Genomic DNA, 112,170 nt, shown 5'->3' on the forward strand with positions numbered 1-112,170 from the left:
CCCGCGGACGGCCGGGTCGACGGCGTCGTCGGTGACGATGTCGAGCAGTCGGCGCTCGACCATGTTGTCCTCGCCGCCCAGCTCGGCCAGGCTGGTGGCGGCGAACTGCTGGAGCATCTGGTCGTCCTCGTGCAGGGCCTCGACCAGCGCGTCGATGACTCGGCCGCGTTCGGCGTCGGTGGTGACCCGGCCCAGGAGCCAGGCCGTGTTTCGCTGCTGTGCCGCCTGAGTGCTCTCCTCTAGGATTTCGACGAGCGGGACGACGACGCTCCGGTCGTCCGTGCTCGACAGTTTCTCGACGACCGTCTCGCGGATGGTGTGGCTCTGCTCGGTCGGGACGTTCGCGAGCAGTTCGATGAGCGAGTAGACGCCGGCACGCCGGACCGCCGGCGAGTCGTCGGACATCGACTCGACGAGGTAGTCGACGGGCCTGTCGTTGCCGAAGTTGCCGAACGCGCCGACGGCGATGCGCCGGACCCGCTCGTTGTCGTCCTCGTACATCGGCAAGAGCGCCTGGAGCGCCTGTCGGTTCCCGATGTTCCCGAGTGCCTCGGCGGCCTCGCGGCGAACGGCGGCCTTCGGGTCGGTCAGCAGTGACTCCAGTGGGTTCGTCGCCCGTGAATCGCCGATCTTCCCGGCCGACCGGGCCGCGCGAGCGCGCACCCGCGGGTCCTGGTCCTGGAACCGCTCGGCCAGCTTCGGCACGGCGTCGGCCTGCCCCAGGCTGCCGAGGCCGTTGGCGGCGGCCATGCGCAACTCCGGCACCTCCGAGCCGAGCGCCTTCGTGAACGCCTTGGCTTTCACCCAGTCGGCGGCGTCGTCGCCGATGTCGATGCCGGCCATGCTGCCGATGAGCTGCTCGATGGCGTCCCCGCCCAGCTCCTCGAGGGAGTCGATGGCCGCGGCGGTGACCGCGTCGCTGTCGCCCTGGGCGGCCCGGACCAGCGCGTTGACGACGTCGCGGCGGTCGTCGTGGTTCGGGAAGTTCCCGAGCAGTTCCGCGGCCCGCTTCTTGACGCGCTCGTTATCGCTCTCCCGCAGGACCCTGATGAGCTCCTGGACCTCGCCGTTCCGTTCGAGTTCGTAGAGGCTCATCGGCTCACACCCGGCGGTAGATGCGGTGCTGTTTGTCGACCGGTTCGAAGGCGTCCCGGCAGGCCGCGGGGAGGGTCTCGGTCATCCCGATCATCAGGTACCCGCCCTCGCGCAGCGAGTTCCGGATCGTCTCGAAGATGGGAACCTTGTACTCGGAGTCGATGTAGATGAGCAGGTTCCGACAGAACACCAGGTCGAAGTCCCGCTTGGGGTCGCCCCTGATGAGGTCGTGTTGCTCGAAGGTGACCATGTCTGTCACCCGCTCGCGCACGCGGAAGGTGGTGCCGTTTTGCTCGATGTACTCGGAGTAATCGTCGAGCGGCGCCAGCTCCTCTGCGATGTCGGTCGTCTGGGACGTCTGGTAGGTCGCCTCGCGTGCCTCCTCGAGGATGTCGGCGTTGATGTCGGTCCCCACGATGTCGATGCGACGGGCGTCGACCTCGGGGTCGTCGAGGGCGAGCATCGCGGCCGAGTACGGCTCACGGCCGTCCGCGCTCGGGGCCGACCAGAGCCGCACCGAGCGGTTGTTCTCGGTCAGATCCCGCAGGACCGGGCGCAGCGACTCCCAGGCCTCGGGGTTGCGGAAGAACCCGGTGACGTTGATCGACAGCGAGTCCAGCAGGTTCTCGCGTTCCTCGGGATCGCGCTCGAGCAACCGCTTGTACCGGCGGTACGAGTCGGTGTCCGTCCGCCGCATCCGGGCGTTGATGCGCCGGTCGAGGTACGAGTCGTTGTAGAACCCGGACTCGAACTCCATCTCGGATCCGATGAACTCGAGCAGCTGCTGGAACTGGCGCTCGCTCCCCTCGCTCATAGCGTCACCACGTCGAGAATGTGGACGATGTTCCCGTCGCCCAGCACGGCGGTCCCCGAGAGGCCCGCGGTCCCCGAGAGGATGCCCTCCAGGGGCTTGACCACCACCTCCTCCTGTGAGTTGACCGCGTCACAGTGCAGGGCGACCTGGCGCTCGGACTCGCGGATGCGGACGAGCATGCCGTCGCCGTTGGCGTGTGCCCCGTCGACGTCGAAGGTGTCGGCCAGGTGGATGACCGGGTAGATGTCGTCGTTGTGCTTGATGACCTCCTTCCCGTTGACCTGCTTGACGGCGCCGGTCCCGGTTATCTCGTCGACGTTCTTGATGGGGATGCCGTACTCCTCGTCGCCCACCTCGACGAACAGCACCTTGACGATGGCCATCGTCACCGGGAGGCGAAGCGCCACGGTGGTCCCCTCACCGGGCGCCGAGTCGACGTCGACCGACCCGTCCAGCTGGGTGACGGTGTCGTGGACGACGTCCATCCCGACCCCGCGGCCGCTGGTGTCGGTCACCTCGTCGGCCGTCGAGAAGCCCGGATGGAAGATGAGGTCGTATATCGAGGAGTCGTCCATCGCCTCCAGCTCCTCGGGCGAGCGGACGCCCTTCTCGATGGCCTTGTTCTTGATGCCATCGACGTCGAGGCCGGCCCCGTCGTCCTCGACCTCGATGATGACGTGGTCGCGCTCGCGGGAGGCACGCAGCGTGATGTGGCCCGTCGGGTCCTTCCCAGCGGCCTCGCGTTCGGCGGGGCTCTCGATACCGTGGTCCACCGAGTTCCGCAGGATGTGCATCAGCGGGTCCGATATCTCGGTGAGGATGGTCCGGTCGAGCTCGATGTCCTCGCCCTCGATCTCGAAGTCGACGTCTTTCTCCAGTTCGCGGGCGAGGTCGCGGACCAGGCGCGGGAACTTCCCGACCACCTTCTTCAGCGGGATGAGCCGCATGTCCATCACCGTGTTCTGGAGGTTCGCCGTGATCTTGTCCAGCTCGTTGAGCGTCTCGCCGGCGGAGTCGACGTCGTCCTGTTCGACGGCCCGGCGGAGCTTGATGCGGCTGGTGACCAGTTGCTCGACCAGGCCGTGGAGGTCGTCGAGCTGGTCGACGTCGACGCGGACCGACTTGATCTCGTCGACGCTGTGCTCGTCTTCCTTGGCGGCGCCTGACGCGCCGGCACCCGTCCCCCCGGCGCTCGACTCGTCGTCGCCCGTGTCGCCCGGCGCGTCGTCCCCGCCCGCGCCGGCGAGCGCGTCGGTCACGTCCGTCGCCTCGAAGGCCTCGATCTTCCCGATGGAACCGAGTTCGGCGTCGACCGTCGCAGCGTCGGTGGCGTCGAGGTAGAGGACGAACGTCTCGTCGAACTCCCCGTCCTCGATGTCCGCCCGGTCCGGTTCGAACGCGAGGACGTCGAAGGCTTCCTCGGTGGCTTCCATCGCCAGCATCGCGTCGACGCCGGGCATGTCCGACGCGCCGACGTCGACGGTCACGTGGACGACCCGTCCGTCGGCGTCGTCGGCGTCGATGTCCGCGTCGACCGACACGGCGTCGGCGCTCCCGTCGTCGGTCGCCGTCTCGGTCCCGCCGTCGTCGCCGGCCGACCCCGCCGCGCTGGCTCCCTCCTCGAGGACCGCACGCAGCTGCTCGACCATCTGGTCGGTGTCTGTCTGTGACTCGCCATCGGCCTCGATCTCGTTGACGATGACCTCGATCTGGTCGACGCCGGCAAAGACCAGGTCCATCACGTCCGCGGTCACCTCCATCTCTCCCTGGCGCATCGCGTCGAGGAGGTCCTCGACGGCGTGGGCCAGGTTCGCGGCGTCGTCGAAGCCCATCGCGCCGAAGTTCCCCTTCAGCGTGTGTGCCGTCCGGAAGATGGAGTCCATCGCCTCCCGGTCCGACGGGTCGGACTCCAAATCGAGCAGCGAGTTGTTCAGTTCCGTTATCGCCTCTTCGCTCTCGCGGATGAACGCGTCGAGATACTGGTCGTCCATTATCTGGTCACCTCAGTCGTAATCGTATCGAGAATGCCGCCTGCGATCTCCTCTATCGGGAGCACGTCGTCCACACAGCCTGTCTCGACGGCGCGTTTCGGCATCCCGTAGACGGCCGACGTCGCCTCGTCCTGTGCAATCGTGTGGCCGCCGGCCTCCTTGACCGCGCGGATGCCGTCGGCCCCGTCGTCGCCCATCCCGGTGAGGATGGCCCCGACGAGCGGGTCGTCGATGGTGGCCGCTGCCGTCTCCATGGTCACGTCGACGGCCGGCCGGACGCTGTTGACCGGCGGGTCCTGGTTCAGCTTCACCCGGAGCCGGCCGTTCCGGTAGTTCTTGACCGCCATGTGGTAGTCCCCGGCGGCGACCATGGCTTCGCCGCCGGCGAGCCGGGCCCCGTCGCGGGCCTCCCGGACGTCGTAGTCGCTGCGGGCGTCGATGCGCTCGGCGAAGCGGCCGGTGAACCCCTCCGGCATGTGCTGGACGATGAGGACCCGGAGGTCGGCGTCCCGCGGCAGCGACGCCATCACCGTCTCGACCATCTTCGGGCCGCCGGTCGAGGAACCGACCAGCAGCGTCGGGTTCTCGACGAACGCCCGTTCGCCGGACCGGGGCTTGCTCCGGCTTGCCCCGCTGCTCGTGGTGGTCTTCGACCCCGTGCCGGTCGAGGCAGTGGCGGTCGCCCCGCCGGTCCGGCCGGCGGACGCCTGCCCGGCGACGTCCGCCTCGGCGACGGAGGTGACGATGTCGACCAGCTGGTCTTTCAGCCGGGACATCTCCATCGACACCTCACCGCCGGGCTTGGTGAAGAAGTCGACGGCGCCCTTATCGAGCGCCTCGAAGGTGACGTCGGCGTTCTCGTCGGTGTGTGCCGACAGCATCAACACCGGCACCGGGTGGTCGGCCATGATCCGCTCTGTGGCCTCGATGCCGTCCATCTCGGGCATCTCGACGTCCATCGTCACGACGTCGGGGTCGTGCTCGCCGACCGCGTCGACGGCTTCGACCCCGTTGCGGGCCTGTGCCACGACGTCGATCCCCCCCTCGTCGAGGATGTCGGAGATGACACTCCGCATGAAGTGTGAGTCGTCGGCGACGACTGCCCGTGGGGCACTACCGACCATCGTCACCGACGCTCCCGTCCGATAAACTCGCTCGACGCACGGGACCCTCGCATACCTACTCTGAAGTCGAGTCCGGCCCCGAAATAAAGACTCCGCCCGCGTAATCAAAGACGATAATCCAGCAGGCAGTTTTATACGGGGCTGTTTCCCTACGTTCTGGTACGTACCCGGGAGCACCTATGTCAGCACAGTCAGGCACGACCGGCCAGGTCCTCGAGTTCAAACTCGGGACCGAGACCTACAGCGTGAGTATCGACTACGTGACCGAGATCGTCGACGTCGGGGAGCTGACGAAGGTCCCCAACGCGCCGTCGTACGTCGAGGGCGTGATGGACCTGCGCGGTCGGACGACGTCTATCGTCGACCCGAAGGCGGTCTTCGGCCTCGACGACGACGGCGAGGGCCGTCGAATCATCGTCTTCGATCCGGACATCGTCCAGGAGCAAAGCGCCGTCGGCTGGCTGGTCGACGAGGTGTTCCAGGTCGTCCAGGTCGACCCGGAACAGGTCGACCGGTCGCCGGGCGACGACGCCGGGTCCATCCGCGGGGTGGTCAAGCGTGACGACGACTTCGTCATCTGGGTGGATCCGGCCGTCGTCCACGCTCGTGACTGAGACGCCACGCGTCGGCCGATTCGTCGCTTGGGCTCCGAACCGGGTCGATACGATTTTTGTCACCACTGACGAACACGCACACTACTGCACCATTCGAACGAACCAATGATTCAACTCACACAGACGGGCATCGACGGACTCGACGACATCCTGAACGGCGGTATCGTGACCAACTCGACGACGCTTGTAAGCGGGAACCCCGGGGCCGGGAAGTCGATCCTCTGTCTCCAGTACATCTACAACGGGGTCGACCAGTTCGGCGAGAGCGGCATCTACCTCACGTTCGAGGAGAACGCGTCCGACCTCCGGGAGGCGGCCGAGTCGCTCGGCTTCGACAAGTGGCCGGAGTACGTCGCCGACGGGAAGATCAAGGTGTACGACAAGCAGGAACTCCTGCGCGAGAACGACTTCTCCTCGTCGATCGATCTCCTCCTGGACGACCTTGAGGACGACCAGTACGACCGGCTCGTCCTCGACTCGCTTGCCATGTTCGAGCTCTTTTTCGACGACGAGATGGAAAAACGCACGTACCTCCTGAAGTTCACCGATATCCTCCGGGAGAACGGGTTGACATCGCTGATCACCAACGAACAGGGATCGACGTTCCCCGACACCGACATCGGCCTCGCGAACTACCTGACCGACGGGAACATCTATCTCATCCAGACCCCGACCGACTCCGGCGTGAACCGGTACGTCTGGGTCGCGAAGATGCGCAAGCAGAACATCGAGACCGACATCTTCCCGATGGAGATCGACTGGGGTGGCATCCAGATCCACCCCAGCGCCAGCGCCTTCTCGATGATGGGCGAAGGCGACCCCCCAATATAGGGCCACATTTCCAGATTATTATCCAGTGAAATGGCCGTCTTGTTGCCTCTAGAGTGTGATTTGCGCTGAATCGGCGTTTCGACGAATCACGGTGTTTTCAGCCGGCTATCATCGTCGATAGTTTTATTATCGGAAAAATTCATGTTTTGATAACGATGTCTTCAGCGGATATTCTCCAGACTCTGGGGAACAAATACAGCGCCGAGATACTCGACGCGACCGACGAGCCGGTGTCGGCTCAGGAGCTGAGCGACGAGCTCGGTATCCCGATCGCGACCTGTTACCGTCGCATCGACGAACTGACCGAGCACGACCTGCTCGAACTCCACGACAACATCCTCTCCGACGACCGCCGCCGGATCAAAGTCTACCGGCGGAACGTCGACCAGGTCTGTGTCGACTTCGAGGAGGAACTGTCGGTGAACGTCGAGGAACGCTCGGAAGTGACGAACAAGCTCGACGAGGCCTGGCGAACGCTCTCCGACGGCTAACGTCCTTCTCGAACCCGCTCTCGTCCGTCGATTCCCCGGTATCATCGCTGTCGATTCGGTTATCACGATAGATATTTTCGTGCGTGGATTTAAGACCGGTCTTCCTGTATCGCAGTGTAATGCCGGTAATCGAACTTCTCTACGCCATCACGACGCTGGTGTTCGTCGTCGCTGGCCTCACCATGGTCGGGATGGCGATGCGAGCGTACGTCCAGACATCACGGGATGCGATGCTCCACCTCTCGCTTGGCTTCTCGCTCGCCGTCGCGGGCGCAGCGGCCACCATGATCAGCGCGTTCATCAACGACTTCGAGGGCGTCAAGTCGCTGCTCCTCGTCAACAGCGGACTCACGACCTTCGGCTACCTGTTCGTGATGTACAGCCTCATCACGTACGAGTGAACGCGCGTGCGGGGTGGAGAGACAGCCGGCTACCGCGCTCTGCAAATCGTTTTCACGCGTGATTTCGAGTCAAGCGACGATTTCACCGCTGAATCGAGCGCGTACATCTCCACTCGAAACGAACCTGGTTTCCGGCCCTCTACTCTGAAATTCTGACTGTTTCAAGCGCTGAAAACTCCGTTATCAGTACAGATATTTCGGGGGGAGGTCTTATTACCGACGACCCAAACGTTTCTGGTAGGGTCAGACAGACCCGGAATATCCATGTTCACGGAACACAACGACGACGACCGCGGGCAGGTCGGGATCGGCACGCTCATCGTGTTCATCGCGATGGTGCTTGTCGCCGCAATCGCCGCGGGCGTCCTGATCAACACCGCCGGCTTCCTGCAGAGCAGTGCCGAGGAGACCGGGCAACAGAGCAGTGACCAAGTGACGAACCGCGTCGAGGTTGTCAATGCGGTTGGTACGAATATTGACAACGGTGCGAACACGGTCGACCGCGCCGAGATTACCGTAAAGAAGGCACCCGGTGCGGGGAATATCGACCTCGGGGCGACTATCGTTCAGTACGTTGACTCGTCTGGCTCCTACGATCTCACCCAGGGTGGTACCACTACGTCCGATGCCAGCCAAAGTGCATTCGCCGTCACGAGTATTCAGGATGAAGACGGGAGCAATCCTGTGCTGAACGACGCTTCCGACCGCGTCAAAATCGTTCTTGACCTTGGCGAAATCAAATCCCAAAGCACGAACAACGCCGGGAACGGCCTCAGCGAAGGCGAAACCGCGACGGTCCAGATCAACACCCAGTCCGGTGGTACGACTGAGGTCCGCCTGGTCGTCCCGGAGACCCTGTCTGGCAGTTCCGCCGTCACGCTGTAACTCGGCGCTTTCTTTTTCGGTTTCTCTCGAACCGCGACCAGCGACGGAATTATACCACTCCTTCACACACTAGAGCGTATGGCACAGGGGTCAGACGAGGGCAACCCGGAGGACGGCAAGATTCTCTCCCCTGAAGAGCTCGACATCGCCGACGACGAGCACGTGACCCAGCTGGACGAGAGCCGGTACGTCGTCTCCTCCGACGTCCGGACAGAGGACTCGCCGGGCACGCAAGCGACGCCGTCGCCGGACCCCGAACCCGACCCGGAACCGGAGCCAGACCCCACGCCGGAATTCACTGACGCGAACGTCCACGAGTGGCTCGCCGAACAGATGGACGAGTCGAACGCGCGCTACGGCTTCGACGTGACGGCGAAGTTCGACGGCGGCGTCGACCAGCAGAAGCTCGTCTCGAACGACATCGTCACGGTCTTCGAGAGCCTGCTGCTCTGGTACGCCCGGCAACTCGACGGGTCGACGCCCGTCGAGGAGGTGCTGGGGATCCTCCTCACGCAGTCGAACGTCCCGGTCCGGTACCCCTCTTCGACCATCCGGGACCTCGTCGAGTCGACGAACCTCGGCCCGGACGACACCATCGCGGACCTCATGGCGGCCGTCGACGACGAGGACGGCCTCGAACTCTGAGCGCCGGGAGATTTAAATCCCGCCGTCGTCGTTGCTGGGGTAATGGCCGGAGGGCACCCGCATCTGTTGCTCGCTGTGGTCATCGCGGTGTCACTTGTCGCCACCGGTCCGCTGGTCGGTGTCGACGCGACGGGGCCGCCGGCAACCGAGTTCGGCGACGGGACGGCGTCTGTCGCCGAGGTGACCGTCGACACCGGCGACCTCGCCGTCACGCCCGGCCGGTTCGGGACCGGCGTCGACTACCTCCGCGTTCCCGCGGCCGCCGTCGACGTCGACTCGGTCTCGGGCCGCCCCCGACTCATCTACGTCGTCTCGGTTCCGGCACTCGACCTGTCGCTCACCGAGCAGGCGGTGCTCACGTCGGCGGCGACAACTCGACTGGACCCGGACGACCGCGCCTTCGAGCGTGGTAGTCTCGCCAACGAATCCTACGACGCGACGCTGACCGTCCGCGTCCAGAGTTTCACCGCGTCGACCACCGTCTACCGGGAGAACGTCACCGTCGAGGTGCGGACCTGATGTCGGCGCCGCCGTCGCTTTCCACTGCCGTGCTCGACCCCACGGCGCTCCGTGCCCGGGTGCGTGCCGGCGGCCGCTGGCTGTTCGGCGACCGGTACGGACTGGTCCTCTGGCTGGCGCTCCTGCTTACGCTCGGTGCGACCTGGCGCATCGGCGTGTTCCTCACCGACACGTACGCGACGGCGAACACGCTCGTCGCCCTCTCGCAGGGGAGTCTCGCCGTGACCGAGATCCGCTACTCGCTGACGCTCGGGTCACAGCCGGGCCTGCACAGGGTCGGTGGGTTGCTCTACGGGCGGAACTACGGTCAGCTGGCGGTCGCAGTCCCGTTCGTCTGGCTGCTCGAAGGAGCCTCGGTGCTCGTGGATGCCCGGTTGCTCCTCGTCGGACTGTGGTCCGGGCTCGGCCTGCTGCTGGTCGACCAGGTGAGTCGATTGCCCCAGTTCGACCGTGACCGCACCCTGCCCGTCGGCAGCCTCGCCGTCGCCGTCCTCTTCGTCGGGAGCCTCCTCACGGCGACCGAGCTGCCGCGGGACCAACTGGTGCTCGCCGCCTACCAGCTCTCGACGCTCGTCGCCGCGGCGACGACCGGACTGGTCTGCTACCGACTCTTCACGCTGTTGCACGGACGCCGAGTCGGTCTGGCGGGCGGCGTGGCGCTCGGGTTAGCGACGCCCGTCGGGTTCTGGGCGACGCTCCCGAAGCGGCACACGTTCGTCGCGATGCTGGCGCTCGCGACAGTCTACGCGTTCTCGGTGAGCCGCCACCGGACCGACGGACGGGCGGCACTCAGGGCACGCGCCGGGGCCTACGCGCTCGCCGGCTTCGTGACGTGGACCCACGCGTTCGAGGCATTCTTTCTCGTGGCGACGCTGGGCGTCGTCGACGTGCTGACCGCGCGGTCGAACAGTCCGCGTCGGTTGCTCGTTATCGGACTCGCGCTGCTCGCCGCCTCGACGCCGATGCTGGCGACGAACTACGCGATCTCGGGGAACCCGGCCGAACCGCCCCGGCTGTTGCCCAACGTCGGCGGCGGGGACGTCGAGTTCGTCCCCGAAAACTCCCCGGGGGCCGACGCCGCTGCTGATGGCGGGAGCGATGCCGCCGGTGAAGACAGCGGTGGGCCCGCGAGCGACGGTGAGACGGAAGGAGGACCACCCTTGCTGGCGCCGGTCCTCGGTGCCACAGCCGCGGCCCTCTCGAAGTTCGATATGATATCGCAGTTTACGGTGGGTGCCGTCGTCGAGGGTGCCCGCGTCCTCGACGACCCCGACCGGCTGACCTCGATATTCGTCCGGAGCGGGAACATTCCGGGGGTAGGCTACCAGGTCAACGACTTCGAGACCATCGAGCTCGCGCTCCTCGAGGCGATGCCGTTGCTCGGCGCACTCCTCGCGCTCCCCGTCCTCCTCTTCGGTCGGGCACGCCGGCTGGTGACCGACACGCGGGCGGCCACGGAATTGCATCCCGGGAGCGTCTCCCCGCGACGGCTCTCGCCGACTCGCCAGACCGACCTGCTGGTCGCTGCGCTGGCCGTCGTCATGACCGTCATCTACCTCTCCCGGCTCCCGCTCCACAGCATGCTCACCGTGCGGTACCTCCACCCGGTCGTGCCGCTGGCGGCCTACGGCGTCGTCCGGGTTCCGGCGGTCCGAGACGCGGCGACCCGTGCCCCGCGTTGGCTGGCAGGGGCGTACCTCTGGTGTGTCGCGCTCGGCCTGCTGGTCGTCCTCGGCGGGATTCTCACGCTCGACCTGGCGGTCGGCGAGGCGGTCCAGTACCACGCGCTGGCCAACCTCGTGACCGCAACGCTCGGGGGTGGCGCCGTCGTCGGTCGGACCGTGGTTCCGGACCGCGTCTCGGCCCGGGTGACGGCCGTCGGCCTGGGACTGCCCGCCGGATTCACGACCGCGTACGTCCTGCTCGCGGCGCTCGTGTACTTCCGCTACGGGACGTACGCCTTCGACCTCGTCCGGGTGCTCGCTGGCTCGCTCCCGTCGCTCTGAGGCGTCGCTCACCGCGGCGATCCCGCTGCCGTCAGCGGTATCACGCACGATAATTTACGGGTCAGTTTTATCTATCTAATCCGGGTACCTTCGGACCGATAGGTCATGCCCGACGTACTGATAGCCGACGACTCCGAGTTTATGCGTAACCTGCTCCGAGAGATTCTCGAGGAGGACCACACTATCGTGGGGGAAGTGGAAAACGGCGTGGAAGCCGTCGAGGTGTACAAAGAGGAGACGCCGGACCTGGTGATGATGGACATCGTGATGCCCATCCGGGACGGCATCGAGGCGACCGACGAGATCAAGTCGACGAACCCCGACGCCAACGTCATCATGTGCACCAGCGTCGGCCAGGAGGAGAAGATGAAAGAGGCGGTGAAGGCAGGGGCAGACGGCTACATCACCAAACCGTTTCAGAAACCGAGTGTCATCGAGGCTATCGAAGACGTCGTCCCCTCATAGATGAACGTCGACATCCAGTCGCTGGGCACCTTCAACCAGCTGGCTCACGAAGGTGCACAGCAGGCGACGCAGTCGATGGCCCAGATGACGGGTATCGACGCCACCGTCGACGTGACCAAGATAACGCTCGTCGACCGCGAGGACGTCGGCGAGGCGCTGGTCGGCCAGGACTTCGTCGGTGTCCAGTTCGACTTCGAGGGAGTGCTCGAGGGCGACACGGTGCTGGTCTTCGACACCGACTCCGCGGACACGATGGTCGAGGCGCTGATTCCGGGCGGGAGCGACGACGAGGCGATGGCCCGCAGCGGGGTCGAGGAGGTCGGCAACATCATGATGAGCGGCTTCATCGACGGGTGGGCCGACTATCTGGAGGCCGCCATCGAACACTCGCCGCCGACCTACATCGAGAAAAGCGGCAGGGACGTGCTCCCCGAGACCCGGCACCCGGACGACCACGAGCAGGTGTTCGTGTTCAAGTCCGAGATCGAGTGGGTCGGCGAGTCGGTCAACTTCTATATCTACATGCTCCCGGAGTACGAGGCCTTCGCGGAGGTGATGACCGAACACGCCGACACCGAGGGCGACGCCATCCCCATCGACAAGCTGCACACGTTCAACGAGATGACGACGAGCGGCACGAAGAAGGCCGCCGACAACGTCGAGATGATGACGGGCATCCCCACCGAGGCCGAGGTGAGCCAGATCAGCTTCGTGCCCATCACCGACGTGCCAAAGCAGATCGGCACCGACACCTACGTGGGGACCGTCGTCGAGTTCACCGGCGTGCCCAGTGGCTACCTGCTGGTGCTGTTCGACGAGGTGTCGGCCGTCAACGTCGCCGAGGCGATGATGCCCATCGAGATGGACGGCGACGAACTGACCGCCCAGCACGAGTCGGCCATCGAGGAGCTCGGGAACATCATGACCAGCGGCTTCGTCGACGGGTGGGCGAACGTCCTGCAGACCTCGGTCGACCACTCCCCGCCGCGCCTGGTCCACGACATGGGCCGGGCCATCATGGACCCGCTGGCGGCACAGGTCGGCCAGCACCAGGAACACGCCTTCATCATCGACTCGAAGATGAAGACAGACGACATCGAGTTCGAGGCCGAGATCCACGCGCTGCCAAACGAGCAGGAGCTGCGGCGGGCGCTGGAGGACCTGGACGTCGAGCGGGCCGACGAGACTGACGCGGACGTCGAGCAAATATTCGAATAATGAAGGTCTACGACGGGACACAGTCGACCGACGACGACCAGGGGACCGAACCCGAACGCATCAAGGTCGGCATCGCCGAGTACAAGACGACCATCGACGACGCCGTCCTGACGACCAGCGGCCTGGGGTCGTGTATCGGCGTCGGCATCTACGACGACGTGTCGGGTGCCGCGGGACTCGTCCACGTCATGCTGCCGACGGCGGAGGACATCGACGACGGCAACCGGGCGAAGTTCGCCGACACCGGTGTCGAGGCGCTGGTCGAGGCCCTCGAGGACGCCGGCGCCAGCAGGGGGTCGATGCGCGCGAAGATGGCGGGCGGGAGCGACATGCTCGACTTCTCGGAGAGTGGCTCCTCTATCGGCTCTCGCAACGCCAAACAGGTCAGGGCGACCCTCGAGGAGTTCGACGTCCCGCTCGTGGGCGAGGACGTGGGTGGCGACCACGGCCGCTCGCTCAAACTCGACGCGGGGACCGGCGACCTGGTGGTCAAAAGCGCCAACACCGAATCGACCACGCTGTGACGGTAGGCCATCGCACGTCGAGTGGCCCCGTGCCGGCGGCGCGTCAGACAGACGGCAGTCGGAAGTCTGCCGGCCACGCGGGCGTCAGACGCAAATTACTGCGCTAATTCTCTGGAATAATTTCTGGGCGGGGAGATCCTATCCAAGACGATAAAATTAAGAAAATCCCCATCGAAAATTACGGTTTGTTATCAACTGTGATACGCTAGAGGGAACATTCAAGGGTGTTTGCCGACATGGTTACAGACGATGAGTAGTCTCGCTCTCGTGTCGACGCTCGCGACCCTTCCCGCGGAGGTGGTTGCACTCGCACCCGCGCTCTTCGTGTTGCTCTCGGGTGGGCTCGTCGGGATGAGCATCAAGAACATGTTCGATTCGATCATGTCCGGCGACGAGAGCGAGGAGGACGCGGACGACGACAGCGGTGGGATGGCAGACGGTGGCGGCCTGATGGCCGAAGAGGGCGGCGGGGACGACCTCGGCGGCCTCGGCGGCCTCGATGACGACGACGGTATGGGCGGGTTCGGCGACGACGAGTTCGGCGACATGGAGGACGCCACCGGCCCGGACACCGACGAACTGGAACACCGCTTAGACGAACTGGAAAACGAGGTCGGCTCGCTCTCCTCGACGGTCAACACGGTGCGGACGGAAAACGAGAGCATCTCCGAGTCCGTCGAGGAGGTCGAAGAGAACGTCAGGAAACTGCTCGACATCTACGAGATGGTCACCCGTGGCGTCAACCCCTTCGCCGACGACGTCGACGCCGGCATGGGCGGCGGCATGGGTGGCGGTGATGGCGGTTCCTTCGGCCTGTTCGAGGATGACGGCGAAGACGGGGGCGACGACTTAGACGAGGACGTGGCCAACGCCGACGCCGAGGGCTTTTTCGACGACGATCTCTCGGAGGACGCCGGCGGCTCGATGTCGATGGACGACGGGAGCGTCGACGACATGTTCCCGGACGACGATGACGGCGGCGACGGCGGCGGCGGTGGCGGATTCGAGGATGACGGCGGCTCGTTCGACGAGGACTTCGAGGGCGACTTCGACGACGGACTGGAGGACGACGACATGAGCATGGACGATGGCATGAGCATGGACGACGACAGCGGCGACAGCGACGGCGGCAAGTCCTTCGCCGAACTGAAAGACGAATACGAATCGGGCGAGGCCGACTGGGCCGACGACGACGGCGACCTCGACGAGACGGCCGACGACGGCAACCTGCTCGAGGAGGGTGACGATGACGGCGACCTCGACCAGACGGGCGACGACGGCCTGCTCGAGGAGGGTGACGACGGCCTGCTCGAGGAGGGCGACGAGGCGGCGTTCGAGGAGGACACCGGCGGTCTCGAGGACGACGACCTCTTCGACGAGGTCATCGAGGACGACGAATCCGACGACGAGGCCGCCACAGCGGCCGACCCGGCGTCGACCACTGACTCCGACCCCGACCCGGCGGCGTCGGCCGATTCCGAGTCGACGTCGACCACTGCGGCCCAGGACCCGACACCCGAGCCGGAACCGGAGCCAGAACCGGACCCGACGCCGGCGGCCACCGAGACGGAGACCACGAGCGACGCGTCGGCCAACGACGGCGAGGGCAAGCCCTACCTGGCGTCGATGCCGGAGGGCTTTGCCGCCGACCTGATAATCGTCGAGTGGCTGGAGTACCTGGTGGGGCAGACGGGCTACCGCGAGACGGCCCGGGCGCTCGAGTACTACGAGACGATCGGATGGATCGACGAGTCCGTCGCCGACCAGCTCAGAGACTACCTCCGCGGGTTCGACGACGTCGACGACACCGGCGGCGGACTCACCATCGACCACCACACCGAGAGCCTCCGTTACATCTCGCAACTCGACGAGGACAGCGGCCCTGAGGCCGTCGCGCTCTCGAAACTGGTGGGCGGAGGTGGTGCCGATGGGCTTCAGCGTTAGCGGCTCGGCGGCCATCATCTTCGTCGCCGCGTTCATCGGGTTCGGGATGTTCTACTCGGCCTCGGCAAACAGCCTCGAACAGATCTCGGACGCCCGCGACGACCAGCGAGATACGCTCTTGGAACAGCAAAACACCGCGATAACCGTGATCGACGTGACCTACGATTCGACGGGCGACTCCCTGACGATCACTGTCGAGAACACGGGCTCGACCGAACTCGCGGTCAGCGACGTCGACGTCCTCGTGGACAACGAGTACCAGTCGGGCTACCAGACGGCCGTCGACGGCGATACCACGACCGACCTGTGGCTCGCCCAGCAGACCCTCGAAATCACCGTGACCCCTCTCTCTCCGAAGCCCGACCGCGTGAAACTCGTCACCGGGCCCGGCATCGAAGCGACCGAGGAGGTGCCCTGAGATGGCGAGCGTCTCTGCCTCCCATCTCATCATCTTCATCGCGTCGATGATGATCGCCGCCAGCGTCGCCGGCGTATTCACCGACAGCGTCGGCCAGCTGAGCAACGCGCTGTCCGAACAGGGGTTAGACGTCAGCAGCGACGTCCGGACCGACGTCGAGATCATCTCGGACGCCGGGAGCGACGCGATATACGACACCGGCACGGAGAATATCACCCTCCACGTCAAGAACACCGGCACGGAACGGCTCGCGCCGGTCCCCGACCAGATGGATCTCTTCGTCAACGGGACGTTCATGACCGCCTACGCGGTGACGCTGGAACCCGACGGTGGGGCGACCTGGAACCCCGGAGACGTGGTCCGCGTCGAGATATCCGTCCCGGGGCTGTCGACCGGCGACCACCGCGTCAAGATTATCGTCAACGGCGACGAGGAGGTGTTCGAGTTCAACCGATGAGCCTCGCGAGCACGGACCTCTTCTCGCTCGGACTGGAGGGCCACGACCGATTGAACAAGGAACTGGGCGGGGGCATCCCGCCGGGCAGCATCATCCTCGTCGAGGGCGACTACGGGGCCGGGAAGTCGGCGCTGAGCCAGCGGTTCACCTACGGCCTCTGCGAGGAGGGCCACGAGGTGACCTACCTCTCGACGGAGCTGACCGTCGGGAGTTTCCTAGACCAGATGCACTCGCTGTCCTACGACATGGTCAACCACATCCTGGACGAGCAGGTCCTCTTCTTGCACGCCGATATCGGCGACTCCAACACCTTCTCGGGGGGCGACCAGGAGGAAGAGCGCAAGGAGTTGCTGCGCCGGTTGATGGAGGCGGAGGTGATGTGGAACAGCGACGTCGTCGTCATCGACACGTTCGACGCCATCCTCCGGAACGACCCCAAGTTCGAGGCGCTGGTCCGTCAGAACGACGAGCGACAGGCCGCCCTGGAGATCATCTCCTTTTTCAGGGACGTCATCTCCCAGGGCAAGTGCATCATGCTGACGGTGGACCCCTCGACGCTGGACGAGGAGGCCATCGGCCCGTTCCGGGCCATCGCGGACGTCTTCATCGAACTGGAGATGATCGAGGTGGGCAACGACGTCCGCCGTCAGATCAACGTCCTGCGATTCGCCGGGATGGGCGAACAGGTCGGCGACACCATCGGCTTCTCGGTGCGGTCGGGGACTGGTATCGTCATCGAATCGCGGAGCGTTGCCTAGAGGTGACCTAAGATATGACAGACCACGGACGTGCGAAACCCTCGGACGAACTGCGACAGATGGCCGCGCGGCGCCCGCACCTGCGGGACCACCTCAAGAAGTTCAAGCAGATCACCGGGGAGTTCCCCATGCTCATCGACGAGGCCGACGACGAGTACGAGTCCGACCGGCCCAACGTCCTCTACCCCGTGGGCGGCCCAATCTTCTGTCACATCTACGGCGACGTCGGCCAGGACATGAAATATTACGCCATCGAACCGGAGCTCGACGAGGAGGAGGGCGCCGTCTTCGACAAGGTCCGCAATCGGCTCCTCCAGAAGAGCGTCAACAAGCCCGCCCCGGAGAGCGAAGCGGAGTACGACGACCGCATCGAGGAACTCCTGCAGGAGACCACGAAGATCCGCGACGAGGACGCCGACAGCGGGGTGCTGACCCGCCTGTCGAATCTGACCAACGTCAGTGCCGTCGAGGTGACCCAGGAGACCTACGAGAACATCCTCTACCGCCTCAACCGGGACATCGTCGGCCTGGGCCCCCTGGAACCGGTGATGCGGGACCCGGCCAACGAGGACATCCACGTCATCGGCCGCAGCGAGTGCCACGTCGACCACGGCGTCTACGGGATGCTCGAGACGACCGTCGAGTGGGAGTCCGAGGAGGCCTTCGACCAGTGGCTGCGAAACATGGGCGAGCGCATCGGCGACCCCGTCTCGGACTCCGATCCCATCGTCGACTCGACGCTGCCCGACGGGTCGCGGCTGAACCTCATCTACTCCGACGACGTGAGCGTCAAGGGCCCCTCGCTGACCATCCGGCAGGGTGACGAGATCCCCCTCTCGATCTTCCAGATCACGAAGTGGGCGACGCTCTCGCCGGAACTGGCTGCCTATCTGTGGCTCTGTCTGGAGAACGAACAGACCGTCTTCGTCGTCGGGGAGACGGCCTCAGGGAAGACGACGACGCTGAACGCCATCACCTCGTTCATCCCCGACGACTCGAAGATCTACACCGCGGAGGACACCGCCGAGGTGCTGCCCCCGCACAACACCTGGCAGCAACTGCTCACCCGCGAGGGCGAGGACGAGGGCACCAGCATCGACATGTTCGACCTGGTCGCGGCGGCACTGCGCTCCCGACCCGACTACATCATCGTGGGCGAGGTCCGTGGCGAGGAGGGGCGGATGGCCTTCCAGGCCGCCCAGACCGGCCACCCGGTCATGCTGACCTTCCACGCCAGCGACATCGTCTCGATGATCCAGCGCTTTACCGGCGAACCCATCAACGTCCCCGAGACGTTCATGGACGTCGCCGACGTGGCGCTGTTCCAGAACCGGGTCAAGCAGGGCGACCAGGTCCTTCGCCGGGTCACCAGCGTCCAGGAGATCGAGGGCTACTCCAAGGAGATGGACGGGGTCGTCACCCGCCAGGCGTTCAACTGGGACCCCGTCGAGGACGAGATCGTCTTCCAGGGGATGAACAACTCATACGTCCTCGAGGAGCAGATCGCGACGCTGCTGGGCTACGAGGACACCCGCGACATCTACGACGACCTTCAGTTCCGCGCAAACCTCATCGAACGGGCCATCCAGGAGGGCATCCTGGGCTATCACGAGGTCAACGACTTCATCTCCGACTTCCAGCGCGACGGCATCGAGGGTATCCCGTTCAACATCTCACGGCCCGAGTGACGATGGCTCAGGGCGAGGCGGAGAACGGACTGGACCTGACGATAAGCGAGACGGTCGAGGGCCTGGCCGAGTCCTACCGGCAGATGACGATTCCGATAGAGCGGTATCTCCTTTTCATCCTCGGGCCCTCGGTCGCCTTCTTCCTTCTCTCTACGGTCGCCGCGTTCGCGCTCGACCTCCCGCTTACCATCAAGGCGCCCATCCCGCTGCTGGGCTTTCTCGCGATGGTCTCGGCGATCTTCTATCCGAAGATCCTGCTCTCCCAGCGCAAGCGCGAGCTCAACAACCGCTTTCACCTGCTCATCACCCACATGACGGTGCTGGCGACGACGAAGATCGACCGCATGGAGGTGTTCCGTACCCTCGCCCAGGAAGACGAGTACGGCGAACTCGCCCTCGAGATGCACCGCATCGTCCAGCTGGTCGACACCTGGAACCAGAGCCTCGACGACGCCTGCCGTCGCCGGGCCAAGGAGGTGCCCAGCGACGCCTTCTCCGATTTCCTGGACCGCCTGGCCTACACGCTCGGGGCCGGCCAGTCCCTGGAGGACTACCTCCTCTCGGAGCAGGACCAGATCATCCAGCACTACTCGACGGTCTACGAGAGCTCGCTCGACAGCCTCGAGGTGATGAAAGACCTCTACCTGTCGATGATCCTGTCGATGACGTTCGCCCTGGTGTTCGCGGTGGTCCTGCCGGTGCTGACCGGGACGAACCCGACGATGACGGTCAGCGCCGTCATCGTGATGTTCATCTTCGTCCAGTCGGGTTTCTTCCTCGCCATCCGCTCGATGGCGCCGTACGACCCGGTGTGGTACCACCCCGAGGAGTACCCCTCGCCCGTCGAGGAGCGCCTCGACCGGTCGATGTACGTCGGCGTCGGCCTGTCGGTGCTGCTAGTCCTCTTCGTCGTCGGGAGCCTGCTGGGCGTGACGCCGGTCACGCTCAACGACGTCCTGTTCATGGTCGAGTCGGTCCCGCTGCCCCTCTACGCTGTCGTCCCCATCACGCCCATGCTGTACCCGGGCATCGTCTTCCGCCAGGAGGAACAGCGCATCAAGGGCCGGGACAACGAGTTCCCGAGCTTCATCCGCGCGCTCGGGGCCACCGAGGGAGCCAAGCAGTCGACGACCGGGATGGTCCTGCGGACGCTCCGGAAGAAGGACTTCGGCCCGCTGACCGAGAACATCAACAACCTCTACAAGCGCCTGAACATGCGCATCGAACCGTCGGCGGCCTGGCGGTACTTCACGGCCGACTGCCGCTCGTATCTCATCCAGACGTTCTCGGAGATGTACCTCATCGGCAGGGAGATGGGCGGCTCGCCAAAGCAGCTGGGCGAGCTCATCGCCGCGAACATGAACGAGGTGATGCAGTTGCGCCAGCAGCGCAAGCAGGCGACGACGACCCTCGTCGGCCTCCTCTATGGCATCACCGCGGCATCGACGTTCGCCTTCTTCATCGGCCTGCAGGTCGTCAACATCCTGGCCCAGATGTCGCTTGACCTGAACGCCGGGAGTCGCCTCGACGTCGACTCGCTCATCAACACCGGCGTCTACAACATCCCGCTCATCGAGTTCCTGCTCATCATCATCATCATGTTCTCGGCGATGCTGTCCGCCCTGATGGTCCGGACCGTCGACGGCGGGCACAAGGCCAACACCTACATGCACTTCGTCATCCTCTCGTGGATCGGCGCACTCACCGGGACCTTCACGAAGTGGCTGGTGACGCAGTTCCTGCAGATCTGACCGGCGAACGGTGGGAATCGGGGACGGCACCGGCGTCGTCGCCCTGACGGCCGACACTGTCGACCCGCGTTAATGCCTGTTTTACTAACACGTCTGTGGGCCGACGTGTGAGCTATGGCCGCGGACTCATCCGACTGGGACGATCGGTCGACCGGTGCGCACGAGGCCCACCTGGCAGAGGCCTACGAACATCTCTCGATCGTACTTGAGGGACTCGACCTGGAACGCGACCGGGAGTTCGCCGACCAGGTCATCGGGGCGCTCATGGAGACGGAACGGGCCTACACCGCAGCCGTCAAGGCCAGCGACCGGTCCGACCGCACCGTCGCCTCCCTGTCCGAGGACTGACCGGGCCGGCCGAAGCCGACCGGTCGGCTACCGGGTCCTCGGTCGAACGCTGCGTGCTCCCGACTCACTCCCAGACGAACGTGCCGTCCACCTGGACGATCTCGCCGTCGACCTCGAGTCGCGACCCCTCGCCCATCGTCGTGATGAGGTCCTCGTGGACGGCGCTCTCGATCCCCGTCTCGCCGTCGGGGAGGCAGGCGTCGTAGGACCGGCCGAGCGCGAGGTGGACGGTGCCGCCCATCTTCTCGTCGAAGAGGATGTTGTCGGTGACGCGGTCGACGCCGCGGTTCATCCCGATACCGAGTTCGCCAAACTGTCGGGATCCGCCGTCCGTCTCGACGACCTCGGTGACGACGTCCAGTCCCTGCTCGGCGTCCCAGTCGACGACGACGCCGTCCTTCAGCGTCAGCGAGACGCCGCTGACGCGCTGGCCCTGGATGGTCATCGGCACGTCGAAGGTGACGACGCCGGCGGCGTCGGCCGGCGCGGTGAACACCTCGCCCGAGGGGAGGTTGTGCGAGTCGTAGGCCACGCTCGCCGCGGAGTTGACGGCGATTCGGTCGGCAATGTCCAGCGTGAGGTCCGTCCCCTCGCCGACGATGCGGACCGTCTCGCCCGCGTCGAGGATGTCCTTCAACCGGGCCTGTTCCTCGGCGAGTGCCGCCCAGTCCCGGAGCGTCGCGTCGTAGACGAAGTCCCGGTAGGCCTCGTAGGCCATCCCGGCCTGCTGGGCCATCGCCCGCGTCGGGTGCTGCGTCGAGACCCAGTCCGTCTCGAGTCGTGCCTCGCGGATCTCCGCTCGCGCCGTGGCGTACGCCTGTCGCGTCTCGCTCGGCACGTCGGCGCTCCCGGCGACGTTGTTCGACCCCGAGAGGACGAGGACGCTGTCGGCCTGTTCGTACAGTGCGAGTTCGTACGCGGGGTCGGCCTCGAACTCCCCGTCGAACGCTCGCAGGTACGCCCGGGTCACCTCGTCGGAACTGTACGTCGCCACGAGGTTCGCTCCGCTCCGGCCGAGTTGCTCGGCGACGGCCACCGCGAGGTCGTGTGCCCCCTCGTCGACCTGCACGACGACGTCGTCCCCGGCCTCGATGCGTGCGCTCCACTCGACCAGGGTCCGCGCGTGTTCGCGGATGCGGTCGTCCATGCCCGCTGATCGGATGGCGCGGGCAAAACACCACGGGTCGCTCGCGAGAACCGCAACCCCTACCTGCCCGGTCGCTGACCTGCGAGTATGGAACTTGGCGTCATCGGACTGGGACGCATGGGCCGCATCGTCGTCGACCGGGTGCTCGAGGCGGGCCACGACGTGGTCGTCTTCGACATCGACGAGGAAGCCGTCGCGGCGGCCGCCGACGCCGGTGCGACCCCCGCGGACTCTATCCCCGACGTGGCCGACGAGCTGGGCGACGAGAAGCGCATCTGGCTGATGGTCCCCGCGGGCGACCCGGTCGACGCGGCGCTGGACGAACTCGAGGGGCTCGTGGACGGCGACGACGTCGTCGTCGACGGCGGGAACTCCCACTTCGAGGACTCGGTCCGACGGGCCGAGTCGACCGACGCGGCCTACCTGGACTGTGGGACCTCCGGCGGTCCCGCCGGCGCGGACCTGGGCTTCTCGCTGATGGTCGGCGGGCCGCAGTGGGCCTACGACGAACTCACGCCTGTGTTCGACGCCGTCGCGACCGGGCCGGCGGGCCACGACCGCATGGGTCCCGCCGGGTCGGGCCACTACGTGAAGATGGTCCACAACGGCGTCGAGTACGCGCTGATGCAGGCCTACGGCGAGGGGTTCGAACTGCTCGCGAACGGCCGCTACGACCTCGATCTGGCGGCCGTCTCGCGCACCTTGAACAACGGCGCGGTCATCCGGTCGTGGCTGCTGGAACTCTGCGAGGAGGCGTTCCGCGAGGAGGGCACCGACCTGGGCGACGTCGCCGACCGCGTCGAGGGCGGGTCGACGGGCACCTGGACCGTCCAGGAGGCCCTCGAACAGGAGGTACCGATGCCGCTCATCTACCAGGCGCTGGCCGAACGGTTCGGGTCCCGCGCCGACGACGGCCGATTCTCGCGCCGGCTGGCCAACCGACTGCGCTACGGATTCGGTCGCCACGAGGTCCCGCGGCAGTAGCGAGAGCCCGAGCGAAGCGAGGGGTCTCGACACACGAGCGGTGAACAGCGGGAACCGCGAGTAGCGAGAGCGCGAGCGCAGCGGCGGGTCTCGACCCGGCAAACCACCAGCCTGCGGCCGCGAGGAATCCAAAGGTTAGTTAACCCAGTACTCCATAGCCGCGCATATGGTTGAACTGGTAGGCATCGCCGCCGGGGCCACGCTCACCCTCATCGTAGTGGCGCTCCACTACGCGAAGGGGACCGGGTGGGAGGCACCGGAGGACATCTCCCAGCAGGTGCTCGAACAGCGGGCCGCGACGGTACCCGAGACGGACTTCCCCGAACCCTACAATCGCTCTATCGGCGGCGGCGCGCCTGCCGGTGCGATTCCGGCCGGCGAGGCCGAGGGCGAACTCGAGGAGGGCGAGGCGGCCGAGGAGGAGGCCGGCTTCGATCCCGACTCCATCGCCGACGACGAGGTCGAGTACTACGAGATCGAGTTCGCGAAGGAGGGCGAGACCATCGAAGTCGCGAACAACGAGACGGTTCTGGACGCCGGCGAGGACGAGGGCTGGGACCTCCCCTACGCCTGCCGCCAGGGCCAGTGTATCTCCTGTGCCGGCCACATTGAGGACGGTCCGGCCGAGGACTACATCCGCCACAGCCAGAACGAGTCGCTGTTCGAAGACGACATGGAGGACGGCTACTGCCTGACCTGCGTCGCCTACCCCGTCGCGGACTTCACCATCGAGACCGGCGAGTCCCCCTGACTCCCGGGTTCACAACCGTTAAGAGGCCGACTCGAATATTCTCCCCCGTGGGCGGCTAGTTCAGCGGACAGAACGCCTGGTTCCGGACCAGATGGTCGGGGGTTCAAATCCCTCGCCGCCCGTGAGTTCTGCGCGAACGGCTGTGAGCGCGAACGAACAGACACGAGAGAGATTTGAACCCGGGGAGTCGCAGCGCCCGAGCGAAGCGAGGGCGATCGTCTCCACTCGGTTCGAATCCCTCGCCGCCCGTCCACTTTTTACGTCGTCGAGGTTCCTCGCTCGCGACGCTCGCTGCGGGACCCACTCCTCGTAAAAACGTGGGGAAAAACTGCTCCGACTCACTTCGTTCGTCGGAGTGAAACGGCTCGCTTCGCTCGCCGCATGCTCGTGGTTCGAATCCCTCGCCGCCCGTCCACTTTTTACGTCGTCGGGGGTGTCGCCGCGGGACGGGCGGCAGTATCGACCCGGATACCGGCCAGGTCCAGGAAAACATCAACTTCGTTAGAGTGGTTGCCTATCCAGTGGCCGGGACGTACGTATGGTCGGCACGAGCGAGCTGCCACGCGTGGCGGCTCGGGGGGTTCGACGCCTCACGGTCGGGGTGGTACCAGTCACGGCCAGGGGGTCTCGCGTGAGTGTGGCTGTGATTGCTGTGAGAGCGGCACGTCGCGTCGCCCCCGAACACCGGTTCGGTGGTGGTACGTGGGGCTGTGCCCGCTCGCGAGCCTGCGACCGCGGCAGCGAGACGACGACGTCCAGGCCGTCCGCTCCGACGGGGGGACGGTGACCGACCCGTCGGGTCCCGACGCGGTGCCCGCGGACCCGTCTGTGCCCGACGACAGTACGGACGAGGCGACTGCGCGACGCCACGTCGGGGTCGGTCTGACGGGCGGGCTCACCCCGTGTTCTCCCCGAGGACCCCGCTGAGCGGGGACATCGACGATCAGGCCTGGATCTCGACCTCGCGACCGCGGGCGGTCGCGTCCTGCATCACCGGCAGGCGAATCTCGAGGATCCCGTTGTTGTACTGTGCGGTGCTGTCCTCGTCGTCGACGTGCTTGGGGAAGCGGAACCGCCGGTGGTAGGTCCTGCGCTCACCGCGGCGCTCGTCCTCGTGTTCGGCGGCGATGTTGAGCACGCCGTCGTCCCACGACACCGATATCTCCTCGGGGTCGAAGCCCGGCATCTCGACGCTCAGGACGAACTCCTCGTCTTCCTCGTACAGCTCGTAGTCGTTCCGTCCGGTCTCGAACAGTCGACTCGGGAAGTCTGTGCCCTGCAGCCAGGAACTCGCGGTACCAGTTGGCAGAGCCATCGCTGGTCACCTCGTTCCACTGGTCGATTATCTGCGGTTCGGAATAAATAGTGTTGTTATTATCACGCAGCGACGTATTTTATCAAATTGATATCGTGACGAATCGACGTGGCGGGCCGTCAACGTACACCTGGGGCGTCAGAGTCGCCGGAGTACCGGATTCGAGGCGCGGTGACGGCCGCTACGGATTTCTCGAACGAGAGCCCCGATTCGGATGAAAAGAAGACTTCGTTTCTTGATTAGCAATTCTTAATACTGGAAAGCAAAAACATATTGTCCATGCCTGGTCCCGACCAAGACTGGTGGCCGAATCAGCTGGACTTGCACATCCTCGATCAGAACGTCCGTCAGGTCGGTCCGATGGACGACGACTTCGATTACGCCGAGGCGTTCGAGTCCCTCGATCTCGACGCCGTCAAAGCGGACATCGAAGACGTGATGACGACGTCCCAGGACTGGTGGCCCGCTGACTACGGCCACTACGGCCCGCTTTTCATCCGGATGGCGTGGCACAGCGCCGGGACGTACCGCACGAGCGACGGCCGCGGCGGCGCGGCCGGCGGCCGGCAGCGCTTCGCCCCGCTCAACAGCTGGCCGGACAACGCGAACCTCGACAAGGCGCGCCGACTGCTCTGGCCGGTCAAGCAGAAGTACGGCCGCAAACTCTCGTGGGCCGACCTGCTGGTGCTCGCCGGCAACGTCGCCCTGGAGTCGATGGGCTTCGAGACGTTCGGGTTCGCCGGCGGCCGCGAGGACGACTGGGAACCCGACGACGCCGTCGACTGGGGCCCCGAGGACGAGATGGAGGCCTCCGAGCGCTTCGGCGAGGACGGCGACCTCCAGGAGGGTCTGGGTGCGACCGTCATGGGCCTCATCTACGTCAACCCCGAGGGACCCGACGGCCAACCGGACCCCGAGGCCTCCGCGACGAACATCCGCGAGTCGTTCAGCCGCATGGCGATGAACGACGAGGAGACGGTGGCGCTCATCGCCGGCGGTCACACGTTCGGGAAGGTCCACGGCGCCGACTCCAGTGACAACCTCGGCCCCGAACCCGAGGCGGCTCCCATGGAGCAGCAGGGCCTGGGCTGGGAGAACGAGTACGGGTCCGGCAAGGGACCGGACACCATCACCAGCGGCATCGAGGGCCCCTGGACGGACGCCCCCATCTCGTGGGACATGGGCTACCTGAACAACCTGCTCGAGTACGAGTGGGAACCGCACAAGGGCCCCGGCGGCGCCTGGCAGTGGCAGCCCACGGACGAGGACCTCCACGAGAGCGCCCCGGACGTCCACGACCCGTCGGAGAAGGTCACGCCGATGATGCTGACGACGGACATCGCGCTCAAGAAAGACCCGGACTACCGGGAGATCGTCGAGCGCTACCAGGAGAACCCCGGCGAGTTCCAGGCGAACTTCGCCAGGGCGTGGTACAAGCTCATCCACCGCGACATGGGCCCGCCGTCCCGGTTCCTCGGCCCCGAGGTGCCCGACGAGGAGCTGATCTGGCAGGACCCGATTCCCGACGTCGGCCACGCGCTCATCGGCGACGAGGCGGCCGAGGAGCTCAAGGCCGAGCTCCTCGAGTCGGACCTCTCGGTCGCCCAGCTGGCCAAGACCGCCTGGGCGGCGGCCTCGACGTACCGCGACAGCGACAAGCGCGGTGGCGCCAACGGCGCCCGTATCCGCCTGGAACCCCAGCGCAGCTGGGACGTGAACGAACCCGAGGCGCTGGCGACCGTGCTCGACACCCTCGAAGATATCAAGCAGGAGTTCGACGAGTCCCGGTCCGACGGGACGCGGGTCTCGCTGGCCGACCTCATCGTGCTGGGCGGCAACGCCGCCGTCGAGCAGGCGGCGGCCGACGCCGGCTACGACGTGACGGTCCCGTTCGAACCTGGTCGCACCGACGCCTCGCAGGACCAGACCGACGTCGACTCCTTCGAGGCCCTGGAGCCACGGGCCGACGGGTTCCGGAACTACCTCCCCGACGACGCCGCCGAGTCGGCCGAGGAACTGCTGGTCGACAGGGCCGACCTGCTGACGCTGACGCCGTCGGAGATGACGGTGCTAGTCGGCGGGATGCGCGCGCTGGACGCGAACTACCAGGGGACGGCCCACGGCGTCTTCACCGACGAGCCCGGGACGCTGACCAACGACTTCTTCGTGAACCTGCTCGGCATGGACACGGAGTGGGAACCGGCCGACGAGGACGGCCTCTACGAGGGCTACGACCGCGAGACGGGCGAACTCGAGTGGACGGCGACCCGCGTCGACCTCGTCTTCGGGTCGAACTCCCGGCTCCGGGCCATCGCTGAGGCGTACGCGTGTGACGACGCCGAGGAGAAGTTCGTCCGCGACTTCGTCGACGCCTGGCACAAAGTGATGCAGCTGGACCGCTTCGACCTCGAGTAAGTACCCACGGCGCGGTGCCCGCTGACGTCCGGCGACGGGCCGGGCAGGCGTCACCGTATCCGCTCGTTGTTCGCTACCGCTGGATTACCGCGACTCGACGTGCACTCGGACCGGGCCGTCCGGCTGTGCCGTCATCTGTGGTGCCACGGCTATCTCATCGGATGCCTCCAGGCGGTACCGCGAGAGCACCGCGGCGAGCACGGCTTTCATCTCGAGACGGGCGAAGTGGCGCCCGATGCAGATGCGGGCGCCGGAACCGAAGGGGACGAACGCGTCGGCCTTCTCGCGCGGCGAGGTCCCGGCCCACCGGTCCGGGTCGAACGTCCGCGGGGCGTCGTAGAACCGGCTGTCGCGGTGGACGTTCCACACCGAGAGGAGCACCTGCTCGCCGGCGGGCAGGTGCCAGTCGCCGACCTCGACCGCTTCGGTCGTGACGCGGGGAATCGCGTGGACCGGCGGGTAGAGCCGCAGCGTCTCGTCGACGACCCGCTCTACGTACTCGAGGTCCTGCAGGTCCGAAAGCGTCGCCCGTCCGTCGAGGACTGCGTCGACTTCCGCCGCGGCGCGCTCGGCGACCGCCGGATGCAACCCGAGCTGGTGGAGGGCGTACGTCATCGCCAGCGCGGTGGTCTCGTGGCCGGCAAAGAGCATCCCGACGACCTGGTCGAGCACCGCCGACTCGTCGAAGCCCGACGTCGGGTCCTCGCGCAGCGACGCGAGCGTCGCGAGCAGGCTGTCCGCGTCGGGGTCGGTCCCGGCGGCCGACAGGAGCGACCGCGCTCGCTCCCGCAACGCGGCCGACCCACGGCGGAACCGTCGCCGGGCCGGCGTCGGCACCCAGTCGGGCAGCACCCACGACGTCGGTTCGAACCAGCCGTTCAACGCGTGGGCGGCCTCGGTCAGCGACGCGAGTTCCGCGCCCGCGATCGAGTGTCCCAGGACCACCTCGAACAGGTTCTCCAGCGCGAGGACGCGCATCTCCTCGTCGAGTCTGACCGTCGCCGGGGCGTCCCACCCGTCGAGTCGATCGTGGGCGAGCGCGGACATCGTCGACGCGTACTCGCCGATGCGGGTGGGACTGAAAAAGTCCTCCATGGCGTGGCGCTGGCGCCGCCACTGGTCGCCCTCGACGGCGAGCAGCGCTTCACCGAAGGCGACCGTGAAGTCGTCGAGTTTCGCGAACCGCTCCCGGTCACGCAGCACCGCCCCGACGTGGTCCGGGTGGGCGACGACGGTGACGTCCTTGCCGAGCAATCGCATACGGAAGACGTCGCCGGTCGATTCGACGGCCTCCGCCACGAACCCGAACGGGTCTCTCGCGAAACCGACCGTGTGGCCCAGCGCCGGCCACCCAGGCGGCGCGGGCGGGGATTCCTCTGCCATGTTCCCAGCGGTGTCGGCCCCCGGACAAAAGTGTTGAGTTCGTCGCCCGGCCCCGTGTCCCACGGCCATCCCGCCGCCGAACCGAAACCGACAGGTGGGATACCTGCGGCCACACGACCGTATGCTCACGGAGGTCGCACAGACGTACTCCGACGTGTTCGCCCCCGAGATATTCGTGCTCGTCTGTGGCCTGTTGCTCATCGGCTACGAGTGGCGGGCGGTACCCGACCGGTCACTGGCGACCCTCGGGGCGCGAGTCGCCACCCTCGGCGTCGGGTGGGCCGTCGCCTTCCTCGTCTACCAGGGCGTCCCGCGCCTCGTCGCCCATCCGCCCACGTGGGCACCTGATGCGACGGGCAGCGCCGGCCTCGGCCTCGGTGTCCTCCTCATCTGGGCAGTCTGGCGACGACGGCGCTGGGGGACTCTGGTGCCGGGCTTTGCGGCGCTGCTGGTCGGCGTCACCGTCCCCCACCTCCTGGTCACCCCGTTCTGGGACGTCTCGAGCCACGTCCTCTACGCGGTGGTCCCGGCAGGCTACCTCGGCCTGGTCGACTGGCGATTCGCCCCGCTTTCTGCCCTCGCCCTCGGGATGGTCGTCGCCCGGCCGCTCGCCGGGGCTCACACCTTGCTCCAGTCGATCGGCGGCCTCCTCCTCGGTGTGGTCTTCCTCTGGGCCGCCGTCCGGGTCTGGTTCCCCGACCGACTCTCGATGCCGGCGGCGGCTGCCTGACCGCTCACACGTCGTTCTGCGGCAGGGGCGTCCGACCAGAACCCTCTTGCTGTAGAAATAGATGTGGAAGTCCGATATATGTAAAAGAACTCTCTAATAGGGTACAAAAATAATAATATGCCAGTACTTTTCCCAATTACGTATCTAAATACACGAGAGTGAAAGCATACCCCTCCAGAATACGTTGATATAGTGTATATATCGATACGTATGGTGGGTGACGAATCCCCGGTACCGGCGACGGTCCAGTCGTCGGACTCGGCGGCCGCGTCCCGTTCGTCGGCGAGGTGTGAGACGATGTCGGTGATGAGGTCCTCCTGGCCGACGACCAGCACCCCATCTGGGCGTTGCCCGAGCCGGCGCCCAGGCCCAGGTTGCCGTGGGCGTGGAAGCCGACGTCGATGGAGAGCTCGTCGGCGAGCAGTCCCACCCGGTCGCGGACGTCGCTGGGGAGCATCGCCCCCGCCGAGTCCATGACGTAGACGGCGTCGGCCCCGTACTCCTCCATCAATTTCGCCTGTTCGAGGACGGTCTCGGGCGTCTGGCCGACTATTACGTTGACCGTCCCTCAAAATAATGGACGTACGCGTGTTAGGTGGGGGTTCCGTTCCGGGATCTCCCAGTACAGCGCTACGGTCGCACCGGAGGTTATGTCGGCCAGGAGGAACAGTTGTTCAGACAGTATAAATATCTATTCAATAGATGTAGCGGATAGGACCGCTGTTCACTGAAACTGAACACATCTCCGTCTCTGGTAGAGTGCTCTCCTTGCGACCGTTCGCTCAGATGTCAGCGAGGCGGCGCCACTGTGGGTCCGGTCGAGGTCGACACGTATCGGTATCGTCTCGCGCGTTTCCCGTCACCACGGCCCAGTGAGCAGATTCGACGAATCCCCGAGCAGTTCCGCTGTGACCGTGGCTGATTTCGGGCTCGTCGTGTCGAGTGGCCCGAACGCGGAGCTGGTCGCCGGTGGTGTCTCTCCCGTCCGGCTCCATCTCCCGGTCGCGTGTTCTCACCGAGTCGGGGGTCGGATTCCGGGTGAGCACTCAGTGCTCGATCGGGTAGCGCTTCGCGACCGGCAGGTGTGTCGGGAGTGTCACGGAGCGCATTCAACGATCTTGATTTCAGGTGTGAACCAGGGTGTGGCCCAGTCTCTCTGCAGTCTCGACGCGTTACCGGATACTGACCGTCGGTCAGATCCGGCGCCTATCTTTGGCTCGTCCCTCGATGTCACAAGGCGCCGAAACGTCCGTTCACTTGTACTGAACCGTCCCTGACGAGGGATACCAGAGAACATACGCTTCCGGACGGCGCTGACGGTGCTCAGCGCAGCATCCCCGCGTTCACGATATCTCACTCGACGCCGGCTCCGGACTTCCGTTGTCGGGGCCGATGTGAGAGACGGTCATCCGGCGGTATCGATGTCGCTGTTCCGTCCTCAGTCGGTCGGTTCGGTATTTCGAAGTGAGTTTGGTCTTCTGAGCCTGACCGGAGTCTCCGATACCCTGGTCTCTCTTCCCGGGTATCGCTTCACAGGCCGACATGGCTGTCGTAACGTCTCGCACCTGTGACCGAACTCCGAACAACGGTGCCAGACGAAGCGGGGCCCCGACACAATATTTAATGTCACAGTTCGCGTTGGATACGTCGATGGCGAGCGATAACCGATTCATAGAGCCACAGGACGTCGAGACGGTACAGTTCGACTGGGGCAAGAGCAAGTGGATGAGTTCCCCGGCCGTGACCGGTTCCGAGTCGTTCAGCGCCGGTGTCGTCGTCCTCGAGCCGGGTGCGGCACACGAGCGACACGTGCATCCTGACAGTGAGGAGATCCTCTACTTCATGACCGGTTCAGGGGTCCAGACAGTTGCCGATGAGGAACGCGACGTGTCGGCTGGACATATGGTATACATCCCGGCCGGCGTCGAGCACAGCACACACAATACGAGCTGGGAACCGTTGCGGTTCATCGCGGTATACGGGCCACCGGGACCAGAGTCGGGGCTCGCTGACATGCCGGAGAGTACGGTTCTTCCACCCGGTGTCGCGAGTGATACGGACTCGTCGTGAGGGAAGGTAGCCGGGGCAGCCACCGACGAACGGGGCATAGATTATTATGCCTGCCGAGTCTCCGTGCCGACACGGCGTATGAGTATGAAATTCAGTCGCGCGGAATCAATGCAAATGCTCCAAGAGACCGTCGACGCCGGCGAGCCGATCATCGGGTCGGGCGCTGGCACCGGTATCTCGGCGAAGTTCGCCGAGCGAGGCGGGACTGACTTGATCATCATCTACAACTCGGGGCGCTACCGCATGGCCGGGCGGGGTTCCCACGCCGGGTTGCTCGCCTACGGCGACGCGAACGAGATCGTCGTCGACATGGCCGGCGAGGTGATCCCGGTCGTCGAGAACACGCCGGTCCTCGCCGGTGTCCACGCGACAGACCCGTTTCGCGACATGGACGTCTTCCTCGACGAGATCAAGCGCCTCGGCTTCTCCGGTGTCCAGAACTTCCCGACGCACGGACTCATCGACGGGAAGTTCGGCGAGGAACTCGACGAACTCGGACTGGGCTACGACAGGGAAATCGAGATGATCGAGATGGCGAGCGACAAGGGCCTTCTCACCGCACCGTACGTCTTCGACGAGGAGCAGGCCCGTCGGATGGTCGAGGCCGGTGCCGACATCGTCGTCGCCCACCTGGGCCTGACGAGAGGCGGTGACATCGGCGCGGCGGACGTCTCGCCGCTCGAAGAGGCCTCGGAGACGGTCCAGCGACTCCGCGACGCTGCGGTTTCGGTCGACGACGAGGTCCTGGTCATCTCTCACGGCGGTGCCCTCGCAGAGCCCGAGGACGTCGCCTACTCCATGGAACACACCGAGGGCGTCCACGGCTTCTTCGGCGCGTCGAGCGTCGAACGGCTCCCGACCGAGCGCGCCATCGAGCAGCAGGTCGCGGATTTCAAGGACGTCCTGTAACCGGGGGCGTCACTCGGGCGTTCGGTGAGTCGGACCGGCCGTCCGTTCGGCGAACCCGGGCCCGCGGGAGTCGGCCCCGTGGCGCAGTCGCACCGCGTGACGACCAGCAAAAGGCGCGCCGCCCGCTCACACCATCTGTTCGACGATCTCGTCCGTCGAGAGGTTCGCCGGCGTCCCCGACAGCGTCTTTTTCCCCTCGTTCAGAATCATGATATCGTCGACGAGGTCCCTGACGATCTCCAGGTCGTGTGAGACGAGGATGATCGAGGTATCCGTCTGATCTCGCAACGACTTCACGAACCGGATCACCGACTCCCTGTCGCGCCGCGAGAGCTCGGTCAGCGGTTCGTCGAGCATCAACACGTCGGGTTCGGACTCGATCGACCGACTGATCGAGAGGATCTGTTTCTGCCCGCCGGTAAGGTCTTCGACGCGGTCTCGCGGATCGAGCGACTCCACCCCGTACTCGTCGAGTTTCGCTTCGACCTGCTGGATCATCTTGCCCTTCCGGAGCGTCTTGATCGGGCCACGCGAGTTGGTCATCTCCCGACCCATGAAGAAGTTCTCCCAGACGGTCGCCTTGTCGACGAGCGCCATGTACTGGTAGGTCATCGCGATACCCGCGTCGGCCGCGTCCTGTGGACTGTCGAACGAGACGGGCTCTCCGTCGAGCACGATCTCCCCGGAGTCCGGCTTGAGATAGCCGTTCAGGACCTTCAGCAGCGTCGACTTCCCGGCACCGTTGTCCCCGACCAGCCCCATCGCGGCGTTGCGGTCCAGGGAGAACGAGACGTCGTCGAGTGCAAGCACCGGGCCGTAGCTCTTCGAGATGCCCTTCACGTCCAGGACGACGTCCGCGTCGCTCATGCCTCGCCCTCCATCATCAGCCGGTTACACTCCTTGCTGTCGACGGCGTCGTTCGCGAACTGGCCCACCTTGTGGCCCTGCCTGAAGATGGCGACGTCGTCGATGTTCTCCTCGACCGAGCTGTACCACTGGCTCGTGATGATCACCGAGCCGGTGTCGGTGAAGTCGTGCAGGATGTCCCAGAGCTGGTTGATCGCCCGCTCCGAGAGCCCCCGGAACGGCTCGTCCAGCAACAGGAGCTTCGGATCTGACTCGATCGCTCGACTGACGACGAGGATCCGGCGCTGACCGCCCGAAAGCTCGCTCGCCTTCTTCTCGACGCCGAAGTCGAATCCGTACTCGGCGAGCTTTTGCTCTACTTCCTTGCGCATCTCGCCCCCGCGGACGGTCTTTATCGGGCCGTACGAGTTGGCCTTCTCCCGTCCCATGAAGAAGTTCTCCCAGACGGGCGTGTCGTCGACCAGGGCGAACTCCTCGTAGGTCATCGCGACGCCCGCTCGACGGGCCTCCTGTGGGTTCGCGAAGACGACCTCCTCGCCGTCGAGGACCACCTCACCCGAGTCGTGCTGGACGAAGCCGTTGAGGATCTTCAACAGCGTGGACTTCCCGGCGCCGTTGTCACCTATCAGCCCGAGGATCGAGTTGCGCTCCAGGTCGAACGAGATGTCGTCGATAGCCACCACCGGGCCGTAGCTCTTCGAGAGGTTGCGTACCGAAAGGAGCGGGTCGTCTGCCGACATCGTTCAGGTCCACCCTCCAAAGAGCTTGTCGCGGCGCTTGAGTTCCATCAGCACGACCGCCACGAAGACGAGTATCCCCTGGGCGAGCTGGAACTCGTAACCGCTGACCCCAGCGACGCGGGTGATCGTCAGGATGACCTGGACGAGGAGTGCACCCGCCGGGACGTTGATGATCTTCCCCGTGCCGCCGAACAGCGAAATCCCGGCGATGACGGGTGCCGCGATGGCGGGCATGAGCAAGTTCGTCCCGGTCCCCGACGAGAGGACGCCGACCCGGGTGATGAGTACGAACCCACCGATGGCGGCGAACAGGCCGCTGATGAGGAAGGCGTGCATCTTGTACTTCGAGACGTCGATACCCATCCGCTGGGCCGCATCGGGGTCCCCGCCGACGAGAAAGAGGCGCCGTCCGCTCACGACGTGCGTGCTGTAGTACCACGCGATCAGCACCACGGCGAGTGTGACAAAAAGGATGTTACGGAACGGTCCGACCGACCCGCTCCCGACCTGGTAGTACAGGTCGGGGAAGTCCGCTATCGATCGACCCTGGGTGAGAGACAGGACGGCACCCTGGAGTATCCACCAGGAGGCGAGCGTCTGGATGAGCGACGGGACCCCCACTTTCGTGATGACGATCCCGTTCCAGGCGCCGATCAACAGGCCGACCAGCGCGGTGACGAGTAACCCGACTACCATCGGTGCGCCGGCCTGGACCGCGAAAAGCCCCATCAGGGGCGCAAAGAGGAGCGCGCTCACGATCGAGAGGTCGATCTCGGCCACGACCAGCGTGAACGCCATCCCGATGGCGAGGATGATGACGGTGGTACTCTGGACGATGACGCTCTCGAGCGTGTCCACCGCGAACAGGTCCCTGTAGAAGACCCCCGCGACGAGGTAGATCGCGACGACGAGCATCCAGGGGAAGTAATCGCCGACGAAGTCCCTCGCGCTCATCTCTCTGCCTGTCAGAATCTCACTAGCGGTCCCGAAGCCGGTCCTGCCTGAAGACATAGTAGGACTCTCTCCCCTATCGATTATTAAAATTTGTGTTAGAGGCCGAACTCCCGCCGAGGGGAATCGACCGACGACGCGTCACCTCGAGTCGGGTGTGGAATAGAAGACGTGGCGGAAAATCTGACGCCGTCAGCGCGCTCTCAGAACTGGCTCAGGTAGTCGAGCGTCTCGCCGTACTGTCCACCCTCGAGGTTCTCCTCGAACTCGTCGACGAGACCGGCGTATTCGTCGGGCTGCTGGTTCCCGACGTCGAAGCTGACGTCCATCATGTCCGTCCGCTCCATGATCGCCGGGAACACGTTACCCCAGTGGTTCTCGGTGTTGACGTTGTCGGCTCTGATGCCGTACACCTCCGGCGGTGCGTTCGCGATGGGCACGTCGAAGTCGTCGGCCATCTCCAGCGTGATCGAATCGCCGGGCCCCCAGTAGACGTCGACGGGGTCCGTCACGGACGTCACCTCGGTGCCCACCTCGGCCTGCGGGATCTCCTTCCCGGACTGTTGGACCGAGGGGTCCAGTATCTGCTCGTAGAAGATCTTCGAGATGTTCTGGGTGATGTTGATCGGTACCTGTGTCGCGTCGAGGTCCTGGAGCCCCTTTCTGATGTACTGGAGGGCGCTGGGATAGCCGTCGATGCCACCGACGTAGATGTGGTCCTCGTGGCCCTTGTAATAGAGCATGTCGTTTGCCGCCATGGCGTTCATGATGCCACGCGTATACGCGCCGGAGCTGTCGGAGATGACGGCATCGGCGGTGTTCGAGGAGAAGTACGTCCGGGCCGAGTCGGCCCACCCGGCGACCGTCCCGTCGGTCGCGACTTCGACGTACTCCACGTCCGGGTAGTTCTTCATCGACTCTCGGACCTGTTCCATCCGGCGACGCCACCCCGTGAAGTCGGGGTTCCCCTGGAAGTGTACGATGGTCTTGCCCTGTCGGCCGCCGCGGTTCTCGTCGAGGAAGTTGATGGCGTCCTCGACCATCAGTTCGGCGAGCTCGTAGTCAGCGGACTGGATGTTGTGCGAGACGGCGCCCCCGACCAGGTCCTTGTTCCCGACGACGGGCGTGTTGTACTCCTTCTTGGCGCGCTCGATGGTCTGGACGTGGGACTGGTACGCGACCGGATTGACGATGAGCGCGTCCTTGCTCTGGGCGTAGTTGGTGATCTGGTCGTTCACCTGCGCGGGGTCCCATCCGGGCGCGGTAAACGAGAAATCCCAGCCGTTCTTGTGCGCCTCGATCGCGTGTCCGGCCGGCATCAGCCGCCACCACGTCGACTCTGTCGGTGGGCCGATGTAGTGGATGGATTTTCCGTGTTCCCACTCGAGGCTCTGGGTCGACCCGCCGTCGCCGCCGTCACCGCCACTGCCGCCGTCGCCGCCGTCACCGCCACTGCCGCCGTCGCCGCCACTGCCGCCGTCGCCGCCACTGCCGCCGTCGCCGCCACTGCCGCCGTCGCTCGAACAGCCAGCGAGTGCAACGGCAGACGCCACGCCTGCGCTCTTTATGAACGATCGCCTGTTGATCCGGGAGAACCGGTCGTTACTGTCATTCGCCATAGCAACAAGAACTGAATATAATGAACAACGTCATAAAACTTTGGTAAGGGGCTATCGCGGTGGTTCGGAACGTGAGACCGGCGGTACGCAGCCAGCCATCTCCAGCCTCGCAACGTCGGTTCGCGGGCCACTGGGCCGTCCTTCGAGAGGGTGGACCGTCCGCCGCGTCGCCCGTTGCCCGTCGCGGGTTGCGCGCCCGCACGTGGCCTGCGGTCCGCTCACGATCCCGGGATCCGCTCCGGATGGTGTACCGACAGCGGGCCCCGGTTCGAAACCGCGGGTGGTTCGGACCCGGGCACGACGACTGTGTCGATGTGCCTGCCGGTACCTACGGTTCGACGAGCACCTTCACGTCGTCGTTGTCGCGCTCCAGGAGCGACTCGAACCCGTCGACGACGTCGTCGAGACCGATGCGTCTCGTCACGAGGGGGTCCGCCCGCAGCTCACCCCGGTCCAGCATCGAGACCGTCATCTCGAACTCCCGTTTCGACAGCGGCCCGCCGAGGAACGCGTTCGCCCCGCCGACGGTCCGCTCGACCAGCACCACCTCGTTGGGGTCGAACGATACCGGCTCCTCGTAGATGCCGACGAGCGTGAGGTGGCCGTCGTGTACGGTCGACCGGAGCGCCTGGTCGTAGGACGGCTCGACGCCGGCGACCTCGAACGCGACCTCGACGCCCGACCCGGTCTCGCTCCGGATCACCTCTACCGGGTCCTCGTCCGTCGGGTCGATGGGTCGGTCCGCGCCCACCACGGCGCTTCGCTCTCTGCGCTTCCGGTTCGGTTCGGAGACGAATATCTCGCCGGCGCCGGCGGCGCGCGCGGCCTGGACGATGGCGAGGCCGATGGGGCCGCTCCCGAAGACGGCGACCGAATCGCCGGCGTCCATCGGCGACCGTCTGACGGCGTGGAGACCGACGGTGAGCGGTTCGACCAACGCCCCTGCCTCGAGCGGGACGCTCGACGGGAGCGCCACGACGTTCCGGGCTGGCACGGTGACCTGTTCCGCGAAGCCACCGCCGTTCCCGGAGAGTCCGACGAACCCGAGGTGCTCACAGACGTTGTACTTCCCCTCGTCGCAGTATCGACACTCGCCACACGGCAGCATCGGGTTGACGGTGACGCGCTGGCCCGCTTCGAGGTCCGAGACGCCGGCCCCGACGTCGCTGACGACGCCGCTCATCTCGTGTCCCAGCCCGACCGGGATGGTCTCGCCGGTGACGACGTGGGGCTGTTCGCTGGGCGTGAGTATCGGCCCGGCGGCGTACTCGTGGAGGTCGGTCCCGCAGATACCGGCGGCCTCGACGTCGAGTGTCACCTGTCCGGGGCCGGTCTCGGGGGCGGCGACCTCCTCGACGCGGATATCCCTGTTGCCGTAGTACTGGGCTGCTCGCATAGTCGGTTGAGCGGACAACGCTCACTTAATCATTTCGGACCGTGGGTAACGGTCACATTCGACGTGGCCGACCCAAGACCGGGCCGGGACCCGACCGCGGCCGGCGACGGCGTGACGGGTCTCTCGGCGCTACTGGACCAGGTACCCACCGTCGATGACGACGGACGACCCGGTCATATACTCCGACGCCTCGGAGGCGAGGAAGACTGCCAGGGGACCGATGTCCTCGGGTCGTGCCATCTCTTCGAGCAGCATCTCGTCGAACCACGCCTCGGCCATCTCGGGGTCTTCCTCGAGGACCTGATCGATCATCTCCGTCCGGACGTACCCCGGGTTGATGTTGTTGACACGGATACCGTGCTCTGCCCACTCGGAGGCGAGCTGGTTCTTGAAGCCCTCCAGCCCGGCCTTCGAGGCGTTGTAGGAGACCTGTGGCTGCGGGTGGTTCGCCATGAACGCAGAGATGGACGACACGTTGATTATCGACCCGCCGTCGCCGTCGATCATCTCCCGGCCGACGTACTTCGCGCAGTTGAACGGGCCGGTCAGGTTGATGTCGATGACCCGCTGCCACCCCTCGAGGGTCATCTCCTCGGCCGGCGTGTTCAGCGTCACCCCGGCGTTGTTGACGAGGACGTCGATGTCTCCGAACTCCTCGACCGTCGCGTCGACGAGCGCCTGGACCTCCTCGACGTCCGTGATGTCGACGGAGATCGCTTCGACCGTCGCGCCGGTGTCGTCGGCGATCGCTTCGGCGGCCTCCTGTCCGGCCGCTTCGTCGCGGTTCGCGATGACGACGTTCGCACCCGCCTCCGCGAGCGATGTCGATATCCCGCGGCCGATACCGCGGTTCCCGCCGGTGACGATTGCTGTCTGTCCATCGAGTCGGAATCGATCGAGCACTGCCATCACTCCTCTCATCTTCCGGCGTACTACTAAATGTAGGGGTGGCTGGGGAGCTGTACACTTTTGTCGCTCGGTCCGTGTTACCAATGTACTGTGCTCGCGACCTGTCTCTGCCGCGCACCCACGGGACCGCTACCGATTGACTGTCCGGGTCCGAAACGGACCCGCCTCGGCGGCGGCACAGCTCGTCGCCCGAATCCGGGAGTGAGGGGACGATGAGCGTCGTCATCGTCGGGACGCTTGACACGAAAGGCGAGGAGATCGGGTTCGCGCGCGACGTGATCGAGGCCGAGGGTCTCGACGTCCACCTCGTCGACGTCGGCGTGATGGACGAACCCGAGATCGAACCGGACACCTCGGCAGCGGTCGTCGCGGAGGCCGGCGGGTCGAGTCTCCAGGCGCTTCGCGAGGCGGGGGATCGCGGCGAGGCCGTGACGGCGATGGGCGAGGGGGCGGTCGCTGTCGCGAACCGCCTCCACGACGACGGGACCCTGGACGGTATCCTCGGTCTCGGCGGGTCGGGTAACACGTCCATCGCGACGGCCGCGATGCGGGCCCTGCCGATCGGGGTGCCGAAACTGATGGTCTCGACCGTGGCGTCGGGCGACACCGAACCCTACGTCGGGTGTCGCGACGTCGCCATGCTGTACTCCGTCGCGGACCTCGAGGGTATCAACCAGCTCTCGCGGACGGTGATCGCGAACGCCGCGCTCGCGATGGTCGGCATGGCCTCGAGGCAACCCGACGTCGACGTCGAGGACAGGCCAACCGTCGCCATCACGATGTTCGGCGTCACCACGCCGTGTGTCCAGACTGCCCGTGAATGGCTCGAAGAGCGGGGATACGAGACGATCGTCTTCCACGCGAACGGGACCGGCGGTCGCGCGATGGAGGGGTTGATCCGCGACGGGGTCATCGACGCCGTGCTCGACGTGACGACGACCGAGTGGGCCGACGAGGTGGTCGGTGGGGTCCTGTCGGCCGGCCGGGACCGCCTCGATGCGGCCGCCGAGCACGGTCTCCCGCAGGTCGTCTCGACGGGTGCGCTCGACGTCGTCAACTTCGGGCCCAGAGAGACGGTTCCCGAGAGGTTCCGCGACAGGGTCCTCCACGCGCACAATCCGGAGGTGACGCTGATGCGAACGACTCCGGACGAGGCGGCCGAGATCGGCACGAAGATAGCCGAGAAGCTCAACGCGGCGGCGGGGCCGACGGTGCTCGCGATCCCGCGCGGGGGGACGTCGATGCTCGATTCCGAAGACGGACCGTTTCACGACCCGGCCGCCGACCGGGCGCTCTTCGAAACCATACGCGGCGCGCTGAACGACCGGGTCGAGATCGTGTCGGTCGACGCGCACATCAACAGCACGGAGTTCGCGGTCGCCATCGCCAGCCGTCTCCACGACCTGATGCAGGGCGGCCCGGTCGACTGACATAATTGGACAGTCCAGATCTTGATAACTCGGTCTTCCTGCTAGTTAGACGAATTTTACTTCTCAAGTCGATACAATATAGATATAGTTTCCGCGATACTCTAGTAGATACCACTCTCTACACTCGTAGGTGTGTCTCTGAACGTATATGGCGTATTTTATGGCTACATACCACGAGAAATACCTCTCGATGCGTGATAGACCTCGCGACTGTCCGCGGCCGGGCGGAAGACGCGGACGAAAGGGCCACCGCGCAGGTGCTGAACGGGGACGGCCCGCTCGATGGGAACGCCCCCTGGACACCGCCCCGTCGTCTCCGATGCGAGGGGCCCGAGACGGCCGACCGACGGCGGCCAGCACTCCCTCTCGGGTCTCTCACTGTCCAGCCGAGCGACTCGGGGGAAGCGAGTCCCGGTCCCGTCGCCGTCTCAGTCGTCGGACCCGGCGGCCGCGTCCCGTTCGTCGGCGAGGCGGGAGGCGACGTCGGTGATCAGGTCCTCCTGGCCGCCGACGACCTCCATCTCGCCCAGTTCCAGCAGGATCTCGCGCGGATCGATGCCGTACTTCTCGCCGGCGCGGCGGGTGTGGCGGAGGAACGACGAGTAGACGCCGGCGTATCCCAGCAGCAGCGAGTCGTTGTCGATCTCGGGCATCTCGTCGTCGGATATCATCGGCACGAGGACGTCCTCGGCCGCGTCCATGACGCCGAAGAAGTCCGGCGTGACCTCGTAGCCGGCCTTCTCAAGGACGCCGACCAGCACCTCCATCTGGGCGTTGCCCGAGCCGGCGCCCAGGCCGCGCAGGCACCCGTCGATGGTCGTCGCGCCCGCTTCGATGCCGGCGAGGGTGTTCCCGATGGCAAGCCCCAGGTTGTCGTGGGCGTGGAAGCCGACGTCGATGGAGAGCTCGTCGGCGAGCAGTCCCACCCGGTCGCGGACGTCGCTGGGGAGCATCGCCCCCGCCGAGTCCATGACGTAGACGGCGTCGGCCCCGTACTCCTCCATCAGCTTGGCCTGCTCGAGGACGGTCTCGGGTGCCGCCATGTGCGACAGCATCAGGAGGCCGGTCGCCTCCAGCCCGCGGTCGGTGACGTACTCGAAGTGTTCCTGGGAGACGTCGGCCTCCGTCACGTGGGTGGCGATGCGACAGACGTCCGCGCCGCGGTCGACCGCCAGGTCCAGTTCCTCGACGGTGCCGATGCCCGGGAGCAGCAAGACGGACAGTTTCGTGTCGGTCAGCTGGGGTACCACCGCGTCGAGGTACTCGCCGGTCTCGGCGGCCGAGAACCCGTAGTTGATCGAGGACCCGCCCATCCCGTCGCCGTGGGAGACCTCGACGACGTCCATCGACGCCTCGTCGAGTGCGGCGGCGACGTCGGCCATCTCCTCGGGGGTAAACGAGTGGTCGACGGCGTGCATCCCGTCCCGCAGCGTCATGTCGACCAGTCTGACGTCCCGGTCAGTCATGGGCCACCTCCCGGGTCGTCCCGTCGAGCAAGCCCTGTTCGGCGATGCGTTCGCCGGTCCCCAGGGCCGCGCTGGTCATGATGTCGAGGTTGCCGGCGTAGGGGGGCAGGTGCTGGCCCTCGCCCTCGACTTCGAGCATCGTCGTCAGGATGATGGCGTCCCCGAGGTCGAAGGCCACGTCGTCGCCCGTCTTGACCTCCGGTTCCATCGTCACCTCGTAGCCCGGTACGTAGGTCTGTATCTCCGATTCCATCCGCCCGATGGAGTCCCGGACCGCGTCGACGTCGGTGTCTTCGTGGACCTGGGTGTGGACCGTGTTGCGCATCATGATCGGTGGCTCGGCCGGATTGAGGGTGATTATCGCCTTCCCCTCCCGTGCGCCGCCGACCGTCTCCAGGCCGTCGGCCGTGGTCTGTGTGAACGAGTCGATGTTCTGTCGGGTCCCCGGCCCCGCGCTCTTGGAGGCGATGTGTGAGATCATCTCGGCGTACTCCACGTCGGCCACCCGGTCGACGGCGTAGACGAGGGGGATCGTCGCCTGCCCGCCACACGTGACCATGTTGACGTTGTCCGTCTCGCCGACGACGTCGTCTAAGTTGACGACCGGGACGGTGTACGGGCCCACCGCCGCGGGCGTCATGTCGATCGCGAACAGGCCCAGGTCCTCGTAGACCGGCGCGTTCTCCCGATGGACGTGTGCGCTCGTCGCCTCGAAGACGACGTCGAACTCGTCGGCGTGTTCCCTGACGCTGTCGATGCCCTCGGTGCCGACGGCGACGTCGTTGTCGACGGCCGCCTGGAGCCCCTCGGACTCCTCGACGGGGAAGATGCCGATCATCCGCTCGAGCTCGATCGCGTCTCCACGGTCGAGTATCTTGTACATCAGATCGGTCCCGATGTTACCTGGACCGACGATTGCTGCTTTGACCGCCATGCGAGTGCCTTTTCGATGGAGGCATTTAAGCGTACTCCTGGCCGTGGAGCGGCTATCCCGGCGCGGTCCTGGAGTGTGTCGGCCCATCGGACCGGGGCCGACCGCAGGTCAGTTGTCGACGGCGTCCGCGACCTCGGCGAAGCGGTCCTGCAGCAGCGAACAGTCCACCGAGACGGCGACGTACTGGACGCCGCTCTCGATCCACTGGTTGGCGATGGCCGGCGTGTCGGCGTAGGCGCCGACGACGGTGTCGGCCGCCCGGGCGCGGTCACAGATATCGCTCATCGTCTCGACGACCTGCTCTGAGGTGACCTCGCCGGGCACGCCGAGTGCCTGGGAGAGGTCGTACGGACCCAGGAATATCACGTCGATGCCGTCGACGGCGAGGATGGCGTCCAGGTTGTCGATACCGTCCTGGCCCTCGACGTGGACTATCAGCAGGGTCCGTTCGTTCTGGGTCCCCGTGTAGTCGTCCTGCAACCCGTACTCGCCGGCGCGCACGTACGGGGAGAGCCCCCGTCCGCCCTCCGGGGCGAACCGGGCGGCCTCGACCGCTGCCTCGGCGTCGGCCCGGCTCTCTACCTGTGGAATCTGGACGCCCTCGGCCCCGACGTCGAGTGCGCGCTGTATCTCCGGCGCCTCGTTACCTCTGACGCGGACTATCGGTGCGCCGCCGCCCACCTCGGCGCCCATGCACATCGAGAGGCTCGTCTCGGCGGTCAACGGGCCGTGCTCCTGGTCGATTATCGTGAAGTCGAGTCCGGCCAGCGTCGCCGCTTCGGTGACTGCGGGCGAGTCGACGTTGACGAACGTCCCGACGACCGTTTCTCCGTCCGCGAGGCGCTGCTTGAGACTTCGAGGAGGCATACATCCACACTCGCTCCCGTCGTACATAAAATACCCGCTGAACCCCCGGTTCGGCCCGGGGAGTCCACCACTGCCGGACATCGCGGTGCCGGAGACACGGCAACGCCGCCCCTGGGAGACTCGGCTGACCGGTGCGGTGTTCGGTCCGGGGGTGCGTGTGTCCCCGCCTCACCGACCGTTCGTCGCCACTGAGACACGCGGGCCTCGCCGGCCGACGACGGGGTCACTGCGTCGGATGGGTCTCGCCGATGGTGATCGGTGCCCCTCCGCGCGTCCTGGCTCGGAACTGCAGTTCGATCCGCGTCCCGCCTCACCGGCCACCGAAACCGTTCTCTATTTCAGAATGAAGTCTCAACTGGCCGCTCGGTGGGCGGGGCCGACCGTCGGCCCCGGCCAGAATTTCTAACATGAGTACGTATGTTACTGAAAGGGTGTATCATCGATTGGCACGGCGGGATTCGTCACGACCGTCGCCGACCGGAGATGACTCCCCCGTTCGGACGTCCCTGAACGCGTTCTCTATACCCAAATGCGGTTACGAGTGTGCGATATTCAGCTCGATGACGTTGGCCGCGCTGATGACCTGGTCGGGGAACTGCTCCTCGAGGCGTTTCCCCTTGAGGCGGCTCGTCGGCGCCGAGATACTGATGGCGCCGACGACCTCCTCGTCCGAGAGAATGGGGGCCGAGACACAGCGGAGCCCCTTCATCAGCTCCTCGTCGTCGACGGCGTAGCCCTGGTCCCTGATCTGGGAGAACTCCTCACGTAACTCCGCCGGGTCCGTGATCGAGTTCGCCGTCGCGGGGTCGAACGATTCCTCGGCCAGTATCTCGTCGACTCGCTCGTCGGGCATGTGGGCCAGCATCGACTTCCCGAGTGCCGTCGTGTTCATCGCGGCCCGGAGGCCGGCGTAGATGTCGAGGTTCACCGCCTTGGTCCCGCGCGACCGGTAGAGATAGACACAGCGGCCGTGTTCCTCGACGGCGACGTTGACCAGTTCTCCCGTCTCTTCGGCGAGTTCGTCGACCTGTGGCTTGGCGATTCCGAACAGATCCATCTCCTTGCGGGTGTACCCGCCGATCTCGAGGAACCGCAGGCCCAGCGAGTACTCGCCGTCCACCTTGCTCACGTACTCGTACTCCTCGAGCGTGCTGAGGTGGTTGTGGACCGCACTCTTTCCCATCGCTACCTCGTCTGCCAGTTCCGTCACCCCCGCGCCGCCCAGGGATTTGATCGCCTCGATGATCTCGAGGGTTTTCGCGGTCGTCTGGACCGGGTGTTTGGCTTTTTTTCCCATGTTCTCCTGTGTATGCCGAACCCTCAAAAACGTTGTTCTATAATACCGAATTGGGGACTATTGGCTTACACGCGACTCTGTACGCGACTCCGGTCCTCTGGTGAACGGTTGGGCCCTCGTAGAGCGTTCTCTATTTGAATGACGGTCCCTGTCGCTGGTCCGGCCGGCCCGGACCCGTTCGACTCGGCCGGTATTTTATATCCCGCTCGCGACTGGATGGACGTATGCGTGACAAGTGCCTGCAGACGGTGACTGCAGACTCGGATCCGTTGATCGGCAGCTGGGCGGCCGTCCCCCACCCGCTATCGGTCGAGATGGCCGCCAACGCTGGCTACGACTTCGTCGCTCTCGACGCGGAGCACACGCCGATGTCCTACGAGACGATGGAACACATGCTCCGCGGGGCCGACGGTGAGACGGAGACGCTGGTCCGCGTCCCCGACGGCGACCCGACCACGTTGAAGCGGACGCTCGACCTGGACCCGGACGGGGTCCTGGTCCCGATGGTCGAGACGGCGGCCGAAGCGGAACGAATCGTCGACGCGTGCCGGTATCCCCCGGACGGCACCCGGGGCATCGGCCCCTGGCGGGCCACGGGGTACACGACGACGCTGGTCGAGCATCTGGCGGCGGGGGACGATTCGTTCGTCACGCACGTCCAGCTCGAGTCGCGCCGGGCGGTGGAGAACGCCGCCGACATCGCCGCCGTCGACGGCATCGACGGTGTCTTCGTCGGGCCACTCGATCTCTCGCTGTCGATGGACTGTTTCGGCGAGTGGGAGAGCGACGAGTTCCTCGCGGCCGTCGAGGCTGTCTTTTCGGCCGCCCGGGCGGAAGGCGTCACGACCGGGACGCTCGCGACGAGCGCGGCCGAACGCGAACAGCGCCTGGACTGGGACGTCGATTACGTCGCGACCGGCGTCGACCTGATGCACCTCGCGCAGGGACTCGACGAGACCCTCGAGCACAGTCGGGACGTCGTCGATTCCGGGTAACCGACCGGTTGGGCCCTCAGAGGAACGCGAAGGCCCGGACCGAGGACCCGCTCGTCCCCTGCAGGTTCAGCGGCGGGTAGAAGAAGTACGCGCGCCGGGAATCGGCGCCGTCCAGCACCTTATCGAGGTTCCGGACCTCCTCGACGGGGATGATGTCGTTTTCGAGCAGCGGCAGGTGTGACTCGTCGGCCCCGACGTCCGTCGCCGGCCCGTGACCCGGCACCTCGCCGGTCCACCCGCCGACGCTCGCGCCTTCGGTGCCGACCGCCTTGGGCCCCCGCTCCCCGAGCCACTCGGCGGCCTCGGCGGTGAGATACGGGAACTCGAAGGCGTACTCCGGCGAGTTGCCGTAGTACTGGTCCCACGCGGTGTGGAGCATCACGACCTCGCCCTCGTTGATCTCGTCGTCGTACTGTTCCAGGTCGTCGACCGTGATGGCCTCCTCGGGTTCCTTGGGCGTCAGGTCGACGGCCACGCCCGGCCCCATGAACTTGCTCACCGGGAAGTCGTCGAGCGTCTTGCCCTCCGGGATGAAGTGGCGCGGCGAGTCGACGTGGGTCCCGGTGTGCGTGCGCATCTCCAGGCGCTCCATCGTGTAGGCGTCTCTGGAGGCCCAGGCGGTCTTGGTCAGCTGGACCTCGGGGAACGTCGGCCACACCGGCATGCCGTCTTCCACCGGATTGCTCAGGTCGATGATTTCCTCTGGTTCGAACATGCTGGAACAATCAGACGGAGCCGAGATAAATGTTTGCTCGCCGGTCACACTGACAGCCATCTCGGGGCACGTACGCGCGGGCCTGCACATATCTGGCTCACTCGCCGCAGGGGCCGCCCGCGTTCTGCGGGACGGAGTCGCGGGTGGCGACGGGACACCGACTCCGCGTCGGTGGACACGTCCGCACGTCGGGGCGAGAACGGGTCCGGTGCCGGGTTCAGTTGAGCCGTTCGGCGGCGTCGTCGTGGCCGTCGAAGAGGTGGAGACTCTCGGCCTCGAAGGTGAGATACCCCTCCATGCCCTCCTCGAGGACGCCGGTGTCGACCTCGGCGGTGACCTCGTGGTCCGCCGGGGTCTGACAGCGGACGACGTCCTCGGTGCCGATCTTCTCGACCACGTCGACGGTGACGGGCACGGCGAAATCGCCCCCCGACCCGTCCTCGGACCAGCGAAGCCGCTGGGGCCGGACGCAGGCGGCTATCTCGTCGCCGCTCGCCCTCTGCAGGGCGTCGGTCAGCGGCCCGTCGACCTCGAAGGTCACCTCGCCGTCGTCGAGGACGGCGGTCTCGCCGTCCCACGAGAGGTGACAGTCGAACCGGTTGATCTGTGGCGACCCGATGAACATCGCGACGAACAGCGACTGGGGTTCGCTGAACACCTCGTCGGGGTCGCCGAACTGGGCGACGTTGCCGTCGTTCATCACGACCAGCTTGTCGCCCATCGTCATCGCCTCCTCCTGGTCGTGGGTGACGTGGACCATCGTGACGCCGAACTCGTGCTGGAGGCGGACGACCTCGGCGCGCAGCTGCCGTTTGAGCAGCTCGTCGAGGTCGCTGAACGGTTCGTCCATCAGGAATACTTCGGGGCGGCGGACCAGCGCCCGCGCGAGGGCGACGCGCTGTTGTTGCCCGCCAGAGAGCTCCGTGATCTTCTTCTCGAGGAAGTCGGCACAGTCGGCGACCGCCGCGATGTCCTCGACGGCCGCCTGGATCTCGTCCTCGCTGTGGCCGTCCTCGGCGCGCAGCGGGAAGGCGATGTTCTCTTTCGCCGTCATGTGCGGGTAGAGCGCGAGGTCCTGGAACACCATCGAGATGTCCCGGTCCTGTGGCGACTTGTCCGTGATGTCGACATCGTCGAACGTGATCGACCCGCTCGTGGGCGTCTCCAGCCCGGCGATCGAGCGCAGCGTCGTCGTCTTCCCACAGCCCGACGGGCCGACGAGGACGACGAGTTCGCCGTCACCGATGTCCAGCGAGACGTTGTCTGTCGCGACTAGCGAACCGTACTCCTTCGTCAAATCTTGAACGTGTACTTTAGCCATGGTTAGATGTCAGTCATGCCGAGGGTCATCCCCTCGATGATGTTGTCGCGGAAGGCGATGAGGATCAGCGTGGGCGGGATGGCGACGACGACTGCCATCGCCATGATGCGGTTCCACTGGATCTGGTTCGACTCGATGAGCGTCGGGATGATGGTCGTTATCGTCGAGGTGTTGTTCCCGGTGATGATCCACGCGAAGAGGAACTCGTTCCAGGCGAAGACCCAGGCGAGCATCATCGTCGCGACGAGGCCGGGGCGCACGAGCGGGAAGACCACCTTCCGGAACGTCTCGAAGCGCGAGTAGCCGTCGACGTAGGCCGCCTCCTCGAACGAGACGGGGATCTTGTCGAAGAAGTCCCGCATGAGCCACGTCGTCAGCGGCAGGTTGAAGGTCAGATACAGCAGGATGAGTCCCAGCAGCGTGTCCTGGAGGCCCAGCTGGCCGTAGATGAAGAATATCGGAAGGACGACGGCGACCGGCGGGAACATCCGCGTCGAGAGCAGCCAGAACGAGACGTGGCCGCCGGGGTCGATCCGTGAGGCGAACCGCGAGAACGCGTAGCCCGCCAGCGCGCCGAGTATCACCGAGAGGATGGTGGTCCCCGAGGCGATGATGAGGCTGTTGGTGATGGCGTTGACCGCCCGGGAGTTCGTGAGCACCCAGACGATGGAGTCGAGGGTGAACCCGCGCGGGTACAGCGTCGGCGGGAACGTCCCGATGTAGTTGAGCGGTTTCAGCGCCGTGTTCAGCGTCCAGTAGAGCGGGAACGCGACGAACAGCGCGTAGAGCGCGACGAAGCCGCGACCGAACCACTGGAAGCCCGAGGTGTCGGAGCTCATGCCATCTCCTCCGTGTTCATCGTGCGCCAGAACAGCAGCATGGCGATGACCGACCCGAGTCCGATGACCCACGTCAGGGCCGCCGCGCGGCCGATGTTGAACTGGCTGAAGCCGACCAGGTACGTGAAGTAGGTCGGAAGTTCAGTCTGGGTGCCGGGGCCGCCGTTGGTCATGATGAAGAGTTTGTCGAAGAACTTGTACGCGTCCATGAACCGCAGCAGGAACGCGATGGCGATGAGGTTGCGCAGCTGGGGGAGCGTGATGCGGCGGAACTGCATCCAGCGCGACGCCCCGTCGACCCGCGCGGCCTCGTAGAGCGTATCTGAGATGCTCGCACGCCCCCCGTAGATGATCAGCAGCGGGAGGCCGACCCACTGCCAGGTGTCGGCGATCATGATAGCGGTCAGGCCGAGCCAGCGCGACTGCAGCCACGGCACGGCGCTGAAGCCGAGCATCCCGAGGATGCCGTTGACCGTCCCGCCACCCGGCAGAAAGAGCAGCTGCCAGATGCGGCCGACGACCAGCGGTGCGATCATCATCGGGACCGCGAACAGCGTCAGCATCGCGATGCGGACGCCCGTGTTGTCGACGTAGTTGTACAGCGCCAGCGCCAGGAACAGGCCGAGCCCCACCTGCAGCGTCACGCCGACCCCACCGTAGTAGGCGAAGTTCGCCACGGAGTTCCAGAACCGCCCCTGACTGAACAGCCAGGCGTAGTTCGCGCCCGCGTTGAACGACGGCGTCTGGTGAGCGATGGAGGCCGGCGCCCAGCGGTTGAAGCTCAGCCAGAGCGACCAGAGCATCGGGCCGATGGTGATGAGAAAGACCGTGACGATGGTCGGCCCCACCAGCAGGTAGGGTGCGAGGTCACGGTCCGCGAACCGGTCGACCACCGGTATTCGTTGTCGTAGGTCTTCTTTGATTGTACTCATGATTGATTAAGGTGTGTTCGGAATCACAGCAAGATAGATTATGAAGGTTATGCCATCGGTCGGGCTCGCTTACACGTAGCCCAGTTTCTTCGCCTTGTCGAGGAACCGGTTGTAGTGTTCCATCTGGGACTCACGCCCGAGTTCTTCGACCGTCTGTCGCCACTTGTCCGCCACGTTGTCGAGGGCCTCCTGCGGGCTCTCCTCGCCGATCAGCGCGCGCTGGATGTGGATGGCGAAGTCCTCGGTGTACTGGGACGACCCGGGCCACTGGGGCTGTGGGAAGCCGTTCTCCATGTTGGTTCGGCCCGCGTCGAGGTGCTGCTGGGCTTGCTCCTGTGCACTGATGCCGCCGACGTAGTCGGTGTCCGGCGAGAAGATGGGTGGGTTCTCCGGGAACCCTTCGCCGGTCTCGCGAAGCGGGTTGGATTCGGTGTAGAACTTCGCGGCCTCCTCGGTGTAGTGGGACTCGTGCGACGGGTCGAGCCCGGTGTACGGGTCGGCCACTGCCTGCGTGAGGACCGGGTCGCGAGCCAGACGGTGGATGGCGTAGAACGCGGCGTCCTTGCGCTCCTGTGGGAGGTCGGCCGGGATGGAGTACAGCCGGTTGTACAGCATCATGGCGTTGCGCCGGATGCTGCCGTCGTCCTGTTCCCACCCGGGCATCGCCTTCGAGCGCTGGTCCCCGACGACCGGGAAGTCCCCGCGGGCGGTGAACTCCGAGAGGTCGATCCACCACGGCGTCATCACGACGTTGCCCTGCTGCCACTGGTTGATGGTCTCGGCGATGCCGAACTGGGCGGACCCCTCGGGCGCGTACTGGACCGTCTCGACCATGTGCTCGAGGGCCGTGACGGCGTCGTCAGAGTTGATCTGGGGCTCCATCTCCTCGTCGAAGTAGATGACCCCGCGCGAGGCCGCCCGGTCCATGAACCAGCCGAAGTTCCACGGACGGGCGCCGAAGACCTGCGTCCCGAAGGTGCCGTCCTCCGTGTTCTCGGTGAAGTACTTCGCGACCTGGTTGAACTCCGGCCAGGTCTCCGGCGGACGGAGCTCCTGGCCGTACTCGTCCTGGTAGGCCTCCTGGTGTTTCTCGTCCTGGAAGAACGACGGCCGGTAAAACAGGTTGTGGATGTCCCCGTCGATGGGGATCGCCACCGTGTCCCCGCCGAACTTCATGTAGAACTCCTTGTACGGCTCGATGACGCCGTCGAGGTACTCCTGGGCGCCCTCGTACTGGGCGATGTAGTCGTCCAGCGGCTCGAAGAGACCGCGTGCCTGGAAGTCACCCAGGTACAGCGGGATGTTCAGGACGATGTCGTACGGGGTCTCGCCCCCGCCGATGAGCTCGGTGTTCAGCGAGGAGTAGTAGTTGCTCGCCGGGAGCGTCTTCCCGTCGTTGAACGTGATGTTCGTCTCATCCTCGATGATGGGGCCGAACATCGCATAGACCGGTCCGGCCGAGTTGTCCGTCGTCCAGCGGAGCTCGACGTCTTCGAAGGCGTCCTCGTCCTCGATGGGGAAGGAGTACTGCGGCCCGCTGCTCCCGTCGCCGCCGTCGCCCCCGTCACCGCCGGAGCCGCCGTCACCGCCGGAGCCGCCGGAGCCGCCGTCACCGCCGGAGCCGCCGTCGCCGCCGCACCCGGCGAGGCCCGCTGCCAGGCCCGTGGCACCGAAGTATTTCACCCATTCTCGTCGCGTCATTCCGAACTGCCCGGGCTCGCCACCCTGGACAGGGCTGTTATCTGCCATACGATAGCACACATTTGGTGCGGAGTAAAAACACTTTGGCTTCTTACCGGCAAAATTATGTACAATATCGCCGGAGGCGGGTTCGGAATCGAACCACGTCGGTTTGTTTCCCACGTAGGTTAAGATAATCCTCCAACCCTCCCCGGGCCCTCTCGAGCGCGGGCGGACAGGCCGTGTCGCCACACCCACATTTATTTGTGTCGGTGGCAGACGTTCAGCTATGGCGCCGGAGATAACCAAGATCGAGAGCATCGAGTTTTCGTTCCCAATCGAGGACGTCGGCTACAGTCCGAACGGCTTCTGCCTGGTGTACCAACCCGGGACCACGACCCGACGGAAGCTGTTCGGGTTCCGTGTCCACACCGACGTCGGCATCACCGGGGAGTACGTCGGCAGTAACTCGCCCGGAGCGGCACAGGTCAACATGTTCGCGAACTACCTCGTCGGGAAGAACCCGCTGGCACGCGAGAAGCACTGGTCGGAACTCAAGCGTGCCCTCCGGAAGTACGACCGGATGGGGATGGGCCCCATCGACATCGCGCTGTGGGACTTCGCGGGGAAGTACTACGACGCGCCCATCCACGAACTCCTGGGTACCTACCGGGAGCGCCTGCCGGCGTACGCGTCGACGTACGAGGCCGACGTCAACGGTGGCCTGGACTCGCCCGAGGCCTTCGCCGACTTCGCCGAGGAGTGTCTGGAGGCGGGCTACCAGGGGTTCAAGATCCACACCTGGGAGAACGACGCGTGGGGCGACATCGACCGCGAGGTGGAGACGGTCCACGCCGTCGGCGACCGCGTCGGCGACGAGATGGACCTGATGCACGACCCGGCCTGCCAGTACGAGACCTGGGCCGACGCCCTGAAGGTCGGCCAGGCCTGTGACGAGGAGGACTTCTTCTGGTACGAGGACCCCTACCGCGACGCCGGCACCTCACAGCACGGCCACAGGCGACTGGCCGACCACATGGACACGCCCATCCTCCAGACCGAACACATCCGCGGCCTGGAGATCCACACCGACTTCATCGCCAACGAGGCGACCGACTTCGTGCGCGCGGACCCCGAGTACGACGCCGGCATCACCGGCGCGATGAAGGTGGCCAACGTCGCCGAGGGCTTCGGCTTGGACGTGGAGTACCACGCGCCCGGCCCGGCACAGCGCCAGGTGATGGCCGCGACGCGCAACTCGAACTACTACGAGATGGCCCTGCTCCACCCCGAGGTCGAGAACCCGGTGCCGCCGGTGTACAAGGGCGACTACAGCGACACCTTCGACAGCATCGACGACGAGGGGACGGTCCCGGTCCCCGACGGCCCCGGCCTGGGCGTCGACTACGACTGGGACTACATCGAGGACAACGCGACCGGGAGCGTCCACGTCTACGAGTAACGCCGCGAGACCCCGCGGTGCTCAGAAGACCTGCCAGCCGCCGTCGACCCACAGGAGCTCGCCGGTGACGTACGATGCGGCGTCGCTCGCCAGGTAGAGGTAGGCGGGCGCGACGTCTTCGGGCGTGCCCGCACGTCCCAGCGGGATCATCTTGACGAGTTCGTCGTTCTCTGCCTTCTCGGCCGCCTCCTCCGACCAGCCCTCGGCGAACTCGGTCGCGATCTGCCCGGGCGCGACGGCGTTGACGCGGATGTCGTGCTCGGCGAGTTCCAGTGCGGACCCGCGGGTTATCATCCGGACGGCGCCCTTCGTCGAGTCGTACTGCACCTGGTCGTACTGCGCGTAGTGGGAGCTCATCGAGGCGGTGTTGATGATGGTCCCCGGTTCGCCGCGGTCGAGCATGTCGTTGGCGGCGACCTGCGTCCCGAAGTAGACGCCCTTCGCGTTGACGTTGTGGATGGCCTCGAAGTCCTCGGGGTCCAGTTCGAGGATGGAGCCCTCGATGAACAGGCCCGCGTTGTTTATCATGACGTCGACGCCGCCGTACTCGCGGGCCGCCTCGACCAGCGTCACGATGTCGTCGCGCTCGCTGACGTCCGTCCGGACGAACGCCGCCTCGCCGCCCTCGTCCTCGATGAGCTCGTGGGTCGGCGTGTCGCCGATCTTCGGTTCCTCGTCTAAGTCGGCGACGATCACCGTCGCGCCAGCGTCGCCGAACTGCTGGGCGATCTCCCGGCCGATGCCGGAGGCGCCGCCGGTCACGATGACTGTCTCGTCAGTAAAGTCGGGGTTCAGCTGTCCCATACCGGGGAGTGCGACGGACGGCTCTTATATTTTGTTCTCACGCGAGCCGTCCCACGGTGGACCCGTGTGAGCGCTCTCGTCGACGGCCGGTGGTCGTCCGCCGGCCCTGCTCAGTCGATGACGTCGATGCCGCCGGCGACGCGGTACGCCTCGAGGCCGTCGAACTCGATGCCGTGCCCGGGGGCAGACGGCGGTCGGAGGCCCCCGTCTGCGAGTTCCGGCGGCTCGGTCATCACGCCGTCGAGGACCGTCGAGTGGTGTTCGACGTAGGGGACGTTCGGGACGGCCGCGGCCAGGTGGACGTGGAGCGGCTCGACGTAGTGTGGGGAGACGGGCAGGCCCCACGCGTCGGCCATCTCGGCGACGGTCATCCAGGGCGAGACGCCGCCGACCCGACAGACGTCCGGCTGAAGGACGTCGGCCGCCCCCGTCGCGAGCACCTGCGTGAACTGGCGCTCGGAGTAGAGGTTCTCCCCCAGCGCCACCGGGACGTCGATGCGGTCCCGCAGGTCGGCGTGACCGGTGTAGTCGCCCTTCGGCAGCGGCTCCTCGAACCAGTCGACGGGGACGTCGATTCGGTCGGCCAGCCGCCGGGCCTCGGGGACGGAGTACGAACAGTTCCCGTCGATCATGAGGTCCATCTCCGGCGGGAGCGCCTCGCGGACGGCCGCGATGCGCGCCGCGTCCTCGGCGTGGCCGCGGCCGACCTTCATCTTCATTCCGGCGAACCCCCGCGAGGCAGCCGTGGCCGCGTTCTCGACGAGCGCCTCGGTGTCGTACTGGAGCCACCCTCCGTCGGTCTGGTAGGCCGGCACCGACCGGCGCTCGCCGCCCAGCAGTTCGTACAGCGGCGCGTCCAGCGCCCGCCCGAGGCGGTCCCAGAGCGCGACGTCGACGGCGGCGATGGCGAGCTCCGAGATGCCCTCCCGGCCGACGAAGGTGGTGTCAGCGAGCAGTCGCTCGCGCGCGGCCCGGGGGGCGGCCCCCGCGCCGACGACGTCTTCGCGCAGCGTCGACTCGAGGAACTCCCTGATCGTGGCCCCGCCGTCGCCGATGGTGTAGGTGAACCCCAGCCCCGAGTGCCCGTCGTCGGTGGTCACCGACGCGACGACGAGCTCCAGCGCGTCGAACGACTGGGTGGCGTCTTCGAGGGCCTCCTCGTTCGGGACGCGATACAGACCGGTCTCCAGGTCCGTGACGGTCGTCATTGTTCTGTTACACGGGGCGACGCGACGCGGCCTTATCAATTCCCCCGTGACGCGGCCGCCCTCGTCTCACGCCTCGAGCGACTCGACGCGGTCCCGGATCCTGTCCCACGTCGCCTGGTTCTGCGGTTCGTACTCGGTCACCGGGAACTGCTCGGCGACGAGCTCCCGGCCCGCCTCGATGTCGGGGACCTCGTCGCCGGCCCGCAACTGGACGAGGAGGTTCCCCAGCGCCGTCGCCTCCGTCGGGCCCGCGTGGACGGGGCGCCCGATGGCCGAGGCGAACAGCTGGCAAAACGGCTCGTTCCGGACGCCGCCACCGCCGAGGTGGATCCGGTCGACGCGCTCGTCGGCGACCGACAGCAGGCGGTCCAGCACGAGCGCCGACCCCGCGGCCAGACTCACGAGCAGGCAGTTCGTCGTCTCGAACTCGTCTTCGGGCGGGGTCTGGCCGGTCCGCTCGCAGACGTCCCGGACGCGGGACCGGACGTCGCCGTCGAACTGGGCGTCGAGGAACTCGTCGCTGCGGATGTCGATTACCGGGACGTCGGCGTCGGGTTCCGCCACCCGGTCGAGCAGCGGTTCGTACTCGTAGGTCTGCCCGGTCTCGCGCCACTCGTCCCGGCAGTGCTCGAGCAGGCTGAATCCCGGCAGGTTCCGCATGAACCGGACCCGTCCTTCGACGCCCACCTCGTTCGACCCGCCGGCGTCGTACACCGCGTCGGTGACGATGGGGTCGGGCAGTTCCAGCCCCGGGATGAACCACGACCCGGTGCACAGCCAGGCGTTGTTCGTCTCCGTCAGGGGTAGCGCCCCGACCGCCGAGGCGGTGTCGTGGCTCGGCGGGAGCACGATGTCGGGTTCGACGCCGTCCGGACCCGTCGGGTCGACCGAGCCGGCGACGGTCCCGGCGGGGACCGGGTCGGCAAACAGGTCGCGGGGCAGGCCCAGCGCCTCGATGAGCTCGTCGGCCCACGTCTCCGACCGGATGTCGAACACCTGGAGCGTCATCGCGTAGGACCGCTCGGTCTCGGCGGTTCCGCCGAGCTCGTGGCCGAGCAGCTGCGGGAGCGGGACGATGGTGTCGGCGTCCTCGAACAGGTCGGGCGCCTCGTTGTACTGGTAGTGGATGGGCCCCGGCGCCCCGTTGTAGCCGGTCAGGTGGAACGCCCGGCGCGCCGAACAGCGGGCGGTGGTCCGGTCCAGCTCCGACCACAGCGACGGGTCCCGATAGAAGTAGGGGTTCCGGAGCAGTTCGCCGTCGGCCAGCAGCCCGAAGTCCAGCGCCGTCGCGTCGATGCCGACCGAGGCGATGTCGCCGTACGCTTCGTTCGCGGCCGCGATGCCCTCGCGCAGGCCCTCGGTCAGCGCCGGGACGTCCCAGACGTGGCGACCGTCCTCCCACGTCGTCTCGTTGTCGAGTCGTGTCACCGGTTCGAAGGTGAGCTCGCCGTCGGTGAGCGACCCGGCGTGGATCTTGACGCTGCTGCTCCCGACGTCGATGGCCAGACGGTGTGACATTGACTGACACCTCTGCTGGCGATACCAAAAGTGTTCAGGTCACTCGCCGGCCAGCCAGCCGACGAGCGAAGCCCACAGCGTCGGGTAGTGCTCCCACTCGACGAACTCGGTCGGGCCCCAGTGGGGCGCACAGTCGCTCGCGAACGCCGCCGACCGCCCCTCGCCGTGGGGTCCGACGGCGAGCAGTGGGTCCTCGTCCAGGCGGGCCAGTTCGGTGGCATCGTCGTCGACGGTGAACCGGTTGTAGCCCAGGAAGTCGGGCCACTCCCCGTCGATGGCTTCCGTCACCGGGTGGTCGCCGTCGACCGTCTCCGCGACGACGCCGTCGGGTCGCTCCACCCGGTCGTCGTGACGCCGTCGGCCTCGAGGGCTGCCTGGACGTGGTCGATGGCCTCGGTGTAGGAGGCACTCGAGAAGGTGACGAACCTCTTCGTGTGGTACTCGACCGTGTGCCAGGACTCGCCGACGAGCAGTGCGCTACCGTCACTCACGTCACGAACTGTCGAACACCGGCCGCCAAGCCCTTTCGGTGGTCACCCGCCCGCCGCGACGGCTCACTCGAACGTCTCGGCGATGGCGCGCAGTCGCGCCTCGGGGTCGTCGGCCAGCGAGATGGCCGAGGCCGCGCCGGTGGCGTCGGCGCCCTGCTCGAAGGCCAGACGGACGTCCTCGGCCGTCGAGATGCCGCCGCCGACCAGGACCGTGGTCCGGGGGTTCGCCTCGTCGATGGCCGCGACGAACGCCCGGACGCGGTCGGGGTGGGTCTGGGTGATGGCGCGGTCGGTCGAGATGTCGCCTGGCTTCTCGAAGACGAGCGAGTCGGGGTCGAAGGCCGCGACGGCCCGCCCCATCTCGACGCTGTCGACACAGACGATGGAGTCTACGTCCGCCTCGCGACAGCGTTCGATCTTCCGCTCGACGTCCGCGATCGTGTCGCGGTTCTCGGCGTGGTTGATCACCGCGCCCTGCGCGCCGGCCTCACGGATGGTCTCGGGCAGTATCTTCCCGATGCCGCGGCCCGGTTCCGCGCTGTGGACCACGGGCGTCGTCACGGTCAGGTCCGTCTCGGTCGCGATCATCCGGAGGTCGGGCACCTGGGGGGTAAGCACGAAGTTCGCGGCCGTCTCCGACTCGACCCGTTCGATCATCCGCGCGAACTCGAGGCCTTCCTCGCCGCCGGTCCCCGGGTAGATCTTGAAGTTGATCTGGAAGTAGGGGTAGGTCAGGTTGTGCTCGCGGGTCATCGTGTGTACTCCAGCGTTCCCCCGGTTGTGTCCGTGCCACCGACCGCGCCGACGTCGCCGCGCTCACTCGAGGACAACGACGTCCACCTCCCGCTCGCGGGGCCCGCAGAGCTCGAACAGCATCACGGCCTCCCAGGTCCCGAGGTCGAGTTCGCCGTCCTCTAGCAGGGTGAGGACCGGCCGCTTGATCATCGCCGAGATGATGTGTGCGTGGGCGTTCGGTTGCTCGCCGCGGTTGATGTGGTCTAAGTCGTGGTAGTAGCCGTCGTCCGGCGGGGCCATCTCGATGAAGTGCTGTTTCAGGTCGAAGAGCAGCTTCTCCTCGAACTCGTTGGTCGACAGCGCCGCGGAGGTGTGTGGCGTCGACGCCCAGACGATGCCGTTCTCGACGTCGAGTTCCTCGACGGCGGCGGTGACCTCCGGCGTGACGTTCTGGATGTCGAACCGGTCCGTGCTCTCGACGGCGACTGTGTGCTTGTGTATCTGCATACTCCACGACTCTCGGAACCGACAGTTAAACATTCGTGTCTGTCAGATGACTGTTCACAAAACGGTTTTGTACTTCGGTGCGGTCGGTGCGTATATGTCTGATTCCGAACAGGCCTACCCGCGCGTGATGGGACACGTCGGGCTGGCCGTCAGCGACATCGAGGCGGCATTCGAGTGGTACCAGGACGTGCTCGGCTTCACGCCGGTCATGGAACCCGACACCGTCGAGGCTGGCGAGGGCCACTTCGGGAAGCTGGCCCAGGACGCCATCGGCAAGGACTTCGGCGAGATGAAGATCGCCCACATGGCGACCGGCGACCACGTCGGGTTCGAGCTGTTCGAGTTCGAGGGCGTCGAGCAGAACGACCCGGACCCGACGGAGGCCGGCCTCTCCCATTTCTGTGTCCAGGACCCCAACATCGAGGCGAAGGTCGAGGAGATCGTCGCGGCCGGCGGCGAGCAACTGTCCTCGAAGGTCTGGAAGATATTCCCCGAGGAACCCGAGTACAAGATGTGCTACTGTGCGGACCCGTGGGGGAACATCCTCGAACTCCACTCCCGGGGCTACGAGCACATGCACGCGAACAAGGCCTGAGGCTGCGCGCTTCTCGCCGAGCCCCGGGATCGCCCGTTCAGTAGTCCTCGGACGCGAGGTCCCCGTCCTCGAGCGAGAGGTCCCGCAGTTCGCCGACCGTCACGTCCTCGTGTGCTTCCAGTTCCGGAACCACCGCCTCGGAGACGAGCAGGTGGCCCGGCTCCATCGTGTTCGGGATGCGGGCGACGCGCAACGCCTCGGGGTCCGGCGTGCCCGTTATCGACGGTGAGAGGAGGAGTGCGCTCTCGTCGTCGGGGACCACGAGCGGAATCTTCGCCCGCTTGGTCTCCCCGCTCGTGGCGATGTTGACGTACGTGTCGCCCAGGTCCAGCTCGCGCACGAGGTCCTGGTGGACCACGTCGGCGAGGCCGATGCCGAGGCCGTTGCCGTGTGAGGGCGGGGTGAGCGACCGGACGTAGACCCGGGTGTAGGTCGGCCGGTCGGGTTCGACCTCGCCCTGGAAGTACGTCCGTCCGAGGACGTTGGTGTCCATGCCGGTGCCGCTGACCTCCTTGCCCATCTCGTCGACGATCAGCAGGTCCAGCTCGTCGACGGGCAAGGTCGGGAGCTCCTCGTAGGCCAGCTCCAGCAGCTCGGGTTCGCGGTCGAGTATCTCGTCGGTCGGGATCCCCTCGACGTGGGTGGCCCGATCGTGGGCGTTCTCCACGAGGGCGACGCCGCCGACGACCGGGAGTTCCTCGAAGAGCACCTCGGCCCGTGCGCGTATCTCCGCGCCCATGTCGCCTTTCAGCGCGGCGTTGTGCATCATCTCCGCGCCCCGGTGTTTCCCCATCCCGATGACGGCCATCTTACAGAGACCGGACTCGATGCGGTCGCTGAAGTCCGTGTGTGGCTTGACCCGGTTGGCGACGACGATGCCGTCGGCGTCCGTGGCCAGGCGGTCGGCGTAGACCGGACTCCCGTCGCAGGTCCCGACCACGGCGACGTCCATCGACGACCGGATGGGACAGCCAAGCGAGTCCTCGGTCATCCCGAGGTCGGCGAGCACCTCGCGCTGGCCCTCGGCCGTCGCGCCCCCGTGGCTCCCCATCGACGGGAAGACGAAGGGTTCGAAACCCCGCGCTTGCAGTGCCTCGACGACGCCCGCGATCATCTCGGGGAAGTCGTGGATGCCCCGACTGCCCGCGGTGACGGCGATGCTGGCGCCCGCCGGGAGCGAATCGAGGTCGACGAACTCGCCGACCGCGTCCCGGCCGGCCGCCCGGACGTCGTCGATCTCGGTGACGTCCCACTCGACGCTGGCCGGCGCGAACCGCGGCAGGTCGTCGGCGGTCACGTCGTTGGCCGTCGCGAGGTGCTCCGGGTCGGGTACCCCGAGAGGTATCTCTGGCATACCTGTGGATGCAGGCCGCCGGTATTAAGATGTGTTCCTCGCTCAGGCCGTGTCGGTGGCCATCTCGACGGCGACCTGCGCGGCGTCGACGAGGCTCTGTTCGGAGGCGATGCCCTCGCCAGCGATGTCGAAGGCGGTGCCGTGGTCGACGCTGGTCCGGACGATGGGGAGGCCGATGGTCACGTTGACCCCGGAGACGGCGGCCCCGCCGGCGAAGCCGAGCATCTTGATGGGGATGTGGCCCTGGTCGTGGTACATCGAGACGACGCAGTCGAACGCGCCGCGGGCCGCGCGGACGTAGACCGTGTCGGGTGATTCGGGCCCGACGGCGTCGATGCCCTCCTCGCGGGCCTGCTCGACCGCGGGCGCTATCTCGGCGTCGTCTTCGTCACCGAGCAGGCCGCCGTCGCTGGCGTGGGGGTTGAGGCCGGCGACCCCGATCGTCGGCGAGTCGACGCCGAGGTCCCGCAGCGCGTCGGCGGTCAGGCGAACCGTCGTCAGGACGCGCTCCTGGCTGACGAGGTCGCAGGCCTCCCGCAGCGGGACGTGGGTACTCACGTGGGTGACGCGCAGTTCGTCCTCGACGAGCATCATCGCGTAGTCGTCGGTGTCCGTGTAGTCGGCGAGCATGCCGGTGTGGCCCGCGTAGGTGCTCCCGGCGAGCTTCGTCGCCTGCTTGTTTATCGGCGCGGTCGTGATGGCGTCGATGTCGCCGGCTTTCGCCAGTTCGATGGCGCGCTCGATGTACGCGAGGCTGGCCTCGCCGTTGGCCTGGGCCACCTCGCCCCGGACGAGGTCGGTGACGTTGTCGAGGTCCAGCACCGGAATCGCGTCGGGTGCGAACTCCGCGTCGGCGACGGACTCGACCGGGTCGACGGTCAGGTCCGCCTCGCAGATGGCAATCGCGTCGGCCAGGACGTCCGCGTCGCCGACGACGACCGGGCGGCTGAACTCGCGGAGCCGCGGGTAGCCCTTCGCGATGACCTCGGGGCCGATGCCCGCGGGGTCACCCATGGTGATACCGAGTATCGGGGGAGACTCACTCATCGTTCCCCGCGAGCGCCTCCAGGCAGTTAACGATGGTCTCTCGCTCGCCGAACCCGCCAGCCTTGGTCGCCAGCCGGGTCCCGGCCGCGTCGCCGTCTGCGACCCAGCCCAGCGGGATGCCCGTCTCGACGGCCTCGCCGGCGAGTTCGACGACGGCGGCGTCGAGCGCCCGCAGGCCCGCCACTGCGACGTCGCCACCGGTGTAGAACAGCCCCGCTGGGGCCTCCGCCCGGACGACGGCCGCCCCCGTCGCTGCCAGGCCGGTCGCGACGCGCTCGCGTATCTCGGCGTCCGAGAGCCCTCGGTCACGGCCGACCGCGACGGTTCGCTCGACGGCGTCTTCGCCCGTCGCCGCCGTCACGACGGCGGGCCGGCCGCTGGCGAGGCGCTCGCTCGCCCGCTCGACGGCCGCCTCGGCGGGGCCCGGTGTGAGGACCGCCGAGGGGTCCAGTTCCACGATTGCCGCTTCGGGCAGTGCGTCCAGCTGCGTCAGCGTCGTCTCGCTGACGCTCCCGACGACCCCAAGCGGCGCTCCGGCCCCGGGCTCGGGTCCGGCCCTGACCTCGGCCTCGGGGTCGGGAACGTGGACGTGTTTGGCCAGGCCGCCGCTGCCGACGTAGAGCGGGTCACGCTCGGCGCCCGCGCGAGCGATGGTCGACAGGTCGTCTTCGTCGCGGGCATCACAGACGACGACCGGCGCGTGCTCGGCGGCCGCGATGGCCGCGTCGAGGCGCTCGCGGACCCGCTCGGCACCCGCCTCGACGTCGCTCGCGGGCACGTGCTCGACGCGGCGCCCGAACCCCTCGAACAGCGCCGGCACCGCGGCCGAGGATGCTCCCTTCTCGTCGTCGGCGTACTCCGTCTCGTCGAGCGGCGTCCCGTGGACGTAGTGGCGCCCGGCCTCGGTCGTCCGCCCCGCCTCGGGGAACGCCGGAGCGACCAGCGCAGCGGGGGCACCGGACGCAGCGAGTGCGGCGTCGGTTTCGGCCCCGATGTTCCCCCGGAGCGTCGAGTCGACCTTCTTGTAGACCGTCTCGGCGGGCACCGACTCGACCACGTCCCGCACCGCCGGGGCCGCGCGCTCGGCGTCGGCGTACCTGCTGTCGGTGTTGACCCCGACCACCGGCGACGCCGGCGTCGCGTCGCCGTGCCCGTCGGCCGGGACCGGGACGACGGCCGTCTCGTGTCCCCGCACCGCGAACCCCTGTGCCGTGTCCAGCGTCCCGGTCAGGTCGTCGGCGACAATCGTCACGAGGTGCACGTTCGCGTTCACGTCGGAGACCACCGTGGCCGCGTATAAAAATGGTCCCCGTCTGCGACGCGAGCCGCCGTGAACACAGCGACACGGCCGCCGCGCAGTACGGCTCTCTGCCGGCAGGCCGTCGGCACATCAGGTTCAATATCGGCATATGTACTATCCCTGCGACTCTTCGTGCTCTTCTAGTAGTATCGAATCCAGTTCGGATGTACCTCTACCGAATCTGAATCTACCTACTGTCGAATCCTCTCCACTATGTGTGTAAATACATACACTTTTCAGGAGAGTGTCGACGGAAGCGCTACCGGACGACGCTCGAATCTGCTCTCAGTCCCCCGGCACGACGACTGTCGGGCCGCCAGCGGCCGAGCGCAAAAACGTGTCTCACTGTCGCGTGCCGAGTCGCCACCCGATACTTTCGGTTCCACCTCCGGGGAATCCGACCCAAACGTATATGCGTATCAAAACTAATATCCGGGCGTGAGCTCCCCCGAATCGAACCACCTCTGTAACCGCGCTCCGGTCGTCGAAGTCACCTACCACCCGACGAGCGACCGGACCCCGCTCGAGGCCATCGTCCTGGGTCTCACCGAGGCGTCGGACGTCGATCCGACCGAGTTCCCGCCCCTCCAGCACTCCATCGACCTCGACGCCATCAACCAGCTCTTCGCGGGCGATTCGAAAGGTGAGAACCGGGACGCCGTCCTCAGTTTCACCGTCGAGAACTGGCTGGTCTTCGTCCGCGCCGACGGCACGATACGCATCTGTGACCGCCGGCAACCGATGCAGCCGGCCCCCGTGTTCGACGCCACCCTCGCCGAGACGCCGCGCTAGACCGGTCCCGCGCCGGGCGACCGGTGTGTCGGGCGTGGTCACCGTCGGGCCACAGGCTTATCGCCCACTCGGCCGTAGGGGCGGTATGCTCTCGCGTGTTCTCGTTCCCATGGCCGACCCGAAGATGGGCGAGCGAGCGCTCCGGTACGCACTCGAGGCCCACCCGGACGCGGACATCACCGTCCTCCACGTGGTCGGCGAACCGTCCGCGATGTTCGGCCGGGCGACCAGCATCGCGCTGGCAGACGACGTCGAGGCGACCGCCCGGGAGTACGCCCGCGAGGTCCTCGACCACGCCGAGGCGGTCGCTGCCGAGTACGACGCCGACGTCGACACCGAGGTCCGGACCGGCCGGCCGGGGCGGGCCATCGTCACCCGGGCCGAGGACTTCGATACGGTCGTCATCGGCAGCCACGCCGGCAAGTTCGTCGACCGCCTGTTCGTTGGCAACGTCGCCAGGACCGTCTTCCAGCGGTGTCCGGTCCCCGTCACCGTCGTCAGGTGACCCTACGGTACCGGGCTATTGAACGCTCTGTTCTGACGGGTGCAGTATATAGCCGTCATAGCAAGTGCCTAACTCCAGGCGTCGTATCTCCCGAGCGAGTCGGTCGGCCGACCGCGACGCAGTCCCAGAACCCAGTCATGCCAGCGACCACACAGCCACGAATCGAGCGCGCCCTCGAGATTCTGGACAGCGAGATAACGCTCGCCACCGACGAGCGGGCGGCCTTCCGTCGGTTCCGTGCCAGACTGACGAGCATCGACCCTGCAGCGTCCGCCACGCCGTCGTCGGTCGGGGCCGGCGGCGGGACGATAACGCTCGGCGGCGGCGACCCAGCTGCCTCGGAGGGCATCCGGGCCGTCCGGAGCGCGTACCGCGAGACCGTGATGGCCACGCCGCACTTCGAGCGAGAGTACGACGAGTCCCTCCGGGCGAACGTGGCGGCCGAACTCGGTGCCGAGGTGGCGGCCCAAATCGCAGACGGCACCCGTCTCACGCCGGTGCTCTACGGGGCCCTCGAGCGGGGGAGCGAGCAGGCGATCCTCGAGCGGACCGAGTTCCTGCGGGTGCTCGAGCGCGAACGCGAGTCCCTCCGTGCGATTCGGGACGCGCTCGACGACTGCGAGCGCGAGGCTCACGCGCTCAGCGAGGCAGTGACGGACGCGGCCGACAGCGCCGAACTCGGCCGCATCGACGAACGGCTGGTGGCGCTCGAAGGCGAGTGTGCGGACCTGGCCGAGCGGCGCCAGGCGTGCCTCCACGGCCGGACGGTCGGGTCGTTCTCGGGCATCGACGCCGACAGCCTCGTCGAGTTCCTCTACGAGGAATGCGAGGCGACCTGTCCGGGCCTTGCCGCCATCACGGACTGTCTCTCCTCCATCCGGGCCATCCGTCAGCGCTGTCTCCGATGACGCGGGCCCCGCTCACCTCCCGGTTCGCTTTAGGCCGTGCCGGCCCCAGCTCCAGCGGATGAGGCGGTGGCTCGTGCACGCGACGGTGCTGGTGCTGGTCGCCAGCGCCGGCTGTTCGGCGGTGTTCGAGAGCACCCCCGACCGCGCCACCGTCACGCCGGTCGCGGTCCCCACCGTCGAGACGCCGCTCGCGCCCGGCGTGCCGGCGGCAGCCGACGGCGAGTCGCGGACCGTCGAGACCGACCGCCTGCGACGGGCCGACCGCCGGGTCCGCAACGCCTCCTCGTACCGGCTGGACCGGACCGTCGTCATCGACGGGCCCGACGGCCAGGTCCGCATCGAGCGCGAACGGCGCACCCAGCCGGACGGCGCCGCAGCCGAACACCTCTCGACGTCGACCACGGGACTGTTCTCGCCGGCCGTCGTCGAGAGCGCGCTCTGGACCGACGGGACGGTGTTCTGGAGCCGTACCAGACTCGCCGACGGCGAGACCATCGTCAACCGGCGCCACCCCGAGCCCCCGTCTTTCCACTCGCTGGGCCCCGCCCTCCCCGGACGCCTCCTCGATGCCGCCGACTACCGGGTCCTGCGGGCGGGCGAGGAGGGCGTCGTCCTCCGGTCGACGACGCCGGTCCGCCTCACCTGGCCCGCAGTGCCCGTGGTGCTCGTCGACCGGCGCAACGGCTCCGCCTGGTTGACCGTCAGGCGCGACGGCCTCGTCGTCGACGTCGTCTTCCGGTACCCGGCGACCTTCGACGACGACCCCGTGCTGGTCACCGTCCGCCAGCGGGTCTCGGCGGTCAACGAGACGACGGTCGACCGCCCCGCCTGGGCCGACGGCGACCGGACGCCGACGCCGGAGGGCGCGTAGACGGTCGAGCTGTGGCGGCTGACGCGTAACCGCTACGGGCGTGCAGTGTACGACGCCCTCGTTCTGGTGACCGCCGACCCGCCCGTTTTCCCCCACCGGTGTGGGATCATCTGTCGGATTACCACCCCCGAATCGCTACGTTCTGCAGTAACTTCCCTGGTGAATGGCCGAACGTCCCCGCTCCGCGGCAGAAAGCGTTATACATTCCAGTATATTTAGTTCTCTATACCTCTCTACGATGATTCGTATCTCCCCGACCGCTGCCCGGGCCCCGGCCGCCGCCACCGGCCTGACCGTCACGGACGAGGCGTGGCAGCTCGACCCCGACGAAGTCGCGCCGTTCGTCGAGGCGACGACCGGCTTCTCTCTCTCCAGTGACCTCGGCGCGACGGAGTGTTACCGCATCGGCAACCGACTCGAGGGCTTCATCGAGGCGCGCAAGCGCAACGGCGAGTGGACCTCCGCTCTCGTCGAGTCGCACCCCGACGTGAACTCGCTCGACGAGATCGTCGCGCTGGCGCGGTTCTTCCGCGCGTGTCACACCTGTTCGCTGGGCGAGTGCTGACCGGGCCCCGGCGAGCGCGTTCTCACTGGCTGGCGAGCACCCGCTCCAGTCGCCGCCGGTTGGCCGCGGCCGCCTCCGCGTTCAGCGGGACGTCGCCGACGTCGCTGACGAGGTCCGTCTCGGCGGCCCCGAGGTAGTACTGGAGGAACGACCGGACGACGGGACGCTCCAGGGCCTCGCGGGCGACGCAGACACGCGAGCACCTCGTCGCCCGACCGGCCCGGCATCTGCCGGTCGAGACGGACGGCCCCGATGCCGTCATCGACGGCCGCCAGCGCCTCGTCGCCATCCGTCGCTGTCTCGACGTCGTACTGTCCCTCCAACAAGGCGGCGTATAGCGACCTCAGGCCCGGATCGTCGTCGACGACGCGTATCCGCCGCGACATGCTACGCCCTCCACCAGTCCCCCGATGGTAAGCAGGTGGTCCCCATCACGACGGAGGGAAGCACGCGCCGGTGTAAGCGGTTTATACTAGCCACACGTAGCGCTATACTGCACTACGTTGGGATGTCAGGCTCACGTCTCGGCGCCATCGCCAGCAGCGCCCGCTCCAGGTCTCGGAACTGCGGAGCTCGAGTTCGTTTCCCGGTACTTCGTGACTATCCCTGTATGTACTGCTATATATGTGCGGGGTTTTTGAGGGATACCCGGAGATTCCCGGACGAATGGCAAGTCGCAGTCCGCGCTCGGGTGGCGTCGACCTGTCGACGCTCGTCCCCGCGTTCGTCCGTCGCCAGTTCGTCAGGAAGTTCGTCGCCGCGGTCGTGGTCGCGATGCTGGTCGCCGGCGGCATCGGCGCCGTCTTCTACGTCGACGCGACCGAGACGCTCGACGGGCGGGTCGAGTCGCGGGTCGTCTCGACGGCCGAACTGCAGGCCGACGGCCTGGACAGCTAGGTCGACGGCTTCCGGCGCCAGACACGGACCCTCTCGTCGGTACGGGAGTTCCAGAACGGCCAGCCGGCGGTCATCCGGAACTACCTCCGCCTGGAGGCGGGGGACGTCACCGCCGCGTTCGTCGCCGTCCACTACGTCCAGGCGGCCGACGGCACCGTCGAGGCCAGCACCGAAAGCGGCGTCCGGGGCCAGACGCTCGCGGACCTGGGGGTCCCCTGGGGGTCGAACATGTCGGCCGTCGACGCACGGACCGACACTCCCTCGACCGTGCTGGTCCCGGAGACGCCCTACCGGTCCGCGGTGAGCAACGACACGGTCCTCGCGTTCGTCAGCTCGGCCCCGCAGAACACGGAGCACGTCCTCGTCGTCGAGGCGAACCTCTCGTCGCGCGCGACAGCCTTCCACCAGGGCTTTGCCGACGGTGAGACCAGCGTCCTCGGCCCCGACGGGACGGCCCTGCTCGGCGACGCGGTGCCCGACGAGACGGCCGCGACGGTCACGGCCGGCGGCGCCAACGCCAGCGGGTTCGCCACGTCCCCGGCGACGGTGACGGGATACGCTCACCTCTCGCAGCTGGACTGGAGCGTGGTCACGCAGGTGCCCGCCTCGAGCGCCTACGGCCTCCGGAACCAGATCGGGTCGAGCATCCTGCTGACGCTCGTGTCGGCGCTGGTCGTCCTCGGCGGCGTCACGCTCGCCGTGGGCCACCGCTCGGCATCGGCCCTCTCCCGGCTCTCGTCCCGGGCGGCGGCGATGAGAGACGGGGACCTCGACGTCGACCTCCAGTCGTCGCGGGTCGACGAGATCGGCCGCCTCTTTGGCGCCTTCGACGAGATGCGCGACTCGTTGCGCGACCAGATCGCCGCCGCCGAGACAGCGAAGCAGAACGCCGAGGCCGCCCGGGAACGCGCCGAGGTCGCCAGCGAGGAGGCCGAGACGGCCCGCCGGGCCGCCGAAGCGCTGAACGACCGCCTGGAGGCCCGGGCGACGGAGTACAGCGAGGTGATGGCCGCGTGTGCCGAGGGCGACCTCTCCTCGCGGATGGACACGGACGCCGAGAACGAGGCGATGGCCCGCATCGCCACCGCGTACAACGAGGTGATGGACGAGTGGGAGTCGACGATCCGGCAGGTCCGGTCGTTCAGCACCGACGTCCGGTCGGCCAGCGACGCCGTCGCGGAGCACGTCGCGGCCGTCCGTGACCGGAGCGACAGCGTCGACGACTCGGCCGCGGAGATGGCCGACGGGGCCGAGACCCAGTCCGAGCAACTCCAGTCCGTCCTGGGCGAGCTCGAGGACCTCTCTGCCACCGTCGAGGAGGTCTCCGCGACGGCCGACGCCGTCCGGACCCGGGCCGACGAGGCCCTCGAACGGGGTCGAAACGGGCGGGAAGCCGCGAGCGACGCCGCCGAGGCCCTGGCGGAGATCGAGGACTCGACGACCACCGCCGTCGGGCAGGTCGAGGACCTGGAGGCGCTGATGGCCGACATCGAGGCCGTCACGGACCTCATCTCGGACGTCGCAGACCAGACGAACATGCTGGCGCTCAACGCCACCATCGAGGCGGCCCGCGCCGACGCCGGCGGCGAGGGGTTCGCCGTCGTCGCCGACGAGGTCAAGCAACTGGCCGACGAGACGGTCGAGGCGACCGACGACATCGAGGCCTCCATCGTCCGGATGCGCGAACAGGTCGACCGGACCGTCGACGAGATGCACGCGACCCAGTCGCGGGTCTCGACCGGGACCGAGACTGTCGAGGACGCACTCGCCGCCTTCGACGGCATCGTCGACGACATCGAGGAGACCACCAGCGGCATGCGCGAGATAGACCGGGCCACGGCCGAACAGGCCGAGTCGACACAGGAGGTCGTCTCGATGGTCGAGTCCGTCGGTGACATCAGCGACACCACGGCGGCCGAGGCGTCGTCGGTCGCCGCGGCGACGACCGACCAGGTGGCCGCCGTCGAGGACGTCGAGACGGACGTCACGCGCCTCTCGGAGCGGGCGGCCGAACTGGGCGCGCTGCTCGAGACGTTCGACGTGAGCGAGGACGCGACGGCCACCGGCGCGGCGAACGGGGCAGACGACGGGGGCGCGGCGGCCGACCGCCCGGCGCGGACTGTCGAAGTCGACGACACCGACGTCTTCGACCCTGCCGTTCAGGACGTCGCGGACGAGGGCACCACGGTCCTTTCAGACGTCGATCCCACCGACGGGGTGATGGCCACCGGGGAGGGCACCGTCGAGGACGACGGTGAAACCGGCCCGCACCGGATGCAACCCGACGGGTCCGACGACTGACTACCCCGGGCGCGTCCGCTGGCCACCGCCATCCGGCGCGCTCGACGGCCGTCCCGCCGGCGACTATTTGAGGCCGCCCGACGAACGACACCGACATGTCAGGTCGCCGTGCCCGCGTCGCCGAGATACTCCGGGCCATCGTCCACGAGGTCCGCACCGAGAAGCTGACCTTCCTCGCCGGGTCGATCGCCTACCACGCCTTCCTCTCGATCCTGCCGCTCTTGCTCCTCTTGCTCACCATCGTCCAGCGGACGGAGAACGTCGCCCTCTCGGACTCTATCGTCCGCATCATGGAGGCGGTGCTGACCGAACAGGCCAGCGGCGTCATCCAGCAGGGACTCGCCGAGGCCGACGCCTCCGTCTCAGTGCTCGGCGTGGCCTTCCTCGTCTGGGGTGCGCTCCGCATCTTCCGGGGCCTCGATACCGCGTTCTCCGACATCTACGAGAGCGAGGCCGAGAACTCCTTCGCCGACCAGATCGGCGACGGCCTCCTGTTGCTCGTCACCGTCGCCCTGGCCGTCGTCGCGACGAGTCTGCTCGGCCGCCTGGTGGCTCTCGACGGCGGCGGCCCCGGCCTCGCGCTGGCGCGTGTCGCCGCCACCGTCCTGGGCCTTTTCGTCGTCTTCTACCCGATGTACTACGTCTTCCCGGACCTCGACGTCGGGGTCGTCGAGGTCGTCCCCGGCGCGGCCTTCGCCGCCGTCGGCGTCACCGTCGCCCAGGCGCTCTTTACCACGTTCAAGGCCGGCGGCACGGGCGGGAACATCATCGCCAGCATCCTCGTGCTCCTGACCTGGCTCTACGTCATCGGCCTGGTCGTCCTGCTCGGGGCGGCCATCAACGCCGTGCTCTCGAACCGGTCCAACGACGTCGACATCACGCCGGTGCTCGGAGGCGTGCCGCGGCGCAAAGGCGAGAGCGTCGACAGCATCGACCGGGCCGAACTGGTCGCCGACCTCGAGGCACTCGAGGCGGCCGTCGACGCGACACTGGGGACGATGGTCGTCGAGCTCGGCGGCGAGCGGTTCGTCCTCGACGGTCCCCAGCGGGCGAGCATCGAGCAGGCGACGGCCGTCTTCGGACTCGATACCTCCGTCGCGCTCACGCTCCGGTGGTGGCCAAACGAGGGCGAGTGACGCCGCTCCCCGGAACCGCCCCGACGGCGGCGCTCGCCGGCCAGTTCGGGCCGCCCACGGCGGTGACCCGGAGCAGCCACGCCCCGCTGCGGCCGGCAACGAGGGGGATGGAGACCCGCCGGAATCGGTGGGCGATGGCCGTCTCGACGCAGTTCTCGAGCGGCCGTCGGTCGTTGTCGCTCGACCTCGTCCGGTCCCGCTGTGTGCCCGTGCCGGCTCTCCATCTGCCAGGGGCGAAACGCGCTGTGAATGTGCGCCACGGCTCGCACTGCTGGTCGGTCACACCGCGCAGTTGTTCCGCCCCGTCTCGACGTCGATGGCGTCGATGGGGTCGGCGAGCGTCTCGACGCCCCGGTTGATGCGGATGATGCGCTCGTAGTTCGCCGGCTTTTCGGCGTCCGTCGAGGTCATCCGGTCGACGAAGGTCGCCTCGTCGAGGCCGTACAGGTCCAGGGCCGCCCTGACCGACCCCAGTCGCTCGCCGACGAGGGCGCCCGGTTCCCCGACGCTGAAGCGGCCGTCCGCGTCGACGTCGACGTGTCCCGGCAGGACGAGCAGGTCCTCGTGGAGGGAACCGAACACGTCGTGGAGCGTCCCGTAGGCCATCCGCGCCCCCTCGGCGGCGCCCTCGTCGCCGAACTGGAGCTCGGTCCGGCCCAGCGAGTCGACGAACAGCGCGTCGCCGGTCAGGACGGCGTGGTCTCCGAGGCGGTAGCTCGTCATCTCGGAGGTGTGACCGGGGGTCGACAGCGCGGTCAGGTCGCGGTCGCCGACGGGGACGGACTCGCCGTCGGCCAGCGGGGCGTAGTCGACGGCGACGTCCCGGTCGGTCGCGTCGGCGCCCAGGTGGTAGGGCACGCCCAGTCGGTCGGCCAGCGCCCGGCCGCCGCTGACGTGGTCGGCGTGGACGTGCGTGTCGAGCGTCCGGGTGATGTCCAGCCCCAGCTCCGCCGCCCGCACGATGTACTGGTCGGTGTGGCGCCCGGCGTCGACGACGACGGCCTCGCCCGCTGTGCGCGACCCGACGAGGTAGGAGAGACACCCCTTCGCCCGGCGCTGGAACTGGACCACGACCAGGTCGTCGTCCGGTTCGCGGGAGGCCGTCTCGTACAGCTCGTTCCACTCGCGCATCCCGCCGCCGACGGCGAACACCTCGTCGAAGCCCTGCCGGTCTAGGTTCACCGCGAGGTTCGCCGACGTGACGCCCTTCCCGCAGATGGTCACGACGGGGTCCTCGTACCCGACCAGGGCGGTCAGTTCGGGGAGCCGGCTCTCGGTGAGCTCCTCTGTCGGGCCGAACGGGAAGTGCACGGCGCCCGGGACGTGCCACGCCTCGTAGCTCTCGCTCGGGCGCGTGTCCACGAGCGTAAACGGGGTCCCGGCGTCGAGCATCGTTGCGAGCTGGCGAGCGGTGATGACTTCGAACATGACCCGGCCTACGTCGTAGACGGTTTTGTACGTATTCCCCGTCGACCGGGCAGGGGCGGGTCCGACGACCCGGCCCACGGCCGGGTGTCGCGCGCAGGCCAGCCAAACAGTTTTGAGACACTCGAACGACATGTCGGACGATGACGCTCCCAATCGACCCCACTGCGCTCGCGGCAGACGACATCGGCGAGAAGCGCGCGACCCTGGAGATGGACCACGAGGCGGCCGTCGACCACGTCCGCGAGGCCTTCGCCGACGCAGGCTTTGGCTTCCCCGTCGAGTTTTCGGCCTCGGACCTCCTCAACGAGAAGGTCGACGCAGGCCGGGACCCCTACTCCGTGCTCGGGGCCTGCAACCCGACCGTCGCCGACAAGGCGCTGGACGCCTCCGACAACCGAATCGGGGGGCTGTTCCCGTGTAACGTCGTCGTCTGGGAGGAACGGCCGGGCGTCCAGGTCGTCTACCACGTCAGCATCATGCGGATCGCGCGCCTCGTCGGGATGGCGCCCGACGACGAGGCGATGGCCGACATCGTCGCAGAGACCGGGGAGTACGTCGAAGCCGCGTTCTCGAACCTCTGACGCCGTGGGGGTAAGGTATAAACCGTCGGTCGCCAAATTTATTAGCACACTGATGGAACGAGAACGCGACGGTCCCGACCTCCTGTCCGGGGTGGACTCCTGGGAGCTCGGTGACGACGTAGCCCCACCTCCGTCACAGCTGTTCAAGGCGCTGGCAGGCACCCGTCGATGTCACGTCCTCTCTATCCTGCTCGACCGGCCGAACATCTCCGTCGACGAACTGACCGACATCATCGTCGGGTGGCAGACCACAATCGACGGCCCGTCCGGTCCCGACGAGTGGGCACAGGTGAAAATCGAGCTCGTCCACGCGCATCTGCCACTGCTGGACGACATGGGTCTCGTGGCGTTCGACGACCGGGAGAGCGAGGTCCACCTCGAATCGCTCGCCGACCCCGTCGAGCACGCCATCCGTTTCGCCGAACAGTACGAACGGGTCCTCGACCGGAGCGATCGGCAGACCGAATGACCGCCGGGTGAGTGCCGAACATGCCGTTCGACTCGCTTCTCGAGGCTGTCGCCGACGCCCGGAAGACCATCATCATCTACACGCCGACTGACGCCGGGACCGAGCTCGCCGAGCGCTTCTCGACGCGGAACGCGTTCGTCCTGGTGCGCCAGTCACCAGCGGCCGTCCCGGCCGGGTTCGTCGTCGTCCGTGACGGCGACGAGTTCCTCGGCGCCCTCGCGCTCGAGGACCTGCTTTCCTTTCTCGCGCCGACCGTCCACCCGCCGTGGGAACTGGGCGAGACCGACTCCGGGTACCGGGCCATCTTCGACCTGCTCGACGACACGCTGTTCGTCTCGCTCGACCGCCGACAGCTGCTCGCGACTTCTCGCGAGATCGAGGACCGGGCCTGGCGGGTCGGCCGGGGGACGCTCCGGGCCGGGTTCCAGCGCCGACGGGCGTTCGAGCGCCAGCGCGAGATGTACCGCGAGCTGGCCGCGACGACCGACCTCGACGTCCACGTCTACCTGCGGGCGGACACGGTCGACGACGACTTCGACCCGGGGCCACTGACCCTCCACACGGCCCCGGCCGACACCGTCGGCCGGTACTGGTTCCTCCTGTTCGACGGCGGCGGGGACGCGCTCCAGGCCTGTGGCCTCGTCGCCGAGGAGTACAGTCCGGACCGGTACCGCGGGTTCTGGACCTACGACCCGACGCTGGTCGCCACCGCCACCGACTCGCTCCCCTGAGAGACCGCCTCACGCCGGGGCGCCACGCCGAGTCCGGCCACCCGACCGTTCCCGACGATGGCTACCGGCGTGTGTCCGGTCTGCCCGAGAACGTATCGGGAACCGGACCATTTCACCGCCCGGCGTACTGCCGGCATCTCCACTTGCTGGACGTTGAGAATCGGTGGAAAGATTCACTCGGGATAGAAGTAACATATTCCGTAGGTTATTTACCGCGCGATGCGATACACCGACACCGGCAGGAGGTTGGGTCGGCGACCCCGTCGGGCCGACGCGCTCGCGGGGCTCGCTGTCATGCACATGCCAGTTCGGAGTCACGAACCGGGCTCCGTCCGGACCAAACTGTGCCTGCCGTGTCAGTCAGAGGACGTCAGTCAGCAGGCGATGGGGTGACCCCCATCGTTTCCTCACTCGCGTACTTCGACGGTCCCGCGCCGTGCCAGCGGGGGGCCGTCCCACTCCACTCCATGCACTCGCCCGCCCAGTCACGACTGGTAGGCCCGCTCTATCTCCGCGACGGCCTGGGGGATGACCTGCCGTTCGGCGCGACGCATCGACCGCAGCGCCTCGTCGGTAAACTCCACCGAGAACGACGGGAGCGCCCGTGCGAGGCCGCCCAGGACGTCGCCGGGGTCGATGTCCAGTTCGAAGGTGAAGACGCTTCGCTCCTCGTGTAGCGGCGCGCTGAACGCCAGATGTTCCTCGACGAGGTCGACGGCGGCCGTCCGGCCGTAGGCCTCGGCGACGGCGGCGACGAACTCGTCGCTCTCGGCGTCGACGATGGGAGCGATGTCGTCCCCGAAGGCGCGCTGGCGGGCCAGCAACCGGTCGCGGACCGCCTGTCGGCGCTCGTCCCGGACCCCCTCTCGCAGGGCGTCCCAGTAGATGTCGTGTGCCAGAATCTCGTCGGCGTAGGTCTCGAAGGGCGCGTCGCCGGCCGCGTAGTCTACGACCGTCTCGAACTGTCGACTGATGGTCCGCTCGTAATCTGTGAGCCTCGGCCGGACGACGTGGCGCTCCAGCGGGCGGCTGTTTTTCAGCAGTTTGCTCACGACTTTACTCCCCCCACCCCGTGACCCCCGGATGACGGCGGCCACGTCGAAGGCGTCGTACGTCTCCTCGACGAGGTCCGCGAGGTAGCGTTCGAACCCACGTTCGATGGCACGTCGTGTCACACCTGCCTTTCAGGACCGGACGATAGTAGCCCTTGCGGCGGTCACGCCGACCCGCGGCGCTCGAGGCCGTCGAGGACGAACTCCGCTGCCGCCCGGGTCGTCGCCATCGGCACGTCGTGGACGTCACAGATGCGCAACAGCGCCGTGATGTCCGGTTCGTGGGGTTGGGCGGTCAGCGGGTCCCGGAGGAAGACGATGGCGTCTACGGCCCCGTCGGCCACCTCGGCGCCGACCTGTGCGTCCCCGCCGATGGGCCCGCTCTGTTTTCGTTCGACGTCGAGCTCCGTCTCGTCGATGATGCGCTGGCCGGTCGTGCCGGTCCCGACGAGTTCGAACGTCGAGAGGAGCTCCTCGTACTCCTGGACCAGATCTATCATCTCCGGTTTCTCGTCGTCGTGGGCGATGAGCGCGACGCGCGTCATGGCCCGACTGTGGCGGGGCACGAGTAAAGGTGGTCGGGTACGGCGGGCCGCCGGCGCGTCGTCGCTTTCCGCCGTCGGCCGCTGGGCCCCGCCGCGCGAGCGTGGCTACTGCAGGTGTGACTCGACCAGTCGCCCCCCGCCGTTCGCGAGCGTGTTCTCGAGCAACGAACGCGTCCCGCGGCGCAGTCGTTCGGAGGCCGCCTGACTCGAGATGCCGAGGTCGTCAGCGAGGTCCGACAGCGAAGCGTCCCGGGGGACGGTGAAATACCCCTCGTCTAAGGCCAGCAAGAGCACCTCCCGCTGGGGGTCGGTGACGCCGTACTGGGTCGGTACCTCGGCGTCCTCGGTGAACGACTGGATGTCGACTTCGACGCCGCTGTCGGCCAGTTCGTCCCTGAACGCGAGCACCGTCCCCTTGTTCGGGAACTGGGCCCTGACGGCCCACGAGTCGTCCTGCCGTCGGGCGCCCTCGAACACGCTGTTCCCGCCTACGAGGCCCCGTCCCATCGTCGTCACGACGTGGTCCTGGGTGTCAAGCGAGTACAGGTGGCCCGGCCGCGTCGTCGAGACGTGGGTCATCCCGCCGACGCTCCCGTCGGCGGTCAGTGCCTCCTCCAGGCTCCCGCGGTCGACCGACCCGAACGCGACCACCGTCCGGCACCCGTCGCTGGCACAGTGGAGCTGCCGGATGCGGGCGGACGCCTCGGGGAGTTCGACGGCCGTGTGCTGGAGGAACGAGGCCGGGACGTGAAAATCGACTATCATGTTCTCTTGTGGGGGGTGAACCGTGATAAAACCCAATCAACGAACCAACACGTTCGGGCAGGGGCGGCTCCGGGCCGCCAGACGCCCTCAGTCCAGGTTCTCGTGCTGGTAGGACCCCTCGTAGGTCCCCTCGTGAGCGGCCTCGGCCAGCACGAGCTGCGCGATGCGGGCGCCCGTCTCGAGTTCGATCGGGTGATGCACCTCGAGCAGTCCCTCGCCACGCCCCTCGTAGCCCGCGTCCCAGACGGCCGTATCCAGCATACAGGAGTTGCGAAGCAGCGACGAGCGCGGGTAGAGGAAGCCGACGTGACCCTCCGGGACGACGACCTGGTCGGCGTACTCGACGACGTAGCCACCGGGGTCGAGGTGGTAGACGCCGTCGTCGGCCTCGCACTCACGCCGCTCGCCGATGGTCTTCCCGCCACGTTCGATGCGACCCGGTTCGACCTGTTCGTAGACCGCCTCGAGCGTCAGGTCCACGCCGTTGGGCTGGACCTGCGAGTCTCGAAGTCCCTCGAGTCGTTCCGCGACGAACTGCCCGCTCTTGAACATACCGCCGGTCCGACCGGCCGACCGATAGGCTTGCCGGTCTTCGCTACGCTGAATCGCCGGACGGCCGCGGGAGAAACTGCACGCAAAATAGGGAGGAATACGCGGGATTTATACGCGCGCGCCGTCGATTGTCGAACTGTTATGGGACAGACACTCACGGAAAAGATTCTCGACGACCACCTCGTCGAAGGGGAGCTGACACCCGGCGAGGAGATCGGGATCGAAATCGACCAGGTGCTCACACAGGACACGACCGGGACGCTCGTCTGGCTGCAGTTCGAGGCGCTGGGCCTCGAGGAGGTCCAGACGGAACTGGCCGCCCAGTACTGTGACCACCAGACCTACCAGTTCGACTTCAAGAACACCGACGACCACCGCTTCCTGCGCTCCGCGGCCGGCACGTTCGGGGCCCACTTCTCGCGACCGGGCAACGGTATCTGTCACAACGTCCACAAGGAGAACTTCGCCGAGCCCGGCAAGACGATGCTCGGTTCGGACTCCCACACGCCGACCCCCGGTGGCCTCGGCGAACTCGCCATCGGGTCCGGTGGCCTCGACGTCGCCGTCGCCATGGGTGGCGGCCCCTACTACATCGAGATGCCCGAAGTCGTCAACGTCCGCCTCGAGGGCGAGCTCCCCGAGTGGGCGACCGCGAAGGACGTCATCTTAGAACTGCTCCGTCGCCTCTCGGTGAAAGGCGGCGTCGGCAAGGTACTCGAGTACACCGGCCCCGGCGTCGAGACGCTCACCGTCCCCGAGCGGACCACGATCACCAACATGGGGACCGAGCTCGGTGCCACCTCCTCCATCTTCCCGACGGACGAGAACACCAAGGACTACCTCGAACGGCTCGGCCGCGAGGACGTCTACGAGGAAGTCGTCCCGGACGACGACGCCGAGTACCACGACGAGATCGTCGTCGACCTCTCGGAGCTGGAACCGCTCATTGCCACGCCGTCGATGCCCGACAACGTCGTGCCCGTCAGCGAGGTCGAGGGCGTCGACGTCGAGCAGGTCATCATCGGCTCCTGTACGAACGGCGCCTACGAGGACATCCTCCCGTCCGCGAAGATGCTGGAGGGCCGTAACATCGACAAGAAGACCGAGATGATCGTCGCCCCCGGCTCGAAGCAGGCCTCCGAGATGCTGGCCCGCGAGGGCTGGACCGCGGAGATGATGGCCGCCGGCGTCAACTTCTCCGAGGCGACCTGTGGTGCCTGTATCGGCATCGGTCACGTGCCCGCGAGCGACTCGGTGTCGCTGCGGACCTTCAACCGCAACTTCGAGGGCCGTTCGGGCATCGAGGACGACAACGTCTACCTCTGTTCGCCCGAGGTGGCCACCGCCGCGGCGCTCAAGGGTGAGATCGTCGACCCGCGCAACCTCGCCGACGAGCTTGGCGACCTGGAAGCACCCGGCCTGGAGATGCCCGACTCGTACATCGGCAACTCGGAGTCCGACCTCATCGCGCCCGACGAGGCCGTCGACGACGAGCTCATCAAGGGCCCGAACATCGGGGACGTCCCGCTGAAGGACCCGCTCGAGTCCGAGGTCGGCGGTGAGACCCTCCTGAAGATGGAGGACAACATCACCACGGACCACATCATCCCGGCCACCCAGGACATCCTGATGTACCGGTCGAACGTGCCGAAACTGTCGGAGTTCACGCTCTCGCGCGTCGACGATACGTTCGCCCAGCGCGCGCTCGACGCCGACGGCGGCGTCCTCGTCGCCGGCGAGAACTACGGCCAGGGCTCCTCGCGCGAGCACGCGGCCCTCTGTCCGATGTTCCTCGGCATCGAGGCCGTCTTCGCCCAGAGCTTCGCCCGCATCCACAAGGCGAACCTGTTCAACTTCGGTATCGTCCCGCTCGAGATCGACGAGGAAACCTACGAACGGATCGAGCAGGGCGACGACATCGAGATCGTCGACGACGTCGCCGAGGCCGTCCGCGACGGCGCCGAGGAGTTCACCATCCGCATCAACGACGACTGGGAGGCGACCGCGACGCTGGACGCCTCGCCGCGCGAACGCGAGATCCTCGCCGACGGCGGCAAGCTGCCCCACACGAAGATGCAGCACGACGAGGGCGGCGCCGCGCCCGCCGACGACTGACGGTACGTCGAACCACCGCATTTTTCGCCGGCCGACCCCGGAGCGGCGCGGCCGTCGGCCGCTGTGCCGTGTCGGGTCGCGGTCTGTCGCCGGTCCGCGCCACTGGCGGGTCAACGCGCCCAGCGCCGTCGCTGTGAGGGTCTCTGTCGGTACACTGGTCGTCGCGTTCGCTCGAGAGGGGGGGATACTGAAAGAGGGGTGGGGGTGGGGGTGGTGGCACCCAAAGTGGGTGCACTCTGAGCTTCGACGGTGATACGTATCAATCTTGCGGCCCGCAGGGGGGGCGTTCACTCCCCACGCCCGACTATCAATCGTAAGAACGACCCGTCGGCACCGTGGTGCTCCGGCCGGCGACAACATCTATGTAGGCACCCGTCCTACGTCGGGACGTGACGACGACCGCGCCCGACGACGCCGTCGAGGTGCCCGCCATCCGTCAGGCCCGGCGGGCAGACCTGCTCGAGATCCACCGCCTCGAGCAGTCCGCGTTCCCCCAGCCCTGGCCGTTCTCGGCACTCGAGAGCTATCTGGGCGAACCCGGGTTCCTGGTCGCCGAGACGGACGACGAGACCCTGCCGGCGGTCGCGGGCTACGTCATCGCCGACACGGTTCCCAACCACGGCACGCCGCTGGGTCACGTCAAGGACCTCGCGGTTCGGCCCGAGTGCCGCCGGCAGGGGGTGGCGACGGCGCTCCTGTCCCGCGCCGTCGCGGTCATCTCTGCGGCCGGCGCCGGGTCCGTCAAGCTCGAGGTCCGGGCCGACAATCACGGCGCTCGCCGACTCTACCGGCAGTTCGATTTCGAACACCGCAAGACCATCCCGAACTACTACAGCAACGGGAACGACGCGCTCGTGATGGTCCGCCTGCTCTGAGCGCCACCGCGAGACCCGGCCAGATTTACGCCTCCGGCCCTACGGGTACGACACGATGGGGTACGCTTGTCCAGTGTGCGACCAGCCACAGGCCGACGCCGAGCACCTCGCGAACCACCTCGCCTTCACCGCGCTGACGGGCGGTGACGACCACGAGGCGTGGCTCGACGACCGCGTCCCCGACTGGGGCCAGCTGGGCGAGGCCGGCCTCGCGGACGTCGTCGTCGAGCACGCCAGCGAGGCCGACTACCCGCAGGTGTTCGAGGACACGACCGGCGGGCACGAGGGCCACGGTCGCGAGCACGCGCACGGTCCCGGGCACGGCCACGACCAGCGGTCGCTCTCGGACGCCGACCGCGACGTGCTCGCGGAGGCCCGCGACCTGACCGAAGCGATGCTCCGGGACGACGAGGGGACCGACCGTGGAGAACCGGGCGACGGAGCGCCGAACGAGCGGTCCGGAGACGAAACCGAGTAGTCCCGCGAGGTCCTACCGCCGTCCATGGAGACAGAGGGGCAGTTCTCGCCGACGACGGCCGAGGCGGCGCGCGAGCGCTACGAGGCGCTCGGGCCGACCGCACAGGTCGTGGTCAAGGAAGTCGCGAAGGCCATGGGTCTGGACGCCGACGAGTACCGCAAGCGGATCACCGGCGAGGTGGTCGAGACCGCGCGTGACGTCCTCTTTGCCGAGTCGCTCGCGGTCACCGTCGGCACCCGCGCGGAGTTCGAGGACTGGCGCGCCGACGCCGACCTCGAGGTGACCGTCGTCGGCGCCGAGAACGTCGACAACGTGGCCTGGCACGCCGCACCCTTCGCCGGGGAGGCCGTCGCCGCGACCTACCAGGGCGAGCGCCGCGCGGCCGTCGGGACGCTCCGACGGCAGGCCTTCGGTCGCATCTACGACGGGGTCGTCTGATGCGGCGGGTCACGCGCGACCTCCTGGTCGGCCTCACGGTGGTACTCGTCCTCCTGCTGGCGCTGGGGGCGGTCCCGAGTCTGCTCAAGTCCGGCGACCCCTTCTACGTCGTCGCGACGCCCGTCGACGACCAGAGCTCGAACGTCACGGCGGTCAACAGCACCGCCCTCGACGCCCAGTTCTACCCGTTCACGGCGACGGCGCTGTCGAACGCGACGGCCGACGAGGCGGGCCGGTCGGGACCCTACTGGCGCGGCCCGGTCGGACTCAAGGGCGCGTTCACCCACTCGCCGTTCGACGAACACGACGCCCTCAGCCAGCAGTACCCCGCCGCGACCGACGGCGAGCAGGTCCGGGTCCGTCACAACGGCACGCTTTACCACGTCGCGGTCACACAGCCGGTATGAGCCGCGACCCGTCCCACGAGTGGCCCGTGGTCGAATCCGAGGCAGAGTACGAGACCGGCTGGTACACCGGCGGCTACGACCGCGTCCGCCAGCCCGACGGCTCCGAGAAGGACTACTACTGGGCCGAACTCCCCGACGCCGTCGTCGTCGTCGCGACGACCGGCGACGAACTGGTCATGGTCGACCAGTTCCGCCCGACCATCCGCGAGCAATGTCTGGAACTCCCCGCCGGCATCGTCGAGGACGGCGAGTCCTACACGACCGCCGGCGCCCGCGAACTCCGCGAGGAGACCGGATTCGACCCCGCCGGCGTCTCCCTGCTCGAGGACTTCTACTGCTCGACCGGCGTGTTGCGTCATCGCCGGGGCATCGTCTTCGCCGAGGGCCTCGAACCGGTCGAGGCGGATCTGGACAGCAACGAGTTCCTCGAGGTGACGACGGTTCCCGTCGACGAGGCGCTCGAGGTGGCCCGGCGCGAACCCGCCAACGACGCCACCATCGAAGGCATCCTGCTGGCGCGCGCCGAGGGTCTCCTGTGACCGACCGATCGGCCTGAACGACCTCCCCTTCGTCGACCAGCACCGCCCCCGCACGAACCGGCACGCTGGAACTGCCGACCGGCGGCGTTGAACCCGACGCGTCCCCCGTGTGGCCGCCCGCCACGAGCTCGAAGCGGAGACCGGCTACCGCGCCGGGACGCTGACCCCACGTCGAGTCCTGTTCTGTCGGGGCGGCTCCGGTACTACCGCCACGGCTTCGTCGCGACGCCCCTCACGTCCGGCGACCCCGACCCGGAGGACGACGGGGACGTCGAGACGGTCACCGCGCCAGTCGACGCGGCGCTGTCCCGGGCGCGGGCCGATGGACCGCCCGTGGAGAACGCTCTGGCGCCGCCCTTGCTCGCCCGGGCCGACGGTCTGGTGTCGTCCGAAGACCGTTTACGCGTCGACTGCTATCGGTGCCACATGGACGGTGAAATCGGCCTCGAGGAACTGAAAACGCTCCTCTCTCGGGACGGCGTCCGCGTGGTCGACATCCGCTCGCCGGCCGCCTTCGCACGCGGCCACATCCCCGGCAGCGAGAACGTGCCCTTTCCCACGCTCGTCGGCGACGTAGAACGGTTCACCGGCACAGACCACGTCGTGACCGTCTGCCCGCACGGCGAGTCGAGCGTCCAGGCCGCCCGCCTCATCGCCTCCTACGAGGGCTTCGACGGCGACGTCGAGAGCTTCGCTCCCGGGCTCGACGGGTGGGACGGCCCGCTGGAGGCTGGCGGCGACGAGACCGCCGACGAGGGCCCCGAAGCCCCGTTCTGAGCGGTCCGGCGCGCCGTCGCTCAGTGTTGGATCGTGGTGGCTCGGTCGAAAACGCTCTCATCACACGGGGCTGAGCGGGGGTAACATCTCGTCATCGCCACCATCACCTGGTATCCCTTCATCGGTGAAAAGTTCGTCTATTATCGAGTCGTGATTGAGAGTAGCGCGAGAAGCAACGGCACTCCGGCTCGACCTATAACAGAAACCGACCACCAAAATGAGTTAGATGGGCCCACTCGATGAATCTGAAAGCAGGTATGTCGAGGGTGTCATAGAAGAGTTCTCACACCGTGATCACGGTACTTCCTGGATTATCTCCGCGTTCGTAGTTGGTGATTGCGACGACGAGACGAAGACACAACGCGAGAAACACCTGTGCTCGCGCGTGGACACGGCCTCGGGCGTGCGTTCGCCCGAGGCCGCAGTCCTTCACTGATTCGTTAGTTCGCTCGACTCCTGTGCGGCGATTGTACGTCTCGTCTAGCGTCGATTGCTTCAGCCGTACATCCTCGCTGTGTTCGGTGATGCGGTCTTCGACTCTGTACTCGATATCTTTCGGCTCGTCGGTGTTTCGCGCGTTGTACGGGGCGACTGGCACGACCCCTGCGGCCAGCAGGCGGTCGTGCCAGTCGAGTGTGTCGTAGGCACTGTCACCGACCATCCACATCGGCTTGGCGACGGCGAGCGCGTCACACGTGACGCGCATCGCCGTCTCCTCTGGTGCTTGCTTACTCTCGGTGAACTCTGCTGCAATTGGGATCTTTGCCCCGGTCGAAACGATCGTGCAGCCGTATCCGTGGTAGTACTCTTCGGCGGTTGGATCGTAGCACTTCGACGCGTCTTGATCGGCTGGCAACGCCCTGATATCCGTTGAATCGATGCAGTAGGTCAAGTCGAGCAGGCCGCGGCGGGCGGCCTGCTCGACGAGGTTGTCGAAGACATCGTCAACAACGTGTTCGAGGTCGGTGAGAAAGCGATCGACCGCGTCTCTCGACGGCGGTCGATCGAAGCCACAGCTCAACCAGACAACCGTGTTCCGAAGCTCTCGTTCAACGGGACGGATGCCGTAGATATCGTGGTAGTAACAATGGAGGAACCCACGCATCATCTCTGGTGGTTCGTGCTCTCGTGTTCGCCCCGTCTGCGCCGGGGCGAACACGTCGAACTCTTCGAGAAACTCGAAGGAGAGATGCTCAAACAGCGCTAACGTCTCGGTCTCCGCGACATTGAAAAACGTCTCTACCGAAGGATCATCTTGCAGGGTCGCTGAGGCCATACCATCTCAGCATTCACCCTGCTCTTTGGTGTGGTAATCGTTCTATGACACCCTCGGTATGTCGGTTAGATTAACAGCCAAGCCGGGACCGATGGTATGAGAGACCGACCATTGCGGTCAGCAGAGACACTCGTGACGTACTCGACTCCCGTCAACCAGGTCTCGATGCATCTCCGTAGCGAGTTCGTGCATCGCCTCTGCTTGCGCCTCGGTAGCAATTCCGAGTCGGTAGTACGTTTTCGTCCGGTTTTGGTTCCACAGTTCGGCTAGTCGCTCCCCAAATGCATCATCATAGAGTCCGACCTCTGCACCTCGCTTGTAGAGTCTCCGGTGACTGCTGATTACTTCGGAAGCCTCCATTGCGCCGTCGTGGATCAGTCGGAACTGGATTGTCCGCTCGATCGCCACGAATGATGACTCAATGACGACCGTATAGTAGCCGTCGTCAAGGAGACGAGACGCAGCTGCCAGAAGTCGACACGCCCGACGTAACTGTACGAGTTCGGCCTCCTCGACATCGAGCCCCTCTTCGACGTTCCGGGGCGCTTGCTCGAAGCTACGCTCGGAAGCCTCGAGTGCGTTGACGACGGAGTTATTCTCCATTCGCGTACACCTCCCTACGAATATCGGAGAGTTGCTCAGACCGGACAAGTATGAGTCCCTCGTCGAACTGCTGCCGTAGCCTATCGCCGATCCGTTTCGCGCTTTCGGTTGATTCAACGAGGACTTCGAAGTTGTAGCGGTCACCTACAAACTTCGTTTGCTGGAGAGTGCTCACAATCGACTGGACAGTTCGGCGAGCCTTTGTCTTGTCATCCTCAACGAAGACGAGAATGTCGATGTCACTCGCGCGATCTGCCGTGCCTCGTGCGACGCTGCCAAAGAGAAGCACACCAACTAAATCATCAACTTCTGCCTGAACCCTGTCGACAAAGGCTCTGATGGGCTTGTGAAATTCAGACTGGGGGATAGATAAGACTGGATCAGGTTTCGTGAGCCGGTCACGATGGATACTCACGTACTGCTTACGGCCTTCTTGCCGCGTTTGGACAGTACCGAGTTGTTTGAGCAGTTTGACGGCCTTTGAGACGGTCGCCTGATTTCCGTCGACCATCTCAGCCAACTGCCCAATAGTGAATTCGTCATACGGCTCCTCAATCAACCGCGACAGCACGTCTTGCATCGCCTGATACCGAAAGACGCGCTCATCGGGAAACGGATACTCCAGAGCGAGTGTTGTCGTCTCTTTCCTATTGGGCATACTATTCCTATTAGGAATGGTTCCGTATAAAGCCTCCTCCCTGAGGCTTAGGTGGAACCCTTAGAGACAGACATGAATCGCGTGCAAGATACAGAGGATCAAGTCAGCACGGCGCTCACCTTCATTCCACGCTCTCTCGAACGAATCGGCTGCTCACTGCGTGTGCAAACCTCGCAAACGTCAGTCAGTTCTTAGAACCTACGAGTTCGGTGAACCAGAGCGACGATTCAGGATAATTTCGCCAGAGAACATGGTTATCCCGGCCAATATTAGAAGCACCCCGATGACGACCCAGTACGAGATAGTACAGGCGTTACACCCGTTGTAATAGACGACGGCTCTGTTGAAATCCTTTTGCACAGACACTATGCTCAGAGTAAATAGTCGATACATCAATTGTGCGAATGAAACAGTTGGCTCATGTTATAAACTGGAACAAATATTAAATAACAGACGGTTTTTGTTCTGTACATGACTCGTGTAGTATTCCGTGACCTGCTTGCGAGGCGAGAATCGCTAGCAGGTCTATTCTTTCTTGGTGCGCTACTAATACCGGTCGGACTTGTGATTTTTAATGCTGGAAGAACGGTCATGAAATGCTCTCCTGGATCGACGGGGCTGCCGGGAATCGAGGAGGTATACGGAGGGATTTTGGTCGTGACGGATGGCTGTAATCTATATGAAATACCGTTTCTTAGCCTCTTTGGAGTTGTCTTAATGGTTTTAATCCTTGGGTTCGTTGTGGTACGTGGCGTCAAATGACGACGTGTGGCTTATTTACGGACACCACTACTACTTCTCCCCTCAATAGCGTCAACAATTCCTCTATTAACACCCTATATCTGCCAATTAGAGTGATCGGTCGATGTTGTGAGAGAGACAGGCAACGACCAGTTCACGAAACTGCTTCCACCAGTGCCGTGAGCGGACGAATGCGCCGTATTTTCGCTTGAGGCGAGAGTTCACCGTTTCGTTCTGACTGCGCTGACCGTAGAGATCGTCATCCAGCCGAACATTCCACGCCCTGTGAAGTGCCGAGAACTCTCGGTGTTTGATAAGCGGACGAAGATTCTCCTCACGGGCTAACGCCCGAATCTTTTGGTCGCGTCGCAAAGCGGTCTAGAGTTTGCCTCTGGTGCTCTCAATTGAGAGGTCACAGCTCATTGCTGTTTTGGTCGATCGCTGGAGCAGTTCGTCGAGGAACGATTGGTAGTGCTCTGGATCAGCGTACTTCACCAGCCGAAGCTGGAGTATCGCCTCTAATCCCTCCGTTGTCCAGCGCATCCACTGGTTCTTGCACCGTTTGCTGACCTCCCCCATCAACCGTTCGACGGGGTTCGAGGTCCACGGCACCTCGAACCCCTCGACAGCCTGATCGGCAAACGTCACGATTGACGGCAGCCACCGCCGAAGATACCCCGCCGCCTTCTCTGACCCGTACTGATCCAACTGCCACGCTGTCTTCTCGATACGCTCGGTCGTTCGCGCGATCCGTTCGCGGATCGCCGCGAACTCCTCGTCTGGACGGTGTTTAGCGACCGAGTTCTTCAGATGGAACACCTCGTCGATCACCTCCGAGACGATCTCGTTCCGCCGATCCAAGGAGAACACGCCGTCGTCCCAAAGGTTGTAATCAAGCGTCCGACCGACGTGGACGAGATCGAGTTGGTGATTACGATTTTCGTCGGTAAATGCCGTGACGATACCCTCATCAGCGTCACTGACGACCGTCGCGTCGTCAGTGACTGCGTCGATGTCTTCGAGTTCGGCGGCTGTTTCGTCCCAGTCAGCGTTGACCGAGAGATCCAGCAGGGAGCGCGACTCCTCGGCAGTATCTTCGCCGAGCGTGGCCTGGACGGAGTGGTACGAGCGGTCGTCGTCTTGACTGTGGCACTTCGTGCCGTCAGGAATAACAGCGTCAGCGTCTGTGTCAGCGACACAGTCTGAAAGGAACTGCTTGAGCTTGCTGCCGTATTCTCTGGCGCGGCGGTTGATGGTGGTCGGCGACGGCATCTCCGGGAGGATGCCATCGCCGTGGTCAGCAGCATCCCGATAGCTGAGCGAGGTGGCGAGATCGACGCTTTTGGCGGCGATGTCCTGCTGATAGCGGTTTTGCCCGTCGAAGTCGAGAACGTCTTCGACGGGGCGGAAGTAGCTGGGTTCGTCGTGGTCAGCGGCGGTATCTTCGACGTAGTGAAGGTCGAAGTCGTGTTCACCGGCGGTTGTGACGGCTGTACGGGTGTCGGTACCAGCTCGTTGGAAGCGTCGGTCACCGTTGCCAGTAGCGTGTTTCTCACCACAGAGCGCCTCGACGCGGCTCGCGTCGAGGCTCTCGACCAGTCCTTCGAGAAGAACTGATTCGACGTTCTGGTCGGTGATGAACTCGGCGAGCGTGGCGAGCGGTACCGTTTTGTCCTCGTCGATGCTAATCGTCAACCGCACGTCGATTGTGGCGTGCATGGGACACCTCTTGGGTGGACACCAGAGGCGTCCCGTTCCTCACGGGAGCCAGTTGCTACTGAACTCTAGAGGACTTTGCGACGCGACCAAATCCTTGGACTCCAATACCTTGGAAGCCAGAACCAGCCGATGGGGGACACCCTGCCACTTCACATTGGAGTGTGATTCCGGTTGCAATCCCGATTAGTGTGGAAAGGGCACCGATGCCAATGATACCGAGGCCGTACTGGCCAAGACGCCGCAAGGTCATGTCTCAATGATAGTGAACCTCTTGAAAGGCCTTGCGGGCACAAAATCAAACGCAATAACCTGAACTCCTCACTAACCAGATTGTTATTTCCAACCGCTGGACTGACCGAATCAGACGACCCCGATTCTCGGTTTGCGACGTGCAAGACTCGCGCGCTGTATTCAGCACGTCTGTCGAATCATCTCAACAATCGGAGTCTTCGAAATGCTCCACTGACATTCAACACGAACAGCTGGTTCCACACCAGCGCACAAATCTATTAATAGAAAATGTGTCTCAGCGGGGGTAACATTTCGTCATCGCCACCACTGATGAGTAACCTGCCGATGGTGAAAAACTCGTTCATCGAACGATTGCGTGAACTGCGCTCCCATCTTCTGCGAGGTCGGCCTGCCCTGTTCAGCTATCTGGGTCTGTACCGTTCGAGCTGTCGCTGCGTGTTCCCGGATGTCTGGTACGTCGCTGCCCTCGTCGCGACGCTGGGGAGCCTCGACAATCATGGGGGACGTAGATCGGTGACGATGGCTCCCTCGCTACGCACGGCTGGCTCTCTTGGCCAGTCGATGTCCACGGTAGAGGCTAGTAGTATAGCCCGCTTCCGGCAGCGGTATCGACAGATGTAGTGGAATCGTTTCAGTTGGGTGGTCCCCAACACCGGTGTATGAGTCATCTGCTCCCACAGAAACCACTCGTCGACCGCCCAGATCCGGATTCCCGGATCGTCACCCTCGACGACGAGGATGCCGACGAAGTATTTACCACGCTCGGCTCAGATATCAGCCGGGCCGTGCTGGCAGAACTGTATCGAGACCCGGCGACGCAATCGGAACTTGCCGAACGGGTCGACACCTCCATCCAGAACGTCGGCTATCACGTCGAGAACCTTCTCGAGGCAAACCTCATTACCGTCGTCGAGCAGTGGTATTCGAAAAAAGGCGTCGAGATGGACGTCTTCGCTCCGGCTGGGGCCCCGCTGGTCCTTGTCGCCGGCGGTCACGAACGGACCGTCACCGTCGAGACCAACACGACTGCTCCCACGGTAGACAGGCTGGCGAACGGTGACGACTGACCCCGCGTCTGGTGGTGAACGAGCAGGACGCTAGCACCCCGCCCCACGCTCTCCCGAACACTGCAACCGTTACCAACTTCAGTCACCAGCGGCCGATGGCCGCGACCCGGTCGAGGAGTGGCCTCCACCGGCGCCGCTAAACGTCACCGTGAGTCCGTCGACGGTCATCTCCAGGGCAAGCGATTCGAAGTTCGTTTTGAACACGGTCCGATGATGACCCCTGCCATCGTACTGCATCTCCGTCTCGACGAGTCCTGCCTCCTCGAGGGAATTCAACCGTCGATACACCGTCGCCCGGGAGGCGCCACACTCGATAGCGATCTCACGGGCGGGCTTGGCCTCTGTACTGATCATCTCCAGGATCTCCTGTGCGTATGCTGCGTTGAGTCGCGTGAGAATCTCTCTCGACGGGAGCGTGTCCGTGCCCCTCTCTGAGTCCTCGGTCGCTGTCGTGTGGGTGGCTGACATCTTCTGCGCTGAGTAAGACTGTCCCACGACAGCATCCCAAACCTACTGTCAACTGACGTTGTTTCGCCAGGAACCCCCCTGGCTAGTAGTATTGTGTTGTGGCTCTGTGACACGGGCTGTGGATCGCCGTCACTGCCACTGCCCGGTGTTGCGGTCAGTGAAACACGGCGCGGGGACTTAGATGCGAGGCGGACCGACCGGAACAGCTGTATGCGGATCCGTCGGCCCTCCGAACCGCGTCGCCACCTCACACGCCACCTGGACGCATCGATCCCCGGCAGCGCAAGTCACCGCTACTGCTCGAGTCGGCGAGGGAGTCCAGCGAGATGACCGCCGGCCAGTGTCCGGACTCGGCGGCTCCCCCCGCAACTGACGAGGGAGCCGAGCCAGCTACCACGCGGGAGACACACACTGCCGACAGCGTCCCGGAGCAAAACTGGTTACTGGAAACCGACGCCAGCGACCCCCGTCGCGATAGACAGGTACTCGTCGTGGGAGATACCGTCGTCGGGCTCACACTCACCAGCTTGCTCCATCGGCAGGGCTACGATCCCCTCCTCGTGTGCCAGTCCGGTGGCGCTATCGAGTCGCGAGCGACGTTCCTCTCGCAGCCAGCGTGTCGGGTCCTGGATACGCTCGCGATCGACACAGCCTCGTCCGATAACGGAGTTCCGGTCCAGCGTGTCTCGTTCGCACAGGCCAGCGACTCGGCGGAACCGTCGTCTGTCAGTTCGGTGTCCAGCGGTCGAGACGATCCAGGCGCAGTCGTCGTGGATACGCGGTGGCTCACAGACGCTCTCGAAGCGACGCTTCCGGATCGACAGCGCAGCACGGATCGCGCTCTCGCCACGCTCTCGGCACGAGACGATGGGTTGGAAGTCGCGTTCGAGGATGGCATCACCGAGTGGTTCGACGTGCTCGTCGATGCCACTCTCGACGGCGTGGCGCATCGTCTGACACGCACCGGGACGTCAGACCCAGCGACGCTGGCACAGTACGAGGCGGTGGTCGACACGCGGACAGTCGACTCGCCACAGGTTCGGGAGGTCTGGTATTCGAACGCTGTCGCACAACGACTCCCCGTCGCCGGCGGCGCGGAAACACTCGTCCGTCTCACGATCCCTCGGACACCAGTTGCTTCGACCTCGCCCGGCGAGGTCTTCCACGCCCTGATCGACGAGGGCGTCCCCGGGACCCGGATCGACCTCCCCCCAGCGGATGAGTGGGAGTCGACGATGGTTCGACAGTGCGTCGACTGTGGCGACAGCGACCGGATACGGTGGGGAACCGATCGGGTAGTGGCCTGTGGCACAGCGGCCTATCCGACGGTGCCAGCGACCGGGTTTTCGCCCTGGTTCGGCATCGAGAGTGGTCTCGGATTTCTCTCCGAACTGATTCGCGAGACCCGCCCGGTGTCGGACGTGATCGATGCGTACACGCGCCAGCGCTCCCAGCGGCTCGGCGCGCTTCGACGGACAGTCCGAGAGACGAGGGAAGACCACGCGTACCCGGCCCTGGAATCGGCCCCGACGGTACTGGAGCGGGTCGCTGAACTCCGACAACTGACGCTGGGCTCGTTCCTCGACAGTCGGCTCCGGGCGATCCAGTCGGACGGAGCCAGCCCCGCTGATCAGTCCCGGTAGTCAGTCACCCTCGCCAAATAGCAGTTCGAACGTCTGTTGCTCTGCGAGACGGAGGTGTTTGTTGAACGTCGGCTGTGTGATATTCAGCCGAGTAGCGACCTCGCTCCCGTCGTGTTCACGGGGCCACTCGAAGTACCCCGCGGAGAGTGCCGTTCGGACCACCTCGAGTTGCCGGTCGGTGAGCGCGGTTCGGACCTGCTCGTTCAGCTCGGACGGTGTCCGGTCCTGGCGCTGGTGCTGTCGCTGGGCGGTGAGTGCAAGCGACGGGGAAACGTCCCGAATCCGTTCGACAAACGAGCGGACATCTGCTTCTCGCGGGACCTCGACGAGGATGGTCGTCTCGTCCGGGTCTGCGACAGCCTCCCGGAGAATACCCCCGTACTCGGCGATCGGGGAGCCAAACCAGTCAGTCGCATGCGCCTCGACCAGGGTCGATTCCGACCCGTCAGTGACGACGTCGACTGGCCCGGGGAGGCGCTGTTCGGCGATCTCGACCACGTCGGTCGGTGCATCGCCTTCGAAATTGAAATACAGGCTCGTGGAGCCCTCCTGTCCAGCAGCGGTCCGTTCGAGCCTGACGCGACAGTCCGCTTCGGTCGCCGCCTGCGCGAACGGGAGCCCTTCGCCCTCACCGCGGAACTCAAGTTCGACGGTCTCGTCGGACTCGAGGGCCCGGCGGCGCTCGATCGCCGCCAGCGCGTTTGCGATGCTGGCGCCAAGCTGGGAGAGGACGTCCCGTTCGCGCTCGCCGAACTCGTTGGGTGACTCGGCGCCCACAGTCAACACGCCACGCGTGATGTCGTCGTATGTCAGCGGGACCGCACAGAGGGACTGGTACCCCTCGGAGAGACCAATCCGCCGCCAGTCGTCTGCTGGCCCGTCGGCGACGAGCGAGTCCGCTACCTGCAGCTGGTCGCTCGTCCAGGCCTCGACTGCGGGGTGTGGATCCACAGTCTCACCCGCCGTCGTCAGATCCATTGATTCGACGTGTTGCGCCGTCGTCCCGACGATAGCGCGAGGTACGAGACGGTCGGATCCGGCGTCGACGCCGCCGATCCACGCCAGATCGTACGGGCCCGTATCGACGAGGCGTTCACAGACTGCCTGTTCAACGTCGGCACTGCTCGAGGCTTCGGTGATCGCGGCCTCGACCCGCTGTGTGAGGCGAGCGATGCGGTCCAGCAGCTCCGCTCGCTCTGTCTGTGTCTGCAGTTCCGCCTCTCGAGCGGCGAGCCGTCGCTGTCCTTCGAGATGATTGAGTGCTGCCTCAAGCGTCGCGGCGAGCACGTGGGCGGCCTGCACCGACTCCGCACCTAACGATCCGTCGTGAGTGCCCACGAGGAGGGTGCCGTGGCTCCCCAGCGAGAGCGCGCGCCATGCCGAGAGATCCGCCAGTCCTGTCGTGGATCCGGAGTCGGCTTGTTCACTGTGAGAGCCCGGTCTCTGTTCGCCCCCGTCGGATGTGACGCTCGTGCCGGCCGCGAACCCCTCCCAGAGTGGGCTCGAACCAGGACCGATGGGCTCGTTCGCCATGTCTGACGGGAGTTGCCCGGCCAGCACCTCCGGTCTGAGGACCCCCTCATCGTCGTCGTACAGGAAGGCCCCGACCGCAGGGAGATTGAGGGTCTCGGCAGCCGCCTCGACAGCGATCCGCGTCGCCTCTTCGGGTGTGTTCGCCGTGGCGAGGTCATCGGTCGCGTCGTCGAACGAGGCGATACGCCGCTCTCGCTGTTTCCGCTCGGTGACGTCCCGGCTGACGATTACGAGCCGCGTCTGGCCATCGTCCCACTCCGTCGGATAGTAGTCCGACTTGACCCAGCGGGTCGCGCCATCGTGTCGACTGATTCGGTACTCCCTGGAGTACCTCTCGGCCGCCGTTCCCGCTCGAACATCCGCGACGATGTCCTCGACGAACTGCCGGTAGGCATCTGCGTCCTGTGGATGGAGCGTGCTGAAGAACCCCTCGTCGTACGCTTCGATGAGCTCCTCGAGAGACTGTCCCCAGATGTCCTCGTATCCGGAACTCACGTAATCGGGGGCCCGTGATCCGGAGGTGATCGCCTCGGCACGCGTGATGAGGATCGCTTCGTCGATCCGATCGAGGACTGCACGGAGTCTTCGTTCGCTACGGCGTCGATCCGTGACGTCCCGGTTGAGCGAGACGTACCGCTGTTCCCCACTGAGTTCGATACTCGTCCCTTTGACCTCCAGCCAGCGGATCTCCCCGTCGCTGGTCTCGACGGCCCACTCCGTCTGTCTGGGCCCGTCGGCGTCGAGGACCGTCTCGACGAACTCCCTCGCGCGGTCGATCGTATAGCCCCGGTCGGCCGCGCTGAATCCAGCGACTCCCATCTCCAGTATCTCCTCGCGGTCGTAGCCCAGCATGTCACAGAACGTCTCGTTGACGTCGACGAGTTCTGCCGTCTCGGGATCGTGGACCGTGATCGAATCGGTGACACCGTCGAAGATCTGTTCGTACTCGCGTTCGCGGCGCTTGCGTTCGGTGATGTCGTGCAGGAGTGCGACAATGCGTTGCTCGCCCGCGATCTCACCCAGCTCGTGTCTGGCTCGGACCCATACTGTCTCACCGTCGGCCGTCTCGAGGGCCCATTCGAACTCCTGTCCGCCTTCACGGACGGACTCCTGGATCAGGCGTCTGGCTTCCGCAGCAGTGGCTCCCTCGTCCGTGGCCTGGAACTCCGATAACGGTCGCTCGATGAACGCATCACGGTCGTAACCCAACAGGTCGGCGACCTGTCGGTTGGCGGTGACCACGTCACCGCTCTCCGGGTCGTGGACGACGATTCCGTCGCCGGCCATCTCGAAGATCTGTTCGTACTCGCGCTCGCGGCGCTTTCGCTCGGTGATGTCCGTGACGCGGCCGACGACGCGGTCGACGTCGCCACGCGCGTTCCGGATCGGGAATCGGGTGACTGCGACCCACCGCGTCTCACCGTCCCGGTCGATGCGATACTGGCCTTCGTACGTGTCCTGTGGCTCGCCGGCAGCCACATCGTCGATCAGTCGCTGGACGTCGGCCTCGTATCTCGCCCGGTCGTCCGGGTGAGCGACGTCGATGAACGATGTCGGCTCCTCGTAGAGCTCCTCGACAGGCCGTCCGTAGATGTCCTCGTACGCCGGGTTGATGTACAGCATCTCGGAGAAGTCGGCCGTCGTGAGATAGACGATCTCGTCGATATGTTCGGCGATGAGACGGAATCGACGCTCACTTTCGCGGCGTTCCTGAGCCTGCTGGACCCGATCGAGTGCCGTCGTCGCGTGTCGGGCGAGAATCCGCGCGGCATTGAGCGTGACTGCGTCGATGTGCCTGGGTTCCGGTGCTGCTGCCGAGACGAGGCCGTGACCGTCGAGCGGGATGAGCGCTGTCTCCGGGGCTTGCTCTTCCCCGGGGCCCGTCTCAGGCTCGATCACGCGTAGCGCTTCCTCCTGATACGCATCGTACGGAACCGAACCAGGCTCGATGACGTCGGACCCGGCCAACCCCGCTGTGGGACCACGCTCCGAACCGCTACGCACGACGGGGGTCAGTTCCGGGCCGTCGTCCGTTGCACGCCAGCAGGTCGGCGCTGTCAGGTCGAGCACGTCCCTGACGGCATCCGTGACGGCTTCGCACACGGCCTGTGCCGTCTCGGCAGTCTGGACGGCTTCGGTCGACTCGTGGAGGGAGCGGACCATTCGCTCGCGCCGCTTTCGTTCCGTGACATCGGTGTACCAGACGTACGCATCGGCGACGCCGCTCTCGCCCTGGCCAGCGTCGAAGTGAATTACGTTGAAGAGAAACTCGCGGATTCCACTCGCCGTCTGCCGTGGTGCAGTCGCGTTGACACGGTCACCGCTCGCTGCTTGCCGTCGGAAGCGGTCGAAGTCGTCGTGTTCGTCCTCCGGAACGAGTATCTCGGCCACGGTCGCCCCGACGACCTCCTCGGCAGCGTACCCGAAGACCGCCTCGAATGCGGGATTGACCTCCCTGATGATCGGCTCGTCGTCCTCGTCGAACCGAACCCGGACGACTGGGTCGGGGTTGTTCTCGAACAGTATCGATCGGCGGTCCCGTTCCTGTTCGAGCCGTCGCTCGTACTCGGTACGCGCGGTCACGTCCCGTGACAAGGCGAGGACACGGTCTTCTCCCGCAATGGTGGCCGGTGCCAGATTCGTCTCTAACCGTCGCTGTGCCCCGGCAGCAGTTTCGATCGTCCACTCGACGGTCTCGGCTTCTCCGGTCGCCGCGACACGTTGCTGGCGTTCGTAGGGTGTTCCCGACCCGAAGCCGGCATCGGACACGCTGAGTCCGCTGATACCCAACTCCAGCAGCGTCGCGCGGTTGTATCCCGTCAGTTCGGTCATCGTCTGATTGACGTCGACGATCCGTTCGTTCCAGGGGTCGTGGACGGAGATGACGTCGTTGACGTTGTCGAACACCTGCCGGTACTTCCGTTCCTCTCGGCGGCGTTCGGTGATGTCCACCGACGTCGTTAGCACTACTTCACGGCCACCGACGTGGACTGTCCGCAGGCGCGCTTCTGTCCACCGGACCCCACCCTCGGCTGTCTGGAGTGGCCACTCGATCTCGAGTTCCCCGTCCTGTTGTGTCACACTCGACACGACCTGCGTTATCCACTCGTGGTCGTATCCGGGGAGATCAGCAGTGAACTCGCCGAGCCGCATCGACTTTACTTCCGCCCGATCGTGGCCGAGTAGTTCACAGAGTGTCTCGTTGGCGTGGAGCATCTCGCCCGAGTCCGGATCGTGGAGAATGGCGACGCCCCCGACGTTATCGTATATCTCACGTGCGCTGGTCTGTGCGTGTTCTCGTTCGACGGTTGTCCGAAGGCGCTCTCCCAGTACGCTCGGGGCTGTCTCAGCCAGTCCGCGCGGAAGCCACTCTGTCGCACCGACCGACAGTACGTCCCCGACGGACTCCTCGTCGTCACTTTCCCCCAGGACGACGACCGGCGTGGTCGGCTGTTCAGCCGTCCATCGCTGCACGATGTCGACGATATCGTCCTCTCCCGGGCCGCTGCTTACGAGCAGGCAATCGGTCTCTGTGGCTGTGTCCCCGTGGGTCTCCCCTGTGGGGCCCGTTTCGAGTGAGAGCCCAGCCCCCTGTTCCAGTGCCGACCGAAGCTCGCCGTCCGGATCTGCCCCCACAAGCAGGAACGAAAACGAGCGAGAGCCACCAGCAAACATAGATACTACCTGACACTCGAACCCCGTAAATTGATGGTACGGAGTCACCACGGCGTCCAGACGCCGCAGCACCCGACGGAGTGGTGCGTTCGCGCAATGTACCTCAGCGAGTCGTGCCGGAGAAGCGTCGATAGCTGACGAGTAGCAAGACGACACCCCAGGTAGCGAGTACTGTCGCCATCGCCCCGGATTCGCAGCGTGGCGTCGCCGCTGTGGCGCCGACGATCGCCCCGGCGTCACTGCTGATCTGGCTATCGACTCCCAACGGGCTGAGCCGTCCACCGATGTCAAACGAGGTCCGGCCGACAGCGTGCTCTCACTGCATTTCGGTAACGTCTACGAGCACCTCGACGTCGGCAGTGATCCACGCAGTTGTCGTGTCGGCTTCAGGGCGATCTGGAACAACGGTGGCTCGGTTGGATTCGGGGTCCAGAACCACATCGAGCTGTGACGGCGCTGGGTCCGCCTCGGGCCGCTGGAAGTTTTCATCGACCGGGGAAACCGTTCTCTCTCGGACATCGAAGTCGGTCATATCTAGCGCAACGGGTGGCGGGATACTAATACGGGGAGCAGCGTTTCGGGAACTGAGACGGACGTCTCTCTAGTTGTCCCACCGACACAACCTCCCAGTGTTTCAGCGTCAGAGACACGCTGGGGGGCTTGATTACATCCCGGCACGTACGTGCAGGTAGCCGCCGGTCGGAGGCGGTCCCCGAAAAGTATCCGACATGCTCGCCCCCCATCATCCACTGGTGGCAGCCGAGCGGGCGGTCAATTGCCCCTTGACAGACCCCACTCGGCTGTCTCGTTCCCTTCCCTTCCCTTCCCTTCCCTTCCCTTCCCTTCCCTTCATCCCCCATAATATTCGACATTTCTCCGCTGGTCGCCGGGCTGTCATCGGCTGATTTGAGTTGGTGTTGAGACTCCTGTATGGGTGGCACTCTCCGGGTCGGTGTCGATACTGCGAACGACCGGTTTGACTCGGCTCCCTACGACGACGACACCAGTGTCGCGGGTATCCGGTGCGATCTGATACGTATCGATGAGCGACGACGTCACGACCCGGCGCTGACAAACGTCCTGTTCAACCGGTCGTCGTCGGTTCGGCCCAGGTGCGGTTCCCCTCGATTCGAGGGTCGCCTCGCAGTTGGCCGGTCTATCTGCATCCACTCAGCGCGGGTGTATTGTAGTTTTCGGACAATATTCTTCCTCCGTGCGATGCGCTCTGTGGTCTCGCTCGGAGTACGCGACCGACCGTCAGTGCTGGTGGCCCCGGGGGTCGGCGGGGAAGTCCTGTTCGCCGGCCTCGATTCGGACGTCGAGCCAGTTCTCGACGGGGATCAGCGGGCACTCGTAGGCGTGGTTGTAGGCACAGGTCGGGTTGTACGCCGCGTTGAAGTCGAGCTCCCACTCGCCGTCGACCAGGTGTTCGTCCGGGACGAGATCGAGATATCGACCGGCCTCGTACGTCTCCTCGCCGTTCGTCTCGTCGCGGAAGGGGACCCAGAACCGCTCGGCGTCGCCGTCGGGCCGGTAGGCTTGCAGCGTGTACTCGGTCCCGTCTATCTCGAACCGGAACGCTCCCCACCGGCGGTACGTCTGCTCGCCGTCCGCGGTCGTCTCGACGGTGATTCGCTTCTTCCGGTCGTGTTCCTCGAGCGGGAGTGAAAACCGGTACGCCGGGTCGGGGTCGAAGTACGCGAGTCCCGGGAAGTCCGCGCCGCGCAGCTCCGGCGGCAGCGGCGACCGCGGCGACTCCCGGAAGGACTCCGCCTTGGAATCGCGCTCTCGCCTGATTCTTACGGCCCAGTCGGCAGGCAGGTCTGTTGCGGGCATGGCTCTGTTTAATATTGTGTCTACTATACAATAGAACTTTCGACCCAGGAGATGGCATCACCCGCTCCGACCGTGGCGGTCCCGACCTGCGCTCGGAAACGTTCTATTCACGATGGTTACGCCGGCGGCCGCGTCAGTCCGACCTCGACATGTGGGACGTGGTAATCGTCGTACGTGACGGTCGCCGCTCCGTGCGGACTCGTCATGCTCGAGGGGACCCGTTGCCGGCGGCCCGCCCAGGCGCGGCCGCTCAGCGGCGCGAACGAATCGAGATACTCGGCCGCCGGGGACCCGGCGAGGCCGCCGACCCCGACGCCCAGGATGCCCCCTGGAGCCCCCGTCGTGTGACGTCTCGGCCCATGCCGGCTGAACTGACAACGCACCAATAAGTATTGCGATGGGGGTGAGGGCGACTCGATTCGCCAGTCACTCTCACGACGACGTGCGTCGGTTCCCACCGTCATTGAGTCTGGCGGCCCGGTGCTCGAACTCCTCGTCGGTGAGCTCACCGCGGGCGTATCGCTCCCGAAGCACCGCTTCGGCCCGACCCGAGTCGGTGCCCGATCTGCTGGTGCCCAGCAGGTAGACCGCGCCGACGAGGAGCACGCCGAGCAGGACCAGCCAGATGAGCGGCATCAGGAACTCGAACCCGGTGCTTCCGGCGCTACTCCAGGGTGCGAGCCCGTTCCTGGCGACCCAGTCTGGCCCCATCGGACCGTGTGGTCCCACTGGACCGTGTGGGCCGCGGTGTGGCCCCCACTGGGCGACGCCCTGTACTGGACTGTTCATAGTTGTCGTCCTCCACTACACAGTCGGCTCGCAGCGAGGATATATGCCGAGGGCGATTCTCGGCCGGCAAGAATCTCTTCGGTCACCCCGCGTGCAGGGTGGTCGTCGAGGGCGGCCTCCATCGACACTTCCCCGCCGGGAACGACCCACACCTTCCCGATCCGCGAGGGGATTTTCGGGAGAAAATTCAACGAATATATCCAGAATTGACCAATACGATTCTCAATTCGGGAAATATATCTATAGAAAGTGTATATCTCTTATTATATTTCGAGTAGCGAGGATATATCTTCTCATACGACTGTATATGTTGATAACCGCTCCGTTCGGTGTCCGACAGCCGAACAGCTGCTGGACGAACGCGTTCTGTCACTTCCCGCTGTGAACGGTCCGGTGTCGGGCGACGCGTCGCCGGTGCGACGGCTGGACATAACAAACGTACGTATGTTAGAAGTGTGCTGTCGTCGGGTCGCCCTCGAGGAGATCGGTGTCCGCCCACCGGCTGTGCCACGGCGGGTGTAGGGGGTCCGTGGCACCGTCCACGTGCGTCCGTCGCTCGTGGTGGGCACGTCTGCGCAAAATACCCCGAATCGCCACATGATACTGACTGAAAAAAGAAAAATTAATATTATCACAGTCAAAAATTACCACGGCGTCACTGATACTGCGCCGAAAAAACCGAGGGAAGACGAGGCCATAAAGCGTGTGCATTGTTACCATTGGTCTGCATGTGAATATATTTTAGCCATTAGAAGTTGTAATTAATATCCAATGCGAAGAAATATTCACGTGCTGTTCACCGTCAGTCACGCGGCCGGCGGGAGTGGTGTTCACTTACGGAGTGATCCGTTCAGAGAGCCGGAAAGCCCCGACTGCCATCGGGCGCGACCCGCCGATGACGCCCCTCTTTCAGGCCTGTCCGTAGCCGGGTGGTCAGCTGTCTCGGGCGGGGCTCCCTGGCTCTGTATGGTGAGTCTGCTAACGGAAACACCGGCTCGCCGGGTCCCAGAATGTTTAACACGTACGTTGGCGCAGTTACCGACGATGCCAGACTACAGTGCAGACTTCGACGGGAAGACCGTTGTGGTCACCGGTGCGACCTCCGGAATCGGACGCGAAATCGCCATCAGGTTCGCGGACGCCGGGGCGACGGTGCTCAACGCGGACATCGAGTCCGAACCCAAGGACGCCGACGTCCCGACACACGAGTACATCCGCGACCAGGGCGGGACCGCCGAGTACGTCCAGACCGACGTCTCGGACGCCGAGGACATCCGTGCGGCCGTGGCCGAGGCCCGGGAGCACGGCGGTGTCGACGTGATGGTGAACAACGCCGGGCTGTTCATCGGCGGCGGCCTGCTCGAGGTCAGCGAGGCCGAGTTCGAGAAGATACACGAGGTCAACGCCAAGGGCGTGTTCTTCGGGTGCCAGGCGGCGGCCGAGGACATGATCGACCGCGGGGCCGAGGGCTCGATCGTCAACACCGCCTCCATCAGTTCGTTCGTCGCACAGCGCGAACAGATTCAGTACGACTCGACGAAGGCCGCCGTGAAGATGATAACCCGCGGGGCCGCACTCGAGCTCGCCGAGCACGACATCCGGGTGAACGCCATCGGCCCCGGGCAGATTGCGACCGAGTTCATCGACGGCTGGTCGGAGGAAGCACCCGAAAAGGCGGCCACGGACGGCCTCATCAAACCGGTCCCCGCCGGGCGGGCCGGGACCCCCGAGGACATCGCCGGTGCGGCCCTCTACCTGGCCAGCGACGACGCGGACTACGTGACCGGCGAGGTCCTGATGGTCGACGGTGGCTGGCGAATCATCTGACGGGACGCGAGCCGTCAGGAGAATAGTTTTATACGTGGCCTTACAGAGGACTAGCTGAAGCCAATGAGCACACAGCAACTCCTCGACACCCCGTCGGGGAACGCAGTCGTCGTAGCGCTCGATCACGGACTCAGCCTCGGTGCACCTGACGGATTCAAGAACCCGGTAGAGACCATCGACAAGGTCCTGGCGGGACAGCCGGACGGCGTCCTCGTCGGGCCACACATGGCCCGTCACTACCAGGACCGCTTCGAGGAGGCGGACGTCGACATCGTCGTCACCGCCGACGTCGTGACGTGGTCGACCAGCCCCGGTCGGGACCACGACAAGGACCTCTGGACGCCGGCGTTCGACGCCGAGTTCCTCGCCGAGCTCGACCCCGTCGGCGTCAAGACGGTGCTCGTGTTCGGCCGCGACGACACCGAGACGTTCCGCCGGAACGTCGAGTACATCGCCGAACTCGCCGAGGACCTGCGTGGCACCGGCATCCCGCTGGTCGTCGAACCGGTCATGTGGGGCCGACGCGTCCCGGAGAAACTGGAGACGGACGTCGACTTCGTCGAGGACGCGATGCGCATGGGCTGGGAGTTCGGCGCGGACATCCTCAAGGCGCCCTACACCGGCAGCGTCGAGACGTTCGAACCGCTCGTCGAGAACTCCCCGGTCCCCGTGATGATCCTGGGCGGCCCGGCCACCGGCACGACCCGGGCGATGCTCGAGTCCGTCGAGGGTGCCATGGAGTCCGGCGCTCGCGGCCTGATGATCGGCCGCACCATCTGGAAGTCCGCGGACCCCGAACGGACCGTCGCCGCGCTCAACGAGATCGTCCACGATGGGGCGTCCGTCGACGAGGTCTGGGACGACGCGTAATCGCCGACCGACGCGGGCGAGACACGTAAATACCAGTCGGCGTTACACGGAGGTATGCCAGCCACACCGTCCCACCCACGCGCGCCCGGAGGTGCTGTCCCATGACGACCCCGGAGAAGCGTCGTCGGTCCATCACCGAGCTGGTCACGAAACACGGTGGGCTCTCCGTCGAGGAACTGGCCGACCACCTCGACGTCTCCGAGTCGACGATCCGACGTGACCTCCGTGACTTAGACGACCGGAACCTCGTCGAGCGAACGCACGGCGGGGTCGTGCCCACGACGGACGTGGGCATCGAGCGGTCGTTCGATCGCCGCCTCATCCAGCACTTAGAGCGCAAGCAGGCCATCGCCGATCGGGCCGTCGAGGAGATCTCGGAGGGTCACGTCGTCTACTACGACGCGGGGACGACGACGATGCAGGTCGCGAAGGCCGCGCCGGGCGGCCGGTCGACCATCGCCGTCACCAGCTCGCCCCTGTTGCTCCTCGAACTGGCGAAGGCAGAGGGGACGGTGAAGATGACCGGCGGCGAGTACCGCAACGAGACGAAGGCCCTCGTCGGGCCGACGACCGAGGAGTACATCCGCAACTCCAACTTCGACCTGGCGTTCATCGGCGTCAACGGCATCGAGGCCGACGGTATGCTCTCGGCACCGAACGAGTCCGAGGCGAAGATAAAGCGCCTGGTCGTCGAGCACTCGGCACGGGCCGTCGTCGTCACCATCGCCGAGAAGTTCGGCGAGCAGAGCTTCCGTCGCTTCGGGTCGATAGACGACGTCGACCTCCTCGTGACCGACGAACGCGTCCCCGACGAGTACCGCGACCTCTTCGAGGAGACCCAGCTCGTCGAGGGCGTCTTCGAGGGCGGGTGAGGCGCCGGGACGGGACGCCGACCCGCACTGGCGCCGGGACGGGACGCCGACCCGCACTGGCCCCGGCTTACCGGGCGAGTCTGACGGCCGTCGACACCGCGTCGATCATGCTCTGTTCGGAGGCGACGCCCTCGCCGGCGATGTCGAAGGCGGTGCCGTGGTCGACGCTGGTCCGGATGATGGGCAGGCCGATGGTGACGTTGACGCCGCTCACGGCGTCCCCGTCGCCGGTGAACCCGAGCATCTTGATGGGGATGTGGCCCTGGTCGTGGTACATCGAGACGACGCAGTCGAACTCGCCCGAGGCGGCCCGGACGTACACCGTGTCCGGCGGGAGCGGCCCGGTCACGTCGACGCCGGTCTCGGCGACCTGTTCGACGGCCGGTTCGATGGTCTCGGCCTCCTCGTCGCCGAGGAGGCCGCCGTCGCTCGCGTGGGGGTTCAGCCCCGCGACGGCGACCGACGGGTCGTCGATGCCCAGATCGCGCAGCGCCTCGTCCGTGACGGCGATGGTCGAGGCGACGTCGTCGACCTCGAGGTCGCAGGCCTCCCGCAGCGGGACGTGCGTGCTGACGTGGGTGACGGTCAGGTCGTCCTCGATGAGCATCATCGAGTAGTCGTCGGTGCCGGTGTGGTCCGCGAGCATCCCCGTGTGGCCCGCGTACTCGCTGCCGGCCATCTTCGTCGCCTGCTTGTTGATGGGGGCGGTGGTCATCGCGTCGATGGCACCGGCCTGTGCCAGCTCGATCGCGCGCTCGATGTACTCGAGGCTCGCCTCGCCGTTGGCCTCCGAGAGTTCGCCGTACTCGTGGTCGGCCACGTTATCGAGGTCGATGACCGGCACGACGCCGGGGTCGGCCGTCGCGTCGCGCGGGTCGTCGACGCGACGGACCTCGAGGTCGGGGGCGAACCGGTCGACGGCGTCTTCCACGACGGTCGCGTCCCCGATGACGACGACGGTGGCGTCCGCCACGAGCGTCGGGTACGATTTGACGATGACTTCGCTGCCGATACCCGCAGGGTCACCCATGGTGACGCCGACGGTGATGCTTCGATCGCTCATCGGCTTGACCCAGACGAGCGAGGGACTTAATGATTGCCTGCTCGCCGCCGAACCCGCCCGCTTTCGTCACGACGGCCGTCCCGTCCGCGACGCCACCCTCGACGGTCGCCAGCGGGACGCCCGGCGCGATCCCCTCGCCGGCCATGCGGAGCCGCTTCGCGTCGAGCTCCTCGAAGACGGTCCGTGCCGTCGCGCCGCCGGTCAGGAAGAGGTTCGGCGCCCGCCCCTCGTCGACGACACCGGCCGCGGCCGCGGCGAGCGCCTCGGCGACCCGTCGGCGTACCGCCGCGCCGTCGACGGCCGCGTGCTCGCCGGCGGCCATCGCCCGGTCGACGTCGGCGCGCCGCTCGGCACTCGAGAGCAGGACCGTCCCGTGGTCGTCGAGAGCGGCGCGGCCGCGGGCCGCCAGGTCGGCCCCCGCTCCCGCCGGATCGGTGACCGCATCCGCCACGGCGAGCTGTCGTCGCAGCGCTGCCGGGATGACCTCGAGCTGTGCGAGCGTCTCCGGAGCGACGCTCCCCGAGACGCCCACCACCGTCCGGTCCCGGTCGACGTCGATGCCCGCACCGGACGGCGCGCCCGGGACGGTGATGTGGCGGGCGAGCCCGCCGCTGCCGACGTACAGACACCGCTCGGGCAGCGCCTCGGCCGCCGCGGCGAGTGCCTCGAGGTGCCGGTCCGTCACGGCGTCACAGGTCACGACGACCGGCCCGTCGGCCCCGGCCAGCGGTTCCAGTGTGTCGCGGACGGCGTCCGTTCCGTGCGCGACGGTCTCGACACCGACCGCTTCGACGGGATAGGGACTCTCGGCGAAGAGCTCGGGGAGCGCGTCGTGTGTCGGCGGCCGCTCCCCGTCGTCGCCGGGCGGCGACTCGGTCACCAGTCGCCCGTCGACGAGGTGGTAGCCGCTCGCAGTCAGGCGACCGTTGCCCGGGAACGCCGGTGCGACGAGGACGAGCGCGGGGTCGATCGCCCGCGTCGCGGCCTCGACCTCCGCACGGACGTTCCCGCGGAGGGTCGAGTCGACTTTCTTGTAGACGACGGCTGGGTCGTGGGCGTCGAGGACAGCACGCACGCGCTCGGCAGCGAGCGCCGGGTCCACGTACCGCGAGTCGGTGTTGGAGACGACGACGTCGCCGCCGGCCGGCGTCGCACGCTCCGGACCGACGACGACCCGGGTGTCGTAGTCGCGTGTCGCGAACTCGTGGCCGGCGTCGCAGCTCCCGGTCAGGTCGTCCGCGAGCACGAGACAGCGGGTCATCGGACACCTCCCCGGCGGCGCTCGTCTCGGACGTGGTGTACTAACATCTGCCAATCCATGGTACCCATGGCGGGTCCTCCGTAAAGAAACATTCGCTCGGGTTCTCTTAGGTCGGCGAGAGGCGAAACGGTAAACACTGGCAGCGCGGTCCTGGGCGCATCAATGGCGTTCTGCTGTTCGAAGCCATCCTGCTTCACACTCTCGTCCGGCGGTTCCGGAGCCGGCTGATGGCGGACCTCTGAACCGCTCTCGGTCTGGCGCGGCTTTGCAGCGACCCGGAGCAGACCGTCTCGACGCGGTTCCCGGCTCTGTCGCGGCGCTCCTTCCGTCCCGGTCGGTGATGTGGACGGTACCCGAGAGACGGCCGGCACCGCTCCCGACTACCGTTCTCGCTACCTCGCCCCGACCTGTTACCGTGCACGATATATTTATATAGACAGTTGTGGAACTCCACGTAGGTCAATGACAACGAGTGACGGGCGCGACGGGTCACCGCCCCTGCGACGCTCCGTCCTGGAGGCGGTGGTACAGCACGTCGGCGAGCGCACGGGCCGGCGGCCGACGGACCTGCCGCCGCTGTACGAGGCGGTCGACCTGGGTGTCCTCGAGGTTCTCGTCGCATCCGCCCGGCAAAACGGGACGCCGCTATCCGTTCGATTCGCCTATGCCGGCCACGAAGTCACGGTCGACCAGGGCGGTGCCGTCCGCTGTACGCCCCGGTAGGCGCGCGTTGCCAGTGCCGTGCCTGCTCACGGGCGCGACCGATAGCAGTTGCGTGCTACGCGAACTGCTCGCCGTAGTTCGTGACGGCCGCGGCGACGTCGTCGTAGGTCGGCGTCTCGCCGGTCCGCACGAACTCCCGCGCGAGGGCGTTGCCCATGACGACGGCGGCGTCCTCGGGCAGTCCCTCGACGAGGCCCAGCGACAGGCCCGCGTTGAAGTGGTCGCCGGCGCTGGTGGTCAACGCCGGCGACTCGACGGGCGTGACCTGGACGCTCGTCGTCCCGTCGTCGCTGACGACGACGGACTCGCTCACGCTGTGGCCGACGAACCGGTCGACCGAGAGGGAGTCGAACGCCACGCGCGCGTCCGCGAGAAGTTCCTCGCCGTCGTGCGCGCCGAGGACGGACGCGAGCTCCTTGGTCTCGTAGCGGTTCGCCGAGACGGTCACCTCGACGTCCGAGGCCAGGCGGCGCGTCGCCGCGACGATGGACTCGAGCACCGCGTGGTCTATCTCCCGGATGTTCGCCGGGTCGAGCAGGACGTGTTCCGGCGGGGCCGACAGCGCCGGGAAGACCTGCTCGCGGAGGCCGTCGAGGATGCCGGGGAGTTCCGGGATCACCGCCCAGTAGCCGACGCCGAGCAGTTTCGCCCCGTCCAGTTCCTCGATGAGCGTGTCGACGCCGACGCGGTCGGTGATGGTCGCCCAGTCCAGCGTCGCGGCACCGCCGCTCTCCATCAGCATGAGCTTCCCGTCGTCGAACTCGATGGCGTCCGTGATGCCGGGGTCGCCCAGGGAGTAGATGGTACAGTCCGCGAACTCCGCCGCGAAGAGGTCCCGCACCGGGTCGCCACACATCCCGACCAGCGTCGGGTCGAACCCGAGGGTGTCGTACGCGCGCGAGAGGTGGCTGACGTGCCCCCCGGTTCGCTGCCCGTGGCGCTCCCACGAGATGGCCAGCGAGCTGTCGGCGGCCGCCGAGGTTACGATCTGCTCGCCGAACTCGCTCAGCGTCGTGATGCGCTCGCTCTCGGAGGCGCCGGCGTTCGTCCCGGCCTGCCGGACGTTGTCGACGTAGCCGTCGAAGCCAAAGACCACGTCGCCGCCGCTCGGTTCGGCCGGCAGATGGTCCTGGCACGCGGCCACTGCCTCGCGCGTCTGGTCGTCCGGGAAGTCAGGCGACATTCGTCTCACATCCAGGGGCCGCCGTCGGTCGTCCGCCCTGTGCACCGGCTGTCCGTGTCCCCCGCTCGACTGGACGCCGCGGTGTCCAGCGACGACTGTCCGATCGGGTCGACTGGAGTACCGCGGGTACCCGAGACGCTGCTGACAGGCTCATGTGTCTGGCTACCGGCGGGGATGACATAAATGCTGAGGAGACGCGCTATCGACGCGCTCGGAAAATAATTCTATATTTCGTCAATATGAAATTATAAAAGAAGTTTTTAATACATAACTGCGAATTATATAGCGATATTGCACTCTAATATATCCAAACTACTAAAGTAAGATGAAAATATCAAATCACGGGTTGATATTGCCAATTATGCATGCATACTCCTAAAATAAAGATCTAAAGTTGGGGGTATCTCCCCCTCCCTTCTGGGTAGGGCGTTGGGAAAAGACGGCAGATTCGACCGCTATTCGGACGATTCCCAGACGATACCGTCCCCCCAGCGGTCGGTGATGGCGCTCGAGACGTCCCCATCCCGCGGACTTGCAGACTCGGAAAACCGGCGCCCGTTTATATACCGCTTCGAGGGGGAATCGCTAGGCTGGGGCGTCGTGACCGCCCCGACGCCGTCGGTGATACCCATGTTCGACTCAGGCACGACCGAGTTACCGATTCCGGAGTACAGCCGGACGGACGACCGAGGGCGATCGCGGTACGCCGGCCTGCTGGGTGGCGCCGGCCTGCTGCTGGCGGCGTTCCAGGTTCCCCACCTCGTCGCCGACGTCGTCGAGGGGATGGGGGTGGCGGCGCTCCTGTCCGGAGCCGTCTTCCCCTTCCTGCTGGCTATCAGCATCGCAGCGGCGGGGTACTGGTGCTGGTGGCGGGAGGTCCCCTCGTCCCAGATGCGGCGTATCGACGGCTGGTTCGTCCTCGGGACTGTCGGGATGACCGTCGTCAGCGGGGCAATGGTCGTCTATCAACTGCTGGAGGGGGCCCAGTTACAACACATCCCCTTCGTCCTGCTCAACTTCGCCACGGCGGGTGGTCTTGGCGGCATCGTGGTCGGGTGGTACGACGCTCAGAACCGCCGACGCCGTGCGCAGCTCCGAGTGTTCCGGGAGGTCGTCGAGCACGGCGGCCACGCCATCTGTCTGACCGACCCGTCGGGCACCATCGAGTACGTGAACCCGGAGTTCGAAGCACAGACCGGCTACGACGCCGCGACGGCGGTGGGACAGACCCCGGCCATCCTGCGGTCCGGGGCGCAAGACGACGCGTTCTACGCGGATCTGTGGGAGACGATTCTCGCCGGCGAGGTCTGGCACGGCGAGCTGGTCAACGAACGCAGGGACGGGACTCGCTATCACGTCAACCAGACCATCGCGCCCATCACGGACGACGGCGGCGACATCGCTCACTTCGTCGCGATAAACCAGGACGTCACGGCCCGGAAAGAGTACGAGGCCGAGCTGGAGCGACAGAACGAGCGCCTCGACGAGTTCGCCAGCGTCGTCTCCCACGACCTCCGGAACCCGCTGAGCGTGGCGTCGGGGCAGCTCGAACTCGAGCGGATGGACCGCGAGAGCGAGCACCTGGCGGTGGCGGCCAGCGCCCTCGAACGCATGGAGCGTCTCATCGACGACATGCTCACGCTGGCACGACAGGGCGAGACGGTCGGCGAGACGGACGCGGTGTCGCTCCGTTCGGTCGTCGAGGCCGCCTGGAAGCAGGTCGAGACGCCGGACGCGAACCTCGTCGTGGAGACGGACCTGACCGTCGCGGCCGACGCCCGTCGCGTCCAGCAGCTGTTCGAGAACCTCTTTCGCAACAGCGTGGAACACGGGACCCCGCCGAGTCGGTCGGGGAGTGACGGCGACCCCGTGGCCGACCACACGAACGGGGCCGTCCAGGCAGTCGACGCCGCGGCCGAGCTGACCGTGACCGTCGGCGACGTCGACGGCGGGTTCTTCGTCGCGGACACCGGCCCGGGGCTACCCGACGACGCCCGGGACCGCATCTTCGAGTCGGGATACTCCACGAGCCACGACGGCACGGGGCTGGGGCTGTCTATCGTCCGGCGAATCGCCGACGCGCACGGCTGGACGGTCACGGCGACGAACGGGGCCGACGGAGGCGCGCGTTTCGAGATTCGCGACGTCGAGCCCGCCCAGCCCCCGGAGACGGTATAGGACAGCCCACACCGCCGGAGCTGATACTTAAGCGTTCGTGGCGTCTTGCTGGGCCGACAAGCCGTCGCGTCGCTCACGTTCCCCCAGGGGCTACATCCGCGTATGTCCCGCAACGAAGCCGAGAGGCAGGACAGTCGTGGCTGGCCGTCAGTGGCGTCGCTGGCTGCAGGGGGTGGCGCGCTCGTCGTCCTCCTGGCCGCCGCGGACCCGGCGCTCGCCTCGAGTTCGAGTGGGGCCAGCGGTGGCACCACCGTCGTACACAGCGTCCTGGAGGTGCTCCAGCTGCTTGTCGGGGCCGGGACGGTGGCCGTCGCGTTCGTCGGACTCGACGCGATGCGTGGCGGGCACATGGAGTGGGCGTTCTACGCGCTCACCGCGGGCGTCGTCACGTTCCTGGCCCAGCGGCTCTACCACTCCATCCACGAGTTCGGCGTCCTCCCGGCACTGCCGGGTCTGCTCACCCAGTCGCTGTTCCTGGTCGGGACGGCGTTGCTGGGGCTCGGGTTCGTTCAGGTGTACCGCGTCATGCAACCACGGTGAATCCCGCGCCTGCACGGACCAATGGCCAGCCCAAACACGAAAGCGTACTACGCGCTCGTCGAGGACATCGTCGTCGACCAGAAGGCCGTCTGGGGGACGGTCGCCGTCGACATCGCCGACTCGGTGCCCGGCCTCGTCGTCGACACCGGCACCATCTGGATCAACGGCCACGAGACGGAGGTCGTCGGGGCGCTCGCACGGGCGTACGTCGACCGCTTCGGCCGCGCGGCCGCCGAGTCGCTGCGCGACGTCGCCGAGGACTACCAGGACGAGGTCGACCTCCCACCGGTCCTGGAACGGGGGGAGTGAGTGCCACCGACGCGAGTTGTCCCCATTGGCTATATATAATTGAAAATACTATATAGTGGATATACCTGACCGTATCCATATTATAAACCCGTTTAATACACCGTCCCCGTCTATCTGGTGATGGCGCACGACTCAGACCGTCTTTCAGACCGCGTATCGCGGCGCAAGTTCATCGCGACGACCGGAGCGGCCGGCGTCGCAACCGTCGCTGGCTGTTCCAGCGGCGACGGCGGCTCCGGCGGTAGTTCCGATGGCAGCTCCGACGGTAGCTCCGAGGAGACAGAGGCGCCGGAGACCGAGGCATCGACCGACAGCTCCGACGACTCGGGCAGCTCCTCCGGGAGCATCTCCCCGCTGGAATCCGGCGGCTCGTCGACGGTCTACCCCATCATGAACACGGCCGCGTCCTACTGGAACGCGAACCGGCCGGCCTCCGACTCCGAGTACTGGCCCCACGGCGAGTACGACATCGACACGGACCTGAACCTGGCCGACTACTGGGGCAGCCTCTACGGCTTCGAGCCGGGCGGGGACGGCGACCCGCCGTTCCAGTTCACCGTCGGTCTGTCCCACTCCGGGACCGGCGTCGAGAAGGTCATGAACGGCCAGCACGACATCGGCAACTCCTCCGGGAACGTCGAGGACGAGCTCCCGGACCGCGACTCCTACGACAGTTTCATCGACCACGTCGTCGGTGTGGACGGTCAGCCGCTGGTCGTCTCCCAGGAGATCGCCGACGCCGGCCTCGAGAAGATCACCGGCCAGCAGCTCAAGGACCTCTACAAGGGTCGAATCGACAACTGGCAGGAGATCGACAGCAGCCTCCCGGACCGCGAAGTGCAGGTCCTCGCCCGCGTCAAGGGCTCGGGTACTCGAACGTCCTTCGTGAGCAACGTCTTCGGCAACCCCGAAGAGGACACCTCGGTCGCCAACCGCTACGGGCAGAACCAGCGCCTCGCCCAGGCCATCGCGCAGGCCGACAACGCGATTTCCTACCTCGCGCTCGCGTTCATCAACACGAACGGTCTCGCACCCGTCGCCCTCGAGTGGGAGGGCACGACCTACGCCTACCAGGACGACCAGAACGGCCTGGACTCGAAGGCGTACCCGCTCTCGCGTGACCTCCACTGCTACACGTGGGAGGGCACCTCGAAGAAGGAGGCCGCCGTCATCAACATGGTCCTCTCTGACTTCGGGCAGGACACCTTCGTCTCGCCGAACAACTACTTCGCACTCGGCAAACGCCGACAGGAAGAGCAGATGGCGAAGCTCCCTGACCAGGTCTAAGCGCAACCGCTTTGGCCCCTCCCGGGCCATCCGCGTGTCGGTCTGTGCCCGCAAGACGAACTCCCGCCGAACCAAATACAGTGAACTTTTGATACCGTGAACGTTTGGTACTACACGAAATGATGGACGAGGTCAGGGGAACGGCACGCGAGACGATACTCGGCGGAGACGCATCTGATGGGTCGTTACTGGCCGTCGGTGCCTCTGCGGTGACGCTGGTCGCGTTACTTCTGGCCTTCCTCTTTCGGCCGGTCTTCGCCATCCCGGTGTTCGGGGCGTTCGTCTTCGTGACCGCTATCGGTTGGACGACGTATCAGGCTGAAATCGCCCGACTGCTCACACTGCTGGCGACCGTATTGACGGTGCTGACGGTCGCGTTTATCACCATCTTCCTCTTTTTGAGTGCGCTTCCTGCCTTCCTCGAACACGGCCTCGGGCTCGTGCTCATCCCCGAGAAGAACGGGCAGGCGCGCTGGTTCTTCTGGCTCGAGACGGTCCTGCCGAGCGACTCGACGTTCTGGAACCCCCTCAGTGGGGCCTACTCGCTGATTCCGATGATCTGGGGGACCGTCCTGGTGACCATCATCGCTGGCGCCGTCGCGGGGCCGCTCGGTATCTTCGGCGCGCTCTTCATCGCCGAAGTCGCCAGCGACGGGTTGCGCGAGGTCGTCAAGCCCGGCGTCGAGATCCTCGCCGGCATCCCCTCCATCGTCTACGGGTTCATCGGCTTCCAGGTCCTCAACAGCTTCATCCAGGTCAACTTCCTCGACGACGGGGCCAGCTTCCTCATCGCCGGGATCGTCGTCGGCATCATGGCGCTGCCGACTGTCGTCTCGGTCGGCGAGGACGCCCTGTCGAGCGTCCCGAGTGCGATGGGTGACGGCTCGATCGCCATGGGCGCGACAGAGTGGCAGACGATGAAGAGCATCTCCATCCCCGCCGCCTTCTCGGGCATCTCCGCGGGGATCATCCTGGGGCTCGGCCGGGCCATCGGCGAGACGATGGCCGTCGCCGCCATCATGGCCTCGGGGACCACGTTCGCCGACCCGCTCTTCGACATCTTCGACGCGAACGCGACCCTCACGAGCCTCATCGCGACGCAGTACGGGAGCGCCTCCGAGAGCACCATCGACGTGCTCTTCGTCGCCGGCGTCATGCTGTTCGTCATCGTCGCCGGCATGAGCATCGTCTCCCAGTACATCGAACAGCAGATGGAAGCGAAACTGAAGGGGCAACAATGAGCGACGCGTACGCATCGGAGAACACGCTGGTCAGTGCCGAATCGAACGTCTACGACAGGGGCGTCGATGCCGCCATCTCACTCACCATCGTCGGCTTCGCCGTCGCCCTGCTCTCGCTGGTCAACATCGTCGCGCTCGACGCGAGCGGGACCATCCTCG

Annotated in this window: 111 protein-coding genes, 1 tRNA gene and 1 pseudogene (2 of these 113 only partly in view); 61 read left to right on the top strand and 52 right to left on the bottom strand. The window is 66.1% G+C overall.

Features of this window, described 5'->3' with window-relative positions; all coding sequences use genetic code 11:
• The 4 genes in view from P1K88_RS03815 to cheB are tightly spaced (at most 4 nt apart) and all read right to left on the bottom strand, a layout consistent with a single transcriptional unit that may run on beyond the window.
• A protein-coding gene (locus P1K88_RS03815) for a HEAT repeat domain-containing protein (protein ID WP_276412682.1) crosses the window boundary here: on the bottom strand, positions 1-1,095 show its 5' portion. It extends 138 nt beyond the left edge of the window; the window shows 1,095 of its 1,233 coding nt (coding positions 1-1,095); its start codon is at positions 1,093-1,095; the stop codon falls past the left edge of the window.
• Positions 1,096-1,099: 4 nt separating this feature from the next.
• A complete protein-coding gene (locus P1K88_RS03820; protein WP_276412683.1) occupies positions 1,100-1,909 on the bottom strand; it encodes a CheR family methyltransferase in 810 nt (269 codons plus the stop codon).
• Positions 1,906-3,900, bottom strand: a complete 1,995-nt coding sequence (cheA, locus tag P1K88_RS03825; RefSeq protein ID WP_276412685.1) for a chemotaxis protein CheA — start codon at positions 3,898-3,900, stop codon at positions 1,906-1,908. Before cheA ends, P1K88_RS03820 begins: the two co-directional genes overlap by 4 nt.
• On the bottom strand, positions 3,900-5,024 hold the full coding sequence (cheB, locus tag P1K88_RS03830; protein ID WP_276412687.1) for a chemotaxis-specific protein-glutamate methyltransferase CheB: 1,125 nt from the start codon (positions 5,022-5,024) through the stop codon (positions 3,900-3,902). Before cheB ends, cheA begins: the two co-directional genes overlap by 1 nt.
• Before the next feature lie 179 nt (positions 5,025-5,203).
• On the opposite strand from cheB, the gene P1K88_RS03835 reads away from it, so the two are divergent.
• From P1K88_RS03835 to P1K88_RS03920, 18 genes are all read left to right on the top strand, one after another.
• Complete coding sequence (locus P1K88_RS03835) at positions 5,204-5,638, top strand: chemotaxis protein CheW (protein ID WP_276412689.1); 435 nt, start codon at positions 5,204-5,206, stop codon at positions 5,636-5,638.
• A 105-nt stretch (positions 5,639-5,743) separates the two neighbouring features.
• A complete protein-coding gene (locus P1K88_RS03840; protein ID WP_276412691.1) occupies positions 5,744-6,469 on the top strand; it encodes an RAD55 family ATPase in 726 nt (241 codons plus the stop codon).
• A 155-nt stretch (positions 6,470-6,624) separates the two neighbouring features.
• Positions 6,625-6,960: an ArsR/SmtB family transcription factor gene (locus tag P1K88_RS03845; RefSeq protein WP_276276050.1), complete on the top strand. Its 336-nt coding sequence runs from the start codon at positions 6,625-6,627 to the stop codon at positions 6,958-6,960.
• Positions 6,961-7,079: 119 nt separating this feature from the next.
• Positions 7,080-7,361, top strand: coding sequence for a DUF7521 family protein (locus tag P1K88_RS03850; protein WP_276412694.1), 282 nt, complete (start codon positions 7,080-7,082; stop codon positions 7,359-7,361).
• Between the two features lie 264 nt (positions 7,362-7,625).
• Complete coding sequence (locus P1K88_RS03855) at positions 7,626-8,246, top strand: archaellin/type IV pilin N-terminal domain-containing protein (protein ID WP_276412696.1); 621 nt, start codon at positions 7,626-7,628, stop codon at positions 8,244-8,246.
• A gap of 78 nt (positions 8,247-8,324) precedes the next feature.
• On the top strand, positions 8,325-8,891 hold the full coding sequence (locus tag P1K88_RS03860) for a DUF7500 family protein (RefSeq protein WP_276412698.1): 567 nt from the start codon (positions 8,325-8,327) through the stop codon (positions 8,889-8,891).
• Between the two features lie 42 nt (positions 8,892-8,933).
• On the top strand, positions 8,934-9,410 hold the full coding sequence (locus tag P1K88_RS03865) for a hypothetical protein (protein ID WP_276412699.1): 477 nt from the start codon (positions 8,934-8,936) through the stop codon (positions 9,408-9,410).
• Positions 9,410-11,416: a hypothetical protein gene (locus P1K88_RS03870; protein WP_276412700.1), complete on the top strand. Its 2,007-nt coding sequence runs from the start codon at positions 9,410-9,412 to the stop codon at positions 11,414-11,416. The genes P1K88_RS03865 and P1K88_RS03870 overlap by 1 nt, the downstream gene beginning before the upstream one ends.
• Positions 11,417-11,521: 105 nt before the next feature.
• Positions 11,522-11,881, top strand: a complete 360-nt coding sequence (gene cheY, locus P1K88_RS03875; protein ID WP_276412702.1) for a chemotaxis protein CheY — start codon at positions 11,522-11,524, stop codon at positions 11,879-11,881.
• Positions 11,882-13,099 (top strand): chemotaxis protein CheC, encoded by a 1,218-nt coding sequence (locus P1K88_RS03880; RefSeq protein ID WP_276412703.1) that lies wholly within the window; start codon positions 11,882-11,884, stop codon positions 13,097-13,099. It abuts the gene before it with no gap.
• Entirely contained in the window at positions 13,099-13,623 is a 525-nt protein-coding gene (locus tag P1K88_RS03885) for a chemotaxis protein CheD (protein WP_276412704.1), read from the top strand. The genes P1K88_RS03880 and P1K88_RS03885 overlap by 1 nt, the downstream gene beginning before the upstream one ends.
• A gap of 249 nt (positions 13,624-13,872) precedes the next feature.
• Complete coding sequence (locus P1K88_RS03890; protein WP_276412705.1) at positions 13,873-15,567, top strand: FlaD/FlaE family flagellar protein; 1,695 nt, start codon at positions 13,873-13,875, stop codon at positions 15,565-15,567.
• On the top strand, positions 15,551-15,985 hold the full coding sequence (arlF, locus tag P1K88_RS03895; RefSeq protein ID WP_276412706.1) for an archaellum stator protein ArlF: 435 nt from the start codon (positions 15,551-15,553) through the stop codon (positions 15,983-15,985). Before P1K88_RS03890 ends, arlF begins: the two co-directional genes overlap by 17 nt.
• Position 15,986: 1 nt before the next feature.
• Complete coding sequence (arlG, locus tag P1K88_RS03900; protein ID WP_276412708.1) at positions 15,987-16,442, top strand: archaellum stator protein ArlG; 456 nt, start codon at positions 15,987-15,989, stop codon at positions 16,440-16,442.
• On the top strand, positions 16,439-17,200 hold the full coding sequence (gene arlH / locus P1K88_RS03905; protein WP_276412709.1) for an archaellum protein ArlH: 762 nt from the start codon (positions 16,439-16,441) through the stop codon (positions 17,198-17,200). The genes arlG and arlH overlap by 4 nt, the downstream gene beginning before the upstream one ends.
• A gap of 14 nt (positions 17,201-17,214) precedes the next feature.
• Complete coding sequence (locus tag P1K88_RS03910) at positions 17,215-18,888, top strand: type II/IV secretion system ATPase subunit (RefSeq protein WP_276412711.1); 1,674 nt, start codon at positions 17,215-17,217, stop codon at positions 18,886-18,888.
• 2 nt (positions 18,889-18,890) lie between these two features.
• Positions 18,891-20,639: an archaellar assembly protein FlaJ gene (gene flaJ / locus P1K88_RS03915; RefSeq protein WP_276412713.1), complete on the top strand. Its 1,749-nt coding sequence runs from the start codon at positions 18,891-18,893 to the stop codon at positions 20,637-20,639.
• A gap of 114 nt (positions 20,640-20,753) precedes the next feature.
• Positions 20,754-20,987 carry a hypothetical protein gene (locus P1K88_RS03920; protein WP_276412715.1) on the top strand — a complete coding sequence of 78 codons (234 nt, stop codon included), beginning with the start codon at positions 20,754-20,756 and terminating at the stop codon, positions 20,985-20,987.
• Between the two features lie 64 nt (positions 20,988-21,051).
• Here the strand turns inward: P1K88_RS03920 and P1K88_RS03925 are convergent, their stop codons facing one another.
• Positions 21,052-22,134, bottom strand: coding sequence for an aminopeptidase (locus P1K88_RS03925; RefSeq protein ID WP_276412717.1), 1,083 nt, complete (start codon positions 22,132-22,134; stop codon positions 21,052-21,054).
• 87 nt (positions 22,135-22,221) lie between these two features.
• Here P1K88_RS03925 and P1K88_RS03930 point away from each other — a divergent pair, with 87 nt between their 5' ends.
• The 3 genes from P1K88_RS03930 to P1K88_RS03940 all read left to right on the top strand — a co-directional run bounded on the left by P1K88_RS03930 (position 22,222) and on the right by P1K88_RS03940 (position 23,991).
• Entirely contained in the window at positions 22,222-23,118 is an 897-nt protein-coding gene (locus P1K88_RS03930) for an NADP-dependent phosphogluconate dehydrogenase (protein ID WP_276412719.1), read from the top strand.
• Between the two features lie 166 nt (positions 23,119-23,284).
• The gene (locus P1K88_RS03935) at positions 23,285-23,869 is read left to right on the top strand and encodes a 2Fe-2S iron-sulfur cluster-binding protein (RefSeq protein ID WP_276412721.1); all 585 of its coding nucleotides are present in this window, start codon (positions 23,285-23,287) and stop codon (positions 23,867-23,869) included.
• Positions 23,870-23,918: 49 nt separating this feature from the next.
• A tRNA-Arg gene (locus tag P1K88_RS03940) sits at positions 23,919-23,991 on the top strand.
• Between the two features lie 821 nt (positions 23,992-24,812).
• Here P1K88_RS03940 and P1K88_RS03945 read toward each other — a convergent pair.
• Complete coding sequence (locus tag P1K88_RS03945; RefSeq protein WP_276412722.1) at positions 24,813-25,184, bottom strand: Hsp20/alpha crystallin family protein; 372 nt, start codon at positions 25,182-25,184, stop codon at positions 24,813-24,815.
• Between the two features lie 279 nt (positions 25,185-25,463).
• Between P1K88_RS03945 and katG the strand changes: the two genes are divergently transcribed.
• Positions 25,464-27,599, top strand: coding sequence for a catalase/peroxidase HPI (katG, locus tag P1K88_RS03950; protein WP_276412723.1), 2,136 nt, complete (start codon positions 25,464-25,466; stop codon positions 27,597-27,599).
• 84 nt (positions 27,600-27,683) lie between these two features.
• Here katG and P1K88_RS03955 read toward each other — a convergent pair whose 3' ends face one another.
• A complete protein-coding gene (locus P1K88_RS03955; protein WP_276412724.1) occupies positions 27,684-28,982 on the bottom strand; it encodes a cytochrome P450 in 1,299 nt (432 codons plus the stop codon).
• Between the two features lie 121 nt (positions 28,983-29,103).
• On the opposite strand from P1K88_RS03955, the gene P1K88_RS03960 reads away from it, so the two are divergent.
• On the top strand, positions 29,104-29,712 hold the full coding sequence (locus tag P1K88_RS03960) for a hypothetical protein (protein ID WP_276412726.1): 609 nt from the start codon (positions 29,104-29,106) through the stop codon (positions 29,710-29,712).
• A 136-nt stretch (positions 29,713-29,848) separates the two neighbouring features.
• On the opposite strand, the gene P1K88_RS03965 is transcribed toward P1K88_RS03960, so the two are convergent.
• Positions 29,849-30,265 carry a beta/alpha barrel domain-containing protein gene (locus P1K88_RS03965; RefSeq protein ID WP_379786676.1) on the bottom strand — a complete coding sequence of 139 codons (417 nt, stop codon included), beginning with the start codon at positions 30,263-30,265 and terminating at the stop codon, positions 29,849-29,851.
• A gap of 1,097 nt (positions 30,266-31,362) precedes the next feature.
• On the opposite strand from P1K88_RS03965, the gene P1K88_RS03970 reads away from it, so the two are divergent.
• Positions 31,363-31,782, top strand: coding sequence for a cupin domain-containing protein (locus tag P1K88_RS03970; protein WP_276412728.1), 420 nt, complete (start codon positions 31,363-31,365; stop codon positions 31,780-31,782).
• A gap of 84 nt (positions 31,783-31,866) precedes the next feature.
• Positions 31,867-32,691 carry a phosphoenolpyruvate hydrolase family protein gene (locus tag P1K88_RS03975; protein WP_276414114.1) on the top strand — a complete coding sequence of 275 codons (825 nt, stop codon included), beginning with the start codon at positions 31,867-31,869 and terminating at the stop codon, positions 32,689-32,691.
• A 126-nt stretch (positions 32,692-32,817) separates the two neighbouring features.
• Here the strand turns inward: P1K88_RS03975 and P1K88_RS03980 are convergent, their stop codons facing one another.
• The 6 genes from P1K88_RS03980 to P1K88_RS04005 form a co-directional block, all read right to left on the bottom strand.
• The gene (locus P1K88_RS03980) at positions 32,818-33,558 is read right to left on the bottom strand and encodes an ATP-binding cassette domain-containing protein (RefSeq protein ID WP_276412729.1); all 741 of its coding nucleotides are present in this window, start codon (positions 33,556-33,558) and stop codon (positions 32,818-32,820) included.
• Entirely contained in the window at positions 33,555-34,298 is a 744-nt protein-coding gene (locus P1K88_RS03985; protein WP_276412731.1) for an ATP-binding cassette domain-containing protein, read from the bottom strand. The genes P1K88_RS03980 and P1K88_RS03985 overlap by 4 nt, the downstream gene beginning before the upstream one ends.
• A gap of 3 nt (positions 34,299-34,301) precedes the next feature.
• Positions 34,302-35,309: an ABC transporter permease gene (locus P1K88_RS03990; protein ID WP_276412732.1), complete on the bottom strand. Its 1,008-nt coding sequence runs from the start codon at positions 35,307-35,309 to the stop codon at positions 34,302-34,304.
• 143 nt (positions 35,310-35,452) lie between these two features.
• Positions 35,453-36,868 (bottom strand): substrate-binding domain-containing protein, encoded by a 1,416-nt coding sequence (locus tag P1K88_RS03995; protein ID WP_276412733.1) that lies wholly within the window; start codon positions 36,866-36,868, stop codon positions 35,453-35,455.
• 328 nt (positions 36,869-37,196) lie between these two features.
• Positions 37,197-38,264, bottom strand: coding sequence for a 2,3-butanediol dehydrogenase (locus P1K88_RS04000; RefSeq protein ID WP_276412734.1), 1,068 nt, complete (start codon positions 38,262-38,264; stop codon positions 37,197-37,199).
• 129 nt (positions 38,265-38,393) lie between these two features.
• Positions 38,394-39,173, bottom strand: a complete 780-nt coding sequence (locus P1K88_RS04005; protein ID WP_276412735.1) for an SDR family NAD(P)-dependent oxidoreductase — start codon at positions 39,171-39,173, stop codon at positions 38,394-38,396.
• Positions 39,174-39,385: 212 nt separating this feature from the next.
• On the opposite strand from P1K88_RS04005, the gene P1K88_RS04010 reads away from it, so the two are divergent.
• Complete coding sequence (locus tag P1K88_RS04010) at positions 39,386-40,603, top strand: Tm-1-like ATP-binding domain-containing protein (RefSeq protein ID WP_276412737.1); 1,218 nt, start codon at positions 39,386-39,388, stop codon at positions 40,601-40,603.
• A 428-nt stretch (positions 40,604-41,031) separates the two neighbouring features.
• Here P1K88_RS04010 and dmpG read toward each other — a convergent pair whose 3' ends face one another.
• The 4 genes from dmpG to P1K88_RS04030 all read right to left on the bottom strand — a co-directional run bounded on the left by dmpG (position 41,032) and on the right by P1K88_RS04030 (position 45,167).
• On the bottom strand, positions 41,032-42,069 hold the full coding sequence (gene dmpG, locus P1K88_RS04015; RefSeq protein ID WP_276412738.1) for a 4-hydroxy-2-oxovalerate aldolase: 1,038 nt from the start codon (positions 42,067-42,069) through the stop codon (positions 41,032-41,034).
• Complete coding sequence (locus tag P1K88_RS04020; protein WP_276412739.1) at positions 42,062-43,003, bottom strand: acetaldehyde dehydrogenase (acetylating); 942 nt, start codon at positions 43,001-43,003, stop codon at positions 42,062-42,064. The genes dmpG and P1K88_RS04020 overlap by 8 nt, the downstream gene beginning before the upstream one ends.
• A 108-nt stretch (positions 43,004-43,111) precedes the next feature.
• On the bottom strand, positions 43,112-43,870 hold the full coding sequence (locus P1K88_RS04025) for an HpcH/HpaI aldolase family protein (protein WP_276412740.1): 759 nt from the start codon (positions 43,868-43,870) through the stop codon (positions 43,112-43,114).
• 535 nt (positions 43,871-44,405) lie between these two features.
• Positions 44,406-45,167 carry an IclR family transcriptional regulator gene (locus P1K88_RS04030; protein ID WP_276412742.1) on the bottom strand — a complete coding sequence of 254 codons (762 nt, stop codon included), beginning with the start codon at positions 45,165-45,167 and terminating at the stop codon, positions 44,406-44,408.
• A gap of 224 nt (positions 45,168-45,391) precedes the next feature.
• Between P1K88_RS04030 and P1K88_RS04035 the strand changes: the two genes are divergently transcribed.
• Positions 45,392-46,162, top strand: coding sequence for an HpcH/HpaI aldolase family protein (locus P1K88_RS04035; RefSeq protein WP_276412744.1), 771 nt, complete (start codon positions 45,392-45,394; stop codon positions 46,160-46,162).
• A gap of 16 nt (positions 46,163-46,178) precedes the next feature.
• Here the strand turns inward: P1K88_RS04035 and P1K88_RS04040 are convergent, their stop codons facing one another.
• From P1K88_RS04040 to P1K88_RS04060, 5 genes are all read right to left on the bottom strand, one after another.
• Complete coding sequence (locus P1K88_RS04040; RefSeq protein WP_276412746.1) at positions 46,179-46,877, bottom strand: cyclase family protein; 699 nt, start codon at positions 46,875-46,877, stop codon at positions 46,179-46,181.
• A 217-nt stretch (positions 46,878-47,094) separates the two neighbouring features.
• Positions 47,095-48,198 carry an ABC transporter ATP-binding protein gene (locus tag P1K88_RS04045; protein ID WP_276412748.1) on the bottom strand — a complete coding sequence of 368 codons (1,104 nt, stop codon included), beginning with the start codon at positions 48,196-48,198 and terminating at the stop codon, positions 47,095-47,097.
• 2 nt (positions 48,199-48,200) lie between these two features.
• Positions 48,201-49,037, bottom strand: coding sequence for a carbohydrate ABC transporter permease (locus P1K88_RS04050; RefSeq protein WP_276412750.1), 837 nt, complete (start codon positions 49,035-49,037; stop codon positions 48,201-48,203).
• On the bottom strand, positions 49,034-49,930 hold the full coding sequence (locus tag P1K88_RS04055) for a carbohydrate ABC transporter permease (RefSeq protein ID WP_276412751.1): 897 nt from the start codon (positions 49,928-49,930) through the stop codon (positions 49,034-49,036). Before P1K88_RS04055 ends, P1K88_RS04050 begins: the two co-directional genes overlap by 4 nt.
• Positions 49,931-50,038: 108 nt before the next feature.
• Complete coding sequence (locus tag P1K88_RS04060) at positions 50,039-51,718, bottom strand: ABC transporter substrate-binding protein (RefSeq protein ID WP_276412753.1); 1,680 nt, start codon at positions 51,716-51,718, stop codon at positions 50,039-50,041.
• A 220-nt stretch (positions 51,719-51,938) separates the two neighbouring features.
• On the opposite strand from P1K88_RS04060, the gene P1K88_RS04065 reads away from it, so the two are divergent.
• The gene (locus tag P1K88_RS04065; protein ID WP_276412755.1) at positions 51,939-53,111 is read left to right on the top strand and encodes an enolase C-terminal domain-like protein; all 1,173 of its coding nucleotides are present in this window, start codon (positions 51,939-51,941) and stop codon (positions 53,109-53,111) included.
• Positions 53,112-53,132: 21 nt separating this feature from the next.
• On the opposite strand, the gene P1K88_RS04070 is transcribed toward P1K88_RS04065, so the two are convergent.
• The 7 genes from P1K88_RS04070 to P1K88_RS04100 form a co-directional block, all read right to left on the bottom strand.
• A complete protein-coding gene (locus P1K88_RS04070) occupies positions 53,133-53,915 on the bottom strand; it encodes an SDR family NAD(P)-dependent oxidoreductase (protein ID WP_276412757.1) in 783 nt (260 codons plus the stop codon).
• 110 nt (positions 53,916-54,025) lie between these two features.
• Positions 54,026-55,123: a mandelate racemase/muconate lactonizing enzyme family protein gene (locus tag P1K88_RS04075; RefSeq protein WP_276412759.1), complete on the bottom strand. Its 1,098-nt coding sequence runs from the start codon at positions 55,121-55,123 to the stop codon at positions 54,026-54,028.
• 66 nt (positions 55,124-55,189) lie between these two features.
• Positions 55,190-56,641, bottom strand: a complete 1,452-nt coding sequence (locus tag P1K88_RS04080; protein WP_276412760.1) for a rhamnulokinase — start codon at positions 56,639-56,641, stop codon at positions 55,190-55,192.
• A gap of 39 nt (positions 56,642-56,680) precedes the next feature.
• The gene (locus tag P1K88_RS04085; protein ID WP_276412762.1) at positions 56,681-56,980 is read right to left on the bottom strand and encodes a glutamine amidotransferase; all 300 of its coding nucleotides are present in this window, start codon (positions 56,978-56,980) and stop codon (positions 56,681-56,683) included.
• Entirely contained in the window at positions 56,926-57,132 is a 207-nt protein-coding gene (locus P1K88_RS04090) for a glutamine amidotransferase (protein ID WP_276412764.1), read from the bottom strand. Before P1K88_RS04090 ends, P1K88_RS04085 begins: the two co-directional genes overlap by 55 nt.
• Before the next feature lie 63 nt (positions 57,133-57,195).
• A complete protein-coding gene (locus P1K88_RS04095) occupies positions 57,196-57,885 on the bottom strand; it encodes a triose-phosphate isomerase (RefSeq protein ID WP_276412766.1) in 690 nt (229 codons plus the stop codon).
• 63 nt (positions 57,886-57,948) lie between these two features.
• A complete protein-coding gene (locus P1K88_RS04100; RefSeq protein ID WP_276412768.1) occupies positions 57,949-58,374 on the bottom strand; it encodes a secondary thiamine-phosphate synthase enzyme YjbQ in 426 nt (141 codons plus the stop codon).
• A gap of 94 nt (positions 58,375-58,468) precedes the next feature.
• On the opposite strand from P1K88_RS04100, the gene P1K88_RS04105 reads away from it, so the two are divergent.
• A complete protein-coding gene (locus P1K88_RS04105) occupies positions 58,469-58,969 on the top strand; it encodes a VOC family protein (protein WP_276412770.1) in 501 nt (166 codons plus the stop codon).
• Between the two features lie 37 nt (positions 58,970-59,006).
• On the opposite strand, the gene P1K88_RS04110 is transcribed toward P1K88_RS04105, so the two are convergent.
• From P1K88_RS04110 to P1K88_RS04120, 3 genes are read right to left on the bottom strand one after another with little or no spacing between them, the layout of a single operon-like run.
• Positions 59,007-60,314 (bottom strand): nickel pincer cofactor-dependent isomerase, group 22, encoded by a 1,308-nt coding sequence (locus P1K88_RS04110; protein WP_379786677.1) that lies wholly within the window; start codon positions 60,312-60,314, stop codon positions 59,007-59,009.
• Positions 60,315-60,365: 51 nt separating this feature from the next.
• Positions 60,366-61,370: a 4-hydroxythreonine-4-phosphate dehydrogenase PdxA gene (gene pdxA / locus P1K88_RS04115; protein WP_276412774.1), complete on the bottom strand. Its 1,005-nt coding sequence runs from the start codon at positions 61,368-61,370 to the stop codon at positions 60,366-60,368.
• On the bottom strand, positions 61,363-62,643 hold the full coding sequence (locus tag P1K88_RS04120; protein WP_276412775.1) for a four-carbon acid sugar kinase family protein: 1,281 nt from the start codon (positions 62,641-62,643) through the stop codon (positions 61,363-61,365). The genes pdxA (P1K88_RS04115) and P1K88_RS04120 overlap by 8 nt, the downstream gene beginning before the upstream one ends.
• 465 nt (positions 62,644-63,108) lie before the next feature.
• Here P1K88_RS04120 and P1K88_RS04125 point away from each other — a divergent pair, with 465 nt between their 5' ends.
• The 5 genes from P1K88_RS04125 to P1K88_RS04145 all read left to right on the top strand — a co-directional run bounded on the left by P1K88_RS04125 (position 63,109) and on the right by P1K88_RS04145 (position 66,311).
• Positions 63,109-63,462: a HalOD1 output domain-containing protein gene (locus P1K88_RS04125; RefSeq protein ID WP_276412776.1), complete on the top strand. Its 354-nt coding sequence runs from the start codon at positions 63,109-63,111 to the stop codon at positions 63,460-63,462.
• Between the two features lie 85 nt (positions 63,463-63,547).
• The gene (locus tag P1K88_RS04130; protein ID WP_276412777.1) at positions 63,548-63,967 is read left to right on the top strand and encodes a universal stress protein; all 420 of its coding nucleotides are present in this window, start codon (positions 63,548-63,550) and stop codon (positions 63,965-63,967) included.
• Between the two features lie 137 nt (positions 63,968-64,104).
• Positions 64,105-64,875 (top strand): DUF7260 family protein, encoded by a 771-nt coding sequence (locus P1K88_RS04135; RefSeq protein WP_276412778.1) that lies wholly within the window; start codon positions 64,105-64,107, stop codon positions 64,873-64,875.
• Positions 64,876-64,933: 58 nt separating this feature from the next.
• The gene (locus P1K88_RS04140; RefSeq protein ID WP_276412780.1) at positions 64,934-65,746 is read left to right on the top strand and encodes a hypothetical protein; all 813 of its coding nucleotides are present in this window, start codon (positions 64,934-64,936) and stop codon (positions 65,744-65,746) included.
• 238 nt (positions 65,747-65,984) lie between these two features.
• Positions 65,985-66,311, top strand: a complete 327-nt coding sequence (locus P1K88_RS04145; RefSeq protein ID WP_276412782.1) for a hypothetical protein — start codon at positions 65,985-65,987, stop codon at positions 66,309-66,311.
• Here P1K88_RS04145 and P1K88_RS18395 read toward each other — a convergent pair.
• Positions 66,284-66,697, bottom strand: coding sequence for a response regulator (locus P1K88_RS18395; RefSeq protein ID WP_379786672.1), 414 nt, complete (start codon positions 66,695-66,697; stop codon positions 66,284-66,286). The two genes, P1K88_RS04145 and P1K88_RS18395, sit on opposite strands and share 28 nt — an antisense overlap.
• A gap of 280 nt (positions 66,698-66,977) precedes the next feature.
• Between P1K88_RS18395 and P1K88_RS04155 the strand changes: the two genes are divergently transcribed.
• The 3 genes from P1K88_RS04155 (at position 66,978) to P1K88_RS04165 (ending at position 70,645) form a co-directional block, all read left to right on the top strand.
• Positions 66,978-67,208, top strand: coding sequence for a hypothetical protein (locus P1K88_RS04155; protein ID WP_276412785.1), 231 nt, complete (start codon positions 66,978-66,980; stop codon positions 67,206-67,208).
• Positions 67,209-67,436: 228 nt separating this feature from the next.
• Entirely contained in the window at positions 67,437-69,509 is a 2,073-nt protein-coding gene (locus P1K88_RS04160; RefSeq protein ID WP_276412786.1) for a methyl-accepting chemotaxis protein, read from the top strand.
• Positions 69,510-69,604: 95 nt separating this feature from the next.
• Positions 69,605-70,645, top strand: coding sequence for a YihY/virulence factor BrkB family protein (locus P1K88_RS04165; protein WP_276412788.1), 1,041 nt, complete (start codon positions 69,605-69,607; stop codon positions 70,643-70,645).
• Between the two features lie 279 nt (positions 70,646-70,924).
• On the opposite strand, the gene P1K88_RS04170 is transcribed toward P1K88_RS04165, so the two are convergent.
• A complete protein-coding gene (locus P1K88_RS04170) occupies positions 70,925-72,073 on the bottom strand; it encodes an MBL fold metallo-hydrolase (RefSeq protein ID WP_276412789.1) in 1,149 nt (382 codons plus the stop codon).
• 140 nt (positions 72,074-72,213) lie between these two features.
• On the opposite strand from P1K88_RS04170, the gene P1K88_RS04175 reads away from it, so the two are divergent.
• From P1K88_RS04175 to P1K88_RS04185, 3 genes are read left to right on the top strand one after another with little or no spacing between them, the layout of a single operon-like run.
• The gene (locus tag P1K88_RS04175; RefSeq protein WP_276412790.1) at positions 72,214-72,654 is read left to right on the top strand and encodes a DUF302 domain-containing protein; all 441 of its coding nucleotides are present in this window, start codon (positions 72,214-72,216) and stop codon (positions 72,652-72,654) included.
• Between the two features lie 52 nt (positions 72,655-72,706).
• The gene (locus P1K88_RS04180) at positions 72,707-73,123 is read left to right on the top strand and encodes a DUF7344 domain-containing protein (protein ID WP_276412791.1); all 417 of its coding nucleotides are present in this window, start codon (positions 72,707-72,709) and stop codon (positions 73,121-73,123) included.
• Positions 73,124-73,143: 20 nt separating this feature from the next.
• Entirely contained in the window at positions 73,144-73,854 is a 711-nt protein-coding gene (locus P1K88_RS04185; protein WP_276412792.1) for a DICT sensory domain-containing protein, read from the top strand.
• Positions 73,855-74,339: 485 nt separating this feature from the next.
• Here P1K88_RS04185 and P1K88_RS04190 read toward each other — a convergent pair whose 3' ends face one another.
• From P1K88_RS04190 to P1K88_RS04205, 4 genes are all read right to left on the bottom strand, one after another.
• Positions 74,340-75,029 carry a hypothetical protein gene (locus P1K88_RS04190; protein ID WP_276412793.1) on the bottom strand — a complete coding sequence of 230 codons (690 nt, stop codon included), beginning with the start codon at positions 75,027-75,029 and terminating at the stop codon, positions 74,340-74,342.
• Positions 75,030-75,070: 41 nt separating this feature from the next.
• Positions 75,071-75,451 carry a methylglyoxal synthase gene (locus P1K88_RS04195; RefSeq protein WP_276412794.1) on the bottom strand — a complete coding sequence of 127 codons (381 nt, stop codon included), beginning with the start codon at positions 75,449-75,451 and terminating at the stop codon, positions 75,071-75,073.
• Between the two features lie 105 nt (positions 75,452-75,556).
• Positions 75,557-76,216 carry a helix-turn-helix domain-containing protein gene (locus P1K88_RS04200; protein ID WP_276412796.1) on the bottom strand — a complete coding sequence of 220 codons (660 nt, stop codon included), beginning with the start codon at positions 76,214-76,216 and terminating at the stop codon, positions 75,557-75,559.
• Positions 76,217-76,303: 87 nt separating this feature from the next.
• Complete coding sequence (locus P1K88_RS04205) at positions 76,304-76,768, bottom strand: deoxyuridine 5'-triphosphate nucleotidohydrolase (protein WP_276412797.1); 465 nt, start codon at positions 76,766-76,768, stop codon at positions 76,304-76,306.
• 141 nt (positions 76,769-76,909) lie between these two features.
• Here P1K88_RS04205 and P1K88_RS04210 point away from each other — a divergent pair, with 141 nt between their 5' ends.
• The 7 genes from P1K88_RS04210 to P1K88_RS04240 all read left to right on the top strand — a co-directional run bounded on the left by P1K88_RS04210 (position 76,910) and on the right by P1K88_RS04240 (position 82,397).
• Positions 76,910-78,883 (top strand): aconitate hydratase, encoded by a 1,974-nt coding sequence (locus tag P1K88_RS04210; protein WP_276412799.1) that lies wholly within the window; start codon positions 76,910-76,912, stop codon positions 78,881-78,883.
• Positions 78,884-79,272: 389 nt separating this feature from the next.
• Complete coding sequence (locus P1K88_RS04215; protein ID WP_276412801.1) at positions 79,273-79,758, top strand: GNAT family N-acetyltransferase; 486 nt, start codon at positions 79,273-79,275, stop codon at positions 79,756-79,758.
• Positions 79,759-79,813: 55 nt separating this feature from the next.
• Positions 79,814-80,236 carry a DUF5810 domain-containing protein gene (locus P1K88_RS04220; RefSeq protein ID WP_276412803.1) on the top strand — a complete coding sequence of 141 codons (423 nt, stop codon included), beginning with the start codon at positions 79,814-79,816 and terminating at the stop codon, positions 80,234-80,236.
• A 24-nt stretch (positions 80,237-80,260) separates the two neighbouring features.
• Complete coding sequence (locus P1K88_RS04225; RefSeq protein WP_276412805.1) at positions 80,261-80,674, top strand: DUF5809 family protein; 414 nt, start codon at positions 80,261-80,263, stop codon at positions 80,672-80,674.
• The gene (locus P1K88_RS04230; protein ID WP_276412807.1) at positions 80,674-81,081 is read left to right on the top strand and encodes a hypothetical protein; all 408 of its coding nucleotides are present in this window, start codon (positions 80,674-80,676) and stop codon (positions 81,079-81,081) included. Before P1K88_RS04225 ends, P1K88_RS04230 begins: the two co-directional genes overlap by 1 nt.
• Positions 81,078-81,620, top strand: a complete 543-nt coding sequence (locus P1K88_RS04235; RefSeq protein ID WP_276412809.1) for an NUDIX hydrolase — start codon at positions 81,078-81,080, stop codon at positions 81,618-81,620. Before P1K88_RS04230 ends, P1K88_RS04235 begins: the two co-directional genes overlap by 4 nt.
• Positions 81,621-82,046: 426 nt before the next feature.
• A complete protein-coding gene (locus tag P1K88_RS04240; protein WP_276412811.1) occupies positions 82,047-82,397 on the top strand; it encodes a rhodanese-like domain-containing protein in 351 nt (116 codons plus the stop codon).
• 283 nt (positions 82,398-82,680) lie between these two features.
• Here the strand turns inward: P1K88_RS04240 and P1K88_RS04245 are convergent, their stop codons facing one another.
• The 3 genes from P1K88_RS04245 to P1K88_RS04255 all read right to left on the bottom strand — a co-directional run bounded on the left by P1K88_RS04245 (position 82,681) and on the right by P1K88_RS04255 (position 84,934).
• Positions 82,681-83,673, bottom strand: coding sequence for a transposase (locus P1K88_RS04245; RefSeq protein WP_276412812.1), 993 nt, complete (start codon positions 83,671-83,673; stop codon positions 82,681-82,683).
• 117 nt (positions 83,674-83,790) lie between these two features.
• Positions 83,791-84,276, bottom strand: a complete 486-nt coding sequence (locus tag P1K88_RS04250; protein WP_276412813.1) for a DUF8154 family protein — start codon at positions 84,274-84,276, stop codon at positions 83,791-83,793.
• Positions 84,266-84,934, bottom strand: a complete 669-nt coding sequence (locus tag P1K88_RS04255) for a nucleotidyltransferase domain-containing protein (RefSeq protein WP_276412814.1) — start codon at positions 84,932-84,934, stop codon at positions 84,266-84,268. Before P1K88_RS04255 ends, P1K88_RS04250 begins: the two co-directional genes overlap by 11 nt.
• A gap of 471 nt (positions 84,935-85,405) precedes the next feature.
• Between P1K88_RS04255 and P1K88_RS04260 the strand changes: the two genes are divergently transcribed.
• Complete coding sequence (locus tag P1K88_RS04260) at positions 85,406-85,696, top strand: hypothetical protein (RefSeq protein WP_276412815.1); 291 nt, start codon at positions 85,406-85,408, stop codon at positions 85,694-85,696.
• A gap of 87 nt (positions 85,697-85,783) precedes the next feature.
• Here P1K88_RS04260 and P1K88_RS04265 read toward each other — a convergent pair.
• Positions 85,784-86,038: pseudogene (locus P1K88_RS04265) on the bottom strand (IS5/IS1182 family transposase); the annotation flags it as partial.
• A gap of 15 nt (positions 86,039-86,053) precedes the next feature.
• Positions 86,054-87,394, bottom strand: a complete 1,341-nt coding sequence (locus tag P1K88_RS04270) for an ISH6 family transposase (protein WP_276412816.1) — start codon at positions 87,392-87,394, stop codon at positions 86,054-86,056.
• 911 nt (positions 87,395-88,305) lie between these two features.
• Between P1K88_RS04270 and P1K88_RS04275 the strand changes: the two genes are divergently transcribed.
• Positions 88,306-88,713: an ArsR/SmtB family transcription factor gene (locus P1K88_RS04275; protein WP_276412818.1), complete on the top strand. Its 408-nt coding sequence runs from the start codon at positions 88,306-88,308 to the stop codon at positions 88,711-88,713.
• A gap of 78 nt (positions 88,714-88,791) precedes the next feature.
• Here the strand turns inward: P1K88_RS04275 and P1K88_RS04280 are convergent, their stop codons facing one another.
• Entirely contained in the window at positions 88,792-89,181 is a 390-nt protein-coding gene (locus P1K88_RS04280) for an ArsR/SmtB family transcription factor (RefSeq protein WP_276412819.1), read from the bottom strand.
• Between the two features lie 326 nt (positions 89,182-89,507).
• Here P1K88_RS04280 and P1K88_RS04285 point away from each other — a divergent pair, with 326 nt between their 5' ends.
• Positions 89,508-90,824, top strand: coding sequence for an FAD-dependent oxidoreductase (locus tag P1K88_RS04285; protein ID WP_276412820.1), 1,317 nt, complete (start codon positions 89,508-89,510; stop codon positions 90,822-90,824).
• Here P1K88_RS04285 and P1K88_RS04290 read toward each other — a convergent pair whose 3' ends face one another.
• A complete protein-coding gene (locus P1K88_RS04290) occupies positions 90,825-95,747 on the bottom strand; it encodes a PAS domain S-box protein (RefSeq protein ID WP_276414115.1) in 4,923 nt (1,640 codons plus the stop codon). It abuts the gene before it with no gap.
• On the opposite strand from P1K88_RS04290, the gene P1K88_RS04295 reads away from it, so the two are divergent.
• Positions 95,649-95,936 (top strand): hypothetical protein, encoded by a 288-nt coding sequence (locus P1K88_RS04295; protein WP_276414173.1) that lies wholly within the window; start codon positions 95,649-95,651, stop codon positions 95,934-95,936. The genes P1K88_RS04290 and P1K88_RS04295 overlap by 99 nt on opposite strands.
• A 412-nt stretch (positions 95,937-96,348) precedes the next feature.
• Here P1K88_RS04295 and P1K88_RS04300 read toward each other — a convergent pair whose 3' ends face one another.
• The 3 genes from P1K88_RS04300 to P1K88_RS04310 form a co-directional block, all read right to left on the bottom strand.
• Positions 96,349-96,564 carry a DUF7511 domain-containing protein gene (locus P1K88_RS04300; protein ID WP_276412822.1) on the bottom strand — a complete coding sequence of 72 codons (216 nt, stop codon included), beginning with the start codon at positions 96,562-96,564 and terminating at the stop codon, positions 96,349-96,351.
• Between the two features lie 725 nt (positions 96,565-97,289).
• Positions 97,290-97,868 (bottom strand): DUF1684 domain-containing protein, encoded by a 579-nt coding sequence (locus P1K88_RS04305; RefSeq protein ID WP_276412824.1) that lies wholly within the window; start codon positions 97,866-97,868, stop codon positions 97,290-97,292.
• Between the two features lie 432 nt (positions 97,869-98,300).
• Entirely contained in the window at positions 98,301-98,657 is a 357-nt protein-coding gene (locus tag P1K88_RS04310; protein WP_276412825.1) for an SHOCT domain-containing protein, read from the bottom strand.
• A 1,044-nt stretch (positions 98,658-99,701) separates the two neighbouring features.
• Here P1K88_RS04310 and P1K88_RS04315 point away from each other — a divergent pair.
• From P1K88_RS04315 to glpR, 3 genes are all read left to right on the top strand, one after another.
• Entirely contained in the window at positions 99,702-100,484 is a 783-nt protein-coding gene (locus tag P1K88_RS04315) for an SDR family NAD(P)-dependent oxidoreductase (protein ID WP_276412826.1), read from the top strand.
• A 63-nt stretch (positions 100,485-100,547) separates the two neighbouring features.
• On the top strand, positions 100,548-101,354 hold the full coding sequence (locus P1K88_RS04320; protein ID WP_276412828.1) for a class I fructose-bisphosphate aldolase: 807 nt from the start codon (positions 100,548-100,550) through the stop codon (positions 101,352-101,354).
• 101 nt (positions 101,355-101,455) lie between these two features.
• Positions 101,456-102,226: an HTH-type transcriptional regulator GlpR gene (gene glpR / locus P1K88_RS04325; protein WP_276412830.1), complete on the top strand. Its 771-nt coding sequence runs from the start codon at positions 101,456-101,458 to the stop codon at positions 102,224-102,226.
• A 67-nt stretch (positions 102,227-102,293) separates the two neighbouring features.
• On the opposite strand, the gene pdxA (P1K88_RS04330) is transcribed toward glpR, so the two are convergent.
• Together pdxA (P1K88_RS04330) and P1K88_RS04335 are read right to left on the bottom strand one after the other, a co-directional pair.
• Entirely contained in the window at positions 102,294-103,289 is a 996-nt protein-coding gene (gene pdxA, locus P1K88_RS04330) for a 4-hydroxythreonine-4-phosphate dehydrogenase PdxA (RefSeq protein ID WP_276412831.1), read from the bottom strand.
• Positions 103,249-104,550, bottom strand: coding sequence for a four-carbon acid sugar kinase family protein (locus P1K88_RS04335; RefSeq protein WP_276412832.1), 1,302 nt, complete (start codon positions 104,548-104,550; stop codon positions 103,249-103,251). Before P1K88_RS04335 ends, pdxA (P1K88_RS04330) begins: the two co-directional genes overlap by 41 nt.
• Positions 104,551-105,012: 462 nt before the next feature.
• On the opposite strand from P1K88_RS04335, the gene P1K88_RS04340 reads away from it, so the two are divergent.
• The gene (locus P1K88_RS04340) at positions 105,013-105,273 is read left to right on the top strand and encodes a HalOD1 output domain-containing protein (RefSeq protein WP_276412833.1); all 261 of its coding nucleotides are present in this window, start codon (positions 105,013-105,015) and stop codon (positions 105,271-105,273) included.
• Between the two features lie 55 nt (positions 105,274-105,328).
• Here the strand turns inward: P1K88_RS04340 and P1K88_RS04345 are convergent, their stop codons facing one another.
• Positions 105,329-106,456 (bottom strand): PfkB family carbohydrate kinase, encoded by a 1,128-nt coding sequence (locus tag P1K88_RS04345; RefSeq protein ID WP_276412834.1) that lies wholly within the window; start codon positions 106,454-106,456, stop codon positions 105,329-105,331.
• Between the two features lie 630 nt (positions 106,457-107,086).
• Here P1K88_RS04345 and P1K88_RS04350 point away from each other — a divergent pair.
• The 6 genes from P1K88_RS04350 to pstA form a co-directional block, all read left to right on the top strand.
• Positions 107,087-108,634: a PAS domain S-box protein gene (locus tag P1K88_RS04350; RefSeq protein ID WP_276412836.1), complete on the top strand. Its 1,548-nt coding sequence runs from the start codon at positions 107,087-107,089 to the stop codon at positions 108,632-108,634.
• Between the two features lie 102 nt (positions 108,635-108,736).
• Positions 108,737-109,174, top strand: coding sequence for a TrbC/VirB2 family protein (locus tag P1K88_RS04355; protein ID WP_276412837.1), 438 nt, complete (start codon positions 108,737-108,739; stop codon positions 109,172-109,174).
• 21 nt (positions 109,175-109,195) lie between these two features.
• Positions 109,196-109,483, top strand: coding sequence for a hypothetical protein (locus P1K88_RS04360; protein WP_276412838.1), 288 nt, complete (start codon positions 109,196-109,198; stop codon positions 109,481-109,483).
• A 120-nt stretch (positions 109,484-109,603) separates the two neighbouring features.
• Positions 109,604-110,770: a PstS family phosphate ABC transporter substrate-binding protein gene (locus tag P1K88_RS04365; RefSeq protein WP_276412839.1), complete on the top strand. Its 1,167-nt coding sequence runs from the start codon at positions 109,604-109,606 to the stop codon at positions 110,768-110,770.
• A gap of 122 nt (positions 110,771-110,892) precedes the next feature.
• Complete coding sequence (pstC, locus tag P1K88_RS04370; protein ID WP_276412840.1) at positions 110,893-112,011, top strand: phosphate ABC transporter permease subunit PstC; 1,119 nt, start codon at positions 110,893-110,895, stop codon at positions 112,009-112,011.
• Positions 112,008-112,170, top strand: the 5' end (the start) of a protein-coding gene (gene pstA / locus P1K88_RS04375) for a phosphate ABC transporter permease PstA (protein ID WP_276412842.1). 2,489 nt of this gene lie beyond the right edge of the window; the window shows 163 of its 2,652 coding nt (coding positions 1-163); the start codon lies at positions 112,008-112,010; the stop codon falls past the right edge of the window. The genes pstC and pstA overlap by 4 nt, the downstream gene beginning before the upstream one ends.

Origin of the sequence: Haloarcula halobia, assembly GCF_029338255.1 — an archaeon.
Taxonomy (GTDB): domain Archaea; phylum Halobacteriota; class Halobacteria; order Halobacteriales; family Haloarculaceae; genus Haloarcula; species Haloarcula halobia.

Bases quoted from the DNA above. Each gene is read 5' to 3' on its own strand.
- P1K88_RS03820 (WP_276412683.1), bottom strand. From the start codon at position 1,909: ATGAGCGAGGGGAGCGAGCGCCAGTTCCAGCAGCTGCTCGAGTTCATC.
- cheA (WP_276412685.1), bottom strand. From the start codon at position 3,900: ATGGACGACCAGTATCTCGACGCGTTCATCCGCGAGAGCGAAGAGGCG.
- cheB (WP_276412687.1), bottom strand. From the start codon at position 5,024: ATGGTCGGTAGTGCCCCACGGGCAGTCGTCGCCGACGACTCACACTTC.
- P1K88_RS03835 (WP_276412689.1), top strand. From the start codon at position 5,204: ATGTCAGCACAGTCAGGCACGACCGGCCAGGTCCTCGAGTTCAAACTC.
- P1K88_RS03840 (WP_276412691.1), top strand. From the start codon at position 5,744: ATGATTCAACTCACACAGACGGGCATCGACGGACTCGACGACATCCTG.
- P1K88_RS03845 (WP_276276050.1), top strand. From the start codon at position 6,625: ATGTCTTCAGCGGATATTCTCCAGACTCTGGGGAACAAATACAGCGCC.
- P1K88_RS03850 (WP_276412694.1), top strand. From the start codon at position 7,080: ATGCCGGTAATCGAACTTCTCTACGCCATCACGACGCTGGTGTTCGTC.
- P1K88_RS03855 (WP_276412696.1), top strand. From the start codon at position 7,626: ATGTTCACGGAACACAACGACGACGACCGCGGGCAGGTCGGGATCGGC.
- P1K88_RS03860 (WP_276412698.1), top strand. From the start codon at position 8,325: ATGGCACAGGGGTCAGACGAGGGCAACCCGGAGGACGGCAAGATTCTC.
- P1K88_RS03865 (WP_276412699.1), top strand. From the start codon at position 8,934: ATGGCCGGAGGGCACCCGCATCTGTTGCTCGCTGTGGTCATCGCGGTG.
- P1K88_RS03870 (WP_276412700.1), top strand. From the start codon at position 9,410: ATGTCGGCGCCGCCGTCGCTTTCCACTGCCGTGCTCGACCCCACGGCG.
- cheY (WP_276412702.1), top strand. From the start codon at position 11,522: ATGCCCGACGTACTGATAGCCGACGACTCCGAGTTTATGCGTAACCTG.
- P1K88_RS03880 (WP_276412703.1), top strand. From the start codon at position 11,882: ATGAACGTCGACATCCAGTCGCTGGGCACCTTCAACCAGCTGGCTCAC.
- P1K88_RS03885 (WP_276412704.1), top strand. From the start codon at position 13,099: ATGAAGGTCTACGACGGGACACAGTCGACCGACGACGACCAGGGGACC.
- P1K88_RS03890 (WP_276412705.1), top strand. From the start codon at position 13,873: ATGAGTAGTCTCGCTCTCGTGTCGACGCTCGCGACCCTTCCCGCGGAG.
- arlF (WP_276412706.1), top strand. From the start codon at position 15,551: ATGGGCTTCAGCGTTAGCGGCTCGGCGGCCATCATCTTCGTCGCCGCG.
- arlG (WP_276412708.1), top strand. From the start codon at position 15,987: ATGGCGAGCGTCTCTGCCTCCCATCTCATCATCTTCATCGCGTCGATG.
- arlH (WP_276412709.1), top strand. From the start codon at position 16,439: ATGAGCCTCGCGAGCACGGACCTCTTCTCGCTCGGACTGGAGGGCCAC.
- P1K88_RS03910 (WP_276412711.1), top strand. From the start codon at position 17,215: ATGACAGACCACGGACGTGCGAAACCCTCGGACGAACTGCGACAGATG.
- flaJ (WP_276412713.1), top strand. From the start codon at position 18,891: ATGGCTCAGGGCGAGGCGGAGAACGGACTGGACCTGACGATAAGCGAG.
- P1K88_RS03920 (WP_276412715.1), top strand. From the start codon at position 20,754: ATGGCCGCGGACTCATCCGACTGGGACGATCGGTCGACCGGTGCGCAC.
- P1K88_RS03925 (WP_276412717.1), bottom strand. From the start codon at position 22,134: ATGGACGACCGCATCCGCGAACACGCGCGGACCCTGGTCGAGTGGAGC.
- P1K88_RS03930 (WP_276412719.1), top strand. From the start codon at position 22,222: ATGGAACTTGGCGTCATCGGACTGGGACGCATGGGCCGCATCGTCGTC.
- P1K88_RS03935 (WP_276412721.1), top strand. From the start codon at position 23,285: ATGGTTGAACTGGTAGGCATCGCCGCCGGGGCCACGCTCACCCTCATC.
- P1K88_RS03945 (WP_276412722.1), bottom strand. From the start codon at position 25,184: ATGGCTCTGCCAACTGGTACCGCGAGTTCCTGGCTGCAGGGCACAGAC.
- katG (WP_276412723.1), top strand. From the start codon at position 25,464: ATGCCTGGTCCCGACCAAGACTGGTGGCCGAATCAGCTGGACTTGCAC.
- P1K88_RS03955 (WP_276412724.1), bottom strand. From the start codon at position 28,982: ATGGCAGAGGAATCCCCGCCCGCGCCGCCTGGGTGGCCGGCGCTGGGC.
- P1K88_RS03960 (WP_276412726.1), top strand. From the start codon at position 29,104: ATGCTCACGGAGGTCGCACAGACGTACTCCGACGTGTTCGCCCCCGAG.
- P1K88_RS03970 (WP_276412728.1), top strand. From the start codon at position 31,363: ATGGCGAGCGATAACCGATTCATAGAGCCACAGGACGTCGAGACGGTA.
- P1K88_RS03975 (WP_276414114.1), top strand. From the start codon at position 31,867: ATGAAATTCAGTCGCGCGGAATCAATGCAAATGCTCCAAGAGACCGTC.
- P1K88_RS03980 (WP_276412729.1), bottom strand. From the start codon at position 33,558: ATGAGCGACGCGGACGTCGTCCTGGACGTGAAGGGCATCTCGAAGAGC.
- P1K88_RS03985 (WP_276412731.1), bottom strand. From the start codon at position 34,298: ATGTCGGCAGACGACCCGCTCCTTTCGGTACGCAACCTCTCGAAGAGC.
- P1K88_RS03990 (WP_276412732.1), bottom strand. From the start codon at position 35,309: ATGTCTTCAGGCAGGACCGGCTTCGGGACCGCTAGTGAGATTCTGACA.
- P1K88_RS03995 (WP_276412733.1), bottom strand. From the start codon at position 36,868: ATGGCGAATGACAGTAACGACCGGTTCTCCCGGATCAACAGGCGATCG.
- P1K88_RS04000 (WP_276412734.1), bottom strand. From the start codon at position 38,264: ATGCGAGCAGCCCAGTACTACGGCAACAGGGATATCCGCGTCGAGGAG.
- P1K88_RS04005 (WP_276412735.1), bottom strand. From the start codon at position 39,173: ATGGCAGTGCTCGATCGATTCCGACTCGATGGACAGACAGCAATCGTC.
- P1K88_RS04010 (WP_276412737.1), top strand. From the start codon at position 39,386: ATGAGCGTCGTCATCGTCGGGACGCTTGACACGAAAGGCGAGGAGATC.
- dmpG (WP_276412738.1), bottom strand. From the start codon at position 42,069: ATGACTGACCGGGACGTCAGACTGGTCGACATGACGCTGCGGGACGGG.
- P1K88_RS04020 (WP_276412739.1), bottom strand. From the start codon at position 43,003: ATGGCGGTCAAAGCAGCAATCGTCGGTCCAGGTAACATCGGGACCGAT.
- P1K88_RS04025 (WP_276412740.1), bottom strand. From the start codon at position 43,870: ATGCCTCCTCGAAGTCTCAAGCAGCGCCTCGCGGACGGAGAAACGGTC.
- P1K88_RS04030 (WP_276412742.1), bottom strand. From the start codon at position 45,167: ATGGGAAAAAAAGCCAAACACCCGGTCCAGACGACCGCGAAAACCCTC.
- P1K88_RS04035 (WP_276412744.1), top strand. From the start codon at position 45,392: ATGCGTGACAAGTGCCTGCAGACGGTGACTGCAGACTCGGATCCGTTG.
- P1K88_RS04040 (WP_276412746.1), bottom strand. From the start codon at position 46,877: ATGTTCGAACCAGAGGAAATCATCGACCTGAGCAATCCGGTGGAAGAC.
- P1K88_RS04045 (WP_276412748.1), bottom strand. From the start codon at position 48,198: ATGGCTAAAGTACACGTTCAAGATTTGACGAAGGAGTACGGTTCGCTA.
- P1K88_RS04050 (WP_276412750.1), bottom strand. From the start codon at position 49,037: ATGAGCTCCGACACCTCGGGCTTCCAGTGGTTCGGTCGCGGCTTCGTC.
- P1K88_RS04060 (WP_276412753.1), bottom strand. From the start codon at position 51,718: ATGGCAGATAACAGCCCTGTCCAGGGTGGCGAGCCCGGGCAGTTCGGA.
- P1K88_RS04065 (WP_276412755.1), top strand. From the start codon at position 51,939: ATGGCGCCGGAGATAACCAAGATCGAGAGCATCGAGTTTTCGTTCCCA.
- P1K88_RS04070 (WP_276412757.1), bottom strand. From the start codon at position 53,915: ATGGGACAGCTGAACCCCGACTTTACTGACGAGACAGTCATCGTGACC.
- P1K88_RS04075 (WP_276412759.1), bottom strand. From the start codon at position 55,123: ATGACGACCGTCACGGACCTGGAGACCGGTCTGTATCGCGTCCCGAAC.
- P1K88_RS04080 (WP_276412760.1), bottom strand. From the start codon at position 56,641: ATGTCACACCGTCTGGCCATCGACGTCGGGAGCAGCAGCGTCAAGATC.
- P1K88_RS04095 (WP_276412766.1), bottom strand. From the start codon at position 57,885: ATGACCCGCGAGCACAACCTGACCTACCCCTACTTCCAGATCAACTTC.
- P1K88_RS04100 (WP_276412768.1), bottom strand. From the start codon at position 58,374: ATGCAGATACACAAGCACACAGTCGCCGTCGAGAGCACGGACCGGTTC.
- P1K88_RS04105 (WP_276412770.1), top strand. From the start codon at position 58,469: ATGTCTGATTCCGAACAGGCCTACCCGCGCGTGATGGGACACGTCGGG.
- pdxA (WP_276412774.1), bottom strand. From the start codon at position 61,370: ATGAGTGAGTCTCCCCCGATACTCGGTATCACCATGGGTGACCCCGCG.
- P1K88_RS04130 (WP_276412777.1), top strand. From the start codon at position 63,548: ATGCTCTCGCGTGTTCTCGTTCCCATGGCCGACCCGAAGATGGGCGAG.
- P1K88_RS04135 (WP_276412778.1), top strand. From the start codon at position 64,105: ATGCCAGCGACCACACAGCCACGAATCGAGCGCGCCCTCGAGATTCTG.
- P1K88_RS04140 (WP_276412780.1), top strand. From the start codon at position 64,934: ATGAGGCGGTGGCTCGTGCACGCGACGGTGCTGGTGCTGGTCGCCAGC.
- P1K88_RS04145 (WP_276412782.1), top strand. From the start codon at position 65,985: ATGATTCGTATCTCCCCGACCGCTGCCCGGGCCCCGGCCGCCGCCACC.
- P1K88_RS18395 (WP_379786672.1), bottom strand. From the start codon at position 66,697: ATGTCGCGGCGGATACGCGTCGTCGACGACGATCCGGGCCTGAGGTCG.
- P1K88_RS04155 (WP_276412785.1), top strand. From the start codon at position 66,978: ATGGCAAGTCGCAGTCCGCGCTCGGGTGGCGTCGACCTGTCGACGCTC.
- P1K88_RS04160 (WP_276412786.1), top strand. From the start codon at position 67,437: ATGTCGGCCGTCGACGCACGGACCGACACTCCCTCGACCGTGCTGGTC.
- P1K88_RS04165 (WP_276412788.1), top strand. From the start codon at position 69,605: ATGTCAGGTCGCCGTGCCCGCGTCGCCGAGATACTCCGGGCCATCGTC.
- P1K88_RS04170 (WP_276412789.1), bottom strand. From the start codon at position 72,073: ATGTTCGAAGTCATCACCGCTCGCCAGCTCGCAACGATGCTCGACGCC.
- P1K88_RS04175 (WP_276412790.1), top strand. From the start codon at position 72,214: ATGACGCTCCCAATCGACCCCACTGCGCTCGCGGCAGACGACATCGGC.
- P1K88_RS04180 (WP_276412791.1), top strand. From the start codon at position 72,707: ATGGAACGAGAACGCGACGGTCCCGACCTCCTGTCCGGGGTGGACTCC.
- P1K88_RS04185 (WP_276412792.1), top strand. From the start codon at position 73,144: ATGCCGTTCGACTCGCTTCTCGAGGCTGTCGCCGACGCCCGGAAGACC.
- P1K88_RS04195 (WP_276412794.1), bottom strand. From the start codon at position 75,451: ATGACGCGCGTCGCGCTCATCGCCCACGACGACGAGAAACCGGAGATG.
- P1K88_RS04200 (WP_276412796.1), bottom strand. From the start codon at position 76,216: ATGATAGTCGATTTTCACGTCCCGGCCTCGTTCCTCCAGCACACGGCC.
- P1K88_RS04205 (WP_276412797.1), bottom strand. From the start codon at position 76,768: ATGTTCAAGAGCGGGCAGTTCGTCGCGGAACGACTCGAGGGACTTCGA.
- P1K88_RS04210 (WP_276412799.1), top strand. From the start codon at position 76,910: ATGGGACAGACACTCACGGAAAAGATTCTCGACGACCACCTCGTCGAA.
- P1K88_RS04220 (WP_276412803.1), top strand. From the start codon at position 79,814: ATGGGGTACGCTTGTCCAGTGTGCGACCAGCCACAGGCCGACGCCGAG.
- P1K88_RS04225 (WP_276412805.1), top strand. From the start codon at position 80,261: ATGGAGACAGAGGGGCAGTTCTCGCCGACGACGGCCGAGGCGGCGCGC.
- P1K88_RS04230 (WP_276412807.1), top strand. From the start codon at position 80,674: ATGCGGCGGGTCACGCGCGACCTCCTGGTCGGCCTCACGGTGGTACTC.
- P1K88_RS04235 (WP_276412809.1), top strand. From the start codon at position 81,078: ATGAGCCGCGACCCGTCCCACGAGTGGCCCGTGGTCGAATCCGAGGCA.
- P1K88_RS04240 (WP_276412811.1), top strand. From the start codon at position 82,047: ATGGACGGTGAAATCGGCCTCGAGGAACTGAAAACGCTCCTCTCTCGG.
- P1K88_RS04245 (WP_276412812.1), bottom strand. From the start codon at position 83,673: ATGGCCTCAGCGACCCTGCAAGATGATCCTTCGGTAGAGACGTTTTTC.
- P1K88_RS04250 (WP_276412813.1), bottom strand. From the start codon at position 84,276: ATGGAGAATAACTCCGTCGTCAACGCACTCGAGGCTTCCGAGCGTAGC.
- P1K88_RS04255 (WP_276412814.1), bottom strand. From the start codon at position 84,934: ATGCCCAATAGGAAAGAGACGACAACACTCGCTCTGGAGTATCCGTTT.
- P1K88_RS04260 (WP_276412815.1), top strand. From the start codon at position 85,406: ATGACTCGTGTAGTATTCCGTGACCTGCTTGCGAGGCGAGAATCGCTA.
- P1K88_RS04270 (WP_276412816.1), bottom strand. From the start codon at position 87,394: ATGCACGCCACAATCGACGTGCGGTTGACGATTAGCATCGACGAGGAC.
- P1K88_RS04275 (WP_276412818.1), top strand. From the start codon at position 88,306: ATGAGTCATCTGCTCCCACAGAAACCACTCGTCGACCGCCCAGATCCG.
- P1K88_RS04280 (WP_276412819.1), bottom strand. From the start codon at position 89,181: ATGTCAGCCACCCACACGACAGCGACCGAGGACTCAGAGAGGGGCACG.
- P1K88_RS04285 (WP_276412820.1), top strand. From the start codon at position 89,508: ATGACCGCCGGCCAGTGTCCGGACTCGGCGGCTCCCCCCGCAACTGAC.
- P1K88_RS04300 (WP_276412822.1), bottom strand. From the start codon at position 96,564: ATGACCGACTTCGATGTCCGAGAGAGAACGGTTTCCCCGGTCGATGAA.
- P1K88_RS04305 (WP_276412824.1), bottom strand. From the start codon at position 97,868: ATGCCCGCAACAGACCTGCCTGCCGACTGGGCCGTAAGAATCAGGCGA.
- P1K88_RS04310 (WP_276412825.1), bottom strand. From the start codon at position 98,657: ATGAACAGTCCAGTACAGGGCGTCGCCCAGTGGGGGCCACACCGCGGC.
- P1K88_RS04315 (WP_276412826.1), top strand. From the start codon at position 99,702: ATGCCAGACTACAGTGCAGACTTCGACGGGAAGACCGTTGTGGTCACC.
- P1K88_RS04320 (WP_276412828.1), top strand. From the start codon at position 100,548: ATGAGCACACAGCAACTCCTCGACACCCCGTCGGGGAACGCAGTCGTC.
- glpR (WP_276412830.1), top strand. From the start codon at position 101,456: ATGACGACCCCGGAGAAGCGTCGTCGGTCCATCACCGAGCTGGTCACG.
- pdxA (WP_276412831.1), bottom strand. From the start codon at position 103,289: ATGAGCGATCGAAGCATCACCGTCGGCGTCACCATGGGTGACCCTGCG.
- P1K88_RS04335 (WP_276412832.1), bottom strand. From the start codon at position 104,550: ATGACCCGCTGTCTCGTGCTCGCGGACGACCTGACCGGGAGCTGCGAC.
- P1K88_RS04340 (WP_276412833.1), top strand. From the start codon at position 105,013: ATGACAACGAGTGACGGGCGCGACGGGTCACCGCCCCTGCGACGCTCC.
- P1K88_RS04345 (WP_276412834.1), bottom strand. From the start codon at position 106,456: ATGTCGCCTGACTTCCCGGACGACCAGACGCGCGAGGCAGTGGCCGCG.
- P1K88_RS04350 (WP_276412836.1), top strand. From the start codon at position 107,087: ATGTTCGACTCAGGCACGACCGAGTTACCGATTCCGGAGTACAGCCGG.
- P1K88_RS04355 (WP_276412837.1), top strand. From the start codon at position 108,737: ATGTCCCGCAACGAAGCCGAGAGGCAGGACAGTCGTGGCTGGCCGTCA.
- P1K88_RS04360 (WP_276412838.1), top strand. From the start codon at position 109,196: ATGGCCAGCCCAAACACGAAAGCGTACTACGCGCTCGTCGAGGACATC.
- P1K88_RS04365 (WP_276412839.1), top strand. From the start codon at position 109,604: ATGGCGCACGACTCAGACCGTCTTTCAGACCGCGTATCGCGGCGCAAG.
- pstC (WP_276412840.1), top strand. From the start codon at position 110,893: ATGGACGAGGTCAGGGGAACGGCACGCGAGACGATACTCGGCGGAGAC.